The sequence below is a fragment of the Pleomorphomonas sp. NRK KF1 genome, assembly GCF_023721755.1.
GTDB lineage: Bacteria > Pseudomonadota > Alphaproteobacteria > Rhizobiales > Pleomorphomonadaceae > Pleomorphomonas.
This window is the reverse complement of record NZ_JAMDLH010000001.1, coordinates 1-113507: the sequence shown is the minus strand read 5'-3', so window position 1 is coordinate 113507 and position 113507 is coordinate 1. Positions and strand designations below refer to the sequence as shown.

General features: G+C 65.1%; 108 protein-coding genes, 1 tRNA gene and 1 pseudogene (1 of these 110 running past the window's edge). 27 read left to right on the top strand and 83 right to left on the bottom strand.

Translation table 11 applies throughout. From position 1 onward, the window contains the following. Positions 1–597: the 3' portion of an iron-containing alcohol dehydrogenase gene (locus M4J39_RS00550; RefSeq protein ID WP_251725615.1), read on the top strand. 561 nt of this gene lie to the left of the window's left edge; the window shows 597 of its 1158 coding nt (coding positions 562–1158); its start codon lies beyond the left edge, outside the window; it ends in the stop codon at positions 595–597. 109 nt (positions 598–706) lie between these two features. Here the strand turns inward: M4J39_RS00550 and M4J39_RS00545 are convergent, their stop codons facing one another. From M4J39_RS00545 to M4J39_RS00525, 5 genes are all read right to left on the bottom strand, one after another. Continuing rightward, complete coding sequence (locus tag M4J39_RS00545) at positions 707–6184, bottom strand: alpha-2-macroglobulin family protein (protein ID WP_251725613.1); 5478 nt, start codon at positions 6182–6184, stop codon at positions 707–709. Between the two features lie 143 nt (positions 6185–6327). After that, positions 6328–8169, bottom strand: coding sequence for a single-stranded-DNA-specific exonuclease RecJ (gene recJ, locus M4J39_RS00540; RefSeq protein ID WP_251725610.1), 1842 nt, complete (start codon positions 8167–8169; stop codon positions 6328–6330). 64 nt (positions 8170–8233) lie between these two features. Next, positions 8234–8812 carry a DJ-1/PfpI family protein gene (locus tag M4J39_RS00535; RefSeq protein WP_251725609.1) on the bottom strand — a complete coding sequence of 193 codons (579 nt, stop codon included), beginning with the start codon at positions 8810–8812 and terminating at the stop codon, positions 8234–8236. Between the two features lie 150 nt (positions 8813–8962). Further along, a complete protein-coding gene (eno, locus tag M4J39_RS00530; RefSeq protein WP_251725607.1) occupies positions 8963–10240 on the bottom strand; it encodes a phosphopyruvate hydratase in 1278 nt (425 codons plus the stop codon). 233 nt (positions 10241–10473) lie between these two features. After that, a complete protein-coding gene (locus M4J39_RS00525; RefSeq protein WP_251725606.1) occupies positions 10474–10932 on the bottom strand; it encodes a hypothetical protein in 459 nt (152 codons plus the stop codon). A gap of 178 nt (positions 10933–11110) precedes the next feature. Between M4J39_RS00525 and M4J39_RS00520 the strand changes: the two genes are divergently transcribed. After that, on the top strand, positions 11111–11782 hold the full coding sequence (locus M4J39_RS00520; protein ID WP_251725605.1) for a TetR/AcrR family transcriptional regulator: 672 nt from the start codon (positions 11111–11113) through the stop codon (positions 11780–11782). Between the two features lie 60 nt (positions 11783–11842). After that, on the top strand, positions 11843–13114 hold the full coding sequence (locus M4J39_RS00515) for an NAD(P)/FAD-dependent oxidoreductase (RefSeq protein ID WP_251725603.1): 1272 nt from the start codon (positions 11843–11845) through the stop codon (positions 13112–13114). A 132-nt stretch (positions 13115–13246) separates the two neighbouring features. Here the strand turns inward: M4J39_RS00515 and M4J39_RS00510 are convergent, their stop codons facing one another. The 4 genes from M4J39_RS00510 to M4J39_RS00495 all read right to left on the bottom strand — a co-directional run bounded on the left by M4J39_RS00510 (position 13247) and on the right by M4J39_RS00495 (position 17603). Continuing rightward, positions 13247–14629, bottom strand: a complete 1383-nt coding sequence (locus tag M4J39_RS00510; RefSeq protein ID WP_251725600.1) for a class II 3-deoxy-7-phosphoheptulonate synthase — start codon at positions 14627–14629, stop codon at positions 13247–13249. 493 nt (positions 14630–15122) lie between these two features. Then, entirely contained in the window at positions 15123–15557 is a 435-nt protein-coding gene (locus M4J39_RS00505) for a DUF1489 family protein (protein ID WP_251725598.1), read from the bottom strand. 84 nt (positions 15558–15641) lie between these two features. Then, positions 15642–16547, bottom strand: a complete 906-nt coding sequence (locus tag M4J39_RS00500; protein ID WP_251725594.1) for a LysR family transcriptional regulator — start codon at positions 16545–16547, stop codon at positions 15642–15644. Positions 16548–16568: 21 nt separating this feature from the next. Further along, positions 16569–17603 carry a YeiH family protein gene (locus M4J39_RS00495; RefSeq protein WP_251725592.1) on the bottom strand — a complete coding sequence of 345 codons (1035 nt, stop codon included), beginning with the start codon at positions 17601–17603 and terminating at the stop codon, positions 16569–16571. A 225-nt stretch (positions 17604–17828) separates the two neighbouring features. Between M4J39_RS00495 and M4J39_RS00490 the strand changes: the two genes are divergently transcribed. Then, complete coding sequence (locus M4J39_RS00490; RefSeq protein ID WP_251725589.1) at positions 17829–18041, top strand: hypothetical protein; 213 nt, start codon at positions 17829–17831, stop codon at positions 18039–18041. Between the two features lie 6 nt (positions 18042–18047). On the opposite strand, the gene M4J39_RS00485 is transcribed toward M4J39_RS00490, so the two are convergent. Then, on the bottom strand, positions 18048–19967 hold the full coding sequence (locus M4J39_RS00485; RefSeq protein ID WP_251725586.1) for an ABC transporter ATP-binding protein/permease: 1920 nt from the start codon (positions 19965–19967) through the stop codon (positions 18048–18050). A gap of 123 nt (positions 19968–20090) precedes the next feature. Beyond that, positions 20091–21713: a LysM peptidoglycan-binding domain-containing protein gene (locus M4J39_RS00480; protein ID WP_251725583.1), complete on the bottom strand. Its 1623-nt coding sequence runs from the start codon at positions 21711–21713 to the stop codon at positions 20091–20093. Positions 21714–22142: 429 nt separating this feature from the next. Here M4J39_RS00480 and M4J39_RS00475 point away from each other — a divergent pair, with 429 nt between their 5' ends. Next, positions 22143–22742 (top strand): TIGR00730 family Rossman fold protein, encoded by a 600-nt coding sequence (locus tag M4J39_RS00475; protein WP_251725581.1) that lies wholly within the window; start codon positions 22143–22145, stop codon positions 22740–22742. A gap of 5 nt (positions 22743–22747) precedes the next feature. Here the strand turns inward: M4J39_RS00475 and cimA are convergent, their stop codons facing one another. The 9 genes from cimA to M4J39_RS00430 form a co-directional block, all read right to left on the bottom strand. Continuing rightward, positions 22748–24352 (bottom strand): citramalate synthase, encoded by a 1605-nt coding sequence (cimA, locus tag M4J39_RS00470; RefSeq protein ID WP_251725579.1) that lies wholly within the window; start codon positions 24350–24352, stop codon positions 22748–22750. Positions 24353–24584: 232 nt separating this feature from the next. Continuing rightward, positions 24585–25538 (bottom strand): prolyl aminopeptidase, encoded by a 954-nt coding sequence (gene pip, locus M4J39_RS00465; protein ID WP_251725576.1) that lies wholly within the window; start codon positions 25536–25538, stop codon positions 24585–24587. Then, the gene (locus M4J39_RS00460) at positions 25539–26018 is read right to left on the bottom strand and encodes a GFA family protein (protein ID WP_251725573.1); all 480 of its coding nucleotides are present in this window, start codon (positions 26016–26018) and stop codon (positions 25539–25541) included. It lies immediately after the preceding gene. Positions 26019–26045: 27 nt separating this feature from the next. Continuing rightward, positions 26046–27410: a cysteine--tRNA ligase gene (gene cysS, locus M4J39_RS00455; protein WP_251725571.1), complete on the bottom strand. Its 1365-nt coding sequence runs from the start codon at positions 27408–27410 to the stop codon at positions 26046–26048. Positions 27411–27672: 262 nt separating this feature from the next. Further along, a complete protein-coding gene (locus M4J39_RS00450) occupies positions 27673–28197 on the bottom strand; it encodes a CreA family protein (protein WP_251725569.1) in 525 nt (174 codons plus the stop codon). An 88-nt stretch (positions 28198–28285) separates the two neighbouring features. Then, positions 28286–29077, bottom strand: coding sequence for a GDSL-type esterase/lipase family protein (locus tag M4J39_RS00445; protein ID WP_251725566.1), 792 nt, complete (start codon positions 29075–29077; stop codon positions 28286–28288). 7 nt (positions 29078–29084) lie between these two features. Continuing rightward, entirely contained in the window at positions 29085–30461 is a 1377-nt protein-coding gene (gene gltX / locus M4J39_RS00440) for a glutamate--tRNA ligase (RefSeq protein ID WP_251725565.1), read from the bottom strand. 85 nt (positions 30462–30546) lie between these two features. Then, a complete protein-coding gene (locus tag M4J39_RS00435; RefSeq protein ID WP_251725562.1) occupies positions 30547–30999 on the bottom strand; it encodes a DNA polymerase III subunit chi in 453 nt (150 codons plus the stop codon). 56 nt (positions 31000–31055) lie between these two features. Next, on the bottom strand, positions 31056–32549 hold the full coding sequence (locus M4J39_RS00430; RefSeq protein ID WP_251725561.1) for a leucyl aminopeptidase: 1494 nt from the start codon (positions 32547–32549) through the stop codon (positions 31056–31058). A 229-nt stretch (positions 32550–32778) separates the two neighbouring features. Here M4J39_RS00430 and M4J39_RS00425 point away from each other — a divergent pair, with 229 nt between their 5' ends. From M4J39_RS00425 to rsmA, 6 genes are all read left to right on the top strand, one after another. Next, positions 32779–33930 carry an LptF/LptG family permease gene (locus M4J39_RS00425; RefSeq protein ID WP_251725560.1) on the top strand — a complete coding sequence of 384 codons (1152 nt, stop codon included), beginning with the start codon at positions 32779–32781 and terminating at the stop codon, positions 33928–33930. Further along, positions 33927–35021 (top strand): LPS export ABC transporter permease LptG, encoded by a 1095-nt coding sequence (lptG, locus tag M4J39_RS00420; protein WP_251725559.1) that lies wholly within the window; start codon positions 33927–33929, stop codon positions 35019–35021. Before M4J39_RS00425 ends, lptG begins: the two co-directional genes overlap by 4 nt. Before the next feature lie 71 nt (positions 35022–35092). Then, positions 35093–37402, top strand: coding sequence for an LPS assembly protein LptD (locus M4J39_RS00415; RefSeq protein ID WP_251725557.1), 2310 nt, complete (start codon positions 35093–35095; stop codon positions 37400–37402). 105 nt (positions 37403–37507) lie between these two features. Further along, the gene (locus M4J39_RS00410) at positions 37508–38473 is read left to right on the top strand and encodes a SurA N-terminal domain-containing protein (protein WP_251725555.1); all 966 of its coding nucleotides are present in this window, start codon (positions 37508–37510) and stop codon (positions 38471–38473) included. Positions 38474–38484: 11 nt separating this feature from the next. Beyond that, the gene (pdxA, locus tag M4J39_RS00405) at positions 38485–39513 is read left to right on the top strand and encodes a 4-hydroxythreonine-4-phosphate dehydrogenase PdxA (protein WP_251725553.1); all 1029 of its coding nucleotides are present in this window, start codon (positions 38485–38487) and stop codon (positions 39511–39513) included. After that, a complete protein-coding gene (gene rsmA / locus M4J39_RS00400) occupies positions 39510–40352 on the top strand; it encodes a 16S rRNA (adenine(1518)-N(6)/adenine(1519)-N(6))-dimethyltransferase RsmA (RefSeq protein ID WP_251725550.1) in 843 nt (280 codons plus the stop codon). Before pdxA ends, rsmA begins: the two co-directional genes overlap by 4 nt. A 3-nt stretch (positions 40353–40355) precedes the next feature. Here the strand turns inward: rsmA and gmk are convergent, their stop codons facing one another. Both gmk and M4J39_RS00390 read right to left on the bottom strand, forming a co-directional pair. Next, positions 40356–40958 (bottom strand): guanylate kinase, encoded by a 603-nt coding sequence (gmk, locus tag M4J39_RS00395; RefSeq protein ID WP_371875357.1) that lies wholly within the window; start codon positions 40956–40958, stop codon positions 40356–40358. Positions 40959–41005: 47 nt separating this feature from the next. Further along, a complete protein-coding gene (locus M4J39_RS00390) occupies positions 41006–41890 on the bottom strand; it encodes a YicC/YloC family endoribonuclease (RefSeq protein ID WP_251725545.1) in 885 nt (294 codons plus the stop codon). A gap of 148 nt (positions 41891–42038) precedes the next feature. Here M4J39_RS00390 and M4J39_RS00385 point away from each other — a divergent pair, with 148 nt between their 5' ends. Next, entirely contained in the window at positions 42039–43091 is a 1053-nt protein-coding gene (locus M4J39_RS00385) for an aldo/keto reductase (RefSeq protein WP_251725542.1), read from the top strand. Between the two features lie 66 nt (positions 43092–43157). On the opposite strand, the gene M4J39_RS00380 is transcribed toward M4J39_RS00385, so the two are convergent. From M4J39_RS00380 to hslV, 3 genes are all read right to left on the bottom strand, one after another. After that, a complete protein-coding gene (locus tag M4J39_RS00380; RefSeq protein ID WP_251725538.1) occupies positions 43158–44240 on the bottom strand; it encodes a LacI family DNA-binding transcriptional regulator in 1083 nt (360 codons plus the stop codon). 345 nt (positions 44241–44585) lie between these two features. Then, entirely contained in the window at positions 44586–45881 is a 1296-nt protein-coding gene (hslU, locus tag M4J39_RS00375) for an ATP-dependent protease ATPase subunit HslU (RefSeq protein ID WP_251725535.1), read from the bottom strand. A 66-nt stretch (positions 45882–45947) separates the two neighbouring features. Next, positions 45948–46502, bottom strand: a complete 555-nt coding sequence (hslV, locus tag M4J39_RS00370; RefSeq protein WP_251726757.1) for an ATP-dependent protease subunit HslV — start codon at positions 46500–46502, stop codon at positions 45948–45950. A gap of 158 nt (positions 46503–46660) precedes the next feature. On the opposite strand from hslV, the gene M4J39_RS00365 reads away from it, so the two are divergent. After that, a complete protein-coding gene (locus M4J39_RS00365; protein WP_251725533.1) occupies positions 46661–47533 on the top strand; it encodes an SDR family oxidoreductase in 873 nt (290 codons plus the stop codon). 59 nt (positions 47534–47592) lie between these two features. Here the strand turns inward: M4J39_RS00365 and M4J39_RS00360 are convergent, their stop codons facing one another. Continuing rightward, positions 47593–49068, bottom strand: a complete 1476-nt coding sequence (locus M4J39_RS00360) for a PAS domain-containing methyl-accepting chemotaxis protein (protein ID WP_251725530.1) — start codon at positions 49066–49068, stop codon at positions 47593–47595. A 414-nt stretch (positions 49069–49482) separates the two neighbouring features. On the opposite strand from M4J39_RS00360, the gene hisF reads away from it, so the two are divergent. The 3 genes from hisF (at position 49483) to coaA (ending at position 51647) form a co-directional block, all read left to right on the top strand. Then, positions 49483–50259, top strand: coding sequence for an imidazole glycerol phosphate synthase subunit HisF (hisF, locus tag M4J39_RS00355; protein WP_251725528.1), 777 nt, complete (start codon positions 49483–49485; stop codon positions 50257–50259). A gap of 5 nt (positions 50260–50264) precedes the next feature. Continuing rightward, positions 50265–50594 carry a phosphoribosyl-ATP diphosphatase gene (locus tag M4J39_RS00350; protein WP_251725526.1) on the top strand — a complete coding sequence of 110 codons (330 nt, stop codon included), beginning with the start codon at positions 50265–50267 and terminating at the stop codon, positions 50592–50594. Between the two features lie 99 nt (positions 50595–50693). Beyond that, positions 50694–51647, top strand: coding sequence for a type I pantothenate kinase (gene coaA / locus M4J39_RS00345; protein WP_251725523.1), 954 nt, complete (start codon positions 50694–50696; stop codon positions 51645–51647). 133 nt (positions 51648–51780) lie between these two features. On the opposite strand, the gene nagA is transcribed toward coaA, so the two are convergent. From nagA to M4J39_RS00330, 3 genes are read right to left on the bottom strand one after another with little or no spacing between them, the layout of a single operon-like run. Continuing rightward, entirely contained in the window at positions 51781–52926 is a 1146-nt protein-coding gene (nagA, locus tag M4J39_RS00340; RefSeq protein WP_251725521.1) for an N-acetylglucosamine-6-phosphate deacetylase, read from the bottom strand. Between the two features lie 27 nt (positions 52927–52953). Continuing rightward, positions 52954–53718 (bottom strand): GntR family transcriptional regulator, encoded by a 765-nt coding sequence (locus M4J39_RS00335; RefSeq protein ID WP_251725520.1) that lies wholly within the window; start codon positions 53716–53718, stop codon positions 52954–52956. Then, positions 53715–54599 (bottom strand): BadF/BadG/BcrA/BcrD ATPase family protein, encoded by an 885-nt coding sequence (locus tag M4J39_RS00330; protein ID WP_251725519.1) that lies wholly within the window; start codon positions 54597–54599, stop codon positions 53715–53717. The genes M4J39_RS00335 and M4J39_RS00330 overlap by 4 nt, the downstream gene beginning before the upstream one ends. Positions 54600–54830: 231 nt before the next feature. Between M4J39_RS00330 and M4J39_RS00325 the strand changes: the two genes are divergently transcribed. The 7 genes from M4J39_RS00325 (at position 54831) to M4J39_RS00295 (ending at position 61957) form a co-directional block, all read left to right on the top strand. Next, a complete protein-coding gene (locus M4J39_RS00325) occupies positions 54831–55733 on the top strand; it encodes an N-acetylmuramic acid 6-phosphate etherase (RefSeq protein WP_251725517.1) in 903 nt (300 codons plus the stop codon). A 50-nt stretch (positions 55734–55783) separates the two neighbouring features. Then, positions 55784–57040: an ABC transporter substrate-binding protein gene (locus M4J39_RS00320; protein WP_251725515.1), complete on the top strand. Its 1257-nt coding sequence runs from the start codon at positions 55784–55786 to the stop codon at positions 57038–57040. A 95-nt stretch (positions 57041–57135) separates the two neighbouring features. Continuing rightward, positions 57136–58086: a carbohydrate ABC transporter permease gene (locus tag M4J39_RS00315; RefSeq protein WP_251725513.1), complete on the top strand. Its 951-nt coding sequence runs from the start codon at positions 57136–57138 to the stop codon at positions 58084–58086. Positions 58087–58097: 11 nt separating this feature from the next. Then, positions 58098–58937: a carbohydrate ABC transporter permease gene (locus tag M4J39_RS00310; RefSeq protein ID WP_251725512.1), complete on the top strand. Its 840-nt coding sequence runs from the start codon at positions 58098–58100 to the stop codon at positions 58935–58937. After that, positions 58934–59992, top strand: coding sequence for a Gfo/Idh/MocA family protein (locus M4J39_RS00305; RefSeq protein ID WP_251725510.1), 1059 nt, complete (start codon positions 58934–58936; stop codon positions 59990–59992). The genes M4J39_RS00310 and M4J39_RS00305 overlap by 4 nt, the downstream gene beginning before the upstream one ends. A 6-nt stretch (positions 59993–59998) precedes the next feature. Continuing rightward, the gene (locus M4J39_RS00300) at positions 59999–61000 is read left to right on the top strand and encodes a sn-glycerol-3-phosphate ABC transporter ATP-binding protein UgpC (RefSeq protein WP_251725509.1); all 1002 of its coding nucleotides are present in this window, start codon (positions 59999–60001) and stop codon (positions 60998–61000) included. A 129-nt stretch (positions 61001–61129) separates the two neighbouring features. Next, positions 61130–61957 carry an AraC family transcriptional regulator gene (locus M4J39_RS00295; protein ID WP_251725507.1) on the top strand — a complete coding sequence of 276 codons (828 nt, stop codon included), beginning with the start codon at positions 61130–61132 and terminating at the stop codon, positions 61955–61957. Positions 61958–61987: 30 nt separating this feature from the next. Here the strand turns inward: M4J39_RS00295 and gor are convergent, their stop codons facing one another. Both gor and M4J39_RS00285 read right to left on the bottom strand, forming a co-directional pair. Further along, on the bottom strand, positions 61988–63355 hold the full coding sequence (gene gor / locus M4J39_RS00290; RefSeq protein ID WP_251725506.1) for a glutathione-disulfide reductase: 1368 nt from the start codon (positions 63353–63355) through the stop codon (positions 61988–61990). 71 nt (positions 63356–63426) lie between these two features. Further along, complete coding sequence (locus M4J39_RS00285) at positions 63427–63933, bottom strand: DUF2059 domain-containing protein (RefSeq protein WP_251725504.1); 507 nt, start codon at positions 63931–63933, stop codon at positions 63427–63429. A gap of 364 nt (positions 63934–64297) precedes the next feature. Here M4J39_RS00285 and gph point away from each other — a divergent pair, with 364 nt between their 5' ends. Beyond that, positions 64298–64966 carry a phosphoglycolate phosphatase gene (gene gph / locus M4J39_RS00280; RefSeq protein WP_251725502.1) on the top strand — a complete coding sequence of 223 codons (669 nt, stop codon included), beginning with the start codon at positions 64298–64300 and terminating at the stop codon, positions 64964–64966. A gap of 107 nt (positions 64967–65073) precedes the next feature. Here gph and M4J39_RS00275 read toward each other — a convergent pair whose 3' ends face one another. After that, the gene (locus M4J39_RS00275) at positions 65074–65559 is read right to left on the bottom strand and encodes an MgtC/SapB family protein (RefSeq protein ID WP_251725500.1); all 486 of its coding nucleotides are present in this window, start codon (positions 65557–65559) and stop codon (positions 65074–65076) included. Positions 65560–65998: 439 nt separating this feature from the next. On the opposite strand from M4J39_RS00275, the gene M4J39_RS00270 reads away from it, so the two are divergent. Next, a complete protein-coding gene (locus tag M4J39_RS00270) occupies positions 65999–68191 on the top strand; it encodes a methyl-accepting chemotaxis protein (RefSeq protein ID WP_251725499.1) in 2193 nt (730 codons plus the stop codon). Between the two features lie 172 nt (positions 68192–68363). Beyond that, on the top strand, positions 68364–69146 hold the full coding sequence (locus M4J39_RS00265; RefSeq protein WP_251725498.1) for a HesA/MoeB/ThiF family protein: 783 nt from the start codon (positions 68364–68366) through the stop codon (positions 69144–69146). Here M4J39_RS00265 and glp read toward each other — a convergent pair. Together glp and moaC are read right to left on the bottom strand one after the other, a co-directional pair. Next, complete coding sequence (gene glp, locus M4J39_RS00260) at positions 69124–70329, bottom strand: gephyrin-like molybdotransferase Glp (protein WP_251725496.1); 1206 nt, start codon at positions 70327–70329, stop codon at positions 69124–69126. The genes M4J39_RS00265 and glp overlap by 23 nt on opposite strands. 8 nt (positions 70330–70337) lie before the next feature. Continuing rightward, on the bottom strand, positions 70338–70829 hold the full coding sequence (moaC, locus tag M4J39_RS00255) for a cyclic pyranopterin monophosphate synthase MoaC (RefSeq protein WP_251725494.1): 492 nt from the start codon (positions 70827–70829) through the stop codon (positions 70338–70340). Positions 70830–70981: 152 nt separating this feature from the next. Between moaC and M4J39_RS00250 the strand changes: the two genes are divergently transcribed. Continuing rightward, entirely contained in the window at positions 70982–71677 is a 696-nt protein-coding gene (locus M4J39_RS00250; protein ID WP_251725492.1) for an HAD family hydrolase, read from the top strand. A gap of 54 nt (positions 71678–71731) precedes the next feature. On the opposite strand, the gene M4J39_RS00245 is transcribed toward M4J39_RS00250, so the two are convergent. The 49 genes and pseudogenes from M4J39_RS00245 to tuf all read right to left on the bottom strand — a co-directional run. Beyond that, the gene (locus M4J39_RS00245; protein ID WP_251725491.1) at positions 71732–73333 is read right to left on the bottom strand and encodes a helix-turn-helix domain-containing protein; all 1602 of its coding nucleotides are present in this window, start codon (positions 73331–73333) and stop codon (positions 71732–71734) included. 375 nt (positions 73334–73708) lie between these two features. Beyond that, complete coding sequence (locus M4J39_RS00240; protein ID WP_251725489.1) at positions 73709–75019, bottom strand: DVU_1553 family AMP-dependent CoA ligase; 1311 nt, start codon at positions 75017–75019, stop codon at positions 73709–73711. Further along, the gene (gene trsS / locus M4J39_RS00235; RefSeq protein WP_251725488.1) at positions 75016–76413 is read right to left on the bottom strand and encodes a radical SAM (seleno)protein TrsS; all 1398 of its coding nucleotides are present in this window, start codon (positions 76411–76413) and stop codon (positions 75016–75018) included. The genes M4J39_RS00240 and trsS overlap by 4 nt, the downstream gene beginning before the upstream one ends. Continuing rightward, the gene (locus tag M4J39_RS00230; RefSeq protein ID WP_251725486.1) at positions 76410–77576 is read right to left on the bottom strand and encodes a DVU_1551 family NTP transferase; all 1167 of its coding nucleotides are present in this window, start codon (positions 77574–77576) and stop codon (positions 76410–76412) included. Before M4J39_RS00230 ends, trsS begins: the two co-directional genes overlap by 4 nt. After that, positions 77573–78028, bottom strand: a complete 456-nt coding sequence (locus M4J39_RS00225) for a DVU_1555 family C-GCAxxG-C-C protein (RefSeq protein WP_251725484.1) — start codon at positions 78026–78028, stop codon at positions 77573–77575. The genes M4J39_RS00230 and M4J39_RS00225 overlap by 4 nt, the downstream gene beginning before the upstream one ends. Next, positions 78025–78693, bottom strand: coding sequence for a DVU_1556 family methyltransferase (trsM, locus tag M4J39_RS00220; protein ID WP_251725482.1), 669 nt, complete (start codon positions 78691–78693; stop codon positions 78025–78027). The genes M4J39_RS00225 and trsM overlap by 4 nt, the downstream gene beginning before the upstream one ends. Continuing rightward, complete coding sequence (locus tag M4J39_RS00215) at positions 78693–78899, bottom strand: DVU_1557 family redox protein (protein ID WP_251725480.1); 207 nt, start codon at positions 78897–78899, stop codon at positions 78693–78695. The genes trsM and M4J39_RS00215 overlap by 1 nt, the downstream gene beginning before the upstream one ends. Beyond that, positions 78896–81232 carry a pyridine nucleotide-disulfide oxidoreductase/dicluster-binding protein gene (locus tag M4J39_RS00210; RefSeq protein ID WP_251725478.1) on the bottom strand — a complete coding sequence of 779 codons (2337 nt, stop codon included), beginning with the start codon at positions 81230–81232 and terminating at the stop codon, positions 78896–78898. The genes M4J39_RS00215 and M4J39_RS00210 overlap by 4 nt, the downstream gene beginning before the upstream one ends. A 110-nt stretch (positions 81233–81342) precedes the next feature. Beyond that, positions 81343–84108: a molybdopterin-dependent aldehyde oxidoreductase gene (locus M4J39_RS00205; RefSeq protein ID WP_251725477.1), complete on the bottom strand. Its 2766-nt coding sequence runs from the start codon at positions 84106–84108 to the stop codon at positions 81343–81345. 41 nt (positions 84109–84149) lie between these two features. Next, positions 84150–84998: an XdhC family protein gene (locus M4J39_RS00200; RefSeq protein WP_251725476.1), complete on the bottom strand. Its 849-nt coding sequence runs from the start codon at positions 84996–84998 to the stop codon at positions 84150–84152. A gap of 542 nt (positions 84999–85540) precedes the next feature. Further along, positions 85541–85813 carry a molybdopterin converting factor subunit 1 gene (gene moaD, locus M4J39_RS00195; RefSeq protein ID WP_251725474.1) on the bottom strand — a complete coding sequence of 91 codons (273 nt, stop codon included), beginning with the start codon at positions 85811–85813 and terminating at the stop codon, positions 85541–85543. A gap of 25 nt (positions 85814–85838) precedes the next feature. Then, positions 85839–87026, bottom strand: a complete 1188-nt coding sequence (locus tag M4J39_RS00190; RefSeq protein ID WP_251725473.1) for an FprA family A-type flavoprotein — start codon at positions 87024–87026, stop codon at positions 85839–85841. A gap of 45 nt (positions 87027–87071) precedes the next feature. Then, positions 87072–88121 carry a methyltransferase domain-containing protein gene (locus tag M4J39_RS00185; protein WP_251725472.1) on the bottom strand — a complete coding sequence of 350 codons (1050 nt, stop codon included), beginning with the start codon at positions 88119–88121 and terminating at the stop codon, positions 87072–87074. Positions 88122–88304: 183 nt separating this feature from the next. Beyond that, a complete protein-coding gene (locus M4J39_RS00180; protein WP_251725470.1) occupies positions 88305–89990 on the bottom strand; it encodes an ABC transporter permease subunit in 1686 nt (561 codons plus the stop codon). Between the two features lie 40 nt (positions 89991–90030). Then, on the bottom strand, positions 90031–91017 hold the full coding sequence (locus M4J39_RS00175; protein WP_251725468.1) for an ABC transporter substrate-binding protein: 987 nt from the start codon (positions 91015–91017) through the stop codon (positions 90031–90033). Between the two features lie 85 nt (positions 91018–91102). Then, positions 91103–92203, bottom strand: a complete 1101-nt coding sequence (locus M4J39_RS00170; protein WP_251725467.1) for an MBL fold metallo-hydrolase — start codon at positions 92201–92203, stop codon at positions 91103–91105. Further along, positions 92200–93267: an ABC transporter ATP-binding protein gene (locus tag M4J39_RS00165; RefSeq protein ID WP_251725465.1), complete on the bottom strand. Its 1068-nt coding sequence runs from the start codon at positions 93265–93267 to the stop codon at positions 92200–92202. Before M4J39_RS00165 ends, M4J39_RS00170 begins: the two co-directional genes overlap by 4 nt. Before the next feature lie 142 nt (positions 93268–93409). Beyond that, positions 93410–93484, bottom strand: a tRNA-Val gene (locus tag M4J39_RS00160). A gap of 242 nt (positions 93485–93726) precedes the next feature. Beyond that, positions 93727–94692: a hypothetical protein gene (locus tag M4J39_RS00155; protein ID WP_251725463.1), complete on the bottom strand. Its 966-nt coding sequence runs from the start codon at positions 94690–94692 to the stop codon at positions 93727–93729. A 227-nt stretch (positions 94693–94919) separates the two neighbouring features. Continuing rightward, positions 94920–96233, bottom strand: a complete 1314-nt coding sequence (locus M4J39_RS00150) for a replication-associated recombination protein A (RefSeq protein ID WP_251725462.1) — start codon at positions 96231–96233, stop codon at positions 94920–94922. Next, entirely contained in the window at positions 96230–97654 is a 1425-nt protein-coding gene (locus M4J39_RS00145) for a DegQ family serine endoprotease (protein WP_251725460.1), read from the bottom strand. The genes M4J39_RS00150 and M4J39_RS00145 overlap by 4 nt, the downstream gene beginning before the upstream one ends. Before the next feature lie 246 nt (positions 97655–97900). After that, positions 97901–98335 carry a 50S ribosomal protein L17 gene (gene rplQ, locus M4J39_RS00140; protein ID WP_026782399.1) on the bottom strand — a complete coding sequence of 145 codons (435 nt, stop codon included), beginning with the start codon at positions 98333–98335 and terminating at the stop codon, positions 97901–97903. A gap of 90 nt (positions 98336–98425) precedes the next feature. Next, a complete protein-coding gene (locus tag M4J39_RS00135) occupies positions 98426–99448 on the bottom strand; it encodes a DNA-directed RNA polymerase subunit alpha (protein ID WP_026782400.1) in 1023 nt (340 codons plus the stop codon). 115 nt (positions 99449–99563) lie between these two features. After that, complete coding sequence (gene rpsK, locus M4J39_RS00130; protein ID WP_237154930.1) at positions 99564–99956, bottom strand: 30S ribosomal protein S11; 393 nt, start codon at positions 99954–99956, stop codon at positions 99564–99566. Between the two features lie 251 nt (positions 99957–100207). Continuing rightward, positions 100208–100576: a 30S ribosomal protein S13 gene (gene rpsM / locus M4J39_RS00125; RefSeq protein ID WP_251725459.1), complete on the bottom strand. Its 369-nt coding sequence runs from the start codon at positions 100574–100576 to the stop codon at positions 100208–100210. A gap of 323 nt (positions 100577–100899) precedes the next feature. Next, entirely contained in the window at positions 100900–101478 is a 579-nt protein-coding gene (locus M4J39_RS00120) for an adenylate kinase (RefSeq protein ID WP_251725457.1), read from the bottom strand. Next, positions 101475–102809 carry a preprotein translocase subunit SecY gene (gene secY, locus M4J39_RS00115; RefSeq protein ID WP_251725456.1) on the bottom strand — a complete coding sequence of 445 codons (1335 nt, stop codon included), beginning with the start codon at positions 102807–102809 and terminating at the stop codon, positions 101475–101477. The genes M4J39_RS00120 and secY overlap by 4 nt, the downstream gene beginning before the upstream one ends. A 266-nt stretch (positions 102810–103075) precedes the next feature. Beyond that, positions 103076–103546 carry a 50S ribosomal protein L15 gene (gene rplO / locus M4J39_RS00110; RefSeq protein ID WP_251725454.1) on the bottom strand — a complete coding sequence of 157 codons (471 nt, stop codon included), beginning with the start codon at positions 103544–103546 and terminating at the stop codon, positions 103076–103078. A 28-nt stretch (positions 103547–103574) separates the two neighbouring features. Further along, positions 103575–103778, bottom strand: coding sequence for a 50S ribosomal protein L30 (rpmD, locus tag M4J39_RS00105; RefSeq protein WP_251725452.1), 204 nt, complete (start codon positions 103776–103778; stop codon positions 103575–103577). Positions 103779–103844: 66 nt separating this feature from the next. Further along, entirely contained in the window at positions 103845–104423 is a 579-nt protein-coding gene (rpsE, locus tag M4J39_RS00100) for a 30S ribosomal protein S5 (protein WP_100080729.1), read from the bottom strand. Between the two features lie 30 nt (positions 104424–104453). After that, positions 104454–104813 carry a 50S ribosomal protein L18 gene (gene rplR, locus M4J39_RS00095; protein WP_026782408.1) on the bottom strand — a complete coding sequence of 120 codons (360 nt, stop codon included), beginning with the start codon at positions 104811–104813 and terminating at the stop codon, positions 104454–104456. 10 nt (positions 104814–104823) lie between these two features. After that, a complete protein-coding gene (gene rplF, locus M4J39_RS00090) occupies positions 104824–105360 on the bottom strand; it encodes a 50S ribosomal protein L6 (protein WP_251725451.1) in 537 nt (178 codons plus the stop codon). Between the two features lie 25 nt (positions 105361–105385). Continuing rightward, on the bottom strand, positions 105386–105781 hold the full coding sequence (gene rpsH / locus M4J39_RS00085) for a 30S ribosomal protein S8 (RefSeq protein ID WP_251725449.1): 396 nt from the start codon (positions 105779–105781) through the stop codon (positions 105386–105388). A 14-nt stretch (positions 105782–105795) separates the two neighbouring features. Then, positions 105796–106101, bottom strand: coding sequence for a 30S ribosomal protein S14 (gene rpsN, locus M4J39_RS00080; protein ID WP_251725448.1), 306 nt, complete (start codon positions 106099–106101; stop codon positions 105796–105798). Between the two features lie 20 nt (positions 106102–106121). Then, positions 106122–106679, bottom strand: a complete 558-nt coding sequence (rplE, locus tag M4J39_RS00075) for a 50S ribosomal protein L5 (RefSeq protein WP_251725446.1) — start codon at positions 106677–106679, stop codon at positions 106122–106124. Further along, a complete protein-coding gene (gene rplX, locus M4J39_RS00070; protein ID WP_251725444.1) occupies positions 106672–106989 on the bottom strand; it encodes a 50S ribosomal protein L24 in 318 nt (105 codons plus the stop codon). Before rplX ends, rplE begins: the two co-directional genes overlap by 8 nt. A gap of 2 nt (positions 106990–106991) precedes the next feature. Next, positions 106992–107360, bottom strand: coding sequence for a 50S ribosomal protein L14 (gene rplN / locus M4J39_RS00065; protein ID WP_026782414.1), 369 nt, complete (start codon positions 107358–107360; stop codon positions 106992–106994). Between the two features lie 441 nt (positions 107361–107801). Then, positions 107802–108044: a 30S ribosomal protein S17 gene (rpsQ, locus tag M4J39_RS00060; protein WP_026791940.1), complete on the bottom strand. Its 243-nt coding sequence runs from the start codon at positions 108042–108044 to the stop codon at positions 107802–107804. 11 nt (positions 108045–108055) lie between these two features. Continuing rightward, positions 108056–108256: a 50S ribosomal protein L29 gene (gene rpmC / locus M4J39_RS00055; RefSeq protein WP_026791941.1), complete on the bottom strand. Its 201-nt coding sequence runs from the start codon at positions 108254–108256 to the stop codon at positions 108056–108058. An 87-nt stretch (positions 108257–108343) separates the two neighbouring features. Continuing rightward, complete coding sequence (gene rplP / locus M4J39_RS00050) at positions 108344–108757, bottom strand: 50S ribosomal protein L16 (protein WP_251725442.1); 414 nt, start codon at positions 108755–108757, stop codon at positions 108344–108346. A gap of 22 nt (positions 108758–108779) precedes the next feature. Beyond that, on the bottom strand, positions 108780–109559 hold the full coding sequence (gene rpsC / locus M4J39_RS00045) for a 30S ribosomal protein S3 (protein WP_251725441.1): 780 nt from the start codon (positions 109557–109559) through the stop codon (positions 108780–108782). After that, positions 109559–109939 (bottom strand): 50S ribosomal protein L22, encoded by a 381-nt coding sequence (gene rplV / locus M4J39_RS00040; RefSeq protein WP_251725439.1) that lies wholly within the window; start codon positions 109937–109939, stop codon positions 109559–109561. Before rplV ends, rpsC begins: the two co-directional genes overlap by 1 nt. Before the next feature lie 3 nt (positions 109940–109942). Beyond that, entirely contained in the window at positions 109943–110221 is a 279-nt protein-coding gene (gene rpsS, locus M4J39_RS00035; protein ID WP_026782420.1) for a 30S ribosomal protein S19, read from the bottom strand. A gap of 15 nt (positions 110222–110236) precedes the next feature. Further along, positions 110237–111076 (bottom strand): 50S ribosomal protein L2, encoded by an 840-nt coding sequence (rplB, locus tag M4J39_RS00030; protein WP_251725438.1) that lies wholly within the window; start codon positions 111074–111076, stop codon positions 110237–110239. 19 nt (positions 111077–111095) lie between these two features. Next, on the bottom strand, positions 111096–111389 hold the full coding sequence (locus M4J39_RS00025) for a 50S ribosomal protein L23 (RefSeq protein WP_251725436.1): 294 nt from the start codon (positions 111387–111389) through the stop codon (positions 111096–111098). Further along, positions 111386–112006 (bottom strand): 50S ribosomal protein L4, encoded by a 621-nt coding sequence (gene rplD / locus M4J39_RS00020; RefSeq protein ID WP_251726756.1) that lies wholly within the window; start codon positions 112004–112006, stop codon positions 111386–111388. Before rplD ends, M4J39_RS00025 begins: the two co-directional genes overlap by 4 nt. Continuing rightward, positions 112006–112713 (bottom strand): 50S ribosomal protein L3, encoded by a 708-nt coding sequence (gene rplC / locus M4J39_RS00015; protein WP_251725434.1) that lies wholly within the window; start codon positions 112711–112713, stop codon positions 112006–112008. The genes rplD and rplC overlap by 1 nt, the downstream gene beginning before the upstream one ends. A 29-nt stretch (positions 112714–112742) precedes the next feature. After that, positions 112743–113051: a 30S ribosomal protein S10 gene (gene rpsJ / locus M4J39_RS00010; protein ID WP_026782425.1), complete on the bottom strand. Its 309-nt coding sequence runs from the start codon at positions 113049–113051 to the stop codon at positions 112743–112745. 65 nt (positions 113052–113116) lie between these two features. Beyond that, positions 113117–113507, bottom strand: a pseudogene (gene tuf, locus M4J39_RS00005) (elongation factor Tu); the annotation flags it as partial.

Sequence of the window (113507 nt, the reverse complement as noted above, 5' to 3'; positions counted from 1 at the left end):
AATGGCGTCGTCGACAGCTTCATGCATGTGCTGGAGCAGTATCTGACCTACCCGGTCGGCGCCAAGGTTCAGGATCGCTTTGCCGAGGGACTGCTGCTGACCATCATGGAAGACGGTCCCGTGGCACTCAGCGAACCGACCAACTACGCCGTTCGCGCCAACCTGATGTGGGCGGCGACCATGGCGCTCAACGATCTTCTGTCGCGCGGCGTGCCGGGCGACTGGGCGACGCATCGCATCGGCCACGAACTGACCGGCCTCTACGGGCTCGATCACGCCGCGACGCTGGCGGTCGTGTTGCCGTCGCTGCTCAAGGTGAAGCGGGCCCAGAAGCGGGAAAAGCTGCTGCAGTACGCCGAGCGCGTGTTCGGTATCACGACGGGGAGCGAGGACGAGCGCATCGATGCGGCCATCGGGCGGACGCGCGACTTCTTCGAGGCGATGGGCGTCAAAACCCGGCTTGCCGACTACGGGCTCGACGCGCGTGTCATTCCCGAGGTGGCGGACAAGCTTCGCCAGCACTGGCAGGTGCCGCTTGGCGAACACCGCGATGTCACGCCCGAGGTTGCCTCCGATATCCTTGAGTTGGCACTTTAGGAACGTAATATTTCCCAATATGAATCAAAAGACTGATCGGATTCCTTCACAAAGTGGTGGATCTCGACTCCGATGAGAGAAAGGGCGGCTGCGGCCGCCCTTTTCTAGTTCATTGCAATGGGCCGATCACCTCGACATGGCCGGCGTCGGTACGGGCCTGACGTTCCGGACGGTACATGTCCTCCAGCGTCGCGGCCGGCAGGTTGAAGCTGCCTGGGGCAATGGCGCGGGCCATGTAGGCGAACTGGAACTCCGTGGTGTCCTTCAGGTCGAAAGCCACCGTGAAGCGGTCGGTCTGGTACTCCGTGTGTGCGGCGTTGTCGAGCGGCGCCAGCCAGTCGAGCGCCGCCACGTCGCCGGCGCGCACCAGCGACGGGTTGTCGATGGCAAAGCCCGCTGGCAGCGGGTCGGTCAGCACGAGGCGCGCCCAACCGGATTGCGACGTGGTGACGGCGAGCACCACCACCATGCGGTCGCCCAGCTTGACCGCTGACGGATCGATCTCGTTGCCGTCGAGGTCATAATAGGCGCGGGTCAGCGCATAGCCGTTGCCCCCCGCCGGCTCCGGTGTCTCGGGAATGCCGGTGACCGTCACCCTGGCGTCCACCGTCGACTTGCCGACGTTCTTGATGGCGAGTTCCCTTGCGACATCGTCGGCCGCGTATTTCGCCGTGAAGACGCCATCGTGGCGGCTCCCGCCGATGTCGAGTTCGGGCTTCATGCCGTCCTTCAGCATGGCGTGAGCGGCCAGCAGCATCCACGCCTTCTCCTGCGTCGACGTGTAGGTGCTCTCCTTGTAGAGCTTGCCCACCTCGCGGCTGAGGCCCTGATAGTCGAAGGCGGACAGCTTCGATTCCGAGGCCAGCGCCAGCACGGCGGCACCGTCTCGCAGGTCGGAACCGTAGTCGGCGCGCCAGACGCGCACACCGTCCCGGCCCTCGTCGAGCAGGTCGAGGGATGAACGGAAAGCGCCCGAGGCCTTCTGGCTGTCGCCATAGAGCGCGAGCGCCGCGCCGAGCTGCGCACGGGCGAGCGGCGTCCCGAAGGAGTCCAGTTTGGTTTCGGCATAGAAGCGCAAGTCGCCGATGGATGCGCGGCCGTTGCGGGCCAGCACATAGAGGGCATAGGCAACGTCCTCGCCACCATCGGTGAAGTCGGAGGCGTAGGCGATACGGTTCTTGAGGTTGGTCACCGCCATGTCGTAGGCGACCGGCGGCACCGTGTAGCCCTTCTCCTTGGCGCGGGTCAGGAAGTCGGTGACATAAGCGTTGAGCCACAGGTCTTCCGATCCGGGTCCCCAGAGCCCGAAGGAGCCATCGGAACCCTGATTGACCAGAAGCGCGTCGATCGCCTTCTGAACCCGTTCACGCACCGGCGCCTCGCCGGCCAGACCGGCCGCCAGGATGACGTCGTCGAGGTAGACCAGCGGCAGTGCGCGGCTGGTCAACTGCTCCGAGCAGCCATAGGGATACTTGTCGAGCGCGTGGACGAGGCCCGGCAGGTCGATGCCGGCCACCGTGCCGACCGTCAGAGTCGCAACGCCGGTCGCAGGCTTCAGACCCGAGAACAGGTCGGACGTGAGCTTCAGCTCGCCGCTGCCCGCCTTCAGCGAGATATCGCTGATCCGTGTGACGGCGGGCTCGTTGTCGCGCACGCCGAGCGTCAGCGTCTTGGTGAACACCGTGCCGTCGGGCGCGGTCAACGCGGCGGTGATCGTCTCATCGCCGACCGCGTTGCCGGTGATGGGGATCAGCACGCGGGCCTTGCCCTTTTCGGGAAGGAAAACCGTGGCCTTGGCGAGCGTCTCATCGACACCGACGAGATCGCCGGCCGCCGTCACGTTCAGCGAGAAGTCGCCCGTCGGTCCTTCGACATGGGTGAAGTCGAGCGCCAGGCGCGAACGATCGCCCGGTGCGAGGAAGTTCGGCAGTGAGGCCTGGATCACCACCGGGTCTCGCACCAGAACGTCGCGCGAGGCATGGCCGACGCCAGTCTTCGACCAGGCGATCGCCATGACTTTCACCGTGCCGTTGAAGTCCGGCATCTTGAAGGACGCATGGGCGAGCCCGTCGGCGCCAACCTTGGTCACGCCCTGGAAGAAGGCCACCAGCCGTTCGGTTGGGGGCGGCCCCATCAGCTTGGAAATGCCACCGCCATCGCCGCCGGTACGAACCTCGCCCAGCGCGCCGAGCGTGGTGTCGATCAACTGGCCATAGAGGTCGCGGAACTCGATGCCCAGGCGGCGCTGGGCGAAATACCAGTCCTCCGGCGCCGGCGCCTTGAACTCCGTGAGGTTCAGAATGCCGACATCGACGGCTGCGATGGTGACGTAGGCGTCCTCGCCGGCCTTCGCACCGTCGACCTTGACGGCGATGTCGAGGTCGGTCTGCGGCCGCATGTCCATCGGCGCGTCGATGGCGACGCCGAGCAGGCGCTCGCCGGGATCAACGCCGGCCCAGGCAAGGCCGAGCGCGCGCGTCGGCATCCGCTTTTCGGCGATGTCGAGCGGACGGAGCAGCGACGCCGTCACGTAGGCACCCGGGCCCCAGTCGGCCGTGACCGGCAGTTCTATGGTCGAGCCGCCGGCCGGCACCTCGACGGTCTTCATGGCGATCAGCCGATCGTCCACCACCGACACCACCGCCACACCGGCAAAGCGCGGCTCGATGTGCGCCTTCAGCGTGTCGCCGATGGAGTAGCGCGGCTTGTCCAAGGTGATCTTGAGAAGATCGGGCGTTTCCTCCGATGTCGTCGGCACATACCAGCCGGCCTCGAAGCCGGTGGAAACCGGAATGAGCGCGCCGTCGGCACTGGAGACCGTGAGCTGGTACTCGCCCCACTCGACACGCGCCTCGATACGGGCGGGCTGGCCTGGCTCGACATCGAGCTTGCCGTCGGCGACGCGGGTCGAACTCTTGATGGCGTGGTAGTCCCAGGAGCCGTCGCTCTGGTACCACTGATAGTTCGTCTGGACGCGGGACAGCGTCCAGCTGAGATCCTTGGCGCCGATCCTGGCATAGTCGGCGTCGAGCACGGCGACGTCGAAGGCGGCGTTGCCGCCCTCCTCCACCGAGCCGTCGAACAGCGGTTTCACGCCGATCCGCTCATGTCCGGTCGAGACCGGCAACGTCAAGCGACGTTCGACCGGCCGGCCATTGGTGTCGAGCACGCGAACGTGGACGGCGGCCTGCAATGGGCGGGTGGTATCGGCCACTTCGGGCGTCGTCAGCGTGATGGCGGCATCGCCGTTCTCGTCGGTGCCGTCCGACTGGACGTCCTGAACGGCGGACGTGAAATCGTCGTCGGTGAGGCCGAAACGGTAGCCGGGCGCCGAGGAAATGTCAGCCGCCGGCGTCACGTAGACCTCGCCTTCGATGGCAAGGTTGGCAGCGGGGGCGCCGTAGAGCCAGTCGGCATGCAAGGTGGCGTCGACGCTTTCGCCGACATGCAGCAGCGTGGCGTCGGTTTTCACCGCGAAGTCGATGCGTTCGGGCTGGAAGTCCTCGACCTTGAAGGTCACCTCCTGCAGGGCGGCCGCCTTCGGATCGGTGTAGGCGGCGGCGCGCCAGGTGCCGCGCTGCGCGCCACCAGGCAGATCGAAGGTGAGGTCGCGACCGCCGGCGCCCTCGTCGGCGACGAGCTGGCGAATGAACTCGTTTCCGTCGGGGCGGCGCACCACCAGGGTCAGCGGCACATCGGGCAGCGCCGCGGCGGCCGGATCGCGGGTGAGTACCGTGAGGTTCACCGCCTCACCGGGCCGATAGACGCCGCGCTCGGCGGTCATGAACACGTCGACCGGCTTCGGCGGATCGCGCCCTTCGACGCCGCGATCGGTCAGATCGAAGGCGGCCTTCTGCAGGTTGAGGAAAGCGAAATCGCCGTCCTTGGATGCCAGAAGAAGCTGTGGCGCCGCACCGCCGGTGCCCTTCACGAGCCCGGCGTCGAAACGAGCGTATCCCTGGTCGTCGGTGATCGCCGATCCCAGCACGTCGTTGTCGTTGGCGATCAGCTTGAGGTCGACGCCGGCAACGGCCTTGGCGTCGCTGAGCCCCCTGATGACGACATGCAGGCCGTCGTTGCCAGTCATGGTGGCAAGGCCGAGATCGGACACCACGAACCATTGCGTGGCGTCGGCCGACCACTCTTCCTTCTTGTTGATGTCGCGGACCACCAGCGCATAGACGCCGGGTTCCAGCGTCTTGACCAGTTCGCTCACGGGAACGGCCGTGGTCACCTCGCGGTTGGTGTCGCGCTTGACGGCGATCTGGCCGGACCAGACCTCGCGCCCCTCACGGTCGGCGACGGCGTCGGCGCTCCACTTGTCGAGCTGGCTCAGGAATCGATCCTGGCCGACGGCGTTGACCAGGTTGCGGTCGCCGATCTTCAGGACACGGGCGTCGAGCGTGTCGACGTTGACGGAGACGACGGGAATCGTGGCGTTCGGCGTCTTGGGCAGCACATAGGCCTTGCCCATGAAGCGAACCGAGGGATCGCGGTCGCGCACGTAGATGTCGAGATCGACGGTCTTGTTCAGTGCTTCCTCGCCGTCCTTGGCGGGAAGCCCCTTGCGAACGGTGACGTGATAGCGGTTGCCGTATTCGACGCCAGCGGCACAGATCTGGTTGTCCTCGGCCTCGATCGCAAGCCGCTCGCCGCCCTCCACGGCGAAATAGCCGGTGATCGAGGGATCGTTGCGGGCGATGGGATCGGAGAAGGCGACGCAGATGCGCGGCGTCGACGACTGCGTGTCTACCGAGTGGTCGGCGACGCGGAAGCCGTGCTGGGCAATCCAGTCGTCGAAGGCCGAGCGCCAGTCGGGGTCGTCCTGCAAGGCGAGGCGACGACGCAGCGTCTTGATGCCCAGATCCCAGTTGGCACGCGTCACGAAGGAGTTGGCGAGCGAGTTGAGAGCGGCGACCTGTTCGTCGACATCCGATGCGCGCAGGTAGGCGTTGATCGCCGCTGCGGTCGACTCGCGAATGAAGGTGCTGTGGCGATCACTGTCGTTGGGTACGAGGATCGCCTGGTCGGAGTAGCGCCACCAGAGATCGTTGCGGTCGGGATCGAGGCGGATGGCCTTGCGCAGGGTCTCGGCGGCCTGCAGGTTGTCACCGGCATCGATCGCCTTGTCGCTGGCGGCGAGCAGCCTGTCGAGCCTGCCTTCCGCCGGCTCGTCGGCGATGACGCCCTCCAGCTTTCGGGCTTCGTCGATGTAGCGCTGACCGATGAAGCCGATCTCCTCAAGGCGGGTGTCGGCAAGGGCGGGATCGGTCGCCTCGGAGGAGACGATCCGGCCGGCCACGGCCCCTGCGAAGGTGCGAAGGTCACCAACCGTGCCCTTCTTGAAGCACCACTGGGCCTTGGTGTTGTAGGTGAAGGCGACGCAGCGATCGTCGGCAACGCATGCCGCCTCGCAGTCGCCGAGTTCGACGCCCTTCAGTGTCTCGATGTCCTCGCCGAAATAGTCGGCGCCCTCCGTTATGACCGCCCGCCGCTCGGCCGCTTCGCCCGGCACTGCGAGGGCCAACCCCGCCGACGAAAGACACACGAGCGCGAAAAGTCGCGCCAAACGCCGAACGGACACCATGGATATCCCCCTCGGAAACCGGCAGTCGGCCGGACAATGACATCAATCAAAGGCAAATCAATGAAAACACCTACTCCAGCAATAGCCGGAGGCAGGCCCGTCGGCAACTCGGCCAAAGGCGATGTCTCCCCGAGGCGAGACGGTCAGGAGCGGGTCTTCACGGGATCGGCGGCGTCGACCACGCGGATGTTGACGCGCGGTGCGCCCTGCCACCAGTCGAGATCGACATGGCCGGCGATGTGCAGCGAGCCGCCCCGGTTGGCGGCCAGGAAATCACCGAGCGGCTGCCCGACGGCGCGGAAGGCCATGGCCTTGACCCGAGTACCGGCCGAGGAGGCCAGCGTCAGACGAAGGTGGTTGCGGCCGGCCGTGTCGAGATAGAGCAACCGATGCGAGGGAAAGACGAACAGCGGTTCGGGCTGGGCTGAGCCGAAGGGGCCGACCCGTCCGATCGCTTCGATCAGTTCCGGCGTGGCGCCATCGGCCGTCAAGGCCGCGTCGACCTCCAGCGCCTCGGCGGCGCGAGCCAGCGCCACCCCGTCGGCAACGGCGGCCGACACGAAGGCCCGGAAGGCATCGATGCCATCCGCCGGCAGCGATATGCCCGCCGCCATGGCATGCCCGCCGCCCTTGGTGATCAGGCCTCGTTCGAGCGCAAGGCGCACCACGGCGCCAAGATCGATGCCGGCGATCGAGCGCCCCGAACCGACCGCCCCGCCCACTCCGTCCAGCGCGATGGCAAACGTGGGACAGCGGTAACGTTCCTTGAGACGGGCGGCGACGAGGCCGACGATACCTGGATGCCAGTCGGCCGAGGCCTCGACGATGACGGGCGGCGCGTCTCCGCCGAGCCGGGCGACGACCATCAGCTCGGCCGCGTCCAGAGCTTCCGCCTCCAGCGCCTGCCGCTCCCGATTGAGCCGATCGAGCTCGACGGCGATGCGACCGGCCGCCACGTGATCGTCGGATATCAGGAGGCGCGCACCGAGGCCGCTGTCGCCGATGCGGCCGCCAGCATTGATGCGCGGCCCCAGCATGAACGCGAGGTTGTAGGGCGTCGGCGGTCCGTTGAGCTTGACCACGTCGGCGAGCGCGGCAAGACCACGGTTGCCGCGCGCCCTCAACACCGACAAGCCCTTGACGACGAAGGCGCGGTTGAGGCCGACGAGCGGCACTACATCGCAGATGGTGCCGAGCGCCACGAGGTCGAGCAGCGCCAGGAGATCGGGGGGCGGCGTGCCCTGTCGGTCGAACCAGCCACGCCGCCGAAGCTCGCGATTGACGGCCACCAGCGTCACGAAAGTGACGCCGACGGCGGCAAGATGGCCGTGGCCGGAAAGGTCGTCCTGCCGGTTGGGATTGACCAGCGCCAGCGTCGGCGGCAGCTCGACACCAGCCTGATGGTGATCGAGGGTAACGACATCCAGCCCGAGCCGCCCCGCTTCCGCGAAGGCCTCGAAGCTCGACGTGCCGCAGTCGAGCGTCACGAGCAGAGTGGCGCCACCGGCCGCCAACTCGCCGACGGCGCGCGGATTGGGGCCGTAGCCATCGACGAGGCGGTCCGGAATGTAGATGGAGGGATCGAGCCCCTGGCTGCGCAGATAGCGGACAAAGACGGCGACCGACGTGGCGCCGTCGACGTCATAGTCGCCGAAGACGGCGACCTTCTCCCCCCTCTCGACGGCGTCGGCGATGCGGGCGGCGGCCGGCTCCATGTCGGTGAACAGCGAGGGATCTGGCAGCAGCGTGCGGATCTGTGGATTGAGGTAGGCCTCAGCCGCCTCGGCTGGCACGTCGCGAGCCGCAAGCAGCCGCGACACGACATCCGGCAGTCCGACCTCCTGGGCGATCTGGCGAGCGAGCGCGCCGCCGCGCGTGTCGAGCCGGTCGCGCCAAGGGCGGTCGGTCGCCGAGCGCGTCACGCCGAGAACGGCACGGCGCTCGGCCGGAAGGGTCGACGAAGCGGATTCGGCGGGAGAGGTCATCGCTTCTCAATAGAGCAAGCGGCACCGCCGCGCAAAGCCATGGACTTGCGCGGCGGTGGATCGTTCAGCCGTTGCGGTGCTCGGCGGCGGTCATTGCGACCAGTTGACCGAGCATCGGATGGTCGGGCCAAATCAGACCGAGCAACTCGGTCGCAAAGGTCGACGGCGCGGTGCCCGGTGCTGTCACCAGGCTGCCATCGGTCACGGCGCGTGGCGACTCGACGTAGAGCGCTCCGTCGTAGTCCGGCACATGATCGCGCAGATAATCGGCAGCGTTGCTGGTGTGGCGGCGTTGGTTCAGCACACCGGCCCGAGCCGCGGCCAGCGTAGCGCCGCAGATCACGCCGACGGGCTTGCCCGCTGCCAGTGCCTCGCGGACGATGGCGCCGATATCAGGCGCATCGGCGGCTTCCCAACCGGAAGATCCAATCACCGCCAGAGCGTCGAACTGAGCGGACGCCAGCGTTTCAAGCGCCGCCTCGGGCGTGACGCTCAGGCCGCCCATCGACCGCACGACGCGGCCACCGGGCGTGTAGTGATCGACACGCGCACCGAGCCAGGCCCTGGCGGCCGCGGCGAACAACCCGTGCTCCCAATCGGCGAACTCGTCGATGAGCACGATGGCAATGCGTTTGGCTGTCATGGTCAGTCCTCTCGGTCAGTGATCAACAGCATTCTCCACTATGACGCGACAGTCTCGTGTCAGCAGCCCGGAAAGGTGAAGAACCTTCAAAAAGAAAAGGCCCGGCGCGGGCCGGGCCTTTCCTCACTTATTGGTCGAAGCCCAAAGCGCTCAGGCGCCCTTGACGACGCTGCGGCCGGCGTACTTGGCCTGGCTGCCCAGCTCTTCCTCGATGCGGATGAGCTGGTTGTACTTGGCGATTCTGTCCGAACGGGCCAGCGAACCGGTCTTGATCTGGCCGCAGTTGGTGGCAACCGCGAGATCGGCGATCGTGTAGTCTTCCGTCTCGCCCGAGCGGTGGCTCATGACGGCGGTGTAACCGGCCTTGTGGGCGGTCTCGACGGCGTCGAGGGTCTCGGACAGCGAACCGATCTGGTTGACCTTGACCAGGATCGAGTTGGCCGTGCCGGCCTTGATGCCCTGGACGAGGCGCTTGGTGTTGGTAACGAACAGGTCGTCGCCGACGAGCTGGCACTTGCCGCCGATCTTGTCGGTCAGCTGCTTCCAGCCGGCCCAGTCGTCTTCCGACATGCCGTCTTCGATGGTGATGATCGGATAGTCGGCCACCAGCTTGGCGAGATACTCGACCTGCTCGTCGACCGAGCGGACCTTGCCTTCGCCTTCGTAGTTGTACTTGCCGTCCTTGAAGAACTCGGTCGAGGCGCAGTCGAGGCCGAGGTAGACGTCCTTGCCAGCCTTGAAGCCGGCCTTCTCGATCGAGGCGACGATGAAGTCGAGCGCTTCGACGGCCGAGCCGAGGTTCGGAGCGAAGCCGCCCTCGTCACCGACGTTGGTGTTGTGGCCAGCCTTCTTGAGGCCCGACTTCAGGGTGTGGAACACCTCGGTGCCGATGCGCACGGCGTCGGCGATGGAGTCGGCGCCGACCGGCAGGATCATGAACTCCTGGAAGTCGATCGGGTTGTCGGCATGAACGCCGCCGTTGACGATGTTCATCATCGGAACCGGCAGGATGTGGGCGTTCGGGCCACCGACGTAGCGGTAGAGCGGCAGGCCAGCGGCCTCGGCAGCGGCCTTGGCGACGGCGAGCGACACGCCGAGGATGGCGTTGGCGCCGAGGCGGGCCTTGTTCGGGGTGCCGTCCAGCTCGATCATGGCCTTGTCGATGGCCAGCAGGTCTTCGGCATCCATGCCGGCGACCGCCTTGTAGATCTCGTCGTTGACGGCGGCGACGGCCTTGGTCACCCCCTTGCCGAGATAGCGAGAACCGCCATCGCGCAGCTCGACGGCCTCATGGGCACCGGTGGAGGCGCCCGACGGAACCGCAGCGCGGCCGAAGGAGCCGTCTTCCAGGGTGACGTCGACTTCGACGGTGGGGTTGCCGCGGCTGTCGAAAATCTGGCGACCGACGATATCGATGATGGCTGTCATTGTGCGATGCACTCCCAGTTGGATTGGGGTCGAATTCCTAAGAGAACCCGAGCGTTCTATAGACCGTCAGTGTGACGCTGCAAAGATGCGAACTGGCACGGATGTCAAGATTGCAATTGGTTTAGGTGAACCGTTTGACGGCGGTTCGAATCGACTTGTCCGGCCGCGTCCAGAAGACCCTTTTCGACGCTGGATTGGAAGAGACTGTTGGCGCCCAAGAACGAGCTCGCCCGTCAACCAACCGGCCATCTCGTAATTTCCGCGGCGAACAGCGCTGCCCAGATGGCAACGGGCTGGAATGGGAGGCGCACCCAGTAATAGATGCGAGATGATGGCAGACCATCCACGGACAGGCCGCCAACGGCGTTCTTGATGTTAGCCGGGAACACACAGACGAAATAGACTGCGAGGGCCCATCCGGCGGCAGAGCGCAACTCCGGCGGCCAGAGCCCAAGGCCACCCGCAATCTCGCAAAGGCCCGTCACGAGAACAACGGCGCGCGGGGCCGGGATCAGACTCGGCATCATGGGCAAGTAACGCTGTGGCGTGATCAGGTGGTCGATGCCGAAGAACAGCAGGGATGCCGAAAGCCCCCACCGAACCGCTGCCGCCGCGTCAAGGGGCACGCCGACCAACCAACCGACAACCGAGGCGACAACAGAGATTATCGAGAGCAAGGCAAAGAACAGCATCGTCGACTCCGTCATGGGCTTGTGCTCGCCGGCGCCACCCCAATGTTGACGGCGCCAACATGAGGGAGTATGTGGGCATTGTCAACATCCCGAAGCCAAGCTCGAAGCGGTTACGAGGCCCGACTCCCGCCCCGGGATCAACGATACCAGGCACGGAAGCACTCCGAAGGAAGATGGCATGGCCGGCAAACAACCGGATGAACAGGCGGCCTCTCGACATGACGTCGTCGCTTACCACCACGGGGACCTGAGGCGCACTCTGATCGCGGTCGGACGCGCACTGCTTGCCGATGGCGGCCCTCCCGGCGTTTCGCTGCGCGAGGTCGCGCGCGCAGCGGGCGTGTCGCACAACGCCCCGTATCGTCACTTCGAAAGCCGAGAAGCACTGCTCGCGGCGATTGCCACAGACGGTTTCGAGCAGCTTTCCACCCGCCTTGTCTCGGCGGCCAACGCGGAAGCAGGACGGGCCGAGCGGCTCGTGGCGATCGGGCGCGCTTATGTCGCTTTTGCGATCGAGGCCCCATCGCTCTATCGGTTGATGTTCTCATCCGAGATCAGCAAGTCAGGCTTTCCCGCTCTCCGCACGGCAGCCGACCGAGCCTATGAGCAGCTTGCTGCCGCCATACCGGTCTCATCGGCCAAACCACGCGACACGGCGCTCGGAGCCTGGGCCTTGGTGCATGGCCTGGCCGACCTCCTGACCACCAGCCAGGTGTCGGACGATCTGCGGGGGAGACTGTTGGAAGACGCGATCGACCACATACTGGAAGCCTACGCCGCTGGCGCCGTAAACCCTCGATCCATGCCTCTTCAGGAAGACTTAAGTTGCGGTGAAGACGATATTTATTGATCTCCGCTCGCCTATGGGCCCATTGAGAAGCAGTCTTGATCTCTCGGATCGGAGCGCATTATGCCCAGTCATCGCGTCGTCGTCGTGGGAAGCGGATTCGCCGGGCTGCAGCTCGTGCTCGATCTCAAGGGGGCAGCCGTCGACATAACGCTGATCGACCGGCGCAACCACCATCTGTTCCAGCCCCTGCTCTATCAGGTGGCGACCACGCTGCTCGCCACGTCGGAAATCGCCTGGCCGGTTCGGCGCCTGTTTCGCGACCGGCCGGAGGTGAAGACGATTCTCGGTCACGTCACCGGCGTCGACCGGCAGGAGAAGACCGTGCGGCTCCGGGACGGCACCGCCGTGCCCTACGACACGCTGGTGCTGGCCACCGGCGCCCGCCACGCCTATTTCGGCCACGACGAGTGGGAGGCCTTCGCGCCGGGTCTCAAGACGCTGGAGGATGCCACCACCATTCGCCGGCGCGTGTTGCTGGCCTTCGAACGGGCGGAACTGGAGACCGATCCCGAGAAGCGGCAGGCCCTGCTCACCTTCGCCATCATCGGTGGCGGCCCGACCGGTGTCGAGCTGGCCGGCATCATCGCCGAACTGGCCCACCGCACGCTGGTCGACGAGTTCCGGTCGATCGATACGCGCAGCGCCCGAATCCTGCTGATCGAGGCAGGGCCACGCATCCTACCAGTGTTCACGCCAGACATGTCCGACTATGGCGCCAAGGCACTGGAAAAGCTTGGCGTCACGGTGCGCACCGGCGTCCCGGTGACCGACATTTCAGCCGAGGGCGTCCGCGTCGGCGAGGAGTTCGTGCCGGCAAGGACGGTGCTGTGGGCGGCGGGCGTGCAGGCGTCGCGCGCCGCCGAATGGCTCGGCGCACCGGCCGACCGGGCCGGGCGTGCCATCGTCGAGCCGGATCTGACCGTCCCCGGCGCGCCGGACATCTTCGTGATCGGCGATACGGCGTCGGTGACGACGGCCAATGGCAAGCCGGTGCCGGGCGTGGCGCCGGCCGCCAAGCAGCAAGGCGCCCACGTGGCGAAGATCATTCGGAACCGCCTTGCCGGCAAGCCGGCGCCGGGGCCGTTCGTCTACCGTCATCAGGGTAATCTGGCGACCATCGGCCGCAGCGCCGCCGTGGTCGACTTCGGCTGGATCAAGCTGAAGGGCGCCATTGCCTGGTGGGTGTGGGGCATCGCCCACATCTACTTCCTGATCGGCACCCGCAGCCGCTTCGCCGTGGCCTGGAGCTGGCTATGGATCTTCATGTCCGGCCAGCACTCCGCCCGCCTCATCACCCAGAAGGAAACGCTGAAGGACGAGAACGGCCGCTGAAGTCGGTCTCTCGCCATCCGGGCACGAAACGCCTCATGCCGGCAGCAGACCGTCACCGATCGTCGCGCTCTAAATGCAAAAGGCGCCCCTTCCGGAGCGCCTTCTTGCTTCAACCAACCTCAAGAGGCTCCATCACTCGCCGGCGATCGCCCACTCCATGGGCTCGCGGCCGTCGCGCGTCTTCTTGATGCGTTCGGCGACCAGGAAGGCAAGCTCTAGCGCCTGATCGGCGTTGAGGCGCGGGTCGCAATGGCTGTGGTAGCGATCCGACAGCTGCTCGCCGGAAATGGCGACCGCGCCACCCGTGCATTCAGTGACGTCGCGCCCGGTCATCTCGATGTGGATGCCACCGGGATGGGTGCCCTCGGCGGCATGCACGTCGAAGAAAGCGCCGACTTCCTTCAGGATGCGGTCGAACGGCCGCGTCTTGTAGGAGTTGAGCGTGATGGTGTTGCCGTGCATCGGGTCGCAGGACCAGACCACCGCACGGCCTTCGCGCTGGACCGCCCGGATGAGACCAGGCAGATGGTCTTCCACCTTGTCGGCGCCGTAGCGGGTGATCAACGTCAGCCGACCCGGTTCGTTGTCCGGATTGAGCGTGTCGATCAGAGGGATCAACTCGTCCGGCGTCAGCGACGGGCCGCACTTCAGGCCGATCGGGTTCTTGATGCCGCGGCAGTATTCCATATGCGCGTGGCCGGGCTGGCGCGTACGGTCGCCGATCCAGATCATATGACCGGAGGTGGCATACCAGTCGCCCGTGGTTGAATCGACGCGGGTCAACGCCTGCTCGTAACCAAGCAGCAGCGCCTCGTGGCTGGTGTAGAAGTCGGTCGTCCGCATCTCGGAGACGCTTTCGGGGTGAATGCCGCAGGCCCGCATGAAGGCAAGGCTTTCGGTGATGCGATCGGCATATTCCTGATAGCGCGACGACTGCGTGCCCTTGACGAAGCCGAGCGTCCACTTGTGGACGTTGTCGAGATTGGCGTAACCGCCGCCTGCGAAGGCGCGCAGCAGGTTCAGCGTCGCCGCCGACTGGCGATAGGCCATCTCCTGACGCTGCGGATCGGGCGTGCGCGCGTCCGGCGTGAACTCCATGCCGTTGATGATGTCGCCCCGGTAGGACGGCAGCTCGACGCCATCGATGGTTTCAGTCGACTTCGAGCGCGGCTTGGCGAACTGGCCGGCGATGCGGCCGACCTTCACCACCGGCTGGGCGGCGCCGTAGGTGAGCACCACCGCCATCTGCAGGAAGACGCGGAAGAAGTCGCGGATGTTGTCGGCGCCGTGCTCGGCGAAGCTCTCGGCACAGTCGCCGCCTTGCAGCAGGAAGGCTTCGCCGGCGGCCACCTTGGCGAGCGACTTCTTGAGTTTGCGGGCTTCGCCGGCAAACACCAGCGGGGGATAGCTCGCCAGACGCGCCTCGACGGCGGCGAGCGCCGCCTGATCGGGATAGAACGGCACCTGCTCGACGGGCAAGGCACGCCAGGAATCGGGCTTCCAGGTGGTGGGCATGACGCGACTCTTCTTCTCGATGCGTCGCCCCGCGGAAACCGCCGCGGAGCAGTCCGAATTTGGCGCCTTTTACATGAGGCGCCGGTGAAGCACCACCACTAATGCGCGACGCGCAGTTGGGCGGTGCGGAAGGCCGGGCCCCGTTTCACCCGGTCCGGCACCAAGACCGGAGGCGGACGATCGGGAAGCCCCAAATGCAAAAACCCCGCCTTTCGGCGGGGCTCGTTCTCGCGCTGGGCCTGTCAGTCAGACAGCTGCGGAACCGGCCACGCCAAAGCGGCATGCCACGCATAAAAGCCCATAAAGCCGTAGGAGGTCGGAACCGCGGCCCGCGATAGCGGGGCGATCAAGGATGTCCGGATGTGCCGAGTGCGCAACATGGATATCGTCCGACGGGCGCTTCCGCAAAACTGCCGAAGCAAAGTTGACGGACAAGAACCATTGCGGGCCGATCACGTCAAGCAAAATCGCGTAGAGTCCGACCAAGGGAGCGTCAGATCAGCGCCAGTTCCCTCAGCGCCCGGCGCATGCCCTCGGGAATATCGCCGTCGATTTCCGACTGCCGGATGTCGGCGGGCGCCTCCTTGTCGACGAGGTAGCGCCAGCCCTGGAAGGCGCGACAGGGCTTGTACTCGGTGCGATGCAGCTCCGGATCGAGCACGATGCCGCAACGCTCGATGCCATCGCCGCCCCGTATGGGACGAAGATCGAGGATGCGCTGTCGAACCTGAACGATGCCCTTGATCACCCAGTAAAGCGAGCCACCATCGAGGATTTCATCCACCCGTTTCGGAAACATGCGGGTGACATGAATGCGCTCGTAGGCTTCACCGCGAGCGGCGTGGATCAGCACTTCCTCGCGATACCACTGGTCGAGTTCCTCGACCGTCTCGACGCCGACGCAAAGCTTGATGATGTGAAGCGGCATTCCTGACTTCCAAAACGCGGTATCCGTTCCGCCTATCATGGTTCTCCATCTCGGGCGATACAAGTGATCGCGAGCGAGGCGACCTCATGCGGGCGACCGATGTCCGAAAGGTCCGGGGCGCGCGAGGTCAACGAAGGCCGCCGCCGCCCTGCCGAAATAGCGCTCTCGGTGCCGGAGGGCATGAAAACTGCGGCCGGGCAGCGGCGTTTCCACCTGTGCCAGCGTTCCGGCTGTGAGCGCGGCGCCGACGACCATGTGCGAGAGAACCGTGACACCACCGCCCGCCTCGACGGCGACGCGAACGGTCTCGTTCGACGGCAATTCCAGCGCCACGTCGACCTCATCCGCCGACAGGCCATAGTGGGCGAGCGTCTCTTCCAAGGCGACGCGGGTACCCGATCCCTTCTCGCGCAGCACCCATCGGGCCGCCCTGAGGCGATCGCTCATGCTGCCGACAGTGGCGAGCCAGGGATCGTCAGGCGCCGCCACCAGAACGAGTTCGTCCTCGAACAGCCTGTCGACGGCGAGACTTGGCTCGTCCACCGGTCCCTCGACGAACCCGAGGAGCGCGGCGCCATCACGCAATCGCCCGGCGACGAACTCCGTATTGCCGAGCTCCAACGTCACCCTGATGCCCGGATAGCTCGCCCTGAAAGCCTGGATCACGCGGGGAAGCCAGTAGGTGCCAATGGTCTGGCTGGCAGCGATCGCCAACTCGCCCCGTCGATAATCGGCGAGGTCGGACAGCACCGCTTCGCCATCGGTGGCGCGGATCAGGATCGCCCTCGCCTCTTCCAGGAAGGTGCGTCCGGCGTCGGTCAACGCGATACGACGGCCGATGCGGTCGAACAGCTTGATCGCATAACGCCCCTCCAGCGCGGTGATGGCCGCGCTGACGGCCGACTGCGTCAGATGAAGATCGTGCGCGGCCTGGGTGACGTGTTCGCGCTCGGCGACGGCAACGAAGATGCGAAGCTGTTCGAGGGTCATGGAGGGCCGCGTTCGGAAGGGTCAGGTCAGCCTTATCAAGATCAGGCTCAGGCTGGCAATGAAAACACTGGCAATGGCGCCGGTCAGGGCTGGCTTCAGACCCTTTGCCTTCAGTTTGACAATGCTGGTCTCAAGCCCCATGGCGGCGAGCGCCATGGTCAGGAGAAAGGTGCTGACAACGCTGGTTTCCGCCTTCAGCGCCGGGGGTATGCTGATGACGCTGTTGACGGCGACGAGAGCGATGAAGCCCAGCACGAACAGCGGCAGCGGGGCCTTCGGCCGCTCCGCCCCCGCGTCGCCAAGCGAGGGCAGGAAAGCGGCCATCGCAAAGACCATCGGCGCCATGGTCATGACCCGCGTCAGCTTGGCGACGGTGCCGAAATCGCCGGCCTCGCGGCCGACGGCGAATGTCGCCGCCACGACCTGGGCGATCTCGTGGATCGACGAACCGGCCCAGAGACCATAGTCGCGCGCGCTCAGCCCGATGGCGCCCTGCAGCAGCGGATAGGCGAACATGGCGATGGAGCCGAACACGGTGACGCAGGCGACAGCGTAGGAGACGTCCTCGTCATGAGCATCGACGACGGAGTTGGCCGCCGCGACCGCCGAGGCGCCGCAGATCGACGTTCCCGCCGCGATCAGCCGCGTGAGGCGCGGATCGGCACCGAGGAGCCGTCCAACCGCCAACGTGAAAAGGAAGGTGGAGGCAACGGCTACGAGAATGACGCCGACGCCGCGAAAACCTGTCTCCGCCACCTGCCCGAAGGTCAACTGCACCCCAAGAAGGATGATGGCGAGCCGCAGCAGGCGGCGCATCGAAAAGCCGATACCGGTGGTAAGCGCAGCATGCGTACCGACGGTATTTCGGATCAGGATGCCGAGGGCGATCGCAATGATCATGGGGCTGAAATCATGGATGCCGGGAAGCGTCCTCACCCCATAGGCAACACCGGCGATTGCCGCGCAGGCGGCGATACCGGGCAATGCTCTGACGATGGGTCCTTGCTGGGCGGCGGCGGAAACGGGTTTCGATAACTCGACTGATTGTTGAAACATTTTGCTCTTGCTCGGGCATCCGACGTTATGGACGTCCTATCGCGCAAGAGTTTGACGCAAACCAACGCATTGTCATGCACGAACCGTTCGCTTGAATCGAACGGTTCACGCAAGCTCCCTTGAGAGCGATACACTTTCAGACAGTTTGCGACCCCTTCAGCTGAATCTTCAGCCCCGAACGGATCTAGGTTCGATCCATCGAAACAATCGGATCAGGGGGTAGCCATGAAAGGCTTCTTGATAGGTGTCGCAGTCACGATCCTGGTCATCGCCGCATTCCCCTCGGTCGGCCGATGGGTCACGACGATGCCCTTGAGGACAGCGGCCGTGTTCGGCTACTCGGCGCCCTCGCCGGCATCCTGGCAAGGTTCGGGACGAGGCGGCGGCCGCATGGGCGAAGGCCGCGCGCGCAACATGCCCGCCAGCTACTGGGAGTAGCCGAACTCAGGTCGGTTGCTCCTCGCGATCGCTCTTGCTGCCGGGGCCGAGAATACCAAGGTCGTCTTCGGCCTTGACCCGGGCCAGCCGCGCCTCCGCTTCGTCGGCCTCGCGCTGGCGCGCCCACATGGTGGCGTAAAGGCCGCCCTTGTCGATCAGCTCGGCATGCGAGCCGCGCTCGGCGATGCGCCCCTTTTCCAGCACGATGATCTCGTCGGCATTGACCACCGTCGACAGGCGGTGGGCGATGACCATGGTGGTCCGCCCCTCGGCCACCCGATCGAGCTCGGCCTGGATCTCGCGCTCGGTGTTGGTGTCGAGCGCCGAGGTGGCCTCGTCGAGAATCAGGATCGGCGGCGACTTCAGGATGGTGCGGGCGATAGCGACGCGCTGCTTCTCTCCGCCTGAGAGTTTGAGGCCGCGCTCGCCGACCGGCGTGTCGTAACCGCCCGGCAGTCCTTCGACGAAATGGGCGATGCGGGCCTGCCGCGCCGCCTCCCGCACCTCCTCGGGATCGGCGTCCGGCCGGCCGTAGCGGATGTTGTAGAAAATGGTGTCGTTGAACAGCACGGTATCCTGCGGAACCATGCCGATGGCGGCACGCAGGGATTCCTGCGTTACTTCGCGGACGTCCTGGCCGTCGATGGTGATCCGGCCGGACGTGACGTCGTAGAAGCGGAACAGAAGGCGCGACAGCGTCGACTTGCCGGCACCTGAGGGACCAACCACGGCGACGGTCTTGCCGGCCGGAATTTCGAAGCTGATGCCCTTCAGGATCTGGCGATCGGGGTCATAGGCAAACTGCACGTCTTCGAAACGAACCGAGCCGCCTTGCACCTTCAGCTGGGTGGCGTTGGGCGCGTCGACGATCTCGGCCGGCTCGGCCAGAAGGTCGAACATCTGCTCCAGGTCGGTCACGCCCTGCCGGATCTCGCGATACATGAAGCCGATGAAGTTGAGCGGAATGCCGAGCTGCATCAGAAGTGTATTGAGCAGAACAAAGTCGCCGAGGGTCTGTGTGCCGGCCATGACCTCGTGCGCCGACATCACCATGCAAAACGCGACGCCGACGGTGAAGATCACCGCCTGCCCCATGTTGAGCCAGGACAGCGAGTACCAGGTTTCGTTGGCGGCGACCTCGTAGCGCTCCATGGCCACGTCAAAACGGGCCGCTTCCATCTTTTCGTTGCCGAAGTACTTCACCGTCTCGAAGTTCAGGAGGCTGTCGACCGACTTGGTATTGGCGTCGGTATCGCTGTCGTTCATGCGACGGCGGATGGCGATCCGCTTGTCGGAGTAGCGAATCGAGAACCAGACGTAGAGCCAGATGGTGACGCCGATCACCAGCAGATAGCTGAGGCCGAAGTTCACCACGATCACGATCGCCGACAGACCGAACTCCAGCACCGTCGGCATGGCGTTGAGAATGGTGAAGCGAACGATGGATTCAATGCCCTTGACGCCGCGATCGATGACGCGGGTCAGGCCGCCGGTGCGCCGCTGCAGATGAAAGCGCAGCGACAGGCGGTGCATGTGGGCGAAGGTCAGGTTCGCGAGTCGGCGGACGGCATATTGGCTGACGTTGGAGAACAGCGCATCGCGCAGGTTATTGAAACCGTTCAGCAATATGCGGCCGACGTTGTAGGCCACGACCATGGCTACCGGATAGGTGAGCCACATCAGCGTCGGTTCGGGCACGTTCGCCTTGGGCGCCAGCGCGTCGGTGGCGAAGGCGTAGAGATAGGGAACCAGAACGGTGATCACCTTGGCGAGCACAAGAGCCGCCATGGACAGCACGACACGCATCCTGAGATCGGCGCGTCCGTCGGGCCACATGTAGGGCCAAAGCTGGAACAGGGTGGCCAGCAGCGACTTGTCGCCGCTGATCTTGGCCTGGCCGTCGGCGCGGGGATCGACTGAGCTCATGGTCCACCGGAAACGCGTTGTTCAAAAAACCGCCCGACGCGAACGCGCCGGGCGGCATGCCGTCATTGAGATAGTCTCTTTTTCCACCGCGTACCATGGTTCGAGCGCGCGATGGCGGGAATGTTACTGACCGATCGGCGTCCAGGCGGCGTCGCTCTCCGGGATCACGAACACCTGACCGGGATAGATGAGGTCGGGGTTGCGGATCTGATCGGTGTTCGCCTGATAGATCGTCGAGTAGCGAATTCCCTTTCCATACAAACGCTTGGCAATCATCCAGAGATTGTCGCCACGACGAATGATCAGGGTTGTCGGCTCTGCCGGCCTGGCTTCGCCAGCCGACCCGGCTCCGGCCTGGGCCGTGCCGATGCCCGACGCCAGAGTCGGAGCCGAAAGACCGTCTTCGGCAATCTGGAAGGGAACCTCGGCGCGAGCGATGACTGCACCATCGGCACCGATCTGGTCGATGCGAACGAGATGCTGCCCCGGCGCGAGCTCGACCTTGCCCTGGAAGAGCCAGCGTCCCTTTTCTGCCTTGGTGTCACCGATCGCCTTGTCGTCGACGTAAAGCCGGATGACCGCACCATTCGCAGCCGAGCCGGCGGCGTAGAAGCGATTGCCGTTCTCAAGCTCGACGGCGTCGATGGTGACGGCCGGCGACGAGGTTGCCGCCGGGGGGGCGTCCGGAACCGCAGCAGGCTCGGGCTCGGCCGCAGGCGTGGCAGCGGGCTCGGCGGTCGGCGCAGCCGGCGCCGTCTCCGCAGGCGTTTCGGAGGGCGCCGCCGGGCTTTCGGCGGCGGGCGCCACCGGCGTGTCTGTCACGGTGGGTTCGGCCTGCGCGACCGTCGTCTCCGACGGCTTGGCTTCGGCGGCCGGCGTCAGCGCGGGCGTGGCCGCGGCGGCCAGCATGTCGGCCGGCGGAGCCGGAATCTCGACCGTTGCCGACGCGGCAGCCGGTGCCGCTGCGGATTCGGTGGTGATGGCCGCGGCGGGCTGGGCCGTGGTCGCCGGTGTCGTCTCGTTGCCAGCGGTGGCGGTCGCCGTGGCAGTGGCGGACGTCGGGGGTTCGACGGCCGGCGCAGGAGTCGCGACCGGTGCTTCGACGGCAGCGACCTGCTGGGTATCGGCAGCCTCGGCGGGATCAACGCCGGCATCGGCCAGCTTGGCCTGCGCCTCCTCAAGTCCAGGAACCTGCAGAACGGTGGACGGCGACCCAGGCTGGTTCAGAACCACCAGAACGTCGCCATTGCCGCCCTCCGGAACCGACACGGCTACCGACTGCTCGGAAGAGGCAGTCTTGCCGTCCTTGCCGGTCACGCGAACCGACAGATCATGGGCGCCCGGCTTCAGCGGGTCGGCCAGAACGATCGCCCAGGAGCCGGTGTCGTTGGCCTTGCCATCGGCGACCACATCCTTGCCGGAAAGGATCTCCACCTTGGCGTCCGGATCGCTGCGGCCGGCGATCACCGCATCGCCCGTGGGCTCGACGCGGACGAGATCGAAAATCGGCACGACCGTTTCGCCGGCGGGCGTCGCGGCCGAGGCGGCGGCATCGGTCTTGGCCGGCGCCGGCGTCGCAACGACATCGCTCGAGGCGACGGTCTCGGCCGTCGGCGCTGGATGACCGGCGATCTGGACGTTGAGCTGGCGCAGAACGCCATCGAGCGCGCCTGAAAACAGACCGGCCAGAAGAACCGCGATTACGCCGACGGCGCCGATCAGAATAGTGCGAAGTTTCTTGTTCATCACCCGTCCACGCCCCCATCGGCTACGCCGACAAAACCAACCGCATCGACCAACCACCGAATGGCACCCGCCGGTCGATCCGTCCTCCACCGAAAGTCACGACGGATGATCCACCGAGTCGCGACCAATCGAACACAATGAATTGAGTTACCTTCAAGGCGACTCTTGTGCCTCAGCAGCACCAAATCATGGCGCGGTGGATTTTTTCATGCTTTATACTCATATGGTTAGGCTCACAAGTGCGGCAGTTTACAGGTTTGCGAGGCCCATAGAGTACATCAGATTCCATGAGAACCGATGCAAGAAAGCCGCACTTTTGGGCGCGCACCGGTGACCCGGCGACCGGGATTGGCTTTCCGCGGGTGCAGCCGTTCCCTGGACGAGACCAGACGCTTGACGGCTGCGATGCCTCGGTGCGACAAGCAAGACATGATCGAAATCAACAGTATCTGCGTGTTCTGTGGCTCGGCAAACGGCCGCAATCCTGCCTATGTGGCCGCTGCCGAGCGCCTGGGCGCCGACATGGCCGCGCACGGCATCCGCCTTGTCTACGGCGGCGGCAATGTCGGACTGATGGGCGCGACCGCTCGCGCGGTGATGGCTCACGGCGGCAAGGTGACCGGCATCATTCCGGAGTTTCTGGTCAGCCGCGAACGGATGCTCGACGGCGTCGACGAGTTGCATGTGGTTCCCGACATGCACACCCGCAAGCGCATGATGTTCGAGGCGGCCGACGCCTTCGTGACGCTGCCCGGCGGCATCGGCACACTTGAAGAGGTGGTCGAACAGCTCACCTGGGCGCAGCTCGGGCAACACAAGAAGCCGATCGTGCTGGCCGACATCGAAGGCTTCTGGCAGCCGCTGGTCGAGGTGATCGGCCACATGAACCGGGAATCCTTCATCCGCGAAGGCTTCGACGTGCGGTATCATGTGGCACGGAGCGCCGCCGACATTCTGCCCACCGTGCTCGCGGCGGCCGGCAGCAATGGCGAGATCGCCGGAGACGCCGAGACCATCGCCAAGATGTAATCGGCTCAGGCCCCGGCGTGGCCGTTCTTCAGAAGCTTGTAGCTGATCGAGTCGTCGAGCGCCTCGAACGAGGCTTCGACGATGTTCGCCGATACGCCGACCGTCGACCAGCGCCGCCCGGTCGCCCGATCCAGGCTTTCGATGAGCACGCGCGTGACGGCGCCGGTGCCGCCGTTCAGGATGCGCACCTTGTAGTCGACCAGCTCGAGGGCGGCGATTTCGGCCTGGTACTTGCCGATGTCCTTGCGTAGCGCCTGATCGAGGGCGTTGACCGGGCCGTTGCCCTCGGCGACAGACATCAGGATCTCGTCGTCCACCTTCACCTTCACCACCGCCTCGGTGACGACGACGCGCTCGCCCATGGCGTTGATGCGGCTTTCCACCATGGTCCGGTAGGAGATGACGTCGTAGAAGTGCGGCACGCCACCGAGATGACGCAACGCCAGCAACTCGAAGGAGGCGTCCGCTGCCTCGTAGGAATAGCCGCGCGCCTCGCGCTCCTTGAGCTCCGACAGCAAGCCGGTGAGTCGGCGATCTTCCTTGGAATAGACGATGCCGAGCCGATCGAGCTCGGCGAACAGGTTCGAGCGGCCGGCCTGATCGGAGACGAGCAGGCGGCGACGATTGCCGACGCTATCGGGACTGACGTGCTCGTAGGTGCGCGGGTCTTTCAGGATCGCCGACGCGTGAATGCCGGCCTTGGTGGCAAAGGCCGACAGGCCGACATAGGGCGCATGCCGGTTGGGCGCCCGGTTGATGATCTCGTCGAAGGCCCGCGACACCTGCGTCAATGTCTTCAGCTGTTCGACGGAGACACCCGTGTCGAAGCGGCTTGCAAACTCGTCCTTCAGGACCAGCGTCGGCAGGATGGTGGTGAGGTTGGCATTGCCGCAACGTTCGCCGATACCGTTCAGCGTTCCCTGCACCTGGCGCACGCCGGCGCGAATGGCGGCGAGCGAGTTGGCCACGGCCTGCCCGGTGTCGTCGTGGGCATGGATGCCCAGGCGATCGCCCGGAACCACCTTCGTGACGGCTGTGACGATCTCTGCCACCTCGTAGGGCATGGAACCGCCGTTGGTGTCGCAGAGCACGATCCAGCGAGCACCCGCCTCGAAGGCCGTTTTGGCGCAGGCAAGCGCATAGTCGGGGTTGGCCTTGTAGCCGTCGAAGAAATGCTCGCAGTCGACGATCGCCTCGCGGCCCGCCTTCACGGCGGCCTCGACGGACTGGCGGATGCAGTCGAGGTTGTCCTCCGGCGTCGTCTTCAGGGCGACATCGACGTGATAGTCCCAGGACTTGGCGACGAAGGTCACCGCATCGACCGGTGCGGCCAGAAGCGCGGCCACGCCAGGGTCATTGGAAAGCGACACCCCAGGGCGCTTGGTCATGCCGAAGGCGGCAAAACGCGCCTTCGTCACCCGCTTCTCGGCGAAAAAGGCGTCATCGGTCGGGTTGGCGCCGGGATAGCCGCCCTCAATGTAGGACAGGCCCAGTTCCTCGATAAGGCGCGCGACGATGATCTTCTCCTCGACCGAGAAGTCGATGCCCGAGGTCTGGGCTCCGTCGCGCAGCGTCGTATCGTAAAGATAAAGGCGGGCCTTGTCCGTCATGGTCGCGCACTCGTTTTGAAGTGCGGCGAGCGAAGGGAGCCCGCCGCTTGGATGTTTTACCCTATTCACCCCTCTCTCCAACTCTCCCCCACAAGGGGGGAGAGGGCTCGTCGAGCCGAATGGAGACTGCCTGTTGGCCGGATAGGTTCTGTACTGAACCAATCGGCGCTCTCTCCCCCCTTGTGGGGGAGAGTTGGAGAGAGGGGTATTCAATCCTCGATCTATCAGTTCCTTACCCGGCAAAGCGGTCGGTGGCCGAAATCAGTTCATGCAGCAGGCCCGGCTCGACCAGCGAGTGCCCTGCCCCTTCGACAATGCGAAGGTCCGCTTCCGGCCAGGCCTTGTGGAGGTCCCAGGCATTCTGCAGCGGGGTACACATGTCATACCGCCCGTGGACGATGACACCCGGAATCCCCTTCAGCTTGCCGGCGTCCTCGAACAGCTGGCCGGGCCGCATCCAGCCCTCGTGGACGAAGTAGTGGTTCTCGATGCGGGCGAAGGCCAGCGCAAACTCGTCGTCGACAAAGCCGGAGGTGACGTCCTCGTTTGGGAAAAGCGTCAGCGTCGAGCCCTCCCAAAGCGACCAGATGCGGGCGGCGGCGAGCCGGGTCGCCCGATCCTCGGAAATCAGCCGGCGACGGTAGGCGGCGATCAGATCGTGGCGTTCGTCTTCCGGAATGTGCTCGCGGAACGGCTCGAACTTCTCGGGGTGGATCAGCGAAGCACCATACTGGTAGAACCACCTGAGCTCGAAGTCGCGCAGGCCGAAGATGCCGCGCAGCACCAGTTCGGTGACGCGCTCGGGATGCGTCTCGGCATAGGCGAGCGCCAGCGTCGAGCCCCAGGAGCCGCCGAACACCTGCCACTTGTCGACGCCGATCATCTTCCGGAGGCGCTCGATATCCTCGACGAGATGCCAGGTGGTGTTGGCTTCCAGCGAGGCATGCGGCGTCGACCGACCGCAGCCGCGCTGATCGAACAGGATGACATCGTACTTGGACGGATCAAAGCAGCGCCGCTGATTGGCCGAACAACCGCCGCCTGGACCTCCGTGCAGAAAGACGGCCGGCTTGCCACCCTTGCGGCCGACACGTTCCCAATAAACCTGGTGACCGTCGCCCACATCGAGCATGCCGGTCTCAAAGGGTTCGATCTCAGGGTAGTAGCTGCGCAGTTCGGTCATCATTCAGGCTTTCGGCAGCGGCCAGGCAACAGTGTCGTGGTCGGGATGCTGGTTGGAAACGACGTCGGCGACAAACTCGGCGCCTTCGAAACCTTCGTCGGTACGAACCCGCTTCAAAGAAGCGAGGCCTCCGGTGAAGGGAAGCTCGGCCTCGACGCCATATTGGACGGTCGGCGGCAGAGCCGAGGGATCGTCGAAGGCGCCGCCGGCGATCGACGGCTCATAGCCGTCGGCCTCGTAGGTCAGCGGCGTGCCGCAGTCGGCGCAGAAGGCGCGCGAGACGTGGTTGGACGAGCGATAGAGCTTGCGTTCGCCACGCGTCCAACTGACACCCCCCACCTCGAAGGCAACGAAGGGTGCGAAGTAGTTGCCGACGGCTTTCTGGCACATGCGGCAATGGCAGATCGATACCGACGTGACCTTGCCGGCATCGCAGGAGAAGCGGATGGCGCCGCACTGGCAACCGCCGGTCAGTATGGTCATGGCGTTTCCTCCCGATGCGTTGGAAGCCTACCTCTTGACGTCCCAACTGGTTTCGATCTCGCCGGTGTCCTTGTTCTTGCTGTCCTTCAGCACCACACCCATGGCGGCGAGCTCGTCGCGAATGCGGTCGCTCTCGGCGAAGTTCTTCGCCTTGCGCGCCTCAAGGCGGGCGGCGATCAGCGCCTTCACCTTGGCTTCGTCAATGTCGGCGGCCGGGCGGCGCGCAGCCCAGTCCGCCGCGCTCTCGCCGAGGAAGCCGAGAAGCCGCAGGGAGGCCGAGAGCGTCGCGGCGTCACCCTTGACGGCGTGCAGCTCGGCAATCGCCTTGGCCGTATTGAGATCGTCGGACAAAGCTTCGATCAGGCCTTCGGAAGGCTGGCCCGGCGGCGCGTCGGCGGCGATCGCGTACCACTCGTCGAGCGTCTTCCAGCCGTCTTCCAGACCCTTGATCGTGAAGTCGATCGGCTGGCGATAGTGCGTCTTCAACATGTTGAAGCGCAAGACCTCGCCCGGCCAGTCGTCCAACAACTCGCGGATGGTGAAGAAGTTGCCGAGCGACTTCGACATCTTCTCGCCCTCGACCTGCAGGAAGCCGTTGTGCATGAAGACGTTGGCCATGACGTCCTTGTGGAAGGCGCAACGCGACTGGGCAACCTCGTTCTCGTGGTGCGGGAAGACCAGATCGACGCCCCCCCCATGGATGTCGAAGGTTTCGCCGAGATGTTTCCAGCTCATGGCCGAGCATTCGATGTGCCAGCCGGGCCGCCCCCTGCCCCACGGGCTGTCCCAGCCGGGCTCGTCGTCCGACGACGGCTTCCACAGGACGAAGTCCATCGGGTCGCGCTTGTAGGGCGCCACTTCGACGCGGGCGCCGGCCATCATGTCGTCGAGCGAGCGGCGCGCCAGCTTGCCGTAGTCGGCCATGGCCGGCACATGGAACAACGCATGCCCCTCGGCGACATAGGCGAAACCACCGGCGATCAGCCGTTCGATGATGGCGATCATCTCGGCGATGTGCTCGGTGGCGCGCGGCGTCACCGTCGGCTTGAGGCAGCCGAGGTCGGTCACGTCCTGTTCGAACTGGGCGTAGGTCTTCTCGGTCAGATCGCGGATCGCCGCCACCGGCGCCATGTCCGGATAGTCACGGGCGGCGCGGGCGTTGATCTTGTCGTCGACGTCGGTGATGTTGCGCACGTAGGTGACGTGCGCCTCGCCGTAGAGGTGGCGCAACAGGCGGAACAGGACGTCGAAGACTATCACCGGCCGGGCATTGCCGATGTGGGCGAAGTCGTAGACCGTCGGGCCGCAGACATACATGCGCACATTGCCAGCATCGATCGGAACGAAATCGTCCTTGCCACGCGTCAGCGTGTTGTAGAGCCTGAGTGCCAAAAGCCCGTCTCCCCTCGACATGGAACGCAAAACAGGTCACCGCCGGGCCGGCCGGGGGAAGCCATCATCCGTTCTGGTCTTCGGAAAGATCGTGACGGGGACGTCCGCGGCCGGCGTGAAGCTCAGCCACAAATAATGCAAGCAGTGATGGTGATGCGCGCGTCCCGGAACATGGCCGTCGATATGCCGTGAAACGCGGTTCGCCGTCAAGGGAAGGCGCGAAAAATCGGCGATGGCAACGGACCGCTGAGGTGAATCCGGCCTATTTCAGCCAGTCGCCGCATTTCAACGCCGGGGAATCGCCCCACGGCATGATCGGCACGCTGGAGGTCGAGTTCTTGGGGCTGCCCTCGATCAGCTTGTCCGAATAGACGATATAGACCAGCACGTTGCGCTTGGCGTCGCAGCCTCGAACGATCTGCATCTTCTTGAAGAACAGCGAACGGCGCTGCTTGTACATGTCGTCGCCCTGCTCGAACTTCTCCTTGAAGCTGATCGGGCCGACCTGCCGGCAAGCAAGGGAGATGTCGGAGGTTTCCTCGGCAAGGCCGAACATGCCCTCGACGCCGCCCTTCTCGGGCAGCGTGAAATGGCAGGCGACGCCCTCCACCAGGGGATCGTCGATGGCGTAGACGGCGAGCTTGTGGTCGGGCGTCAGGAAATGCCAGACCGTCGACCGCTTGAAGATCAGGTCGGGGTCGTCGGACGCCGCCGATGCGACCGAAGGAACGACGGCGGCAAGACCCAGGGCGACAAGACCCAAGAACGACTTCACGACATCACGCATTTTCATGGCATCCCGGCTATCGGCGGCCCGTTTCGGCTCCAACCGTCATGCCGACATATAAGCGCCCGTTGCGACCGGCCAAGGCCCTTCAGCGAAAGACATCCTTGCCGAGGGCAGCTTTGGCAGCGGCTCGAAGCGTGTTTCCCAGCGCGACATATCCGGCTGTCGAGAAATGGAGATTGTCGTCGGCATAGTTGCCGCAGGCGAGCCGGGGCGCAGCAGCTCCGGCCTGTCGCGGCTTTCCAAATTGCCCACAGGTGAAGGCGTCGTCGTCGATCACGACGGCGTGCACGTTGGGCAAGCGGTCGGCGAGCGCTGCAATGGCCCCGTTCACTTCCAGGCGCCGATCGTCGAGGGCGTGGAAATCGGCGCCACGCGGCGGAATGGTCAGCACCAGGACAGGCGTCTGCGGCCAGATGGCCCGGAGCCGTTCGACGACCGTCTCGATGCCGGTCGCAACGGCGCAAGCGGGCGTACCGGCGGCGAGATCGTTGGTGCCGATCAGCAGCGCGACCGCCGAGGGGCGGAGCGGAGAAAGGTCGGTCTTCTCAAACCGCCAGAGCACGTTCGGCACCCGGTCGCCGCCCACCGCGAAGTCGTAGATCGCGGTTGAGGAGAAAGCGGTCGGCAGATCCGTGCGCCAGCCCGCGAACAGCGAGTCGCCAATCAGCACGACGTCGGCCCGTTCGGGACGAGCCGTCTCTACCTTCAAGGTTTCCTTGAGGCTCGCATAGATCATTGTCCGCTGCGGCGTCACGGTCAGGTCGATGGCGAGCGGATCGCACTTCGGCTCGCCCGCAAAAGCTTCGGCTATCGTCAGAAGGCAGAGGATAGCGGACAGGCCAACCCATCGCCTCATCGATCCGCCGGTATCGCGCATGTGACGTTCAGCCTCCGATTGCGGAGGACAGGCGCTCCCTCACCGCTCTCGCACCAATCAACGGCAGAAGCGGAGCCAGTTCGGGCCCATGATCCAGACCGGTCAGCGCCTTGCGCAGAGGAAGGAACAGGTCGCGCCCCTTGCGGCCGGTCCTGGCCTTCAAGGCGGTCGTCCATTCACGGAAGCTGTCGTCTGTCCACGGCTCCGGCGGGAGAACGTCGCGCGCGGCCTCCAGGAAATCGCGGTCGGCGTCCTCAACCACGGGCATCACCGGGCCGGTGATCAGCTTCCACCACTCCGCGGCGTCGGAGAGGCGGGTGCAGTTGCCCTTGACCGCCTGCCAGAACGCCGGATGGGCGGGAATGCCGAGATCGGTCAGGCGCTTCCTGACGGTGGCAAAGTCCAGGCCGTGGACGATGCGGGCGTTCAGCGTCTTGAGTTCGCTCGGATCGAAGCGGGCGGACGATCGAGACACCGAGGCAAGATCGAAGTCGGCGGCGAGCTCGTCGAGGGAGCCCACCTTTTCAACGGCATGCGACGTGCCGACGTTGACCGCAAGCGAGGCCACCGCCTGCGGCTCGTAGCCCTCGGCGCGCAAGGTGCGCAATGAGAGCGACCCCGTCCGCTTGGAAAAGCCCTCGCCGGTCGCGTCGGTCAGCAGGTTGTGATGGGCGAAAATAGGAACGGTGCCGCCCAAGGCCTCGAAGAGGGCCATTTGAACGCCGGTGTTGGTGATGTGATCGCCACCGCGAATGATGTGGGTGACGGACGTGTCGATGTCATCGACCACCGACGTCAGGGTATAGAGATAGGTTCCGTCGGCCCGGATCAGCACGGGGTCGGAGAGAGAGGCGAGATCGACGGTCTCCTCACCACGGCAGAGATCCTGCCAATGCACGACGTGGCGGCTCGGCGACAGCGGATCGCCATCGAAGTTGGGCAGCAGGAAGCGCCAGTGCGGCAGCCGTCCCTCGGCCTCCAGTCGGGCGCGATCGGCGTCGGTCAGCTTTAGAGCGGCTCGATCGTAGATCGGCGGCAAGTGGCGAGCCAGCCGGCGTTTGCGGGCGTACTCGAGCTCCTCGGCCGTCTCATAGCAGGGATAGAGCAAGCCCTTGGCGACCAGATCGGCCTTGGCGGCCTCGTAACGGTCGAGCCGGTCCGACTGGCGGAAGGACGCGTGCGGCCGGATACCGAGCCAGGAGAGATCGGCGGCGATGTTGGCCGCGTACTCCTCGGTCGACCTGATACGGTCGGTATCATCGAAACGCAGGATGAACCGGCCACCGGTCTTCAGCGCGAACAACCAGTTGAACAGCGCCGGTCGGGCGTTGCCGATGTGGATGTTGCCGGTCGGAGACGGCGCAAAACGGACGACGGTGTTCATGATCGTGGTTCTAGCTGAGAGCAGCGGCGAATGTCAGAGGTCTTTTCGGGACGTGAACAGATGGAACGGGCGATTGTTGCCTTTTTCATGCCTTGCGCACCCATCGAGCCTCGCCATCCTGCTGCCAGTAGGTGACGTCCAGGCCGCGGTCCTTGAGCGTCTTCCATGCGGCGCGGGCTTCGGCGCGCGCGGTTTCATCGGTACCGTCGAAGATCAGCACAAGACGCTCGTAACGCTCGGCATCGTCGGGTAGCGGTGCGCGATCGACCAGGAAGCGAACGGTGGCGCCGTTGGGTGTCTCCGGACCGGCGGCAAGGTAGATCGGCTGCAAAGCCGCATGGCCATCGGCGGCGGCGCCGTGCGGCAGGAAGGCCGCATCGTCGAAGGTCCAGAGGTGACTGTCGAGCGCGGCCAGTCGCTCCGGCGTTCCGGCTTCCACCACCACGCGCCAGCCGCGCTCGACCGACTTCTGCAGCAGGACCGGCAGAACCCGCTCAAGCGGCTGGCCGTCGAGATGGTAGAAAAGGGCCTCAGTCATCGATCATTTCGCCCAACGAGAACGGCCGACACCCGAGGTGTCGGCCGCGCTTCTTCTCAGCTCTCGAAGCGATTGCGGACCAGGCGGTCGAGCAGGCGCACGCCGAACCCCGAGGCCCAGGCCCGGTTGATGTCGGTCTCCGGGCTCGACATGGCGGTACCGGCGATGTCGAGATGCGCCCAGGGCGTTTCGCCGACGAAGCGCTTCAGGAACTGCGCCGCCGTGATCGAACCGGCATTGCGGCCGCCGGAGTTCTTCATGTCGGCGAAGCGGCTGTCGATCAGCTTGTCGTACTCCGGTCCCATCGGCATGCGCCACAGACGCTCGCCGGTATCCTCGCCGGCCTTGACGAGGTCGCCGGCCAACTGGTCGTCGTTGGAGAAGAGACCGGCCATCTGGGCGCCGAGCGCCACCACGATGGCGCCGGTGAGCGTGGCGAGGTTGATCATGAAGGCCGGCTTGAAGCGATCGGCCGCGTAGGTCAGCACGTCGGCAAGAACGAGACGGCCCTCGGCATCGGTGTTGACCACCTCGATGGTCTGTCCGGACAACGAGGTGAGAATGTCGCCGGGGCGGTAGGAGCCGCCGTCCGGCATGTTCTCGACAATGCCGAGCAGGCCGATGGCGTTGACCTTCGCCTTGCGGCCGGCCAGAGCCCGGAACAGGCCGGTGACGGCGGCCGCGCCGCCCATGTCGGCCTTCATGTCCTCCATGCCGGCGGCAGGCTTGATGGAGATGCCGCCCGAATCGAAGACGAGGCCCTTGCCGATGAACACGGCCGGCTTGTCTCCATCCTTGCCGCCGTTCCACTTCATGACCACGACGCGCGGCGGCCGGGCAGAGCCCTGAGCCACGGCGAGCAATGCGCCCATGCCGATCTTGCGGAGATCCTTTTCGCCGAGCACTTCCACTTCGACGCCCAGCTTCTTCAGCTTTTCGGCTTCTGCGGCGAACTCCTGCGGCCCGAGCGCGTTCGGCGCCTCATGGACGAGGTCGCGGGCGATCACGACGCCCTCGGCCACCGCTTCGACTTCGGCCCAGGCCTTCTTGAGCTTGCCGGCGTGCTCGGCGACGACGGTGACGGCAACGGGGCCGGCTGCCTCGTCCTTCTTCACCGTCTTGTACTTGTCGAACTCGTAGGCCCTGAGGCGCAGTCCCAGCAGGAACTCGGCGCCCAGTTCGGGGCTGAGCGGCCCGCCGGTTCCCTCAAGCACGATCGTCGCGGCCTTGGCCTTGAGCTCTTTCAGCTTGCCGTAGACCTGCCCGCCCAGCTTCAACGCCGCCGTCTCGTCGAATTCGGCCGCAGACCCGACACCAGCCAGAATCAGCCGACCGGCCGACAGCCCGGACGGGGCGAGAATGTCGAGAAACGAGCCGGGCTTGCCGGAAAAGCCGGTGGCCGCCACGGCTCGATCGAGACCGCCCGTCAACTGGTCGATCACGGCGCGTCCCATGGCGCCGGGCTTGTTGTCCGGATCGACGAAAACGACCAATACCGGGGCATCAGCCTCGAGAGACTTGGAGAAAGAAAGAGAGGGAGCAGCCGCCATGATATCTTCCTGATTGCCGGGCACCCATCAGCGGGTGCGGTCCGGACATGCCGGCCGAATGTGGCGCTTGATGGGAGCGAGAGCAAGACTGGAGTTTCATTCCACGCGGCCGCCACCGACGGACGTGAGGCCCGAACTCGAAAATTTACCCTTTTCGGGAAGGAAGAATTCACTATAGGGCTGCTAGCCTCGGCTGTCCTGCCCTCGGCAGGCTCGACATGGAACAACGATGCGGCGTTTCGGTACCTACCTTTTCTCGCAAACGCTCTATGCCTTCGTCGGCGTGATGATGACGCTTGCCGGCATTGCGTGGGTGACCCAGGCGCTTCGCCGTTTCGATCTGGTCACCGCCAAGGGCCAGGCCATAGCCGTCTATCTCGGCCTCACCATGCTCTCGATGCCGCGCGTTCTCGGCGTGGTGGCGCCGTTTGCGCTGGTCGTGGCTCTCGTCCTCGTGCTGCAACGCCTGCAGGCGGACAGCGGCATTGTCGCGATCACCGCGGCCGGCGTGTCGCAACGACGCTTCGCCCTACCCTTCCTTGCCGCGGCCCTGACGGTTGCCGCTTTCGTCGCCGCGCTGGCCTTCTGGATCAGTCCCACTTCTTCCCGGTCCGTCTACGACATGATGCAGACGGTGCGGGCGGACATCGTCGCCAACGTCATCCAGCCCGGACGCTTCACCCAGGTCGATGCCGGCCTGACCTTTCACATCCGCAACCGCGATGGGGACGGATCGCTGCTCGATCTGTTCATTCTCGACGATCGCAGCCCGGAGTTCTCCTATACCTATTCGGCCAAGCGCGGACGCGTTGCAGAGGTCATGGGCCGGTCCATGATCGTGATGGAACAGGGGACGGTCGAACGGAAAGCCAAGAGCAGCGGCGCCAACACCTTCGTCACCTTCGGCTCCTACGCCTTCGACCTCAGCCAGTTCGCCTCCAAGGCGGGCGATGCCAGCTACGGTCTGTCGGAGCGCACGCTCGGCGAGTTGTTGGAGATGCGCAAGACGGACGACGATCCGGAAATCATTCCCGAGATCATGAATCGCATCGCCGAGCCGATCTATCCATTGGCCCAAGCGCTCGCCGTGTTCCTCTTCCTCGGCTTTCCGACCAGCAATCGCCGGGGCCAGACGCTGCCGGTGACCATGGCGATCATCGTCGGCTCTGTGGTCCGCGTGCTCGGCTTCGCTGTCATGGGCATTTCCAAGGGATCGCCCGAAATTTCCTTCATGGCCGTTGTCGCGCCGACGCTCCTCGCGTTCGTCTTCGCGGTGATGATCGCCGTCGGCGTCCATCCGGTCGTTTCGACGAGCTTCGCCGACAGACTGATCGAACGCCTTCGGCGCGCGATATTCGCCCGGCAGGAGGCCGCCCGATGATCGGCCGGTCGCTCGCCAGCTATTTCACGATGCGGTTCGCCGGATGGATTCTTGGCGTTTTCGTCGGCATCTTCCTTCTGGTCTTCCTGATCGACGCGATCGAGCTGCTGCGCTCCACCGGGGGGCGCAACGACATCTCGGTGCCTCTCGTCATTGCCGCCTCGGCTCTGCGCGTGCCGGCGCTGATGGAGCAGGTCCTGCCCTTCGCGGTCCTGCTGGGTTCGATCGCCGCCTTCGTCACGCTGTCGCGCGGCTCGGAACTGATGATCGTCCGCGCGGCGGGGCTCTCGGTGTGGCAGTTCACCCTGCCTGCCCTCGCATTTGCCGTCGCGCTCGGTGTCGCGGCATCGACCATCTACAATCCGCTCGCCACGCTGGCCCGCAACCTGTCGAGCGACATTCTCGTCGGTTCGCGCGCGAGCGTCATGACGACGCTGCTGTCCGGATCGGCCACGCCGAGCTGGACGAGGCAGCGCACCGGAGACGGCAATGCCGTGCTGCATACCGAAGGCGTCTCGGACGGCGGACAAACGATCCTGCAGCCGGTCTTCTGGGTGTTCGGCGCCGACGGCATGCTCAGCGAACGGGTCGAAGCGCGAATCGGGCAGCTCGAGCCGGGGCAGTGGTCTCTCTCGGCCGTGACGGTGACCCGGAGCAGCGGCGTCCCGGAGCGCCACGACAGCTATTCTCTGCCGACCGAGCTGACTGCCGCGCAGGTGGCCGGCGGCCTCGGTTCGCCCGACAGCATCTCCTTCTGGCAGCTTCCCCGCGCCATCACCCAGGCGCGCGCCTCGTCGCTGCCGGCAAACAGATTCAGCCTTCAGTATCAATCGCTCCTGGCACGGCCGCTGCTGCTGGCGTCGATGGTGCTCATCGCCGCCACAGTGTCATTGGGATTTGCACGATATGGCGGTGGCGAGAAGATGATTCTCGGTGGCGTCGTCGCCGGCTTCGTGCTTTATGTCATCATCGAAGTTGCCCGTTCGCTGGGCAGCGAGGGGCTGGTGTCGCCGGTTCTTGCCGCGTGGGCGCCTTCGGTTGTGGCGATCTTGCTGGGTTCCACGGTTCTGTTGTTCCGCGAGGATGGGTGAGCGTGCGTAGATCTGTCGTATCGCAGGCATCGGAGCCGAGAGCCGCTGCGCGCCTATTGTGCGGCGTGGCGGTGTCTATTCTCGTTTTCCTGCCCGCCGGCGCCTTTGCCCAGTTCGTGACCGACACGTCCCTGACCGGCATGATCAGCTCGGCCAAGCAGCCGAGCAGTGACGAGAAGATGATGATCGAGGCCGATACGGTGGCCTACGACATGGACAGCGATTCGGTGACTGCGACCGGTCGCGTCGTCATCTACTATCTCAATCACGTGGTGGTCGCCGACGAGGTGGCGGTCGATCGCAAGAACAAGCGCGTGGCGGCCATCGGCCACGTCGAGATCACCGACCCCGCCGGAAACGTCGCCCGTGGCGACCGAATCGATCTCGACAACGACCTCGCCAACGGCGTCATGGAAGGGCTGGAGCTCGTCACGTCCGAGCGCGTCGCCTTCACGGCTCGAAACGCCGCGCGGAGCAAAGGCGACCTGACCGTCATGAACGACGGCACCTATCTTCCCTGCGTCGACTGCAACGGCGTGAAGGGCAAGAAGCCGATCTGGCAGATCAAGGCGAATCGCATTCTGCACAAGCAGAAGGAGCAGACGATCGTCTTCGAGAACGCCACCTTCGAATTTCTGGGCGTGCCGCTCGCCTGGGTGCCGGTGCTGTCCCAGCCCGACCCGTCGGTCAAGCAGAAGACCGGCCTCCTGATGCCAAGCGTCGAGCGCAGCAAGGCACTCGGTTACTCGGTGAAGGTGCCTTACTATGTGTCGCTCGATCCGAGCTACGGCCTGACGCTGACGCCGACCGTCTATTCCCGCCAGGGCCTGCTGTTTTCGGGCGAATGGCGGCAGCGGCTGGACAGCGGCCAATACTCGATCACGCTGTCCGGCATCCACCAGAATGCGCCCGAAGCCTTTGCAGGCCGGTCCGGCGACGAGCTTTGGCGCGGCTCCGTGGAATCGCAGGGCAGCTTCACGATCAACAGCAACTGGTCGTGGGGCTGGAACCTTGCCGTGGCGAGCGACACCACCTTCATGGACGATTACGGCCTCAAGTCCGGCAATTCGGACGTGGCGGTGAACGATATCTACCTGACCGGCGCACGCGGCAGAAATCGCTTCGACGCGGCGATGTACGGCTTCTTCGTGCAGCAGGAAGATTCGCAGACCTCGACACTGGCGCAGGATCGCGATCTTCAGGAGAAGCAGCCGTACGTCTACCCGGTGATCGACTACAAGGTCTACGCCAAGGACCCGATCTGGGGCGGCGAGGCCTCTCTTACGACCAACTTCACCAACCTTACCCGCACCAAGGACGACATCTACGAGATCGACAGCAACGGCAACGGCGTTCTGGATGCGGGCGAGAAGACCCGCATACGAGCCGCTGCCGGCACCTTCGATCGCCTCAGCATCGACGCCATGTGGCGCCGTCGCATGGTCGACCAGACCGGCGGCGTGACGACGCCTTTCCTTTACTTCCGTGGCGACGCCATTTTCTCCGACCCGCACAACAGCAGCGTCCTGCCGGAGACATCGAGCGGGATGCTGGTGCGCGGAATGCCTGCGGCCGGTTTGGAATATAGCTACCCGGTCGCCATCACCTCGCCGATTGGCAACCAGATCATCGAGCCGATCGCCCAGTTGATCGTTCGCCCGAACGAGCTGGAAGCGACCTATATTCCCAACGAAGATGCGCAGAGCCTCGTCTTCGACGCCAACAACCTGTTCGACTACGACAAGTTCTCCGGCTACGATCGTGTCGAGGGCGGAACTCGCGCCAACATCGGCGTCCGTTATTCGGGCTCGTTCAGCCACGGCTTCGGCGTCAGCGGCACCTTCGGTCAGTCGTTCCAACTGGCGGGCGTCAACTCCTTCGCCAAGGCGACCCAGTACAGCACGGGCTCCTACTCCGGTCTCGAGTCGGATGTTTCGGACTACGTCGCGGGGCTCAGCCTCAGCACGAAGACCGGCTTCCTGGCCAGCAGCGGCGTGCGGTTCGACAACGAGAATTTCGAGGTCAACCGCTTCGACGGCCAGATTCTCGGCATCGGCGGGCCGCTCACGGCCGCCCTGACCTACGCCTTTATCCGCTCGCAACCCGACCTCGGCATCGACGAAGATCGTTCGGAGCTGCAAGCCTCTGCCAGCCTTCGGCTGAACGAGAGCTGGCGGGTGTTCGGCTCGAGCCGCTACGACCTCATCGCCGACGAGTTCGTCCGACACGCGTTCGGCCTGGCCTATGATTCGGAAGAGTTCTCGGTCTCGTTCTCCTATTCGAACGACCTGACCACCAATCCGAGCGACCAGACCTTCTACCTCCGCGCGGGTTTCCGGACGCTGGGCGAGGTCGGCACCTCATTTGGCATCGACAATTAGTGCATCCGGTTGCCGTTCGCTCCAGATTTGGCGGACCATCGACTTGACAAAATCCGTTGGTAAATGCTCCGACGGTTCGAATGGCAACGGGTGGAGAAGGTAGACATGCACATCGTGACGATCGCAAGAAACATGCGGAGCGCGCTGCTGGCCGCAACCATTGCTGCGGTGGTCTCGATGTCGCCCGCCGGCTTCGCCGTGATCTCGCCCGTCCAGGCGGCAAGCACCATCAAGGTCGTGGTCAATGACCAGGCGATCACGACGATGGATGTTCAGGCGCGTGCCCGCCTGCTCCAGCTCGCCATGCATCTTCCGGCCGGAGCGGCCGCCAAGGCGGCCCAGGAAGAGCTGATCGACGAGCAGCTTCGCCTTCAGGAAGGCGCGCGACGCGGGGTCGTGGTCAGCGAGGACGCGGTGGTCGCCGCCCTGACCAGCATCGCATCGCGCTCGAAGATGACGCTTCCCCAGTTCGAAAAGGCGCTCAGCTCGGGCGGCGTGCCCATCAAGACCTTCAAGGACCGCATTCGTGCGCAAATGGTGTGGGGGCGCATCATACGGTCCAAGATCCAGCAGGACATCAAGGCGGAGTCCGCCGACCTGATCCAGCAGATGCGCAACCGCGAGAAAAACGCCGACGCCGTCACCGCCAACGACTACATGCTCCAGCGCGTGGTATTCGCCGTGCAGAGGAGCGCTTCCCCGGCCGTCGTCAGTCGCCGCAAGGCCGAAGCCGAGGCGCTGCGGGGCAAGTTCCGCAGCTGCAACGAAGGGCTCGCACTTGCCAGGGGCCTCAGAGAGGTGGCTGTCGTCAACGTCGGTCGCAAGCTGGCGAGCGAAGTGCCTCCGGCCTTGAAGGAAGCACTTGAGAAGACCGCCGAAGGCCGTCTGACGCCGCCGGAACGCTCCGACCTCGGCTTCGAGATGTATGCGATCTGCAGCAAGATCGCGGTGACCGGCGAAGCCGCCGTCGCAGCAGGGCTCGATGCCGAGGCGCTCGACAAGCGCGGCGAGGAAACCTCAAAGAAGCTCACCCAGGAGCTGCGGCAGAAAGCCAACATCATCTATCGCTGAGCAGGCCACATATGTCCGCCAACAAGCCGAGACTTCCTCTCGCCGTTTCGATCGGCGAGCCCGCGGGAATTGGAGCGGAGATCATCGCGAAAGCGTGGCTTCAAAGGCGGGAGAAGGAGCTGCCGCCCTTCTACGTGGTGGGTGATCCAGCTTTCGTGCGGAACCGCCTCGATCGCCTGGGCCTTGCGACGCCTCTCGTGGTGGCGACGCCGGAAACCGCATGCGATGTCTTCGCCGATGCCCTGCCGGTGTTCGACCTCGGACATCCGGTCGAAGATCGGCCCGGCGAGCTGTCGGGCGTGACGGCGGCGGCCACGATCGCCTCCATCGAGATGGCGGTCCGGCACATCCGCGGTGGTCTTGCCGCCGGCATCGTCACCGCACCGATCCAGAAGTCCAACCTCTATGCTGCCGGTTTCAAATTCCCAGGACATACCGAGTTCCTCGGCGAGCTTGCCCGCAGGCTGTGGCCCGATACTCCCCACGAGCCGATCATGATGCTGGCCGGGCCGGAACTCGCAACCGTTCCGGTCACAGTTCATATCGCTCTCCGCGACGTGCCGAAGACGCTGACCGGCGAGATGATCGTCAAGGCCGGCCGCATCGTCGACCGGGAGATGAAGACGAAGTTCGGCATCGCTCGACCGCGTCTTGCGGTGGCCGGGGTCAACCCCCACGCCGGCGAAGAGGGTGCCATGGGGCATGAGGACATGGAGATCGTCGCGCCCGCCGTCAGCGAGCTGCGCGCCGAAGGCGTCGACGCACGCGGGCCGCTGCCGTCCGACACCTTGTTCCATGCCGCCGCGCGCAAGACCTATGACGTGGTGCTCGCCATGTACCACGATCAGGCTCTGATACCGGTGAAGACCATCGCCTTCGACGAGACCGTCAATGTGACGCTCGGCCTGCCGTTCGTCCGCACGTCGCCCGACCACGGCACGGCGCTCGACATTGCGGGCCAAGGCGTCGCCGACCCGTCCAGCCTGATCGCAGCCTTCCGCATGGCCGGACGCATGGCGGCGATCGGAGCGACGGCATGAGCCAGATCGACGACCTGCCGCCGTTGCGCGACGTCATCGAGCGGCATGGTCTTTCAGCCCTGAAGAGCCTCGGGCAGAATTTCCTTCTCGACCTGAACCTGACCGCCCGCATCGCCCGCGCCGCCGGCAGTCTCGACGGTCGAACCGTCGTCGAGATCGGCCCAGGCCCCGGTGGACTGACGCGCGCCATTCTAGCGGCCGGCGCGGCGCATGTGCATGTCGTCGAGCGCGACCGACGGGCAATCGCCGCCCTTGAGGAAATTGCCGCCCATTACCCCGGTCGGCTGCACATCATCGAAGGTGACGCGCTTGAGGTGGACAGCGCCGCCCTTGGCGACGAGCCGCCGGTGATCATGGCCAACCTGCCCTACAACATTGCAACGCCGCTCCTCACCGGCTGGCTTTCGCCAGAGAGCTGGCCGCCGCGCTGGACGGCGATGGTGCTGATGTTCCAGAAGGAAGTGGCCGACCGCATCACGGCCACGGCCGGCGACGATGCCTATGGTCGCCTGGGCGTGCTCTGCGGCTGGCGGTCCTATGCCACGCAGATGTTCGACATTTCGCCCAAGGCTTTCGTGCCACCACCCAAGGTGACGTCGACGGTGGTGCATTTCGCTCCACGCCCCGAGCCCCTGCCCTGCGTTCAAGCCGACCTTGAGGCGGTCACCGCCGCCGCCTTCGGCCAACGCCGCAAGATGCTCAGGCAGAGCCTCAAGACCCTCGGCGTCGATCCACTTGCCCTTTGCGCCGCCGCAGGTATCGACCCGACGGCGCGCGCCGAGACGATCCCGGTCAGAGGATTCGTCGACATCGCCAACGCCTGGCGGGCGATGCGATAGGCATCAGGCCAGAAGCGTTCCGACGAAGCCTTCGATCCCCTCGGCCGCGCGCGAGCGACGGCTGCGCTCGGCGCGCAGGATGGCGGTGAGGTCGGCAAAGGCCGCGTCGAGATCGTCGTTGACCACCACATAGTCGAAGTTGGACCACTCGGCGATCTCGCGCCGGGCGTTGACCAGTCGCTTCTCGATCACCTCGGGCGCATCCTCGGCCCGGCGCGTGAGGCGCGAGCGAAGTTCGGCCATCGACGGCGGCAGAATGAACACCGAAACGACGTCGTCCGACATCTTCTCGCGGAGTTGCGCGGCGCCCTGCCAGTCGATGTCGAACAGCACGTCGCGGCCGGAGGCCAGGGCTTCCTCCACAGGTGCGTGGGGCGTGCCATAATAGTTGCCGTGCACCTCGGCCCACTCCAGGAGCTCACCGCCATCTCGCATCGACAGGAAGCGCTGCTGGGAGATGAAATGGTAGTGTACGCCGTTGATTTCGCTGGGGCGACGATCGCGCGTCGTCACCGAAACCGACAACGTCATGTCGCGGTCGGCTTCGAGAATGTTGCGCGACAGCGTGCCCTTGCCGGCGCCGGACGGCGAGGAAATGACGAACATGAGTCCGCGGCGGGGAAACCGAACGTGATCTGAAGCGACCATGATACTTACTCGACGTTCTGCACCTGCTCCTTGAACTGATCGACCACCGCCTTCAGGGCGAGGCCGATCCGCGTCAGGGCCGTGTCGTTGGACTTGGAGCACAGGGTATTGGATTCCCGGTTGAATTCCTGCGCCAGGAAATCGAGCCGGCGGCCGACGGCGGCATCGCTCGCCATCAGCTCCCGCGCCTGGGCGATATGGGCTTTGAGGCGGTCGATCTCCTCGCGAACATCGGCCCGCGTGGCGATCAGCGCCGCCTCGACGTGAAGGCGCTGCGGATCGATGTCTTCGCGCGCCAGCAGCACGGCGAGCTGCTCCTCAAGGCGATCGCGGATCGCTTCGGGCGTCCGGGCCGGCAGGGCCTCCGCCTCGGCGACGAGACGGGCAATCTCGTCGACCTGATCGCCCAGGATGCGGGACAGCGCCACGCCCTCGGCGGCACGCGAGGCCTGGAAATCGGCGAGCACCTTGCCGAAGGTCGAAACGAGCTCGGCCTCGAAGACCTTCGCGCTCTCTTCGTCAGGCGCCGCTTCGACCACCTCGACGACGCCACGCACGGCGAGAAGCCCGTCCAGCGACGCGTCGCGAATGCCGGGCGTTCCCGAAAGACGGCGCGCGGTGTCGATAAGGGTGGAAAGCAAGGCCTCGTCGATACGGAAGGTCTGGGTGGAGGTTTCGCGTGTCACCGTCAGATTGATCGACACGTTGCCGCGCGACAACGCCTCGGACGCCTTCCGTCGTACCGCCGCTTCCACCGCGTCGAAGCCGGGCGGCAGACGCAGCCGGAGGTCGAGACCTCGACCGTTCACGGCGCGCAATTCCCAGGCGAAGCGGTTGCCGGCCGCCGAGCCGTCGAGGCGGGCAAATCCTGTCATGCTGTTAAGCGGCATGGTCTCACCTCCAGTTCATGCCGGCTTTTACACCAGCGGGCCGAAGCGCCAAGGGAAAAAGTGGGACCAACCGCGCCAATGCGACGATCGTCTTCACAGCTCCCCGGTCGTGACATAGGTTCGGTCCCGGAACCAAGGGAGGAAGCCAATGGAATACCGTCTGCTCGGCCGCTCGGGCCTCAAGGTCTCGACGCTTACCATGGGCACCATGACGTTCGGTGGTAAGGGCGCCTTCGCCAAGGTCGGCGCCGTCGGCCTCTCGGAGGCGGCGCGGCTCGTGGATATCTGCATCGACGCCGGCGTCAATCTGATCGACACCGCCGATGTCTATTCGGAAGGCCTGTCCGAGGAGATCGTCGGCGATCTCATGCAGGAGCGCAAGGACAAGGACGTCCTCATCGCCACCAAGGTCCGCTTTCCGATGGGCGCCGGCCCCAATGATCGCGGTCTCAGCCGCCATCACATCGTCGCCGGTTGCGAAGCCAGCCTGCGCCGTCTCAAGATCGAGACCATCGATCTCTACCAGGTGCACCAGTGGGACGGGCTAACGCCGGTGGAAGAGTTCATGGAAGCGCTCGACAGCCTGGTGCGCGCCGGCAAGGTCCGCTACGTCGGCTGCTCCAACTTCTCGGCCTGGCACATAATGAAGGCTCTCGGCGCCGCGGCGGCGGAGCATCGCCAGCGCTTCGTGTCCCAGCAAATCCACTACACGCTCGAAGCGCGCGAAGCGGAATACGAACTGGTGCCGGTCTCGCTCGACCAAGGCCTCGGCATCCTGGTCTGGAGCCCGCTCGCCGGCGGCCTTCTGTCCGGCAAGCATCGTCGCAATGCCGCCGCGCCGGAGGGGACGCGCCAGCTCGCCGGCTGGACCGAACCGCCGATCCGCGACGAGGATCGTCTCTGGACCATCGTCGACACGCTGGTGGAGATCGCGGATGGGCGCGGCGTCAGCGCGGCCCAGGTGGCGCTTGCCTGGCTGCTGGGCCGGCCCGGCGTGACGTCGGTCGTCATCGGCGGCCGTACGGAAGCGCAGTTTGCCGACAACCTGAAGGCCGCCGATCTCCAGCTTTCCGAGGGCGAACGCAAGCGGCTCGACGAGGTGAGCGCCTTGCCGCTGCTCTATCCGTACTGGCATCAGTTCCAGACCGCCAGGGATCGCCTGGGACCGGCCGATCTCAGCCTGTTCGGGCTAACGCCCTGACCGGAGAAGACGACACCGCCGGTGAGGCTGGCTCACCGGCGGTGCAATGCAAACGAACCCTATGCGTCACTTCGCGCGCGGCGACGATGTGGATGCGCCGCGTATCAGCTCGATCGGGAGTTCGACCACGCGCCCACCGACATCGTCGGACTTGTCGCCAAGAATGAGCTCGACGGCCGCCTCGCCCTTGCCGATGGCCGGCTGATAAATGGTGGTGAGGGGAGGAATGGAGCTGGCCGCCTCCTCGATGCCGTCGAAACCGATCACCGAGAAGTCCTCGGGAACCTTGCGCCCCAGCGAGCGCAGGTAGGCAATAACATGGAGCGCCACGCGGTCGGAGGCGCAGACAAAGGCGGTGGTGTCCGGGTTGGCGGCGAGCACGGCATCGACACCGGCGCAGACGCCGTCGAACTCGGAGCCTGTCTCGAATACCGGTTGAGGTGGCAGGCCGGCAGCCCTGAATGCATCGCGGTAGCCTGTCAGGCGTCGACGCACCACCTCGAAGGAGGCCCGCTCGGCCCGGACATCGTCGACGAAGCCGACGCGCACTTCCTTCTCGGTCTCGAAGGTGAAGACGGCAAAATGCCGATGCCCCAGATCAAGCAGGTGCTGGGCCGCCTCGCGCGCACCGCGATAGTCATCGATCCGGACGACGTCGAAGCCGGGACCGACCGGGAAATCCACCGCCACGAACGGCAAGCCTCGCTTCTCGGCCAGTTCGACCAGCATGTTGCCTTCGTTGAGGCAGTTGAGAATGAAACCATCGACGAGAGCCGTTCGGATGTTCCAGGCGGCAATCTCATCGTCGACCGCCGACACCAGTGAAATGCCGGCGCCGCGCGCCTCGCAGGCCTTGGCAACGCCGGACAGGAACAGACGGGTATACTGATCGTCGAAAAAACAGTTGAGAGGCCCGACGGTCACGACCCCGATGGCGTTGACGCGGCCGGCTCTGAGCAGACGGCCACGCGGATCGGGACCGCGATAGCCCAGGGATTTCGCCGCCTCCTCGACCCGCTCGCGCAACTGTTCCGAAACCAGGCCGGGGCGGTTGAAGACGTTGGAAACCGTTCCCTGGCTGACACCGGCGGCGCGCGCCACGTCGGCAAGTTTCACGGTCTTGTTGTGCGGAGTTGAACTTTCACCCATCTGTCCGTCCGATGCGCCGGATAGCCGGCTGTACTGACGAGGGACAACGGCGTCTCTCTTCCTGAGATCGCAACCCAAATCCGCACGACGCCCACCGGTCAGGAACCGGCAAGCGTCGCCCGGAAGTCAGCCACCCATGCCCCCCGGCGAGTGGCCGACCGATCAGTTCCATTGATGCGACCGATCTCGTTGAAACGATATACGCAAAACCCTTGAGAACAACAAGAAACTTGCGCTTCAGAATCATTCGACAGGCCAAGGCCTAGCCGGGACAGGTGTTTTCAGCGCGTCTCCAGGCCGGATTCCTCCGGAAAAGAGCGCCAACTCTTCCCCGGAGGCGGGGCATCAGAGGATGAAACGGCTGAGGTCGGTGTTGTTTGCTAGATCTCCCAGAGCCGCCCTGACCGCCGCGCCGTCGACGGTGATCTCTTCGCCAGACCTGTCGGGGGCCGAGAAGGAGATGTCGTCGAGAATGCGCTCGAGCACGGTCTGCAGGCGCCGGGCGCCGATGTTCTCGACGGTGGCGTTGACGTGGACGGCGATCTCGGCGATGGCGTCGATGGCGTCGTCGGTGAAGGCGAGCGTCACGCCCTCCGTCTGCATCAGCGCCACATACTGCTTGATGAGGCTGGCCTGCGGCTCGGTCAGGATGCGGCGGAAATCGTCCTTGTCGAGCGGCTTCAGCTCGACGCGGATCGGCAGTCGCCCCTGAAGCTCGGGTAGAAGGTCCGACGGCTTGGCGACGTGGAAGGCGCCGGATGCGATGAACAGGATATGGTCGGTCTTCACCGAGCCGTGCTTCGTCGACACCGTCGTGCCTTCGATGAGCGGCAGAAGGTCGCGCTGCACGCCCTCGCGCGAAACCGATCCGTCGCGGCCGTCCTTGGCGCAGATCTTGTCGATCTCGTCGAGGAAGACGATGCCGTTGTTCTCGACCGACTCGATCGCCTCGGCGACGATCTTGTCCTGATCGATCAGCTTGTCGGCCTCCTCGGCGGTGAGCAGGTCGTGGCTGTCCTTGACGGAGACGCGGCGGGTCTTCTTCACGCCGCCCATCATCTTCTGCATCATCTCGGAGAGGTTGATCACCTGCCCGCCCGGCATGCCGGGGATCTCCATGCCGCCCGGACTACCGGTGGCGGTCAGCTCGACCTCGATTTCCCTGTCGTCGAGTTCGCCGGACCGCAGCTTCTTGCGGAAGGCATCACGCGTCGACGGACTGGACGAGGTGCCGACCAGCGCATCGAGCACCCGCTCCTCGGCGGCGAGATGGGCCTTCGCCTCGACGTCCTTGCGTCGTTGCGTCCGGACGAGCGAGATACCGACCTCGAGAAGATCGCGGACGATCTGCTCGACGTCACGGCCGACGTAGCCGATTTCGGTGAACTTGGTTGCCTCGACCTTGACGAAGGGCGCATTGGCGAGCCGGGCAAGGCGACGGGAGATTTCCGTCTTGCCGACGCCGGTGGGGCCGATCATCAGGATATTCTTGGGCAGCACCTCCTCGCGCAGCGAAGGATCGAGCTGAAGGCGGCGCCAGCGGTTGCGCAGCGCGATGGCGACGGCGCGCTTGGCGTCCTTCTGGCCGACGATATGGCGGTCGAGTTCGGAGACGATTTCGCGGGGCGAGAAATCGGGCATGGCTTTATCCTCGGGTGGAGCGATCCGGAGTGGCGCGCGGGGGCCAGCGATCCGGAGGGATGGAACTCAGGCCTTGGGAAGGCTTTCGACGACGACGTTCTCGTTGGTGTAGACACAGATGTCGGCGGCGATCTTCATCGCCTTGCGAGCGATGGTCTCGGCGTCGTGGCCGCTGTCGGAGAGCGCGCGCGCGGCAGCCAGAGCATAGGTGCCGCCCGAGCCGATGCCGGCGATGCCGCCCTCGGGCTCGAGCACGTCGCCCGTGCCGGTCAGAACCAGCGTCACATTGGCGTCGGCGACGATCATCATCGCCTCGAGGCGGCGAAGATAGCGGTCGGTACGCCAATCCTTGGCGAGTTCGACGCAGGCGCGCATCAACTGGCCGGGATACTGTTCCAGCTTGGCTTCCAGGCGCTCGAAGAGGGTGAAGGCGTCGGCGGTGGCGCCGGCAAAACCGGCGATCACGTCGCCCCGCCCGAGCGGCCGCACCTTGCGGGCCGTGTGCTTGATCACGGTGGCGCCGAGCGTGACCTGTCCATCGCCCGCGATCACCACCTTGCCGTCCTTGCGGACCGATACGATGGTGGTGCCGTACCAGGTGGACGGATTCGTGTGTTCCATCATCAGATGCTCCTTGTGGCAACGGCCAACCACCCGAAGCGTGGGAACCGTCCCTGAATGACGCCTTTATGTAGGACGGAAATGCCTTTATGCAACTTGCCTCTGGCAACGCCCACATCACGGTTCCGACACCGTTCCGACCCTCAGGAGATCGTCCGATGAAGCTCATGGCCTTCGGCCTCGGCTATAGCGCCAAGGCGGTGTTGCGCCGCCTCTCGCCCGAGCAAGCGGTCGGCACGACCCGTTCCGCGGCAAAGGCCGCCGCCTTGGCTCCACTCGCCGAAATGCGCCTTTTCGACGGATCGCCGGAGGCTGCCGAAGCGCTGAAGCCTGCCTTGTCCGGCGTCACGCACCTTCTCGTCTCCATCGCCCCCGCCGAGGGGCAAGACGGCGGCGACCGGGTGCTACCCGTGCTCGCCGAGGCGCTCGCCGCCGAGAAATCGCTCGTCTCCATCGCCTATCTCTCGACGGTCGGCGTCTATGGCGACCATGATGGCGCCTGGGTGGACGAGACGTCCGAATGCCGGCCGAGGAGCGCCCGGTCACTCGCCCGGGTGAAGGCGGAAAACGAGTGGCTGTCCTTCGGCGAAAAGGCCGGCGTACCGGTCGCCGTGCTGCGCCTTTCCGGCATTTACGGCCCCGGCCGCAATGGGCTCGTCAACCTTGCCGAAGGCAGCGCCCGGCGCCTCGTCAAGCCCGGACAGGTGTTCAACCGCATCCATGTCGAAGACATAGCCGCCGGCGTGGAGCGGGTTTTTGCGACAGGCGCCGGCGGCCTTTTCAACATCACGGACGACGAACCGGCGCCACCGCAGGATGTCGTCGCCTATGCCGCCGAACTCATGGGCGTGGAACCTCCGCCCGAGCAGGATTTCGAGACGGCGGACCTCTCCCCCATGGCCCGCAGCTTCTATGGCGAGAACAAGCGGGTGGCCAATCTCAAGAGCAAGTCCGAACTCGGGCTCGCCTATGCCTACCCGGACTACCGGACCGCCTTCGCGCGCATGTGGGCGGAGGGAACCTGGCGCTGAGCGAAAACGCCCCGTCACCAGCGGCGACGGGGCGGCTTCCGGCGATTTGAGAGCGATGATCAGGCGAGCGTTGCCGCTGCCTTCTGCAGCTTGTTGGCCGCCTCGTCGATCGATTGCGTCGAGCTGCTGATGTCGGCCAGCGCCTTGGCGATATCCTCGACGCCGCTCGCAGCGGTATGCATGCTGCCGGACATGTTCTGCGTCACCGCAGCCTGCTCTTCGACGGCCGTGGCGATCGACGAGGAGACCTCGTTGATGCGCGTGATGATGGCGGTGATGCCGTCGATGGACTGCACTGCCTTGGACGAGATGGTCTGCACCGCCGCGATCTCGCTGGCGATCTCTTCCGTCGCCTTCGAGGTCTGAGCGGCCAGCTGCTTCACTTCCTGCGCGACGACCGCGAAGCCCTTGCCCATTTCGCCGGCCCGCGCCGCTTCGATGGTGGCGTTCAGCGCCAGAAGGTTGGTCTGGCCGGCAATGGTGTTGATGAGCTCGACCACCTGGTCGATCTTCTGCGCCGCTGTCGCCAGACCAGACACCACCTGGGTGGCGGACTCGGCCTGCGTCACGGCCTCCTGCGAAACCGACAGCGCGACGCTCACCTGACGGCTGATTTCGCCGACGGACGACACGAGCTCCTCGGCGCCGGCCGCAACCGTCTGGACGTTCGAGGCGGTGATTCCCGCCGTCGAGTTGGCGCCCGCCGCCTCGGCGTTCGAACGGGCAATCATGTCGGCCACTTCGGCCAGTTCGCGGTTGATTTCGGCCTGAGCGGCTTGCCGCTTGCGCCGCCGTTCCATGACGGCGGTGATGTCGGTCGCGAACTTGGTGACGCGGACGAGCCGGCCGGTGCCGTCGAAGATCGGGTTGTAGGTCGCCTGCAGGAAAACGTCACGGTTTCCCTTGCCGATCCGGTGGAACTCGTCGGACTTGAACTGGCCGGCGCGAAGATCATCCCAGAATTTCTTGTAGGACGGGCTGTTGCGTTCCTCGGGCGTGACGAACATGGAATGATGCTTGCCGACGATGTCCGCGAGCTTGTAGCCGAGCGCCTTTTCGAAGTTCTCGTTGGCCTCGATGATCGTTCCGTCCGGTTCGAAGGAAATGACGGCCTGGGCACGGTTGATGGCGGCAATCTGCCCCTGGACCTTCACGTCCTCCAGCTTGCGATCGGTGACGTCGGTGGCGAACTTGACCACGCGGTAGACCTTGCCGGACTTGTCCAGCAGAGGATTGTATGTGCCCTGGATCCAGACCGAGCGACCTCCCTTAGCGATGCGGCGGAACTCGGCCGACATGAAGTGGCCGGACTGCAGTTCGCGCCAGAAAGCGGCATAGGCGGGGCTCTGGACCTCTGCGGGATCGACGAACAGGGAATGATGCTTGCCGACGATGTCGGCAAGTTCGTACCCCATGACCTTCAGGAAGTTGGCGTTCGCGGTCAGGATCTTTCCGGTCGGATCGAACTCGATGACCGCCAGGGAACGATCGAGAGCGGCAAGCACCGCAGCCTCATGACTTGAAAAGGGCCACATGATCCTCGCTCCTACCCTCTTTGCTGACCGGCATCACCAAATGCTTGCCTTCAAGAACAAAGAAAGCATGCAAGGTGCATACAGCGGCGACAACCTAGAACACATTGCGACCCGATGGCCGCCAAAACATCCATCCACCTTAATTAACTGAGCATTTATTGACGGAACGTTTAAACCGCGCGAATTCCCTATAAGTAAAATGCTCTACTTGAGGGTGCATATTCTTGATTCGCCTCGTTCTGAGCGTGACCAAGTCTTCCGACGACGGCCCACGAGCGACGCGGCGGCTTTCCACACGCCCAGGAGCCTCTTCGCCGCCTCCCGCCCATCGCAAACCTGTTCGGCGCCATGGGACTGGCATCCGTTCGTGGAGCCGTATAAGAAATGGGCGCATTTCAATCGCGGTGACCCCCAATGCTCAAAGCACGTGTCATCCCCTGTCTCGACGTCAAGGACGGCCGGGTGGTCAAGGGGGTCAACTTCGTCGACCTCATCGACGCCGGCGACCCGGTCGAGGCCGCCGCCGCCTATGATGCGGCCGGCGCCGACGAACTCTGTTTCCTGGACATCACCGCGAGCCACGAGAATCGCGGCACCATTCTCGATGTCGTTCGTCGTACGGCGGAGCGCTGCTTCATGCCGGTGACGGTGGGCGGCGGCGTCCGGTCCGTCGAAGACATCCGGGAACTGCTGCTGGCCGGCGCCGACAAGGCGTCGATCATGTCGGCCGCCGTCCGCGACCGCGATCTCGTTCGCCGCGCCTCGGAGAAGTTCGGCAACCAGTGCATCGTCGTCGCCATCGACGCCAAGCGCGTCAGCTCGGATGACGGCAAGGCGCGCTGGGAAGTGTTCACCCATGGCGGGCGACAGGCCACCGGCATCGATGCCGTCGAGTACGCGCAGGAAGTCGTCTCGCTCGGAGCCGGCGAGATCCTGCTTACCTCGATGGACCGCGACGGCACCAAGATCGGCTTCGACCTCGAGCTCACCCGCACCATTGCCGACGCGGTATCGGTGCCGGTCATCGCCTCGGGCGGCGTCGGCACGCTGGACCATCTCGTCGAGGGGATTCGCGACGGCCATGCCGGCGCGGTGCTCGCCGCCTCGATCTTTCACTTCGGTACCTTCACAATCGGCGAGGCCAAGGCGCATCTCGCCGCGGCCGGCGTTCCCGTCCGCCTCCAGGGATGATCGGCATGGCTGACAGCACCTTCACCCTCTCCGATCTCGAAACGATCGTCGCAGATCGCCTCAAGAACGGCGACGCCACCTCCTACACGCGCAAGCTGGCCGACAAGGGCATCGCCAAGGCGGCCCAGAAAGTCGGCGAGGAAGCCGTCGAGACGGTGATTGCCGCCGTGAACGGCGACGCCGACGCGCTGACCTACGAAAGCGCCGATCTCCTCTATCATCTCGTCGTGGTGCTGGCGCTGAAAGGCGTGCCACTCGACGAAGTGCTGGCCGAGCTCAAGCGCCGTACGGCCCAATCCGGCCTCCAGGAAAAGGCCAGCCGACCGGCCGACTGACCTCAAGACCATGGCACGCCGGCCGAGAAGCCGGCGGCCGTATCCCGCCATGTATCCGAGATCAGCGGATCGCCCGGGGCGATCCGGAGATGGTGACGAATGGAACAGTTCGTGCGGAAAGCGCTGTCGCCTTACGAAGTCTATACCCGCGCCGACTGGGCCGTACTCAGGGCCGGCATGCCCCTGACGCTGTCGCTCGACGACGTCATCCGCCTGCGCGCGCTCAACGACCCGGTGCAGCTCGACGAGGTGTCGGACATCTTCCTGCCGCTGTCGCGGCTCTTGTCGCTCTATGTCGAATCGGCGCAAACGCTGCATTCCTCGACGCGCCGCTTCTTCGGCCGCACCGATGCCAAGAAGCCGTTCATCATCGGCATCGCCGGGTCGGTGGCCGTTGGCAAGTCGACGACGGCGCGCATCCTGAGGGCAATGATGTCGCGTTGGCCATCGTCGCCGAAAGTGGACCTCGTCACGACGGACGGTTTCCTGTTTCCGAACGCCGTGCTGCGCGAGGAAGGCCTGATGGAGAAGAAGGGCTTTCCGGAGAGCTACGATCGGGCTGCCCTGCTCTCCTTCCTCACCGACATCAAGGCCGGCACGCCGAACGTCTGGGCGCCGGTCTATTCGCATCTCGTCTACGACATCGTGCCGGACGAACGCATCGTCGTCGACCAGCCGGACATCCTGATTCTGGAGGGCCTCAACGTCCTCCAGACCGGGAAGCTGCCGCGCGACGGGCGCGGCATCCCCTTCGTCTCCGACTTCTTCGACTTCTCGATCTACATCGACGCCGACGAAGCCGATCTCCAACGCTGGTATGTCGAGCGCTTCATGCGCCTGAGACAAACCGCCTTCCGCGATCCTCAGTCCTACTTCCGCCGCTATGCCGAGATCTCGGAGGAGGAAGCGCTGGACACCGCCGTCGGCCTCTGGACGCGCATCAACCTCGCCAATCTTCGCGAGAACATCCAGCCGACCCGCCTTCGGGCCGACCTCGTCCTGCGCAAGAGCACCAGTCATGCCATCGAGCAGGTGATGCTCAGGAAGCTGTGATATCGCTCGCGTCAGGTCTCGACCTTCCGGACGGAGCCTGACGGAAGCGCCCGACCGGGCGCCGGCCGGCCAGGCCGAAACCCGCTTGAGCTGGATGAGTCCAGATCAAGCGGAACCGCTATGAAGGAGCGGCTCAGGCCGAGAAGAGCCTGTTGCCGCCGATCCATGTCGACTTGAGCTCGAAATCCGGCGTCAGAAGCAGGAAATCGGCATCCATGCCGGGCGCGACCCGCCCCTTGCGGTTCCCGATGCGCATGGCTTCGGCCGGATAGACGGTGGCCATGCGGATCGCCTCGTCGAGGCCGATCTCGAAGTGATCGGCGGCGTAACGCACCGAAGAGAGCATGTCGATGTCGGCGCCGGCCAGAGTGCCATCGGCGAGTGCCAGGCGGCCGTCGCGGCGGAAGATGGTCCGGCCGTTGAGTTCGAAGTCCGGCAAATCGGTGCCGATGGTCAGCATGGCGTCGGTGACGAGGAAAATCCGCCCCGGCCCGCGCTTGGCCCTGAGCGCCACGCGCGCCGCCGCCGGATGGACGTGGATCCCGTCGGCAATGAGCCCGGCCGACAGTCCGCTGTCCAGGACCGCGCCGACCATGCCCGGGGTCCGATGACCGAACGGGCTCATGGCGTTGAAGAGGTGGGTCGCCGTGCTGGCGCCAGCGGCGATGTAGGCCAGCGCCGTGTCATAGTCGCAATCGGTGTGGCCGAGACTGACGATGCCGCCGGCCTCGGCGAGGCGACGCACGGCCTCGACCGAGGTCGATTCGGGGGCCACGGTCAGCATCGTCGGGCCGGCACTCGTGAGCGCTCCGATCAGCTCCCGGATATCCGCCTCCTCCATCTGGCGCACGTAGGCGACAGCGTGGACGCCTCGCTTGGCCGCCGACAGATGCGGTCCTTCGAGGTGCAGGCCAAGATAGCCCGGCACGCCAGCCGCCCGCGCCGCCTGACCGGCGGCAATGGCCTCGGTGCGGGCTTCACGACGGTCGGTGATGAGCGTCGGCAACAGGGCCGTCGTGCCGAAATGTGCGTGAGCGGCGCAAATGCGCTCGATGGTCGAAACGCTCGGATCGTCGTTGAAGTTGATGCCACCGCCGCCGTTGACCTGAAGGTCGATGAAGCCGGGCACCGCCAGAAGTCCGCCGGCATCGATCACCTCGGTGCCGGCCGGCAGGTTGTCGGCGGCGATGAAGCGACCATCCTCCACAGCAATCTCTGCATCGTCGTGCCAAGCATTGCCGTCGAACAGGCGGATACCACGGATGTGAAGGGCGGACATGGGAACGTCTCCTAGGGTGGTGACGGATCAGGATTGGGGGAGCGTCAGCTCGGCGACGAAGTCGTAGGCGTCGGCGCGATAGAGCGACCGGGTGAACTCGACCACCCGGCCCGAAGCGAGATAGGAAATCCGCTCGATGGACAGACCAGCTTCGCCGGCCTGAACGCCGAGCAGAGCCGCATCCTGGCCGCGAATGTTGCAGGCCGATATGCGCTGCACGGCACGTACGGGCCGGTGACCGCTCCGGGCCAGCGTCTCGTAGAGCGATCCTTCGACGGCGGCGGGATCGGGCAACACCTCGGCCGAGAGCGCCGCCCGTTCGAGGGCCAGCGGCAGGTCGTTGGCGATCCGGAGACGTTCGAGCCGAGCGACACGGCCGCCGCCGGAGAGTCCCAGCATCATCGCCTCCTCGGGCGAGGGCAAATGCAGCCCCCTGTCGAGCCAGCGCGAGCTGGCCTTGAGGCCGCGCCTCGCCATGTCCTCGGTGAAGGAAGTGAGCAGCGAGAGCGATTGCTCCACCCGCTCCACCGGTTTGACCACGAAGGTTCCGGAGCCATGACGTCGCACCAGGAGCCCGGCTTCGACGAGTTCGTCCACCGCCTTGCGAACGGTGACGCGGCTGATGCCCAGGGAATCGGCGATTTCCCGCTCGGGCGGCAGAGCATCGCCGTGCTTGAGCTGGCCGCCGCCGATGGCGGCCTCGATGGCCTGCCTCAGCTTGAGATAGAGCGGTCCGGTGGCGGCGGCCTGCAACCGTTCGGGAGACAGGATGCTGGAGATGTCGCCGCTCATGCCGCGCCTCCACCTTCGCCAAGGAAAAGCCGATGGGCGAGCGCAACGGCTCCGTCGAGCGCGCTTCCCTTGGGCGCCACCAGACGCGTCCGATGCCGCTCGGCAAGATAGACGGGATAGAGAGGCGCGAGACCGCCGAGCAGAGCCAGACGCTCGGCGCCATCGGCGACGATACGATCCAGCGCCCGATCGACCGACGCGGCGGCGGCCCTGACGATGTCGAGCGCCACGGGGTCTCCGACTTCGGCCGCCGAGAAAACTGCCGGCGCGAAACGCCCGAACTCGCCCGGCGTCGCCGTCCGGGCAAACTCGACCATCGGGCCGGGAACACCACCGAACTCGGCGATCAATCGCTCGGTGAGCGGGGATGAATCGGTGAAACGATCGTAGGCAAGCAGCGTGGCGGCAAGCGCCGACCGGCCGAGACTGGCGCCCGAGCCGAAGTCGCCGATCACAAATCCCCAACCGCCGTAGGAGTGAACGGCATCACCCACGCGAGAAAAGAACACCGACCCCGTGCCGAGGATGGCCACCGCGCCGTCGCCACCGCCTAGTGCGCCTTCAAGCGCAATGAGGCCGTCCGAGACGACCTCCACCCAACCGACCGGCAGCGAGGACGCGATGAAGGCGGCGGTATCCCCGACGTTGCTGCCGGCGAGCCCCAGAACCACGCCCGAGCGCTTGAGTGTTCCACCATCCAGCCCGGCTGAGGCAATTGCCACGTCGACGGCAGCCTGAATGTTGGCAAGAGAGCCGGCTCGATCGCTCAGAACGTTGGCCGCGCCACCGGCGCCGGTGGCCAAGATGCGTCCGTCACGGCCGGCTACGGCCGCCCGACAGCCGGTCCCGCCTCCGTCGACGCCGATCACGAAATCCACCATCGCGGCCCTCCTCCGCTGAAAGTACCAAAAAAATACCATTTGCCAATCGACTTGTTGTCGACGAGCTGCGCTTTTTTGAGAGATCCAGAACAGTATGTTGTTTAATAACAGATATTCGAGCACACTCGCTTTGATAACCGTTGGCATCCTGGCAAAAATGAATGAAGTATGATTGTCCCCCTAGACAAGTGGTAGCTTTTTGGCATTATTGTCCGAGTGGGGAGTGGCAGAATGACGGCAAAGCTCGGCACCGAGGATCGCGATGTCCATGCGAAGGGGTTCGACACCCTGTCGCCGACGCGGATACTCGACGTGCTGGCCGCCGCCCAGGCGAACGCCGCGCGCAGCGTCGAAGCGGCCATTCCAGCCATTGCCGACGCCGCCGAACGCGCCGCCGCCGCCCTGAGGTCGGGGCACCGCCTCGCCTACGTCGGCGCCGGCAGTTCGGGGCTGATGGCGCTTGCCGACTGTCTGGAACTGCCGGGCACCTATGGCATCGGGATCGACGAGGCCATCGTCATCCTGGCCGGCGGTCGCGACAGTCTCGTCGACATGATCGGCGTGGGTGAGGACGACGCCGAGGCAGGAGCCGCAGATCTCGCGGCCGCCGGCGTCGGACGGGGCGATTGCGTGATCGCCGTTTCCGCGTCCGGCTCGACCCCCTACACGGTCGCCGCCGCCCGCGCCGCCAGGGAACGCGGGGCCACGGTGATCGGCATCGCCAACAACGAAGGCGCGCCGCTTCTTGCCGCCGCCGACGTGGCGGTGCTGCTCAGGACGCCGCCCGAGGTCATATCCGGCTCGACGCGCATGGGGGCCGGAACGGCGCAGAAAATCGCGCTCAACATGCTGTCGACGCTGATGGCCGTCCACCTCGGGCATGTCCACGACGGCCACATGGTCAACGTCAGGGCCGACAACGACAAGCTCCGGGCACGCGCAGCCCGCATCGTGACAGATGTCACGGGAATCTCGACCGACACGGCAACAGGGCTCCTTCGGGAGAGCCGTGGCTCGGTCAAGCACGCCATTCTGCTCGCCGCCGGCGCGGGAGATATCGAGGCGGCCAATGCCGCTCTCGTCGAGGCCGGCCAAAACCTGCGTCGGGCGATGTCGCTCGTCGCAAAATCATAATCGGGGTTCTCAACGCGCGTCATCAAGACGCGAGCAAAGGGAGACGGACGATGTATCGCACTACGTTGCAGGGTGTCCTGCTGGCATCGAGCATCCTCGCCGGCGTCGGCTCGGCCATGGCCGCCGACGTCACGCTCAACATCGAGAGCTGGCGCAACGACGATCTTCAGATCTGGCAGGAACAGATCATCCCGGCCTTCGAGGCCAAGCATCCGGGCATCAAGGTGACCTTCTCGCCGAGCGCGCCGACCGAATACAACGCCGCGCTCAACGCCAAGCTTGACGCCGGCTCGGCCGGCGACCTCGTGGCATGCCGGCCGTTCGACACGTCGCTGCAGCTGTTCGAGAAGGGCAAGCTCGAGGACCTGACCGGCCTCGAAGGCATGAAGAACTTCTCCGAGGTGGCCAAGTCCGCCTGGACCACCGACGATGGCGCCAAGACGTTCTGCGTGCCGATGGCGTCCGTCATCCACGGCTTCATCTACAACAAGGAAGCCTTCGAGAAGGTCGGCGCCGAGGTTCCCAAGACCGTCGACCAGTTCTTCGCCGTACTCGACAAGCTGAAGGAAGACGGCACCTACATCCCCATGGCCATGGGCACCAAGGACATGTGGGAAGCCGCGACCATGGGCTACCAGAACATCGGCCCGACCTATTGGAAGGGCGAGGAAGGCCGCAAGGCGCTGATCGCCGGCACCGAGAAGCTGACCGACGAACCGTGGGTCGAGCCCTATCGGGTGCTCGCCAAGTGGAAGCCCTACCTCGGTGACGGCTTCGAGGCGCAGACCTACCCCGACAGCCAGAACCTCTTCACGCTCGGCCGCGCCGCCATCTACCCGGCCGGTTCGTGGGAAATCGCGCTGTTCAACACGGCCGGCCTGAAGCTCGGCGCCTTCCCGCCGCCGGTCGTCAAGGACGGGGACACCTGCTACATCTCCGACCACAACGACATCGCCATGGGCCTCAACGCGGCCAGCGCCCACAAGGAAGAGGCCAAGGTGTTCCTAGAGTGGGTCGCCTCGCCCGAGTTCGCCTCGATCTATGCCAACGCGCTGCCGGGCTTCTTCAGCCTGAACTCGACGGCCGTCGACATGAGCGACCCGCTGGCCAAGGAGTTCGTCTCCTGGCGCGAGACCTGCAAGCCGACCATCCGCTCGACCTACCAGATCCTGTCGCGCGGCACGCCCAACCTCGAGAATGAGACCTGGACGGAATCGGCCAACGTCATCAACGGCACCGATACGCCGGAAGCCGCTGCCAAGAAGCTGCAGGACGGCCTCGACAGCTGGTACAAGCCGGCCAAGTGACGTGAAACACGACGGCGGCGCGGCCTTCCACGCCGCCGTCACCTCACCCGTCGGTCGCCATCGACCGACCGGTCGCCGGCGCCACAGAGATCGACATGACTGACCTTGCACCCGAACAGGGCGAGCAAGCCTCGCGGCGGCGGCCGCGGCGCTGGCATATTCTCGTCTTCCTCGCCCCCGCCGTCGTCATCTACACGGCGGTGATGATCCTGCCGCTCTTCGAGACGCTGCGGCAGTCCCTCTTCAACGTCGTTGACGGCGAGCGCGCCTTCGTCGGCTTCGCCAATTTCGCGACGCTGTTCGGCGATCCGCGCTGGGCGTCCGATTTCTGGAACGCGCTCGGCAACAACTTCGTCTTCTTCCTCATCCACATGGCCGTACAGAACCCGATCGGCATCGCGCTCGCCGCGCTCCTGTCGCTGCCCGGTCTGAGGTTCGCCGCCTTCTACCGCACGGCCTTCTTCCTGCCGACGCTGTTGTCCTTCGTCATCGTCGGCTTCATCTGGAAACTGATCCTGTCGCCGATCTGGGGCGTCGCGCCCTGGCTCCTGGATCTCGTCGGCATGAAGTCCCTGTTCGCGCCATGGCTCGGCAAGCCGGGCTCGGCGCTGATCGCGGTGTCGCTGGTCTCGGTCTGGCAGTTCATCGGCATTCCGATGATGCTGATCTACGCCGCCCTTCTCAACATTCCGGAGGAGGTGATCGAGGCAGCCGAAATCGACGGCATCACTGGCTGGGGCCAGTTCTTCAAGATCAAGCTGCCGCTCGTCCTGCCGGCCATCGGCATCATCTCGATCCTGACCTTCGTCGGCAACTTCAACGCCTTCGACCTCGTCTACACCATGCAGGGAGCGCTGGCCGGGCCTGACAGGGCAACCGACATCCTCGGGACCTTCCTCTACCGCACCTTCTTCGGGTTCCAGTTGCAGCTCGGCGATCCATCGATGGGGGCCACCATCGCCACCATCATGTTCCTGATCATCCTGATCGGCGTCTGCATCTACCTGTTCGGCATCCAGCGGCGCATCCGCCGCTACCAGTTCTGACGGAGGCGCGAATGTCCAAGGCAAGACAATCGACGCTGCGCACCAGCCTCGTGCACGTGGCCCTGATCGCCTACACGCTGGTGGCGCTGTTTCCGGTGTTCCTCACCATCATCAACTCGTTCAAGAGCAAGCAGGCGATCTTCGGCCAGCCCCTGCGGCTGCCCGGCCCTTCCACCTTCAGCCTGATCGGCTACGAGACGGTGCTGAAGCAGGGCGACTTCGTCACCTATTTCCAGAACAGCACCGTCGTCACGGTCGTCTCGATCTTCCTGGTGCTGCTGTTCGGCGCCATGGCCGCTTTCGCCCTGTCCGAATATCGCTTCCGCGGCAACACGCTGATGGGGCTCTATCTCGCCATCGGCATCATGATCCCCATCCGCCTGGGCACGGTGGCGCTGTTGCAGGGCATGGTGGCGTCGGGCCTCGTCAACACGCTGACATCCCTCGTGCTGGTCTACACGGCGCAGGGACTGCCGCTCGCCATCTTCATCCTGTCGGAGTTCATGCGAACGGTATCCGACGACCTCAAGAACGCCGGGCGCATCGATGGGCTCAGCGAGTACGCCATCTTCTTCCGCCTGGTGCTGCCGCTGGTGCGGCCCGCCATGGCGACGGTGGCCGTGTTCACCATGATCCCCATATGGAACGACCTGTGGTTCCCGCTGATCCTCGCCCCCGGCGAAAGCACCAAGACGGTGACGCTCGGCGCCCAGCTATTCATCGGCCAGTTCGTCACCAACTGGAACGCCGTGCTGGCGGCGCTGTCGCTCGCCATCTTCCCGGTGCTCGTCCTCTACGTCATCTTCTCGCGGCAACTCATCCGCGGCATCACCTCGGGAGCGGTCAAATGACATCGCCCGTTCGCGTTCTTTCCGCCGGCCTCGGCAACATGGGAAAAAGCCACGCCCTCGCCTATCATCGCAATCCCGGCTTCGAGATCGTCGGCCTCGTCAACCGCACCAGGGTGGCGCTGCCGGACGAACTCCAGGGCTACGAAATCGCCCCCTCCTTCCCGGAGGCGCTGAAGGCGCTCAAGCCCGACATGGCGTCGATCAGCACCTATTCGGAGAGCCACGCCGATTACGCGGTGATGGCCATGGAACAGGGCTGCCACGTCTTCGTGGAAAAGCCGCTGGCCACCACGGTGGCCGACGCGCGGCGGATCATCGACTGCGCCGTCGCCAACAAGCGCAAGCTCGTCATCGGCTATATCCTGCGCCATCATCCGTCCTGGCAGCGCTTCATCGCCGAGGCGCGGGCACTCGGCGGTCCCTACGTCTTCCGCATGAACCTCAACCAGCAGTCCTCCGGCAAGACCTGGGAGACGCACAAGGCGCTGATGAACACCACCGCGCCGATCGTCGACTGCGGCGTCCACTATATCGACGTGATGTGCCAGGTGACCGATGCCGCCCCCACGGAAGTGCGCGGCATGGGGCTCCGCCTTTCCAACGAGATAGCGCCGGACATGTACAACTACGGCCACCTGCAGGTGTTGTTCTCCGACGGCTCGGTCGGCTGGTACGAGGCCGGCTGGGGACCGATGATGTCCGAGCAGGCCTTCTTCGTCAAAGACATCATCTCGCCGAACGGCTCGGCCTCCATCGTCATGCGGGAGGGCAAGTCGGACGATGTCGACGCCCATACCCGCACCTCGACCATCCGCGTCCACAAGGCGGCAACCGGCCCCGACGGCGCGTTCCTGGCGCCCGACGTCGACCACACGATGGCCGGCGAGCCGGGCCACCAGGAACTCTGCGAGCTGGAACAGGCCTACATGCTCAGGGCGATCATCGAGGACATCGACCTCACCCAGCACATGAACGACGCCCTGAAGTCGCTGGCCGTCTGCCTCGCCGCCGATGAGAGTGTCCGCACCGGCAAGCCGGTCAAACTGCAAGGATAATGCCCCGTGGGATCGCTTGAACTCAGGAACATCAGGAAATCCTTCGGTGCGCAGGAGGTGCTGAAGGGCATCGACCTTCAGGTGAAGGACGGCGAGTTCGTCATCTTCGTCGGTCCGTCGGGCTGCGGCAAGTCGACCCTGCTGCGCTCGATCGCCGGCCTTGAAGACGTCACCTCGGGCGCCGTGCTGATCAACGGTGAGGACGTGACGGTCACGCCACCGGCCAAGCGCGGCATCGCCATGGTCTTCCAGACCTATGCGCTCTACCCCCACCTCAGCGTGCGCGACAACATGGCGCTCGGTCTCAAGCAAGCCGGCACGCCAACGGACGAGATCAATACCCGCGTCGCCGCGGCGACGGAAATGCTGTCGCTGGAGCCTTATCTCAAGCGCCGGCCGGCGGAACTCTCCGGCGGCCAGCGCCAGCGCGTCGCCATCGGTCGCGCGCTGGTGCGCGAACCGGAGCTATTCCTGTTCGACGAGCCGCTCTCCAACCTCGATGCCGCGCTGCGCGTGCAGACCCGCGTCGAGATCGCCCGCCTGCATCGTCAGCTCGGCGCCACCATGATCTACGTGACGCACGATCAGGTGGAGGCGATGACGCTGGCCGACCGCATCGTGGTGCTGAACGGCGGCGTCATCGAGCAGATCGGCTCGCCGATGGAACTCTACAATCGTCCGGCCAACCTGTTCGTCGCCGGCTTCATCGGCTCGCCACAGATGAACTTCGTCGAGGCGGCGCGCATCGGCGAGGCAGGAGTCACCATCGGGATTCGGCCGGAACATCTGTCTGTGTCGCCAGCGGAGGGCCGTTTCAAGGGCAAGGTCATTCACGCCGAACATCTCGGCGCCGACACCAACCTCTATCTGGAAACCGAGACGGCCGGTCTCATCACCGTGCGGCTGTTCGGCGAGCATCGCTATGCCGCCGACGACGTCGTCCATGCGACGCCGGACCCCACCAAGATCCACCGCTTCGACGAAAAAGGCAGGTCGATCGTCGCCTGACTTCTTTCAGACTTTATGTTGCAGGACGCCGCCTTCGGGCGGCGTTTTCGTTGGGCCAGGCAATCTCGATCAAGCGGCCATCTCGGGCTTCTGGCATGAAGATGAGGTAGTCAGCGCCGCGAGGACGACATGGAAATCCTGGACAGGGCGATCCAGCATATCGAGCAGAACATTCGGGAGCCATTGACGCTTGTCGAGCTTGCCGACCTCTGCTGCGTCAGCCCCTGGCACCTGTCTCGTCTCTTCCAGGCCAACATCGGTCTCGCGCCGATCAGCTACCTGAGGGCCCGGCGGCTGACGATTGCCGCCCAAGCCCTGGCGAAGGGCGACCAGGAGATCCTGCCTGTCGCGCTCGACGCCGGCTACAACTCTCACGAGGCGTTCACCCGGGCCTTCGCCGGCTGTTTCGGCGTTTTGCCGAGCACGGTTCGGCAGACTCGTACGACCTGCAATCTCTCACTGATGGAGCCTTGGACCATGCGCAAGGACATGATCATCGATCTCACCCCACCGAAATTCCGCGAGCGCGGTGCCTTCCGCGTGATCGGCCTGTCGACCCGCTGCACCTTTGAGACGAATTCCGTCATCCCAAAGCTGTGGAAAGATCTCGATCCACGCTGCGGCGAGGTTCCCTCTCCTGTGACCGGTGCAGCCTACGGCGTCTGCTGCGATATGGAGGCCGACGGGCACTTCCGTTATGTCGCCGGCCTGGAATCGACGGCAACAAACGTTCCGGCCGGCCTCGACTCGGTCGATATCCCGGCTAGCCGATATGCGGTGTTCGAGCACGTCGGCTCTCTCTCGATCTTCAACAAGACAGTCTACACCATCTGGAACAAGGCGCTGCCCGACGCCGGGCTTCAGCCGGGCAAGACACCCGACTTCGAGCTCTATGACGAGCGCTTCGATCCGAAGACCTGCAGTGGGACGGTGGAAATCTGGATCCCCATCGCCTGACCCATAACCATCCGCCGCCGCCGTGATCCTCTACCTGTGGCGAACGGACGGAGTCCGCAGCGTGACCAGCTCCTCGGCGGCGGTGGGATGGACGGCCATGGTGCGATCGAAGTCGCGCTTGGTCGCCCCCATGGTCATGGCGATGCCGATGGTCTGGATCATCTCGCCAGCCTCCGGTCCCATGATGTGGACGCCGAGCACGCGATCGGTGATGGCATCGACCACCACCTTCATGAAGGTGCGCTCGTCGCGTCCGGCGAGGATGTTGCGCATCGGGCGGAACTCCGCCTTGTAGACGTCCACCGCCGTGTATGCCGCGCAGGCCGCCTCCTCCGACAACCCCACGGTGCCGACTTCCGGCGTGGTGAAGATCGCCGTCGGCAGGATTGAATGATCGGCGAAACTCTCGCGGCCGCCGAACACCGTATCGGCGAAGGCATGTCCCTCGCGGATCGCCACCGGTGTGAGCTGGGCCCGGTTGGTGACGTCGCCAACCGCATAGATCGAGGGCACGGTGGTTTCCGACAGCGCGTTGACGACGACGGCGCCATCCTGATCGAGCGCCACGCCCAGCGCCTCGAGACCGAGCCCGGTCGTGTTCGGGTGGCGCCCGGTGGCGGCGAGGACCAGATCGGTGTCGAGATCGGAACCGTCGGTAAGACTCACGGCCAGACCAACCGCCGTCTTGTCGATTCTCCGCACCTGGATACCGGTGCGCAAATCGATGCCACGCGCCCTGAGCGCGTCGGCCAGCTTGTCCCGGACCTCCCGGTCGAAGCCGCGCAGCACCTGCTCGCCACGATAGAGCACCGTGGTCGCAACCCCGAGACCCACGAGGATGGACGCAAACTCAAGGGCGATGTAGCCGCCACCCACCACCACCGCCTTCGCGGGCAGGGTCGGCAGATCGAACATGTCGGTCGACGTGACGGCGTGCTCGATGCCGGGAATGTCGGGCAGCACGGGGCGATTACCGGTGGCGATCAGGATGCGCTCCGCCGTGATGGTTCGCTCCTCGGCAACGAGGCGGATCTCGTTGGGACCTGTGATGACGGCGCGGTCGCGGATGACTTCCACACCGGATCGCTGAAGGTTGCCGGCATAGATGCCTTCGAGACGGGTGATCTCCCGCTCCTTGGAAGCCCTCAGCGCCTCCCAGTCGAACGACCGTTCGCCGACCGACCAACCGAAACCGGCGGCATCGTTGAACTCTGCGGCGAACCGGGAGGCGTAGACCAGCAGCTTTTTCGGCACGCAGCCGCGAATGACACAGGTGCCACCGATGCGCGACTCCTCGGCAATGGCCACACGCGCACCATAGCCCGCGGAAATGCGAGCGGCGCGAACTCCGCCGGAGCCCGCGCCGATGACAAAGAGATCATAGTCGAAGGATGCCATTACCAACCGCCGTGTAGAGGAACGTCCGTCCTCTTATCATCCCGGCGGCCGGTCGTGGCAACACAAGTGCGTCAGAAGCTGTAGCCGCGCTTGTTGAGCTCGTCGCGCGAGCGGGTGAGGATTTCCGTCGACAGGGCGTCGCGCCAGATGCCGGCCGAGCGCATCGAGTCCTGGATGATCACCGGCGCGAGCTGGCCGTACTTCTGGCCGACCGGCGAGTTGAAGAAGGCGGTGATCTGCTTCAGTTCGTCCTCGTTGAAACGACCGGCCCAGACGCGCTCGAGCTCGCGATCGAGATCGGGGCGACGCTTGGCAAGATCGAGGGCGACGGCACTCACCACTTCCTCGATGTCCTTGGCGGCACCGGGGTTGGAGCGCTGGAACAGCGCCTTGGTCTGCTCGGCCAGCACGATCAAGATCTCGTTGAACTGTTCCGAGGCGTGAGCGGCGGCAATGGTTTCGCGAGCCGCCGCGAGGTGGGACTCGGTGAAGTCCTCAGACAATGCCGGAGACGCCAGCGCGGCGATCACCATGGCCGCCGCCAGCGGGCGGCGGAGAAGGTTCAGGGTCCGGTGCATAAACAAATCTCCGATATCGACTTCGTCGTTTGGCTTCATTCGTCCCGAAGGGCAAGCCCCTTGTCACGATCACCCGTGGCGCCAGGGCGATTCCCATATGGAATCACCGGCGGTTTCGATCGCGCCATAGCGGCGTCGCCCAGCCTGTGAAACCGAAATCTGGCGAAATGATGCGCCCGCCGCGATCAAGCCCCATTTCCCCCGAAACGGCCCTCGCTGGTTTGCCGCAAACTGCGCAATGTCGCAAGCCCGTTGCACTGCAACGCGACCATTGTTGTCCCCTTGGGCATGGCGATAGTCCTGGCATCGGCCCAAGGGCATGCTAAATCCCGTCTATCACGGAAAAAGAAAGGCAGAGCGACCGATGCGCCCTGTTGTCGTTTTCGATCTTGATGGCACGCTCCTCGACACCGGCCCCGATCTTCTGAGGGCGCTCAATCGGATCCTCGACGGAGAGGGCCTCTCGCCGCTACGGCATGAGGAGGTGGCCCTGTTGTTCGGTCATGGCGCGCGGGCACTGATCGGCGAGGGATTTCGTCGTGCCGGCCGGCCGCTGGACGCCGCTCGACTGTCCGAACTGGTGGAGCGCTTCATCGCCTTTTACGCGGCCGAGATCGCCGTGGATACGCGCCCCTACCCTGGCCTTGGCGATGCACTCGCCGGCCTCTCCCGGCGTGGCTTCGGCCTGGCCGTCTGCACCAACAAGCGGGAAGCGCTCGCTCACGCGGTCCTTGAGGGTACCGGTCTTGCGAGGTTCTTTGGCGCGGTGATCGGCGGCGACAGCCTGCCCGAACAGAAGCCGCATCCGAGACCGCTTATCGAGGCGATCGTCCGGGCCGGCGGCACACCGAACGCGGCCGTCATGATCGGCGACAGCGAAACCGATATCGCCACCGCCCGCGCCGCGCGCGTCCCCGTCGTCGCCGTCACCTTCGGCTACGGCGGACGACCTGCGACCGAGCTCGGGGCCGATGCCGTCATCAGTCACTACGACGAACTCGACAGGGCGATAGAGCTGCTCCTGTCCTGCTGACGGGCCTACCCTCCTTCACGCGTTGCAAACAGGAAACGCCCGCTGGCTCGTTTCGTTCCGGTCGTGGTTGCCACCGTCCGTTTGCCACCTTGCACAACGGATGGCGGTCACTCGTCCTTGAGGCCGGTCACGGCCTGCAGACGGCGCAGCAGCCAGAGGATGACGATGCCGGCAAAGCTGGCGAGTAGCGCGACCGACCACAGGCCGAGACCGCAGGCGAGACCTATGGCCCCGGAGAGCCACATGCTGGCGCCAGTGGTCAGTCCCTTCACGTCCCCCTTGGTGAAGACGATGACGCCGGCCGCCAGGAAGGTGATTCCCGCCGTGACGGCCTCGACAAGCCGGATCGGGTCGAACCGCATGGCGGGGTTTCCGTCCGCCATCGTCTCCGTCATGTAGACGGTGATCATGCAGAAGGTGGAGACGGCGAGCCCGACCAGCATGTTCGTTCTTAGACCGGCCGGATTCTTGTGAACGCCGCGCTCCAGCCCGATCATTCCGCACAGAAGGGCAGCGCCGACCGTTCTGAGCACGAGAACTTCGATCGGCAAGGGAAACTCGAAGGTAAACTCGTCGACAAGGCTTTGCAGCATATCCCCTCTCCTGGTTCTCCGACGAAATAAGCGTCGAAGAGGAGGAATGGTTCCGAACCATGGGGCCGGCAGCCGTCGTCGTTACGCGCGGCACGCCACCGGTAACGCTTGCAGCAAGTTGTTGAGATTTATCAGGTCCGGAGCTCTCAAACTAAAGCGGACCACCATCATGACTAAAGCCTGACCCAATCCGCATTGTTTTCAAATATAGCCTCACCCACAACGCCCGCGAGAAACAACCAAAGGCGACACTTTTCGAAAAATACGAAATTATTCTTACGCTCAGGCTCACCTGGTTGCAGATCGCTCCGTTAAGACGATGGTCGAAGTCCTGAACATTGATCTTGTTGTGTAGCGAATATTTTTTCGTTGTTAACGGTTGACGGCTAGACAGGGTGAAGCTGCCAATCGGACAGCGATGTCAGAGCTGGGGGTTCCAGTGAACGTTCAATCGATTAAGGTCAAGATCGTCGCGCTTTCGGTCGTTTGCCTGGTCGCAACCGTGGCGGCTGTCGTTGGCTACGGCGTGTTCGCCAGCAACACGGTCAACGAGCAGACCAACAAAAGCGTGTCCCAACTGCTCGAGACCAAATCGCGCGAAGCCCTCCTGGGCATCGCCACCACGCAGGCCGGGGACATTCGGGCCGAAGTGGATACCGCCTTCGCGGCGGCCCGCAACATGGCGCGCGCCTTCGAGATGATGGTCGAGGACGGTGCATCCGCGACCCCGGCGGACCTGCGCCGCGCCCAACTCAACGCTACGCTGCTCAACGTCCTCAAGGACAATCCTCGCTTCAACGGCACCTACAGCGCCTGGGTCGCCGACGGTCTCGACGGCAATGACGCCGCTTTCAAGGGCAAGGCGAACGTCGGCTCGGACGGAACCGGGCGCGCCCTGCCCTACTGGACGCGCGACAGCGCCGGCAAGATCGCGCTCCAGCCGCTGGTCGAATATGACAGCCGCGAGAGCCATGCCAACGGCCTGATGAAGGGCGGTTGGTTCATCGGCCCCGAGGAAACCGGCAAGGAAAGCATCCTCGCGCCGTTGCCTTATATCGTGCAGGGCAAGGCCGTGTACCTCGCGACGATGTCGGTTCCGATCACCGTGAAAGGCAAGTTCCTGGGTGTTGCCGGCGCCGACTTCGACCTGTCGGCCATTCAGAAGCTCGCCGAAGCCGTCAATGGACAGATCTACGGTGGCGAAGGCGCCGTCACGATCGTGACCGACAAGGGCTTGGTCGTGGCTTCCAGCGTCGATCCATCGGCCATTGGCGGACCGCTGTCGAAGATCAACACGTCCTGGCAACAGGATATGGAGACGATCTCGGCGGGCAAGCAACTTGTCACCTACGAGGAATCCAGCGATCGCCTGCGCGTGTTTGCGCCCATATCGCTTGGCCGTACCGGCATGAACTGGTCCGTCATCATCGGGGTTCCACGTTCCGTCGTGATGGCAGACGTCAGCAAGCTCGCAGCCGAGACGGCGGAAGCCCAGAATGATAGCACCAGCAACCAGATCCTGGTGTCGATGGTGGTCGCCCTCGCCGGCATCATCGTCATGTGGCTGGTGTCGCTGTCGGTCAGCAAGCCCATCCAGCGCCTGACCACCGCCATGGAAGGCCTCGCGGCCCGCAAGACCGGCATCGTCGTGCCCGGCACCGACCGCAAGGACGAGATCGGCGCCATGGCCCGCACCGTCGGCGTCATTCAGGACAATGCCGTCGTCGACGCCAGGGAGGCAAGCGAGCAGGCCGCCGCCAACGATGCGCGCATTGCCGCCGAACGGAAGGCCGCGATGGCCAGGATGGCCGACGAGTTCGAACAGTCCGTCGGCGCGATCGTCGGTTCGGTCTCCTCGGCGTCGACCCAACTCCAGTCGGCCGCCCAGACCCTGACCAGCAATGCCGAGGATACCTCGGTCCGCTCCTCCGAGGTCGCCCATGCTTCCGAGGAGGCTTCGGCCAACGTCAACACGGTCGCCTCGGCGTCCGAGGAGATGGCGGTGTCGGTCCAGGAAATCAGCCGCCAGGTCGCCGAAAGCGCCAGAATGGCAGCGAGCGCCGTGCAGGAAGCCATCGGAACGGCCAAGACGGTGAAGGACCTTTCCGACGCCGCCCAGCGCATCGGCGAGATCATCGACCTGATCGGCAACGTCGCCGGCCAGACCAACCTTCTGGCGCTCAACGCGACGATCGAAGCGGCGCGCGCCGGTGAGGCGGGCAAGGGCTTTGCCGTGGTGGCCTCCGAGGTCAAGAACCTCGCCGACCAGACGGCGAAGGCAACCGCGCAGATCAGCGCCCAGATTTCCGGGATCCAGTCGTCCACCGAGACGGCGGTCACGGCGATCGACAGCATCTCGAAGACCATCGAGAAGATGGACCAGATCGCGGCCCTGATCGCCTCGGCGGTCGAGGAACAGGCGGCGACGACGCAGGACATCGCCCAGAACGTCCAGAGCGCATCCTCGGGCACGGCCGGCGTTTCCCGCAACATCGCGCTCGTGACCCAGGCGGCATCGGCGACCAGCGCGGCGGCCGAGCAGGTCCTGAGTTCCTCGGCGGAACTGTCGCAGCAGTCCGACATGCTGAAGGAGCAGGTCAGCACCTTCCTGACGACCGTCAGAGCGGCCTGAGCCAACCAAGACCAATCCGACCCGCGGGCGGCCGAGCGGCTTCCCGCGGGTCTTTTCGTTCTTGCCGGTCGGCCTTGCTTGCGCCCCATCATGGGCTGGAAAGCGCGACGCCGATACGCGATGATCTCGGCAGCAAGCCTTGCCGAGACCGGCACATCCTGGGAACCGACCGATGACCCTCAGCCAAGACGAAGTCCGCCGCTACTCGCGCCACCTGCTGCTGCGGGACGTCGGCGGTCCGGGCCAACAGAAGCTGAGGGAGGCAAGGGTTCTCTGCGTCGGAGCGGGCGGGCTCGGTTCCCCCATCATCGAGTATCTCGCCGCCGCCGGCGTCGGGACGCTCGGCCTCGTCGACGACGACGTGGTGTCTCTGTCCAATCTCCAGCGGCAGGTCGTCCATTCCACCACCAACGTCGGCAAGCCGAAGGTGGAGAGCGCCGCCGAGCGCGTCGCGGCGCTCAACCCGAACGTGACGGTGGAGCTCATTCCCGTTCGCCTCGACGGAGACAACGTCGCCGACATCGTCGGGCGCTTCGACGTCGTCGTCGATGGAACGGACAACTTTCAGACGCGCTTTCTGGTCGCCGATACGGCCTACGCGCTCCAGAAACCACTGGTAACCGCCGCTGTCCAGGAGTTCTACGGTTCGGTGACCACCCTCCAGCCCTATCTGTCGGATGACGATGGTCGCCCCTTGCCGAGTTGGCGCTGTCTGATGCCGAACGAGCCGGATGGCGAGGTGCCGACATGCGCCCAGGTGGGCATTCTCGGCGCCGTCGTCGGCGTGCTGGGGACCCTTGCCGCCTGCGAGGTGTTGAAGCTGATCACCGGCGTCGGAACGCCGCTGATCGGCCGGCTGCTGATGGTCGACATCCGCGACATGCGCTTCGACAGCATCGGCTACAAGCGCCGCCCCGATACGGTCGTGCCGCTCAGTCCCGCTCGAGCCGAATGATCTCGACGATCTCGCCCGCCGATATGGCCGGAGCGTGTTCGGGCCGGATGACGAGGGCATTGGCCGCGGCCATCGTTCGCATCAGGGACGAGTCCTGCCGTGCGAAGGGGGTCACACACAGCTGCCCGCCCTTTACGGTCGCTCGACCGCGCAGATAGTCGCGGCGCAGATCGTTCGACCCGAGCGGTTCCTCCAGCACGGCAAGCGAGGTTTCCGGCAGCACCTCGCCGCGCCCCAGCAGGGCGCGGATCAACGGCGCCAGGAACAGCACGCCGCACACCAGCGTCGAGACCGGGTTGCCGGGCAGACCGAGAACCTCCGCCTGCCCGAGCCGCCCATGCATCAGAGGCTTGCCGGGGCGCATGGCGACTTTCCAGAAACCGATCGCCGCCCCCTCCGCTTCGAGCGCGGCACGGGTGTAATCGTGATCGCCGACGGAAGCGCCGCCGATCACCACCACCACGTCGGCGCCGCCATCGATGGCCAGCCGGATATGCCGGCGCAACATGCCGAGATCGTCGGGGGCAATGCCGAGATCGAGCGGAACGCCGCCCGCTTCGGCGATGAGGTGGGCGAGCGGCACCGAAGACGACGCGACGATCTGGTGGGCTTGCGGAACGCTTCCGGGTGGCACCAGTTCGTCGCCGGAGGCGATGAGGGCGACCCGAGGCCGACGACGCACGGGAACGCTGTCGTGGTTCATGGCGGCGACAAGCCCAAGCGTGCCGAACCCAAGGCGCACTCCGGCAGCAAGACCGACTTCCCCTTCGCTGAAGTCGATGCCCCGCGCGCGGACATAACGCCCCGAAACCGGCTGTATCCTGAAGCGGACGCGGTCTCCGTCCCGCTCGACGTCTTCCTGCATGACGACGCAATCGGTCCCCGTTGGCAGCGGGGCGCCGGTGAAGATACGGACGGCCTCCCCCGCGCCGACTTCTCCGTCGAAAGCATGGCCGGCCGCGGCCTCTCCGACCACGCGAAGCCAGACGTCGCCGGAAGACGCCGCCGAGGCGGCGTAACCATCCATGGAGGAAATGGGAACCGGCGGCTGTGTCCGCCTTGCCTTGAGATCGGCGGCCAGAACCCGCCCCCCGGCCTCGCCGAGCGGCACCCGCTCGCTCACGGTCGGCCGGACGGCGGACAGGAGTTCGGCCTGGGCGGCATCCACGGAAATCAACGTCATGACGTCTCCTATCGGCGATCGGGCGCCGCCAGCCAGTGGCCGGACTTGCCTCCGCTTTTCTCGACGAGGTGAATGGCCTCGATGCGCACGCCTTTCTCCACCGCCTTGACCATGTCGTAGATCGTCAGGCAAGCAACCGAAACGGCGGTGAGCGCTTCCATCTCCACGCCCGTCTTGCCGGTGCAGCGAACCGTTGCCGAGATGGTGACGCCAGGCAGGGCCGGATCGGGATCGAGGTCAAGCTCGATGCCGGTCAGCGCCAGAGGATGGCAGAGAGGGATGAGATCGGAGGTCTTCTTGGCGGCCATGATACCCGCCAACCGCGCGGTGGCGATGACGTCGCCTTTCGGAATCCTGCCGTCGACGATCAGGGCCAGCGTTTCCGCCTTCATGATCACCCGGCCGCTGGCGGTCGCCGCCCGCTGGGTGACGTCCTTTTCGCCGACGTCGACCATATGGGCAGCGCCCTTGTCGTCCAGGTGACTGAGTCCATTGGTCATGGCGTGCTTATCTCCGGCAAGATTGAGGCTTGGGCCGCTTCGGTCATCGGTTTTTCCATCGCCCTCTTCAGTTTGCAACGCACCGTGGACAACTCGGTATGCAACAGAGATCGGACATCCCTCCCTGGCGGTCCCTGGCGGTCGACAGACGATTGGCAGCCCCCCGCGGAGTTCTTGCCGTCGACTATGACGGCACCATAGCCGAGCATGGCCGGGTCAGCGCTGTCACCGAGGCGACACTTCGGTCGTTGCGCGAGGCCAACTTCCGGCTGATCCTCGTATCCGGCCGGCGGCTTGAAAACATCCTTCCGATTTGCGACGTGCTCGACCTGTTCGACATGGTGATGCTGGAGAATGGCGCAGTATCCTACTGCCCTCAAACAGGAACCGACCAACTGATCGCGCCGGCGGTCGATCAGCGCTTTCTCGCCGATCTCGAGCGCGAGCTTCCTGGCGCGCCCCTGTTCATCGGTCGATCGATGGTGGCAACCAGCGCCAGGAATGCGGAACGCGTCGAGATGGTGATCCTGCGCGGCGGCTACGACCTCCACATGGTCGGTTGCGGCGGGCGGGTGCTGGTGCTGCCGATGGGAGTCAGCAAAGGCAGTGGTCTCTCCCACGCCCTCACCGAGCTCGGGCTGCGCCGGGATCAGGTGATCGCCGTCGGGGATGAGGAGAACGACATCGATCTTTTCGAGGGATGCGGTCTGCGCGCAGCGGTCGGCAACGCCTCTCCCCGGCTCAAGGCGGCCGCCGACATCGCGTTGCCGGGCGGGTGCGAAGAAAGCATCCGGCACCTTGCCGAACTGCTGCTCGCCGAAACCTCCCCAGGCGAGGCGACGGCCTGAACCGGCCCATTCGGCGTGATGGAATGGGCTCATGGTCGTGACAGGGCCCTTTTCTCAGCGCAAGACCCTAAGCTCTTCCTTGAGACTTTCGACGTCGGGAATGACGAAGGTGCGCGGCGCCGGCCGCTGAATGTCGCCCGACCGGATGAGCTCGGCCAGAACCGTCGACACCGACTGGCGCGCCGCGCCGATGGCCATGGCGAGGTCGTCGCCGTGGGGAGCGGAGTCGATGACGACGCCCGCCGAGGTCTGGCGGCCGTCGTGCTCGGCCATCTCGCAAAGATAGCGGATCAGCCGATAGCGGACACTGCGGAAGGCCATCTCGCCGACCATGGTCAGCGACCGGTTGAGCATCTTCTCGACGGCCGGCAGGATGCACATGCCGAACTCGGGATGGTCGCGCGTCAACCGCCGGAACAGCGTGCGCGGGATCACCGCCGCTTCGCCCTCCTTACGAACCTCGACCACCATCTCGGGCTGAAGCGGCACGGCGTCGCCGGGCCCCATGGTGAACAAGGTCAGCTCCTTGCCCTCATGGGAGGCGAAGCAGCGATAGCGACCCGACGCGACCACCAGGATGGCCTCGCCGGTCTCGTCCATCAGGTTGGCGCCATAGACCAGGTGCCCGACCTTCATCTTGCGCAGCTTGGGACCGCCTTCGTTTTGAAGAGTCTCGAGCACCACATGCGGCAGCGCATCCCGGCTGGCCGGATCGGCCAGCGCTGGCCGCGCCGGCTCGCGTTCGATCTTCTTCGTCGCTTCGGCCCCGCCCTGTCCTTTCAGCGGCATCTGCATGCGGGCGAAGAAGGTCGCTCCTTGCGCCGACTGCACAACGCACTCATCGGCCGACGCCTGTCGCGTGACGCTGGCGTGCTGGACCGAGAACAACTGCCGGAAATGCAGGACGCCGATCGCCGACCAGCTCAGGCCGATCAGTTCCACCGCCGCGCGGTTGGCGCCGACCAAACGGTCGCTGTCGAAGGCCAGCAACCCTTCGTTGGGGCCGCCGAGCAGACGCGGGTTCGAATGCAGGTGCATCTGCTCGAAGCGGCCGTATCGCCGTTCGAACAGACGCCGCTCGATCTCGTTGGCCGCCCGCTTCAGGAGCGGCAACGAATAGTCATGCGCCACCGTGACCGACGTCGAGAGATCGATGATGCCGGCAAGAGCCCCGCAAGGATCTATGACCGGCACGGCCGAGCAGCTGATATCGGTGTTGCCGTTGCAGAAGTGCTCGGCGCCGATGACAGACAGGGCGAAGCGCTCGGAAAGGGCCGTGCCGATGGCGTTGGTCCCCCTCGCCTGTTCCGACCAGTCGCCGCCGGCGCACAGACCGAGCCGTTCCGCTTCGTCGCTGAACGTGTTGTCGCCCAGGCGGACCAGCACCACCCCGTTGGGGTCGGTCAGAACGACCACGCCGCCGAGCGGCTGCGTCTCGCGACAGAGCGTGACGATTTCACCCCAGGCGGAAACCAGCAGTTCCTCGTTGCGCTCCCTCAGCTCCTTGAGCGCGGTCTCCGTGAGACGGGTCTCCAATCGGCGCGGCGTGCCGTTGGAAAGGCCATGCAAGCTGCTGCGCTCCCAGGAGCGCAAGATCGGCAGAGGGATGCCCTCGGGCACGATGCCGTCGGACATGAACTTCGAGCGAACGGCCAACAACCGCCCCTGATCGGGCAACGGGCCTGGACGCGCATTTCGCTCGTGCCGCCCCGAGGTGCTTCGACAGGTACCGCAAGCGGCTGGCCCGCTCACCGGAATTGCACATGTGTCGGCTTCGAGCCGCTTAGGCAGGACCATTTCAGCACCCTCCCAGGCGCGTCCATCGCTGAAATACCGACGACATCGATTGCATTTTCCGCAACCGGAGCGTCTCGGGTGAGCCACACGGCCTCATGACCGGACTTCAGGTAAAAGTGGGCTTTCCTGTCATGAATCCGATCATAGGCTCTGTCCGACTAAATCGTTATGATCCATCAGTCTAAGTGACCCAGAACCGAAGGATGACCTTGTTTTTCTAGATTTATCAACGAACTAGTCGTTACGCATATCCTCCAGAACCCGCCGCTTCCGGCAAAGCGGAGGCGACGGACCGGATGCCGTCTCGACAGCGATGTCAACCTCGGCCGATCGTAACGCCGGACCAATCGTCGGATGGGCGAGCAGAACGGAGCGAACCTCATCCACCGTTCCGGAAGCCAACGTTACGATCTCGACCGTGAGGCGCGGCTGCCGACCGGACTTCAGTTTCACCATGAAGTCGACGACTCCATCCACCGCGAAGATCGCATCGTCGAGTCCCTCCGGAAGCAACAGCCTTCCCTCCTCTCGCGGACTCGGATCGCCCATGCGCCCGCCGAGGCGAAGCCGGCGGAGAACCGAGCCGCAGCGACATGGGTCTTCGACGAGACTGCCACTGTCGCCGGTACGATAGCGGATGAGAGGCAAGCCCCGTCGCCGCAAGGTGGTGATGACCACCTCCCCTACGCGTCCGGGCGGCAGCGCCCGCCCCGTGTCGGCGTCGACGATCTCGACGTAGAGATCGGTTTCCCGGATGTGCAGACCATCGTGGGCCTCGCAGGCGAGTGCGCCGCCATAGCCCGTTTCGGTCATGCCCCAGTGTTCGAACACCTCCGCCCCCCAAATGACGGCCAGGGCGGCCCGGAAGCTCGGCGAAACGCTGTCTGCACTGACAAGCGCCGTCTCGATCCGGAGCGGAGGCCCGCCATCGGCCGACATGCGTCGGGCAGCGGCGCCCAGCGTCACCGGCATGCCGGCGATGGCGGCTGGTTGCAGCTCGCGCAAGGCGCCGACCAGCGTTTCCAGCGAGCCGTCCACCGGCAGCGCCACGGGAAAGGCGCCGAGCCGGGCAAGCCCGCGCATCAGGAGATCGCCGACGCTGTCCGGCCGCTCGGCGGGAAAGGCCACGGCGACGCAACTGCCCGGACGCACGATGGTGGCCATGCCGTGCTCGAAGTAGGCGACGGTCGCCTCGATGTCCTCTTCGGTGAAGAACAGTCGCTTCTGCGGCCCCGACGTTCCCGTGGTCGGGATCGTCACCAGGCGCACCGCGTCGCGAAGCGGCAGGGCGACGAGCGATGGCTCGCCGCGACCGAGATCGGCGGCCGTTGTCAGCGGGAACAGAGAGATATCCCCGAGGTCGGCGATCTGGCCCGGCTCCGGCCATCCGGCCAATGACCGGTAGAACGGGCTCCTCGCTCTCGCCGTCGCCAAGGTCTCGTTCAGGCTTCGAAGCTGGTAGGCGTCGAGGTCGTCGCGGGTCGGCAGCCCCCCGATCCCGATCGTCCTACCCACCCACGCGTCCAGCGTTCCCAACCCGTTCATGTCGACGGCTCGCGATAGAGCGATCGTCCGTCGAGATCGGTCAGATTGTAGGCGCAGAACGGGATCGCTCGGCCGTCCGACTTTGCCACGTGAATGTAGCACTGGCGCAAGCGGTCGAGGTCGAGCGTCCAGGCGTCCTGGAAGGCCATGGCCGACAGCGACAGACGCCGGCCCTGACGTTCCAGAAAGGCGTCGAAGGCTTCGAGTCCGGAAGCCGGCGTTTCATCTGACAGCGCGCTCTTCCATTGGCCCGCCACGTAACGCTGAGCGCGGGCCACTTCCGGTGATCGCCCGGAAGCCGTGCCGCAACAGCTCCCCTCCGCCGCGGCTTCTCCCGCGGCGGAACCGCAGCAACCGCCGGACACCGGTTCGGGATCGGCGACGAAGAGACCCGAGGGATCGACGGTGAAGCGCCCGCTGAACGAGCAGAACGGGTTCTCGGCCGAACCCGGACTGAAATCTTCAAGGCGTATGGTGCCCTGCGAGTGCTCAATCAGCGCCTGCATCACTTCGGGCAGCGTTATCCGATCCTCGTCGTGGGGCGCTTCCGGACAGCGCCCGAAGTAAGAAACGGGCTGGAAATGCACGGCCCTCACCGTCGGCATCTCCCCCTTGGCGAAGTCGACGATGGCGCCGATCTCATCGGTATTGACGCCGGGAACGAGCGTCGGCACCAGGACGACACCGATGCCAGCGGCGCGCGCACTTTCGATGGCGAGCCGCTTCGCAGCGAACAGGTCGCGGCCGCGCAGCCGCCGATAGACGGCGTCGCTGACACCGTCGAACTGCAGGAAGACGCAGTCGAGGCCGGCGTCGGCGAGCGCGGCGAGATAGTTCGGCTCGCGGCCGATCCTGATGCCGTTGGTGTTGAGCTGGACGAAGTCGAAACCTTTGGCCCGGACCAGCGCGACGATCTCCGGCAGGTCGTCACGTACCGTCGGCTCGCCGCCGGAGAGCTGGACATGCACCTGGCCGCTGCCCGCCCTCAGTGCGTCGAGGGTCGTGGCGATCTCATCGATTGGCATGTCGACGCCGTGCCGGTCCGCCGAGGCGAAACAGACCGGACAGACGAGATCGCAGCGCGACGTCACGTCGATCAGCACGCAACAGCTCTGCTGGCGATGATCGGCGCAGAGGCCGCAGTCCCTTGGGCAACCCTCGGCAACAACCGTCGCCACGGTGACCGGAGAGGCCGTGTTGCGACGGCTGCGGGACCATATGTCGTAGCTGCGCAAGCCCCGCCAGACCGGCGTAACGACGCGACCGTGTTCCGGACAGGTCTTGTCGAGATAAACCGTGTCGCCGATGGCGACGCGCTCGGCCGGAATGGTCTTGAGACACTCGGGGCAGACACTGCGCGTGCGGCCGAAGGACAGGCGGACCGGCCCGTTCATCGTCCGCTCTCCACCAGAGCGTCGGGCTCGCCAACACCATGAGCGTCAGGGAGAGGCCCGGTCACCGCTTCGACCGCCGCGAGCACGGCCGCGACGGCGGCATGGCGGCGCCGAACGCTGGCCAGCGCGGCGGGATCGGAGGCGAAAGCCGTGAATGCCGGAGCAAAGCGCTCCTCGATCCCGACACGCTGCTCGCCCTTGACGAGCTTGTCGGCAAGAAACACCACGTGACGCGGATCGATCGGCTCTCCCGGTTCGATGGCGCATTCCATATGGACCGCGACGATCTCGGCCACCTCGGCAAACCCGAACGCGGCGACACGCCGGGCACCGGCGGCGGCGTGGTCGGATTCGCCCTTGGCGATGTCGTGCAGGAGCGCTCCGGCACGGACGGCCGTGGTGTCGAGTGCATGCCCCCCGGCAGTCAGTCGGGCGGCGATGTCGACCGCCAGCCGCGCGACGGCACGGGAGTGGCGACGCGTCGGTTCGGGCGTGTCGGCGGCCTCCAGCATCGCCTCGCACTCCGCCTCGTCGGGGTGGCGGCGATGGGGCAACGACGCGGCCAGACGGCGATAGTCGTCGGGATAATCCATGTCGCGCACCATGCCACTATCGATCACGGCGACCGACTGAGCCTCGTCTTGATGACGGTCGAGAATGTCGCGCAGCGTCATCTTCGACGATGCGGCAAGAATCTCGGCGAACAGCCGGCGATGAACGAAGGGCGGATGCCCGGGGCGGCCGCGAAAGGTCGAGCGAAGCACGCACGCCTCACCCTTCCTGGCGCTTTCGGCGATCCGGCTCAAGGTATCCACCCTGACGAGCGGCACGTCGACCGGCAGGATCATCACTCCGTCCACCGTGTCGGGCAAAGCTGAGATTCCGGCCTTGATGCTGGACATCATGCCGTCGGCGAAGGCCGGATTTGCCACCGCCACCGCGCCTCGAACCTCAGCTACCGAAGCCACCCGTTCGGCCTCGTTGCCGACGACGACGTAGGCCGGCCCGACGGCGGCGGCTTCGATGGTCGAAAGCACGTGCCCGAGGACGGTGTCGTTGCCGAATGGCAGCAGCGGTTTCAGCGCACCCATCCGCGACGACCAGCCGGCGGCCAGTACCACGACGGCGATGCTCGATGGCCCAGACATGACCGGATCACTCACGGGTTCTCCTCCTCAGGGGGTACCGTGATATCTACCCCATGGTCGGCAAGCGTTTCCTTGATCTTGGCCCAGGTGGCGAGGATCAATGCCGGGCAGCGCTCATGCTTCAGCCCTTCGTCGAACTGCATGATCGCAGAGCAGTCGATCCCGCCGTACTGGCCGGTGGCGGCGGCGTTGAACCAGCCGGTGAAGTCGTCGAGCATGGCCGCCAACTCGGGATGCTCGCGCTCGCCGTCGCTTCCACGTCCGGCGTAGTAGCCGATGGCGCAGCAGCCCGCCGACAGCGCACCGCAGTTGAAGCCCTGCCCCATGCCGAGGGCAAGGCCAGACATGGCGCGCACGAGGTCGGGATCGTCGCGGCCCTGCGCTTCGAGAGCGAGCCGCATCAGGATGTGGCTGCACTTGAAATCGTCGATCAGCAACTCGGCGACACGAAAGGATTCCTCGCTCATGGACGTGAGATCCCTGACGGTTCGGCGATCCGCTCGGCAACGAACAGCCGATAGCGGGGCCGGCGGTCGGCGGTGGCGCAGCCGCGCTCGCCCCACAGGGGATCGAGCGAGCCATAGTGGAAGATGAAGCGAGCGACGAAGCCGGCGAACACGTCCGACCTGTCCTCGTCGACGAGAATGGCGAAACCGGCACGTTCGATATCTTCGGCGAGGCCGTCCCGCCCGTCGTCGCTTGGCCAGTCGACGTCGGCGAGCAGCAGCCGGCCACCGGGCCTCAGCACGCGCCACCACTCGCCGAGCGCCGCGCGCCGGTCCGCCATCTGGGAAAGACTGCATTCCGAGAGTATGGCATCGAGACAGGCGCTGGCGAATGGCAACCGCGCCCCGTCGCCATGGAAAAGCGCCGACTTCACGCGCGAAGCGGCAATCGCCAGCGTCCTCTCGTCGCGGTCGACGCCGATGCCGGAGTAGCCGTGACGCTCCAGCCAGGCGAGGCTCTCGCCGGCTCCGCAGCCGACGTCGAGCACCTTGGCGCCGAGGCGAAGCCCCGACCGCTCGAACAGCTCCCTGACGATCGCTCCATCGCCGGGTCGCAGCCATTCGCCGGCCGCGCCCTCGACGCAGCCGCAGCCGAACAGTCCAGGAAAGGACGCGGACTTCTCCATCACTTGTCCTCCAGCGCCTGTTCGACCTTCAGCATCCGACCCGAGGCGAGCTCCTCGGACACGTAGACGAAGCCGCAAGACGGGCAGCAGGGCAGCTCGACCGGGAAGGTCTGGCCAAGATAGCTCGCCTCAACCTTTCGCATTTCCAGCGGCTTGTCGCAGCGGGCACAGACGAGGTCGGGAACCTCTGCGGATAGGCCGCTCATGACTTCACCTCGACCTGCATGCGATGGCCATAGGCGCGATGGACGAGGAAGCCGCCGCCTTCGATCGGTTCGAACTCGACCCAGGTGGTCACCGTGCCGATGCGACCGGAAGCGGTGAAGCGGCCGCTCGCCCTGTCTTTCAGCATGCGCCCGGTTCTTTGCGCTTCGGCAATCACCTCGGCGATGTCGTCGACGAGCAGCAGCTTGCGCTCGATATCGGCGCGGACGGCGTCGGCTATGACGAGGGTGACGGAGGGAACGGGATCGCTCATGCTTTCTCCCCAGAGGTCGCGCAAGAGGCGACGGCGCAAACGCAGCCGATTGTCGCGACGGCCGGAAAAGCCGGGGTCGGGGCGCGCCGCCGGATCGTCCGCCTCGGGAAAGACAAGGTCAAGGAGATGAAGGGCGCGCTTGCCACGCCGGGCGAAGTTGTCGCGGCACATGGCGCAATAGGCGAGGAAATCGTCATCGCTTTCCTCGATGCGCCGGTCGACGAACGCGTTGCCGACCTCGGGGTTGGCGAAGGAGACGAGGCCGCCGTAGCCGCAGCAGGTGGTTTTCTCGGCGCCGGTGAGTTCGCGAACCTCGGCGCCCAGCGAAGCGGCGATCGAGCGCACCGCCGCCTGAACGTCGAGGGCATGCCGGCTGGTGCAGGGATCGTGGATGGCGAGCGGCCGTGCAACGGGTCGTGGCGCGGCGGCCTCCGGCAGGCCAATGGCTGCGAGTTCCGTCCAGAGCGAAACGACGGGGATGTCCGGCAGGAACTCGCCGATCTGCTTCAGGCAGGTCGAGCAGGCCGTGACGATGCGTGGTCGCCCCTGCTCTTCCCAGACGGCGCGGAGATGATCGAGCACCTCCTGGTGTAGCTCCCGGCGGCCGGACCAGTGTGCCGGCGCGCCGCAGCAATCGAGCATGAAGCCGACGCCGCCCGGCAGCCGGTCGCAGAGATGGCGATAGATCGCCTCGACCTGGTGCGGCGCGGAAGCCGGGAGCTGGCAGCCCGGGAAGAACAGCACGGCGCTTCGGTCGTGGCCGGGCTGATGGCGGACGAAGGCGATCTCGTCGGAGCGACTGAAGGCCATGTCGCGCAGTGCGAAGTCGTGGTGAGAGGCCGGCATGTGACCGCGCTCGACCATGCTTTGCCGCGCGTCGAGACAGACATCGCCCATGGCGAGGTCGTTCGGACAGAGCGTCTCGCAGAGGCCGCACAGGGCGCAACTGTCGATCATCCGGTTGGACTTGCGGTTGCCCATGACGATCGAGTCGTTGTTGTAGATCTCGCGAACCGCCCGCTTCGGATAGGTCTTGTAGTGGGCGAGGTAGGCGCAGGCCTTGACGCATTCGAGGCAATGGCAGGGGAAACAGCGGGCCGCTTCCTCCATGGCCTCGGCATGGCAGTAGCCGGCGGCGGGATCGGCCGGTTGGACGGGCGGCACGTCGGCATGGCGGGCCGTGTTCACATAAAGGCAGGTGCCGGTGGCGGTGTCGTCTGCACGGCTCGCCGTCAGCGAGGCGCCCTGCAGGAAGCGGTCGATGGACACCGCCGCCCGCCGGCCGTCGCGAACCGACAGGATGGCGGAGTAAGTCTCGTCATCACCGCCATGCAGGCCGCTGCCGAACACGGTCGGGTGCGAACTCGCCAGCGTCTGCGGGTCGAGATCGAGTCGCCCGGCGGACGTGAGGCGCAGCGTTCCGGAGAACTGGATGGCAGGACCGGGCCCGATGGCGAGAAGAACGGCGTCATAGTTGGCGATGAGATCGTCGAGCGACGATGGTCCGGCGTCGCCGGTCACCCGCTGCCGACAGCGGATATCGATGCCGAGCCCGATGAGCGCGCCGAGGTCGGCTTCGATCGCCGATGGCGGCAGTACGGCCGGGTCGATGTCGTGGCGAAGCCGTTCGAGCGGGCGGGCCTCCGCCTCAAGAACAGTGACGGCGTGGCCCTTCATGGCGAGGTCGGACGCTGCCGTGAGGCCGGCCAGACCGGCGCCGACGATGGCGATCCGCTTCGGCTTGCGCGCCCGTTGGGCGGTGCGACGCACTGTCGGATAGGCCTCCTCGACGAGCGCCCGTTCGAGCGCGCCGAGGCGGACGGCGCCGCCGGCTTCGGCCCGGCGACAAGCCGTCTCGCAAGGGTGTTCGCAGATATGGGCGATGATGGCGGGGAAAGGAACGACACGGGCATAAAGGCCCATGGCGCCGACGAAATCGCCGGCGGCCATCTTCTCGGCCATGGCACGCGCGTCGACGCGCAGGGGGCAGGCGGCGGTGCAAGCCGGCGGCTGTTCCTCGATGCAGAGCGCTTCCCAAGCCTTGACCTGATCGCCATCCATGATCGTCTCGATGCGTCGTTGTGGAGGCAAATGGGTTACGGGCGGCCCGGGAGAGGTCGGGCCGCCCGCATGTTCGAGGAGCGGGCGGGTAGCTCCTCGACTGTCAGAACTCAGTTGTGCTGGAGTTCAGACTTCGTGGTGGACTTTCCGGCCTTGGCCTCGAGCCCCATCCTGATCACCTCCGGCAAGGCGGGAACGCGGAACACGCGCACGCCGCAGGCGTTGTTGATGGCGTTGAGGATGGCCGGATGCGGCGCGGTGAGCGGCGCTTCGCCGACACCGGCGGCCCCGAACGGCCCGAGGTCGCGCGGCGTTTCGAGATAGAGGATCTCGATGTCGTCGGGAACGTCCTTCGGATAGGGGATGCCGCAGTCCTTGAGCGTGGTGTGCAGCTCCAGGTCCTCGAAGTCCTCGGTCAGGGCAAGACCGATGCCCTGGGCGAGACCGCCGTAGATCTGGCCGTCCACCGTCGCCTTGTTGATGATGGTGCCGACATCGACCGACGTGGTGAACTTGACCACCTTGGTCTCACCGGTCTCAAGATCAACCTCGACTTCCGGCAGGAACACCTCGTACATGTAGATCGGGAACGGGTTGCCCTGGGCCGTGTCGGGCGAGCAATCCGTGCAGGCCGCCGCCACCCACTTGCCGTCGTAGGACAGCGGAATGTTGTCGGCCACCATCTCCTTGTACGTGCGATAGCTGCCGTCCGGCTTCTTCATGGCGTTGAGCATCATCTCCGCCGAAACGCGAATGGCGTTGCCGGAGAAGACGTTGGAGCGGCTGCCACCGGCCGGGCCGGAGTTCGGCCCGAAGGTATCGGCCATGACAAGGCTGATCTGCTCGGGCTTGACGCCGGCGGCGCGCAGCACTTCATGCGCCATGGTCTGGGCGGAAAGGTCGGCACCCTGGCCGTGGTCTTCCCAACCGGAGTGGACGATGAAGCCGCTCGGCGTCATCTCGACGCGGGCTTCCGAGCTGTCGGGCCCGTCGAGACCGCAGCCGTAGATGCCGAGCGAAACGCCGACGCCACGCTTCTTTTCACTGTTGGCCTTGTTGAACTCGGCGCAGCGCTTCTTGGCTTCCTCGTACTTCGGCCGGATCATGTCGAACAGCTGCGGCAGAACCAGCACTTCCGGCTTCTGGCCGGTCGGCGTCGTCGAGGTCTCGTTGTAGAGGTTCTTGTAGCGGAACTCGAACGGATCCTCGCCCATCTTCTCGGCCAGCATGTCGATGGCGATTTCCGAGGCAAGGAAGGACTGCGGCGAGCCGTAGGCGCGGAAGGCCGAGCCCCAGGCATGGTTGGTCGCCACCGTGCGGCCCTTGCCGCGGATGTTCTCGAGGTGATAACCGGCGCCGGTGAACTGGGCCTGGCGCAACGTCACCAGATCGCCGAATTCCGAATAGGGGCCGTGATCGAGCCACCAGTCGGTTTCCATGGCGGTGAGCTTGCCGTTCTTGTCGCAGGCGAGGCGGATGTTGATGTTCGCCGGGCTGCGCTTACCGGTGTAGGTGATGTTCTGGTATTGATCGTAGACCAGCGACACCGGCTTCTTGGTGACAAGCGCGGCGACGCCGAGCAGCGCTTCCATGGTCGGCGAGAACTTGTAGCCGAAGGTGCCGCCCGTCGGATTCTGGATCAGCCGGAGCTTCTCGGGAGGAATGCCGAGGCCGGGGCAGATCATGGCGTGGTGCAGGTGCACGCCGATCGACTTCGACAGGATCGTCAGCACGCCGTCGTCATCGACGAAGGCCTCGCCGCAGTCCGGCTCCAGATGGAGGTGCGGCTGGCGCGAGCAGTAGGTGGTGATGTCGACCATGGCGGCGGCGCTGGACATCAGCGGCGCGGTATCGGCGCCCTTGACGACGCCCTGTTCGTAGTAGGCATTGGGAACGCCGGGGTGGATTTCCATGGCGTCGGGCGCGAGCGCCGCGAAGCCGGACATGTAGGCGGGCAGCACTTCGAGGTCGACCTTGACCTTCTTGGCCGCGGCGCGGGCATGCTCCTCGGTGTCGGCGGCGACGATGGCGATGGCGTCGCCGAACTGGAAGATCTTCTCCTTGCACAGGATCGGACGATCCCAGCCGTCACCCTTGTTGGTCGGGAAGGTGATGAGGCCGGTGATGGCGTTCTTGCCGCCCACGTCCTTCCAGGTGATGATCCGCTCGACGCCGATCATCTTCTCGGCTTCGGACGTGTCGATGTTCTTGATGAGGGCGTGGCTCACCTCGGCCTGAACGAGCGCCAGGCGCAATGTGCCGACCGGCATCTTGAGCGCCACGTCGGCGCCGAAGTCCCAGGTGCCCGTGACCTTGGCGACCGCCGACGGACGGATGTATTCGGTGCCGAGGATGGAGCCGTCTTCCTTGGCCTTCGGCATGACGTCGTAAATGGTCTTCTCGCCGCGCATGATGGCGGCGGCGTCCATCACGGAGTCGATCAGCGGCTTGTAGCCGGTGCAGCGGCAGAGATTGCGGTTGCGATGGAACCAGGCGCGGACTTCCTCGCGCGTCGGGGTGAGGGTCTTGTCCAGAAGCGCCTTGGCGGACATGATGAAGCCGGGCGAACAGACGCCGCACTGGGCACTGCCGTGGGCCATCCAGGCGATCTGCAGCGGATGCAGGTTCTCGGGCGTGCCGATGCCCTCGATGGTGACGATCTTGGCACCGGCGGCCAGCTTCTCCATCGGCGTCACACAGGCGCGGATGGGCTTGCCGTCGATCAGAACCGTACAGGAACCGCACTGGCCGTCGGCGCAGCAGACCTTGCAGCCCGTCAGCATCATCTGCTCGCGCAGCACGTCGGCGAGCGACCGCTTGGGATCGGCGACGACCCAGCGCTCAACGCCGTTCACATTCAGGGAAATGCGTTTCATGTCTTCCTCCTAGGTTGTAGCGTCCGTCACAGCATCCCCAATCAGCTGGCAACGGAGAGAGGCTTTCCTTCCTCGGCCGACCCGCACCAATCCATGGTCCGCGACAGCGAACAGGCCTTGTCGGCACCTCGGATGTGGGCGATCATTTCGGCGGTCACGGAGACCGCGATTTCCTCGGGCCCTTCGGCACCGATTTCGAGGCCGACCGGAGCGCGGACGCGGGCGAACGCATCGGGCGCAAAACCGGCTGCCACGAGATTCTTGTAGACGGTCAGCACCTTGCGCTTGGACCCGATCATGCCGATGTAGCCGGCCGGCGTGCCGAGCGCCCAGGCGAGCGCCTCCTGGTCGAGCGCATGGCCGCGCGTGGCGATGAACACCAGCGACGCGGCGTTGGGCGAGAGATGGGCCGAGGTCTCGGCGAGCGGGCCGGCATAGGTGCCGGCGGCGGCCGGGAAGCGCTCGGGGTTGGCGAACTCGGCGCGGTCGTCGACGACCACCGTCTCGAACCCGAGCGTCCGGCAGATGGCCTCGGTCATCAGGCCGACGTGACCGCCGCCGAAGATGTAGACGGTGCGGTTGGGCATGATCGCCTCGATGTAGAATTGCAGGTTGCCGCCGCAGATCATGCCGAGATCGAGCTTCGGGTTCTTGTGGAGGTCGATGGCCAGCATCTGCGACTGGCCCGTTTCGATGACCTGAAGGGCCACCTCGATCGCCTTGCCCTCGGCGGCGCCGCCACCGACCGTGCCGGCGATCGTGCCGTCGGCCCGCACCAGCATCTTGGCCGCCGTCGCCGAAGGCGTAGAGCCCGACTGGGTCACGATGGACACCAGCGCCGAACGGCGGCCGGCGTCGCGCTCCCGGATGAGTTCCTTGTAGATATCCATGTCGTCCTCCGGCGGCCTGCTCGACGCAACGCTCCCGGACGGCCAGCCATCTCCTTGCAACCCGCCACCCCATGTCTCCTCCACGGGGCGGCGCCGAGCGGCGACCTGTCCATGGTGAGAAGAATCCGCCTTCGCGAGGATGAAATCTGTCCGCTATTGGACTCGTTGCCCCGAAATCGCTGTCGCCTGCACGACGACTTCGGACGATTCAATGGCGGAAAGAGATGAAAAAGCCCGAAAAACCGCCATTCTCGACCACACCTATCTGCAGTGGGGGCAGGATGCGTATGAGCACGGATACGGGCGCCAGCCGGCGCTTCGCTGGAGAGAAAGTCGCGCACGGAGGCCGACGCGTCGGGACGACGCGGCCGTCCCAGGCTCAGGGATATGGAAAAGACGTCATACGCTTTCCGCTTGATCCGGACTCAGCCGGCTCAAGCGGGCGGCTCAAGCGGGTTTCGGCCTGACCGGCCGGCGCCCGGTCGGGCGCTTTCGCCTCCGTCAGGTTCCGCCCGAAGGGTCGAAACCTGACGGAAACGGTATCAGCCGCCCGTCATTGGCGGAAACAGAGCGATCTCCCGCGCCTCGCCGAGCGCCTCGTTCTGTTCGATATGCAACTGATCGACGGCGACACGAACGGTCGACGGCGATTCGAGCGCGTAGGCATAGTTGTCGCCGCGCCCGGACAGCCAGGCGATCATGTCGCCGGCCGTGCGGACGTGGTCGGGCAGTCTCAAATGCTCGTCGGAAAGACCGATGCGCTCACGCACCCAGGCGAAGTAGACGACACGGACCTCACGGCTCGACGCTTCCATCGGTCTCTCCAACGATCCACGGCACTCAGGCCGCTACCGGCGCGGCGGCATGGGCGGCGGCGATGTCGTCTGCGAGCCGGTCGAGTTCGGCAAAGGCGGCCTCCCTCGGCAATCCCTTGACCATCACCGGCTCGAAGAAGGTGGCGCCGAGTTTCGGCAGCATCGACTGAACGATCTCCGGCAGGTTGCCCTCCCAGCCGAAGGAGCCGATCACCGCCGCGTATTTGGCCTTGAGGCCGAGCACGTTGGCGAGCAGCGCCGCGTAGGCGACGCCCGGATGCGGCCCCGACAGCACTGTCGGCGAGGCGAACACCACGGTCGACGCCTCGACGAGGCTCATGGCGAACTCGCCGGTGTCGAGATCGACGACGTTGATCGGCTTGACGCCCATGCCACGTTCTACGAGCCGGTCGGTGAGGTAGGAGACCATCGCCGCCGTGCTCTCGTACATCGACACGTAGGGGATGACGACGAAGGGCTTGGGCGCGTCGGACGTCCAGCTGCGATAAAGGTCGAGAACGAAGGGCGGGCGGGCGTAGATTGGCCCGTGGCTCGGCGCGATATAGGACAGATCAAGCGCGCCGACCTTGTCGACCGCCTCCTTGGAGAAGCTGCGGTAGGGCATCATGATCTCGGCGTAATAGCGCTTGGCCGCCGTTTCGACCCGCGCCTCGTCGTCGGCGTAGAGATCGGTGGTGGCGAGATGCGCGCCGAGGAAGTCGCAGGTGAACGCCGTGCGCGCCTCCGGCACGTAAGTGCACATGGTGTCCGGCCAATGGACCCAGGGCGTCATCAGGAACTGCAGCGTCTTGTCGCCGAGCGACAGGCTGTGGCCATCGCCGACGGTGATGAAGGCGTCGCGGTCCACCGGCAGCGTGTCCATGATGAAGCGCTTGCACTTGGCGTTGGTCACCACCTTGGCCTCGGGGAAAAGGTCCAGCACGGCCGGAATGGAGCCCGAGTGGTCCTGCTCGGCATGATTGGCGACGATGTAGTCGATGCGCTTGACGCCGGACTTCTTGAGGGCGGCGATGAACTCGGCCGTCTTGGGCGGATAGATGGTGTCGATCAGCGCCGTCTTCTCGCTGCCCTCGACGAGATAGGCGTTGTAGGTCGTGCCTTCCGGAAGCGGCACCAGTTCGTCGAACAGCTCGCGATCCCAATCGATCGCCCTGTAGGAATAAATGCCGTCCGTTACCTTTTGCGGGATCATCTCCGGCTACCTTTCAGTTGAAGACATGAGAAACGGAAGAATGGATCAGCAGCACCCCGAGGCCGGAGCCGCGTCGATCTCCGCGCCGCCACCCGGCGCAGAACAGTCGAACCGGCCGAAATGCACGGCCCGGCTGCCATCGACCCGGAAATGCCGGCCAAAGCGGCTCTCGCCGATCATGGCGGCCGTGTTGCCGCAAACCAGCATCGGCTTTCCGGCTATGAAGCGATGATGATCGTCGAGAACGAAGGCGTTGGGCGAGTCGGGCAGACTGCCTAGGTAGGTCGCCACCTGACCGTAGTCCTCGCAGCAGTCCTCGAGCCCATCGAGCTTGAAGGCGCGCACCGTCATCGACCAGAAGGTCGTGGCGCCGACCAGGAGCTCGGCATAGGGATGGCCGATGGCGATCGGGCGCCTGGAAAGCAGGCGGAAGTCCGGCCAGCCGCTTGCCGACATCAGGCGGCGGAAATCCTCGACATAGAGCGCCCCGCCCAGGCATTCGCCCACCAACAGCGGGTCGGCGGCGACCTCCGCCGGCAGGCGACGGCTGGCGAAGACATCGGAGAACAGCAGTTCGCCGCCGGGCTTCAGCACCCGATGGATCTCGGCGAACACCCTCGCCTTGTCGGGAGAGAGGTTGAGGGCGCAGTTGGAGATCACCACGTCGATCGATCCGTCGGCGATGCCCAGGGACGCGAGATCCTCGAACTGTCCCTCTATGAAGCTGACGTTGGAGGCACGGTGACCGAAGATGCGTGCCTGCTCGGCCTGATGGTCGCGGCCGACCGCCAGTTGCTCCGGCGTCATGTCGACGCCGATGGACCGGCCGGCCTCCCCGACCAGCGCCGACACCATGAACACGTCGCGCCCTGTGCCGCAGCCAAGGTCGAGCACCGTCAAGCCCTCGACATCATCCGGCATGGGCGAACCGCAGCCATAGAAGCGATTGACGACTTCCGGGTGGATCGCATCGAGAATCGACCGCAATCGCGGCGACAGCGGCTCCGATGAACAACAGGCGCCGGTCTTGAGGTCTCCGCTCCCCTTGAGCCGTGTTCCGTAATAGTCCCGAACCGTTGCCGTCAGCCCGTCCATCGCAACCTCCCTGCTTCCCAAAGGCCAAGAAGCTTTGGAAAGCCCCAGTGGAGATCATCGCGCCAAACGGAGAAGCGGTCTGTCACCGACAGGACAGAGAGCAAGAATGGCCTGTCGGTGGCGCGACTCGGCGCCAGTCGAGCCGGTTCGTCCGACATACGTCTCGGAAGCTTCGACTACCGTTCAGTGGCGCCAGGGCAGCGTTCCGCTCGGAAGGCGATTGCCGAGGCGATCGACCAGCAGCGCCAAGACCAGCACGAAACCGATCGAAGCGACCGAAAGGGCTGCGGCGGCCGTCGAGTTGCCTTCGTACTGGAGCGAAAACACCATCACGCCGATGGTCTCCACACCGCTCGACCAGAGCAACGCCGAGACGGTCAACTCATTGAAGGCGGTCATGAACACCAGAATGGCGCCAGCCGCCGACGCCGGGGCGGCAAGCGGCGCGATCAGCCTGGCAATGCGACGGAAGGTGCGCGCACCCAGAATGCGCCCCATCTCGTCGAGACTGGGATCGAGACTGGCAAGCGCTGTCTGAACCGGTCCGATGGCCAGCGCCAGAAAGCGCGCGACATAGGCCAGCAGGAGGATCGTCGCGCTGCCATAGATCGACACGCCGATCAACGGCAGCGGCGGCAGGAACACGAGAATATACGCGAGAGCCAGAACCGTTCCCGGCACGATGAACGGAAGCTCGGCGAACCAGGCCACCCGGCGCGCGACCATCAGCCTGCGAACGGTTCCGAAATAGGCAAGAAGAACGGCGATGCCGGCCGTCGCGACGGCTGCGCCGGCCGACAAGAGGATGGAGTTGGCGAAAGCGCGCCGGACCGTGGCGCTGTCGATCAACGTCGAGCGGAACCCTGCCAGCGTCACGCTATCCAGCCCCAGGCGGACACCAACGGCGGGGCTGAGGGCGGCGCCGAGTAGCGCCAGGAGCGGCACCACCGAAAGCAGCGTGACGACGCTCCAGAGAGCAAAGACGAGGGGGCGGTGGAACCTCCCCGCCTCGAACGGCGCCAGCGGGCGACCGCTCCGGTCGATCGGAGCGGATCGGCGCAAAACGATCGCACGCAGACCAAGCGCGACGCCGGCCATTGAAACCAGCACCAAGGCCAGAACGGCAACCTGCCCGATCACAGCCGGACCGAAACCGTTGAGGCGCTGATAGATGAGCGTCGTCAACATCGGATAGCGTCCGGGGATGCCGAGCAGAGCGGGCACGCCGAAGTTGCCGACCGAAGCGGCGAAGGCGAGGCTCGCACCGGCGACCACAGCCGGCACGGCGAGAGGCAGCAGAACGCCGGTCACGATCCTGAACATGCCGGCCCCGCCGATCCGGGCCGCCTCGATGAGATCTTCCGGCAAGGTCGTCAGGCAGGCCCTCACCGCCAGGAAGACCAGCGGCATATGCTCGATGCCCATCAGCCAGACGATGCCACCGCGCGAGTAGAGCGGGTTCGTCTCTCCCTGCGCCTGCGCGAAGCCGAGCAGGCCGAGAAGCGGCGAGGACGATCCCATCAACTCGATCCAGGCGAGCGCCATGATCTGCGAAGGTATGAGCAGCGGCGACAGCACCAGAAAGGTGAGCGCAACCCGATTGCCGATCCTGAAGAGGCTGATCGCCAGTGCCAGCGGCAGCCCGAGCAGCACGGAGACGACCACCGAGGCGGAGGAGGTTTCCAGCGTGTTCCAGAAGGCCCGCTCGAATGCCCGACTGCTCAACGCTTCGGACATCAGGCCGAAGCTCTTTCCTCCCTCGCCGGTCCCCAACGCTTCGACGAACAGCCGGCCGAGTGGCCAGACGGCGAGAACAAGTACGACCAGAGCCAGAAAGGCGACGAACAGGGGTTCGTCGCCTCTCGACACGCGTTGCCGACCGGTTGGAGAGACTCGTGGCACCGAAAGATCAGCCACCGAACAGGTCCGCGAACTTCTGCTTGTTGGCGGCGTCGTCGGCCAGCATCTTGGCCGGATCGGCCGACATGATCTTCAGGCTGTCGAGCGCGGGATAGCCGGCCGGCGGGTTGACGCCGGCGAGGATCGGGAAATAGCCCTGCCCGACCGACTGTTCCTGCGCCGTCTTGCCGATCTGCCAGTCGACGAAGACCTTGGCCGCGTCGATGTTGTCGCTGTCCTTGAGGATGGCCACCGGCTGGGTGATCGACGACACGCCTTCCTTGGGGAAGACGAAGTCCACCGGCGAGCCCTTAGCCTTGGCGTTGAGGGCCATGTACTCGATGATGATGCCGTAGGCCTTCTCGCCACGCGCCACCGCCTCGACCACCGTGCCGTTGCCTTGGCCGGCCACCGCGCCGGCATCGGCGAGGGTTTCATAGTATTTCCAGCCGAACTCGGGCTGCTGCACCATGGTATCGACATGGATCACCGCCGCTCCCGAATAGAGAGGGCTCGGCATGATCAGCGATTTGGCGACATCCGGAGCCGTCAGGTCGGCCCAGGAGACCGGAGCCGTCTTGACGAGGTTGGTGTTGTAGATGATGCCGGTGGTGATGAGCTTGGTGCCGAAGAAGGTCCGATCCGGATCGATCACCGCCTCGGGCAGGCCCGCGGTGGGAGCGTCGGCATAGGCGTAAAGACGGCCCTCGTTCTTGAGCTTGGTCATCGCGACGGCGTCGGCGATCAGCATGACGTCGGCGGGCGTCGAACCGGCGGTGAACTCGGCTTCGAGCTTGGTCATCAACTCGGTCGTTCCGGTACGGAACACATCGACCGTTATCTCGGGATGATCCTTGTTGAAGGCGGCGACGACGGCCGCCATCTGATCGTTCGGCTGGGACGTGTAGACGGTGATGGTCCCGGAAGCGGCGAAAGCCGCTTGGGAAAACGCCAGCGCGGTTGCGACGGCGGCCAAAGACGCAAGCTTCATCGACATGGGAGCGACCTTCCTTTTGGTGATGCCGCAAACCTAGAGGCCGGACTTAACGTCTCCATGACGCCGCCCCCGAAATGGACGCCGGCTACCATTCGAACGAGGGCTGGAACACGAAATTCTCGCCGGAAAGCGTCCTGGCCAGCCGCCCGACGGCATCGGCTTCGAGAAACGCGGCCATGACGATCTCGGGACGTAACGCGGCCAGAAGGGCGCGAACGCAAGCCAAGCGAGGATGGACATTCCAGCGAGCGAATCCTGCCAGTCCTTCATCGGTGAGAATCCTGGCCGGTGTTTCGGCCGCCAGATGGCCGGTGAAGACGATCCGCCCGACACCGTCCGCGGCAATGCGCGTCGCAAGGCCGGCGGCAAAGCCGCCCGCGGCGTCCGCCGTGCCGGCGATGATCACCGCATCCGGCAGGCGGTCCTGGCTGGCGATACCCGGATCCAGGGGCAAGCTGCATCGAAGAAGGCGTGTGAGTGCCGCCGCGACGTCCTTGTCCGGGGAGGACTCCCACGCGATCAGCGTTTCGGCGACGCGCCGATGAGCGGGGCAAAGCATGACGCGGCGACCCGCATCCATGAAATGCAGCGCCATTTCCAGTCCGCGTCCGGCCGGCGGCGCCGGCAGAAGGCAGGGGCCATCGCCGATGGCCGCGTCGAGCCCCGCCATCTGTTCTGCCAGCGACACGTCGGCGACACCGTAGGAGGCGTCGAAGACCAATGCCCTGGCCGGAAGAGGGGCAGTGGCGGGAAAGAGCCGGCCTTCGTCGCTGTAGTCGCCGGTATAAAGGAGTCCTTCGGGGCCGCCGATCCGCATCCAGACGGCTCCGGGCGCATGGCCGGCCGGCCCCGTCTCGATCGCGATCCCGGCGACTTCGGTTCCGCCGCTCAGCGGCAAGGTGCAAGAAAACGCGGCGTGCGAGCCCTCCATCAGAGATCGCGTAAGGCCGGTCGCGAAGACGGGAGGCCGGCCAAGTTTCGAGACGAGGTCCAGCGCGCCGGTATGGTCATGATGGAGATGGCTGATCAGAACCGCATCGACCTTGCCGATGCCGGCAAGACCGGGACGCATAGCGGAATCGGGGCCTTCACCAAGGTCGAGAAGCAGTCGCCGTCCCTCAATCTCCAGCAAGAAGCAAGCCGGCCCCTTGGCGCCAAAACCGGAGAGCGCAAGGAGGCGATTCATGCCGCCTCGCGCGCCAGAACCCAGCCACCTCGGAGCGCAAGGCAGACGGCTTCGCCGATGGTGCCGCGTTGCGGGCTGAGAACATCGACCGAGCCGACGGCCCCGGTTTCTCCCACTTGCACCGTCAGCCGATGATCTCCTCCCTCGAAGCGGCTGCCGACGACACGACCGTTGAGCCGCTCTCCGCTGCCTCCGCCCTTGGCGAGTTGAACGTCACGGGCTCTGAGGCACAGCCAACCGGGACCGACCGGGGCTCGGCCTTCGACCTGGAACTCCGCGTTGTCCAGCCGAAAGCGCGTCGTTCCCTCGCCCGATGCCAAGACATCGCCGGCCAGGAGTCTGCCCTGCCCGACGAAACGAGCCACCATGGGCGAAGCCGGACGCGCAAACAGCTCTTCCGGTGGCGCCAGCTGCTGGAGCCGGCCACGATCCATCACGGCCACCTGATCGGCCAGAGCCATGGCCTCGTTCTGATCGTGGGTGACGAACACGAAGGTGGTCTTGGCCTGGGCGTGGATGCGACCGAACTCGGCGAGCATGGTCTGCCTGAGATGCGCGTCGAGGTTGGCGAGCGGCTCGTCGAGAAGGATGATCTCCGGACGGACCGCCAGGCTGCGCGCCAATGCGACGCGCTGCCTCTGTCCGCCGGACAGCTGATGCGGACGCCGCGCGCCTTCTGCGCTCAGTCCGACCAGATCGAGCGCTTCATGGACCCGTCGTCGCCGGTCGGCCCGGCTGAGGCCACGGCCGGCCAGACCGAAGTCGATATTTGCCGCTACGGTCATGTGGGGCCAGAGGGCATAGGACTGGAAGACCATGCCGAGACCGCGATGCTCGGGACCGACGAAGCCACCACGACCGGCAACGGGTCTCGCGCCCAGCGCTATCTCGCCGGCATCCGGTCTTTCCAGTCCGGCTATGAGGCGGAGAATGGTCGTCTTGCCGCATCCGGACGGCCCCAGGAGCGCGAAAAAGGAACCGTTTGGTACCTCGAAGGACACGTTATCGACCGCTACCTTGTCTGGATAGCGTTTGCTGACGCTCTCAAGCCGGATGTTCGCCATGGTCTTCGCCCTGCTGACTTCCGCGCGTAACGCACAGCCGGTGAAGCTTTCATGACGGCCCGAAGGTTTGGCCGGTGCCAAGTGCCGAGCGATGACCTGAAAACAAAAGGCCCCGCTGTCGCCAGCAGGGCCTTTTGTTGAATGGTGGGCGCGACAGGGATCGAACCTGTGACCCCTTCGGTGTGAACGAAGTGCTCTCCCGCTGAGCTACGCGCCCTGACCGTCATGCGGTGGCGCGATATAAGGGCCCTCGGCAGGGCAAGTCAAGGCGTCACGCGGACGAAAATTTGCTGGCTGGGGATCGGCGACGTCAGGACCGAGACGCTGGGTCGCAACTGGCGAAAACCGTACCCACGGTGACGGGCTGCAAGCGGTTCGCCTGAAAAATTCCGCGGCGCCCGGGGGGATCTCCGGGCGCCGCGCGCAGGGCGCTGCGTAGGGGAAGCGCTCTTCACCGGGTCAGGCAGCGGTGTCGAGCAAAGTACGCAGCGAAGGATGAATGTCCGGGCTTTCCTCGGACAAGAACTTTAAGAGCGCCCTTTCGTTGGCGTGGATGACGCCGTCGCGGCCGATGCGGTCGGCCAGCCATTTCACTTCCTCGGAGGTGACCGCTTCCGCCTCGCGGATGCGCGCCTCGTCGGCCTCGATCGGCTTCGAGGATGCGTCGTCTTGCTGGCTCCAGGCTGACCAGACGCCGCGCAGCCCGTTGGACAGCATGCTTGAGAGCATGTCGCCGAACAGCGCGGTGACGCCACCCGACGGCGCGTCGAGCCAAGCGTCGCGGCTCAACGTCTCCTCGCGCGACATCAGCGTGTAGCCACGCGCCGCCATCAGGAAGGAGGCGATGGCCTTGACGAACAGGTCCGACCAGGATGGATCGTTGTCGGCCTCGCGACTGCGGTCGTTGAGGTCGAACAGCACCTCCGCTTCCTCGCGGCTGATGCCGACGGAGCGCTCGTTGCCGAAGGCGTAAAGGATGGAGCGCATGCGCTCGACATCGGTGGCGGAGATGACCCCGCCCTCGCCGTCATCGGCACCCTTCAGCACGGACCGCGACACCTCGGCAAGCGCGAAGGCGGACAGCTCGACCGGCACCGAATCGGCGCGACGCATGATGTTGACCAGAAGGTCGACTTCAAGATCGGTGGTGATGCCATCGGCCGACAGCACGCCGATCAGCCAGCGGGCCATGTCCTCGCTGACGTGGCCGCTCGGGGCCGTCTGCAAGGCGACGTAGTCGGTCAGGGCCTCGATGTAGAGCTGACGGCCTGCCGGCGTGGGGAAGCCTTCCTCGGCGGCGAGGCGGCAGAGATGGCGGATTTCCTCGGCGTCGACGCCGCCATCGGCATAGACGGCGGCGCGCAGACGGGCGACCGCGTCGAGCGGTGCGGCGCCGGGCGCAATCGTCTTTCCGCTGTCGGTCATCGTTCCCACTCCCCGTGGCTTGCTGTCAAAGACGACGCTACACCACAATTCCGACTTCGAGCTTAAGGGAACGGGTTAAAAAACCATTGAAGACAAATGGTTAACGGCGAGATTCGGCGGATTGCCGCCCTTGGCGCAGCCATATCCGATGGTAGCGTCCCGAAATCGGTCGGATTACCCGCAATCGGTTCGCAACTCCGGCCACCGGAGCGCCGCGCGCGTTAACCTCACCCCTCGCCTTGTCGCTCACGGCGCAAGCGCGCCCAATAGTCGAGGCGCTTCCTGAGCTCGCGTTCGAAGCCGCGCTCGACCGGGTGGTAGAAGGAGCGGCGGCCCATCTTCTCGGGGAAATAGTCCTGGCCCGAAAAGGCGTCCGGCTCGTCGTGGTCGTAGCGATAGCCGCTCCCGTATCCCTCGCCCTTCATCAGCTTGGTCGGGGCGTTGAGGATATGGCGCGGCGGCACGACGCTGCCGAACTCCTTGGCCGCCGCCATCGCCGTCTTGAAGGCGGTGTAGACGGCGTTGGATTTGGGCGCCGTCGCAACGTAGACGACGGCCTCGGCGATGGCGAGTTCGCCCTCGGGCGAGCCGAGCATCTCATAGGCGCCCTGGGCGGCGATGCAGACGGACAGTGCCTGCGGGTCGGCAAGGCCGATGTCCTCGGCCGCCATGCGGATGACGCGGCGGATGACGTAGAGAGGATCCTCGCCGGCATCGATCATGCGGCAGAAGTAATAGAGGGCCGCGTCGGGATCGGAGCCGCGCACCGACTTGTGTAGCGCCGAGATCAGGTTGTAGTGGCCGTCCTGCGCCTTGTCGTAGACCGGCGCCCGCCGCTGGACGATCTCCTGCAGCGTCTTGGCGTCGAAGATCTCGCCCTCGCCGGCGGCGCGCCAGACGTCCTCGGCCAGCGTCAGCGCCGCCCGACCGTCGCCATCGGCCATGCGGACCAGCGCCGCCCTCGCCTCCTCGTCGAGCGGCAGGGGCTTGCCGGTTACCTCCTCGGCGCGATCGAGCAACTGGCCGATCGAGGTTTCGTCGTGCGCCCTGAACACCAGCACGTGGGCGCGCGACAGCAGGGCCGCGTTGAGCTCGAAGGACGGGTTCTCGGTGGTGGCGCCGATCAGCGTCACCGTCCCGTCCTCCATCACCGGCAGGAAGCTGTCCTGCTGGGCGCGGTTGAAGCGATGGATCTCGTCGATGAACAGCAGCGTGCCGCGCCCGAGCGCCCGGCGCTGACGGGCGGCGTCGAACAGCTTCTTGAGGTCGGCGACACCGGTGAAGATGGCCGAGGCCTGCTCGAAGGCCAGATTGGTCTCGTGGGCCAAAAGACGGGCAACGGTCGTCTTGCCCGAGCCCGGCGGCCCCCAGAGAATCAGCGAGCCGAGGGAGCCGGACGCCAGCATGCGGCTGATTGTGCCGCTCGGCCCGACCAGATGGTCCTGGCCGACCACCTCCGACAGGCTGGCCGGGCGAAGACGGTCGGCCAGCGGCCGGCCGGCGCGATTGTCCGCCGTGCTGACGCCGAACAGGTCGCTCATCGGAAGGCCATGCGCAGGATCTGGCCGTTGCGGTCGATGGCGACGCGCCAGAACATCGGATCGGAGGCGGCTGCCGCGGCGAGCACTCTGGTCTTGGTGATGTCGTTGCCGTTGACAGACAGCACGATGTCGCCCTTCTGAAGGCCGATGCGGTCGGCTGGCGAGCCGGACGCCACGGCGGTGATGACCACGCCGGTCTGACCACGATAGGACAATCCGATCTCGGCGGCGACGGCGGGAGAGACGTTAGCGACCGTCGCGCCCTGGAATGGCGAGCGGGCGTCGATCGTCAGCGTCTCGCGCGGGGTCGTCTCCGGCGCCGTCATCAGCTTCACCGGCACCTCGATAAGCTTGCCGGCCCGATTGACGGTGAGCTGGGCGACGTTGCCGACGCCCTTGGTGGCGAGGCGATAGTTGAAGACGCGCGGGTCGCTCACTTCGACCCCATCGACGGCGACCACGAGATCGCCGGCATCGAGGCCCGCAGCCTCGGCCGGGCTCTTGCGCAGGATCGAGGTGATCAGCACGCCCGAAGGACGATCGAGGCCCAGGCTTTCGGCAATGTCCGACGTCACCGCCTGCAGCTCGGCGCCGATCCACGGCAGCTCCACGGCCGAACCGCCCCGACGGGCCGATTCGACGAACACCTTCACCATGTTGGAGGGGATGGCGAAGCCAATGCCGTTGGAACCGCCGCCCCGGCTGAAGATGGCCGTATTGATGCCGACCAGCTTGCCGTCGATGTCGACCAGCGCACCGCCCGAGTTGCCCGGATTGATGGCGGCGTCGGTCTGGATGAAGAACTGATAGTCGGAGATGCCGACCTGGCTGCGGGCCAGCGCCGAGACGATGCCCTGCGTCACCGTCTGCCCGACGCCGAACGGATTGCCGATGGCGAGTACGAGGTCGCCGACCTGCAACTGGTCGGAATCGGCGAGCGGCAGCGTCGGCAGCGGTTCCTTGGGATCGCGCACCTTGAGCACGGCGAGATCGAGCTGCTCGTCCTTGAGGACGACGTCGCATTCGAGCTCGCGCCGGTCGGACAGCGCCACCTTCACCTCGTCGCCGTCCTCGATGACGTGGTTGTTGGTGACGATGAGGCCGGAGGGATCGACGATGACGCCCGAGCCGAGCGACTGCTGGTGCCTCTCGCGCTGACGACCGATGCCCGGCATGTTGCCGCCGAAGAACTGGCGAAAGAACGGGTCGTCCATCAGCGGCGACGAGGCGACCTTGATGGTCTTGGTGGAGTAGACGTTGACCACGGCGGGACCTGCCACCTTGGCCACCGGCGCAAAGGACAGCTTGACCTGCGCCTGCGATGCCGGCACCGCCCGTTCGGCAGCCATCGCGCCGCCAAGCGACACGCAGACAGCAAGGCCCAGAGCAATAATGGGGCGGGTCAATCCGTTGGGTCGCATCGCATGTCTCCGAAAGCGCTGGAGCACCCGCCGATCAGGTCTTCTCAACCTGATCGAAAAGCGGCTGCTCCAGCAAATGAGCCCGGAGCATTCGCTGGGCGACCAAATGGTCCAATCTGGTCGGCGAATGCTCTGGGTCGACAAGCCGTCTTGTACGCCGCCGAATATGGCAACGGAAGGACGCCCAAACAACAAGGGGCGACCCGACGGGCCGCCCCTTGCTCAACTTTCAGCGAAACGCTTCGATCAGGCGGCGGCCGTCTCGGCCTCGACCGGCTCGGCAGCCTGGCGGGCCTTGTCGGCGGCGCCCTTGGCGGCGACGTCGCGATCGACAAACTCGATCACCGCCACCGGGGCCGAGTCGCCATGGCGGAAGCCGGCCTTCAGCACGCGGGTGTAGCCACCGGCGCGGGCCTTGTAGCGGGGGCCGAGCACGTCGAACAGCTTCTTGGCGGCGATCTCGTTGTTCTGCAGCTCGGAGGCGAGCTGACGACGAGCGGCGAGGTCGCCCTTCTTGGCGATGGTCACCAGCTTCTCGACGATCGGACGCAGGTCCTTCGCCTTCGGCAGGGTGGTGACGATCTGCTCGTGCTCGACCAGCGAGATGGCGAGGTTGGCGAGCATCGCCTTACGATGGCTCTGAGTGCGGTTGAACCGACGGCCCGCATTACCGTGACGCATGGCCTACTCCTATTTGTCTTTCGCGCGGCTCACGCCGGGCAGTTTGATTTGAACGAGCCGGAGAGCCACGCCCTCCGGCGAGCGTGATGCTCAGTAGTTGTGGTCTTCGTAGCGCTTGGCCAGGTCTTCGATGTTCTCGGGCGGCCAGTTCGGGACTTCCATGCCGAGATGCAACCCCATCTGCGCCAGCACTTCCTTGATCTCGTTGAGCGACTTGCGGCCGAAATTCGGCGTGCGGAGCATCTCCGCCTCGCTCTTCTGGATCAGATCGCCGATGTAGACGATGTTGTCGTTCTTCAGGCAGTTTGCGGAACGGACCGACAGCTCGAGCTCGTCGACCTTCTTGAGCAGCGCCGGATTGAAGGCGAGCTCCGGAACGGTCTCGACCTTGGTGTCCTTCTGCGGCTCTTCGAAGTTGACGAAGATGGCCAGCTGGTCCTGGAGAATGCGGGCGGCGTAGGCGACGGCGTCCTCGGGCTTCACCGAACCATCGGTCTCGACTGTCAGGGTCAGCTTGTCGAGGTCGAGATCCTGGCCCTCGCGGGTGTTCTCGACCTTGTAGGACACCTTGCGCACCGGCGAGTAGAGGCTGTCGACCGGGATCAGACCGATCGGAGCGTCCTCGGGACGGTTGCGGTCGGCCGGGACATAGCCCTTGCCGGTGTCGACCGTGAACTCCATGCGGATCTCGGCGCCCTCGTCGAGGGTGCAAAGGACCAGCTCGGGGTTCAGGATCTCGATGTCGCCGACGGTCTGGATGTCACCGGCAGTGACGACGCCCGGACCCTGCTTGCGCACGACCATCCGCTTCGGGCCCTGGCCCTGCATGCGGACGGCGATTTCCTTGATGTTGAGGATGATGTCGGTGACGTCTTCACGCACACCGGCAATCGAGGAGAACTCGTGCAGCACGCCGTCGATCTGAACCGCCGTCACCGCCGCACCCTGCAGCGAGGACAAGAGGACACGACGGAGCGCGTTGCCGAGGGTCAGGCCGAAGCCACGCTCGAGCGGCGAGGCGACGACAGTCGCGAAGCGCTTCGGATCGCGGCTCGGGATGACCTCGAGCTTGTTCGGCTTCTTGAGCTCTTGCCAGTTCTTCTGGATGCTCACGTTGATACCCTTTCATATGAAGCGGTTCGCCGCGGGCCGCATCCCCCGCGGGGACCACCGCCTTGACGGGCCATGCCCGGCGCCATCGCGGCCACCGGACGTTCGCGGATGAGCGTCAGACGCGGCGACGCTTACGCGGACGGCAACCGTTGTGCGGGATCGGGGTAACGTCGCGGATCGAGCTCACCAGGAAGCCGGCGGCCTGCAGAGCGCGCAGCGCCGACTCACGGCCGGAGCCCGGACCGCAGACTTCGACTTCCAGGGTCTTGACGCCATGCTCGGCCGCCTTGCGGGCAGCGTCCTCGGCGGCCATCTGGGCGGCGTACGGGGTCGACTTGCGCGAACCCTTGAAGCCCATCGTGCCGGCCGACGACCAGGAGATGGTGTTGCCCTGCGCGTCGGTGATGGTGATCATCGTGTTGTTGAAGGTGGAGTTCACGTGGGCGATGCCGGACGTGATGTTCTTGCGTTCGCGACGGCGGACGCGGCCTGCGGCTTCCTTGGCCATGCTCTTCACTCTCTCGTTTTCGATCTCGTCACCGCCGTAATGCCAGCGGCTACACCGGAGCGCATGCCTCTAGGAGAAACCCCGCGCACCGGAACGAACCGGGGACGGGCACCCTGCCCTTCCCCTCAAGGCGAACGATCCTTCCAGACCTTCCACCATGGACAAAGCGCCGACCGCGATCGCTCGCGGAACCGGCGCCATGTCCGAACCTTTTCGCCGGACCGACGCAGAGCCGGACCGACGAAAGGGAATTACTTCTTCTTGCCGGCAATCGCCTTCGCCGGGCCCTTGCGGGTACGGGCGTTGGTGTGCGTGCGCTGGCCGCGAACCGGCAGGCCCTTGCGGTGACGCAGGCCGCGGTAGCAGCCGAGGTCCATCAGGCGCTTGATGTTCATCGCGGTCTCGCGACGGAGATCACCCTCGACGACGTAGTCGCGGTCGATCACTTCGCGGATCTGCAGAACTTCGGCGTCCGACAGCTCGTTCACGCGCTTGGCCTGATCGATGCCGACCTTCGACAGGATCTCCTCGGCGAACTTCGGGCCGATGCCATGGATATACTGCAGCGCGATCAGGGCGCGCTTGGCGGTGGGAATATTGACGCCAGCGATACGGGCCACTTCACTTCACTCCTGTCGTCGCGATCCTCTGGATCGCTCCCTCCCCCGTTCGAGCCGTGGAGGTCGGTGTCTTGACGGCGGCCCCATGAAGCGGCGCCGGCCGGGTTACCTTTTTCGCGATACCTGCGGCGAAACGTCCGACATGGACAAGCGCCTACGGGCCATCGCACGAAGAACCCGTGGATAGGTGGCGGTTCATAGCCGGATACGGCCTCTCCGTCAACCTTTCGGACACGGGTTTATCGCCGAAATCGCCGCCGGAAAGCCCGGTCGGCGACCGATCGCCCGGCGGCGGAACCATTGGTCCTCGCCGGGCGTCCGTCTCACTCGAGGGCGGCGCGAATCGCGCCGGCGACCTCTTCGATGGGGGCCATGCCGTCGACAGGCTTCAACAGCCCGCTCTTGGCATAGAAGGGGGTCAGCGCCGCCGTCAGCGCCCGGAACTCTTCGAGGCGCTTGCGGAACACTTCCGGATTGTCGTCCTTGCGCACCGGCTGGCCGGCGGCCTTGGCCTCTTCTGCGCGGCGAACGATTCGATCGACGAGCTTCTCGGCATCGACCTTGAACTCGATCACGGCGTCGAGCTTCAGCTTCTTGTCGGCCAGCAGCTTGTCCAGCGCCTCGGCCTGGGCCACGGTGCGCGGGAAACCGTCCAGCACGAAGCCGTTCCTGGCGTCCGGCTCGTCGATGCGGTCGGAGACGATGCCGATGACGATCTCGTCGGACACCAGCTGGCCGGCATCCATGACGGCCTTGGCCTTCTTGCCGATCTCGGTGCCGGCGGCGACGGCGGCGCGCAGCATGTCACCGGTCGACAGCTGAACGATGCCGTAGCGGTCCACCAGTTTCTGCGCCTGCGTACCCTTGCCGGCGCCCGGCGGCCCGAGAAGAATCAGCCTCATCTACGCTTCCCCCGAAGTTTGCTCTTCTTGATCAGCCCCTCGTACTGATGGGCGAGGAGATGTCCCTGGATCTGGGACACGGTATCCATGGTGACCGACACGACGATCAGCAGCGAGGTGCCGCCGAAGTAGAACGGAACACCGGTGGTCGAGATCAGGAACTCAGGCAGCAGGCAGACGACGACGAGATAGATGGCACCGAGGACGTTGATGCGGGTCAGGACATAGTCGATGTAGGAGGCGGTGCGCTCGCCCGGCCGGATGCCGGGGATGAAGCCGCCCTGCTTCTTGAGGTTCTCGGCCGTGTCGGTCGGATTGAACACGATGGCCGTGTAGAAGAAGGCGAAGAAGACGATCATCGCGGCGTAGGACAGCATGTAGAGCGGCTGGCCATGCGCCATCAGCGTGCCGAAGGTCTGCACCCAGCCGCCGGCGGCGTCGGTGCCGGCAAAGCCGGTGATGGTGCCGGGGATGAGCAGGATCGACGAGGCGAAGATCGGCGGGATGACGCCGGAGGTGTTGAGCTTGAGCGGCAGGTGGCTCGACTCGCCCTGAAACATCTTATTGCCGACCTGGCGCTTCGGATACTGGATCAGCAACCGGCGCTGGGCGCGCTCGAAGAAGACGATGCCGCCGATGACGACCACGGCCAGCACCAGAACGGCCAGGATGATCGGAGTCGCAAGCGCGCCCTGACGGCCCAGTTCCAGCATGCCGACGAGGGCGTGCGGCAGGTTGGCGATGATGCCGGCGAAGATGATCAGCGACGTGCCCTGACCGATGCCGCGCGAGGTGATCTGCTCACCGAGCCAGAGAAGGAACATCGTGCCGCCCATCAGCGACAGCACGGTGGAAATGATGAAGGTCGGGCCGGGATTGAGGACGATCGAACCCTGCCCCTGCAGGCCGACGGCAATGCCGTAGGACTGGACGGCGGCCAGCAGCACCGTGAGATAGCGGGTGTACTGGTTGATCTTCTTGCGGCCCGACTCGCCTTCCTTCTTGATCGCCTCCAGCGACGGGATGACCGAGGTCAGCAGCTGGATGATGATCGAGGCGGAGATATAGGGCATGATGCCCAGGGCGAAGATCGCCATGCGGCCGACGGCACCGCCCGAGAACATGTTGAACAGGCCGAGGATGCCCTGGCTCTGCTGCTTGAAGGCATCGGCCAGCGCCTGGAGGTTGATGCCCGGAAGCGGGATGTAGGTGCCGAGGCGATACACAAGAAGTGCGCCAAGGGTGAACCAAATCCGCTTCTTGAGCTCTTCCGCCTTGGCGAGCGCGCCGAAATTCAGATTTGCAGCGAGTTGTTCTGCCGCAGAGGCCATGTCTCACTCCGCCCGAATGGGATCCCGGTTGCGCGCCGCCCCATCGCTCGCGATGAGGTCGCCTCGCCTTGTCATTGGGGCCTGGGCGCCGCCGAAAGCGTCAGCGCCATCTCCCTTGCCCGGATGGCCGCCGGGGACATCCCCGCCGGCTCCGGCCGTCCGCTATATAGACCCGAGTCGCGAACGAAATAAGCCCCCGGACGACGCCAACCCCACGCGAAACGAAAACGTTCGCGTGAAAGCGGCGCCTGCCGAGGGCCTATGCATCACTCCTTGGCAGCGGCGGTCGGAATGACCACCTTGCCGCCGGCAGCCTCGATCGCCGCGACCGCAGGCGCAGAAGCGCCGGCAACCTCGAACGTCAGGGCCGTCTTGATCTCGCCACCGAGAACGCGGACGCCATCGAGCGGACGGCGCAGCAGACCGGCCGCAACCAGCGCCTCGACGGTCACCGTCGCCTTGGCGTCGAGCTTCTTGGCATCCACCGCCGCCTGAACCTTGGTCAGGCTGATCTCGTTGAGATCGAGCGCGAAGATGTTCTTGAAGCCGCGCTTGGGCAGGCGGCGATGCAGCGGCATCTGGCCGCCCTCGAAACCGGCGATGGCAACGCCGGAGCGCGAGGTCTGACCCTTGACGCCACGGCCCGAGGTCTTGCCCTTGCCCGAGCCGATACCGCGACCGACGCGCATGCGCGGCTTGGTCGCGCCTTCGTTATCCTTGAGCTCGTTGAGCTTCATTTCATCGATCCTTTCGACCGGCGGTATCTCAGGCCTCGTCCACGACGCGGACGAGGTGCTGGACCTTCGCGATCATGCCGCGAACGGACGGAGTATCCTCCAGCGTGGCGGTGCGATGCATCTTGTTGAGACCGAGGCCGATCAGCGTGGCGCGCTGGTCGGCGGGACGGCGGGAGGGGCTGTAGATCTGCTCGACCGTGACGGTCTTGCTCGACTTCTTCTTGGCCGACATGATGTTCACCTTACGAAAGCCAGTTTACGAATGAGGAGGGAGGCTGCCCTCCCCCCGTTCGATCCATCAGCCTTCGGCCGACGCCGCAGCTTCCGGGTCGATGTCGCGACGACGGGACTGCAAGGCCGAAACCTTGAGACCGCGACGAGCGGCAACCGACCGCGGGCTATCCTCGTTCGCCAAAGCGGAGAAGGTAGCGCGGATCATGTTGTAGGGGTTGGACGAGCCGAGCGACTTCGCCACCACGTCCTGGACGCCAAGCGTCTCGAACACGGCGCGCATCGGGCCACCGGCGATGATGCCGGTACCGGCCGGCGCGGTGCGCACGTAGACGCGACCGGCGCCCCAGCGGCCGGCGACGTCATGATGCAGCGTCCGGCCTTCCTTCAGCGGCACGCGCACGAGGGCCCGCTTGGCGGCTTCCGTCGCCTTGCGGATGGCCTCGGGCACTTCGCGCGCCTTGCCGTGGCCGTAGCCGACCCGGCCCTTCTGGTCGCCAACGACGACGAGCGCGGCGAAGCCGAAGCGACGACCACCCTTCACCACCTTGGCGACGCGGTTGATATGGACCAGGCGATCGACGAACTCGCTGTCGCGCTCTTCGTTGCGATCCCGGTCCCGGTTATTGCGTTCACGTTCAGCCATTGTCTTTATCTCTCTCGATCGGGACCGGCCTTAGAAGTCGAGTCCGCCCTCGCGGGCGGCATCCGCGAGCGCCTTGATGCGGCCGTGGTACAGGAACTGTCCACGATCGAAGATGACCGAGGTCACCCCCGCCGCCTTGGCGCGTTCTGCGATGAGCTTGCCGACCACGGCGGCCGCGGCCACGTTGGCCCCGGTCTTCAGAGTGTCGCGGACGTCCTTGTCGAGGGTCGACGCGGACGCCAGGGTGCGACCCTGAACGTCATCGATAACCTGAGCATAGATGTGCAACGACGAGCGGTGCACGGAAAGCCGGAGGCGACCGTTGGCCGCCGCCTTGATCGCGCGGCGCACGCGGGCGCGGCGGCGATCGTTGCCGGTGAGGTGAGCCATGATCGTCCCCTTACTTCTTCTTGCCTTCCTTACGGACGATGAACTCGCCCGCGTACTTCACGCCCTTGCCCTTGTAGGGCTCCGGCGGACGGTACTTGCGGATTTCGGCAGCGACCTGACCGACACGCTGGGCGTCGATGCCGGAGACGACGATTTCCGTCGGCTTCGGAACGGCGATCGCGATGCCTTCCGGCACCGGATAGGCGATGTCGTGGCTGTAGCCCAGCGAAAGCTGCAGGGTCTTGCCCTGAAGCGCCGCCTTGTAGCCAACGCCGGAAATCTCGAGCCGCTTCTCGAAGCCGACCGTCACACCCTTGACCAGGTTGGCGATCTGCGTACGGGACATGCCCCAGCTGGCGCGGGCCAGCTTGGACTCGTCCTTCGGCTCGACCTGGATCGAACCGTCATCCGTCTTGGCGACGTTGACGTGCTCGTTCAAATCGAATTTGAGCGTTCCCTTCGGTCCCTTGACCGAAACGGTCTGCCCAGCGATGTCGGCCGTGACCCCCGAGGGGACCGGAACAGCCTTCTTGCCAATGCGCGACATGGTATTACCCGTTTCCAGTCGAAGGTTAGAAGACGCGGCAGAGAACTTCGCCGCCGACATTCTGCTCGCGGGCGTCGTGGTCGGCCATCACACCGCGGGGGGTGCTGAGGATCGACACGCCGAGGCCGTTGGCAACTCGGGGCAGGTTCTTCACCGAAGCGTAGACGCGGCGGCCCGGCTTGGACACGCGTTCGATCGTACGGATGACGCCAAGGCCATCGTAGTACTTGAGCTCGATTTCGAACTCGGAACGACCGTCGGCAGCCACTTCGGCGTAGCCACGCAGGAAGCCCTCGGCGACCAGGACATCGAGGACGTTCTTGCGCAGCTTGGAAGCCGGCGTCGACACCTTCGACATCTTGCGCATCTGGGCATTACGAATGCGGGTGAGCATATCACCCAAAGGATCGGTCATCGGCATGGGGACCGTTCTCCTTACCAGCTCGACTTCACAAGGCCCGGGATGAGACCGAGCGACCCCAGCTCACGCAGGGCGATACGGCTCATCTTGAGCTTGCGATAATAAGACCGCGGACGGCCGGTGACTTCGCAGCGATTGCGGATGCGCACCGCGGACGAATTGCGAGGAAGCTCGGCAAGCTTCAGGCGAGCAGCGAACTGCTCCTCGATCGTCAGCGACTTGTCGCTTGCGATAGCCTTGAGGGCCTCACGCTTGGCGGAGAACTGCTTCACCAGCTTCTGGCGACGCTTGTTCTTCTCGATGGCGCTCTTCTTAGCCATTTAAATCCGAACCCCTCTCGTCACTGCCGGAACGGGAAATTGAAGCCCTTGAGAAGCGCGCGCGCCTCGTCGTCGGTCTTCGCCGTGGTGCAGACGATGATGTCCATGCCCCAGACCTGCTCGACCTTGTCGTACTCGATCTCGGGGAAAACGATGTGTTCCTTGATGCCCATGGCGAAGTTGCCACGACCATCGAAGGACTTCGGGTTCAGACCACGGAAGTCACGCACGCGCGGCAGCGCGATGGTGATGAGGCGGTCGAGGAACTCGTACATGCGCTGGCGGCGGAGCGTCACCTTGGCACCGATGTTCATTCCCTCGCGCAGCTTGAACGTCGCGATGGAGTTGCGGGCCTTGGTGATCACCGGCTTCTGGCCGGCGATGAGCGTCAGGTCGCCAACGGCCGAGTTGATCTTCTTGCCGTCCGCCACGGTCTCGCCGACGCCCATGTTCAGGACGATCTTGTCGAGAACCGGAACTTCCATCGCGTTCTTGTAGCCGAACTGGTCGATGAGAGCCTTGCGGATGGACTCGTCGTAGGTGCGCTTGAGGCGCGGAATGTAGACCGCATCAGCCATCGATCACATCTCCGGAACGCTTGGCGAAGCGGACCTTGCGGCCGTCGTCGAGCAGCTTGAAACCAACGCGGGTCGGCTTGCCGTCCTTCGGATCGGCAACGGCAAGGTTCGAAAGGTCGAGCGCCGCTTCCTTGGCGACGATACCACCCTCGGACTTGGCCGACTGCTTCTGGTGATGACGAACGATGTTGACGCCACGGACTACGGCGCGATTCTCGGACGGACGGACCTCGATGACCTCACCGGTCTTGCCCTTGTCCTTGCCTGTGAGAACCACAACCTTGTCGCCCTTCTTGATCTTGGCGGCCATGGTTACAGAACCTCCGGGGCGAGCGAGATGATCTTCATGTGGTTCTTGGCGCGAAGCTCGCGCGGAACCGGCCCGAAGATACGAGTCCCGATCGGCTCTTTCTGGTTGTTGATGAGAACGGCGGCATTCTTGTCGAAACGAATGACCGAACCGTCCGTACGCCGGATGTCCTTGGCCGTGCGGACCACGACCGCCTTCATCACGTCGCCCTTCTTCACGCGACCACGAGGGATGGCTTCCTTGATGGAGACGACAATGATGTCGCCCACCGAGGCGTACCGCCGCTTCGCGCCGCCGAGCACTTTGATGCACATAACACGACGTGCGCCGGAATTATCCGCCACGTCGAGGTTGGTTTGCATCTGAATCATGACTTGGCCGCCTTATCTTTGATGCATGCACCCACCGGCGCCGGATGGCGCAGGCGGGCAGCGACTTGTTTTGGAACTCGGGAAATAGGGTACGGCGTGCCGGACCCTTCATTTCGAGTTCAACCCAGTCCCAGGCCGTATCCGCAGCCCGGGAGGCCCGACCCCTACCCTGCCGCCTCGTGAGGCGGCCGGAAACAAGGCCGGATGTCTCGCTTTCGCCGTCAAGTCGCGGCGCCCTCAGGCAGCCCCGACGAAACAATCCGAAACGGAACGGCATTGGCTGCCATTCCGTTCTGAAACCAGCGTCTGCCGCATAAGCCTCTCCGAGTCGGAAGTCAATGACCCAGGGACGCTATTTCGGGGAATACGCCGGTTAAGGCGTCCCCGAAACGACTCTTTGCTTCACCTGGCGCCTAAGGCGCCGGCAGCAAGCTCGCCCGCTCAGCTCGCGCTTGCGGTGGAGAGCACAACCCAGCGCTTGGTCTTCGAAATGGGCTTGCTTTCCTCGATGGAAACCACGTCCCCGACCTTGTACTGGTTCGTCTCGTCATGCGCCTGGTAGTTCTTGGTCCGGCGCACGGTCTTCTTGAGCACCGGATGGGTGAAGCGACGCTCCACCTTCACTACGACCGTCTTGTCGGTCTTGTCGCTGACGACGACGCCTTGCAGGATGCGCTTCGGCAACTCGTCTCTCCTTAAGCGTTCGCAGTCGCGCGCTTGTCGCGCAGAACCGTCTGGATGCGGGCGATGTCGCGACGCACGACCCGCACGCGGGACGTATTCTCAAGCTGGCCGGTCGCCTTCTGGAAGCGCAGGTTGAACTGCTCTTTCTTCAGCTTGGCCAGCTCGTCCTCGAGCTGGTCGGGCGTCATGGCCCGAACGTCGTTCGCCTTCATCGTTTTATCGTCCTAACAGTAAGGCCGGTCTTCCGATCGGGCATCCGCTGAGGTGGTCACGAACCAGCCGGGCGGATGCCCCGCGGATCACTCGGCGATGCGCTGAATGAAGCGCGTCTTGATCGGAAGTTTGGCCGCGCCGAGACGGAGCGCCTCGCGGGCGACCTCCTCGGGCACGCCGTCGAGCTCGAACATGATCCGGCCGGGCTTGATGCGGACGCACCAGAACTCGGGCGAACCCTTGCCCTTACCCATACGGACTTCAGTCGGCTTGGAGGTGACCGGAACGTCCGGGAACACGCGGATCCAGACGCGGCCGATACGCTTCATCTGGCGGGTGATCGCGCGGCGGGCCGCCTCGATCTGCCGCGCGGTGACGCGCTCGGGTTCCATGGCCTTGAGGCCATAGGCGCCGAAGTTCAGCTCAGTGCCGCCCTTGGACACGCCATGAATGCGGCCCTTGAACTGCTTGCGGAATTTGGTGCGCTTCGGTTGAAGCATCTTCCTTCTCCCAAAACTCTAGTTAGCGCGCACCATCGGCGTCGCGATCGCGACGGCCACGGCCCCGACCTTCACGGTCGCCACGAGGATCGCGCTCACGACGGCGGTCGCCGCCCGAACGCTCGCCGTCATTGCCGCCCTCAAGCGCGCGACGCTCGGAAGCGAGCGGGTCGTGCTCGAGGATCTCGCCCTTGAACACCCAGACCTTGAGGCCGTTGGTGCCGTAGGCGGTGTGAGCGGTGGCAATGCCGTAATCGATGTCCGCGCGGAGCGTATGCAGGGGCACGCGGCCCTCGCGGTACCACTCCAGGCGGGCGATTTCGGCGCCGCCGAGACGGCCGCCGGCGTTGATGCGGATGCCCTCGGCACCGAGACGCATCGCCGACTGCACCGAACGCTTCATCGCACGGCGGAAGGCCACGCGGCGCTCGAGCTGCTGGGCGATCGACGAGGCGATGAGCGTCGCGTCGGTCTCGGGCTTGCGAACCTCGACGATGTTGAGATGCACTTCCGAGGTGGTGAACTTGGCGATCTGCTTGCGGAGCTTCTCGATGTCGGCACCCTTCTTGCCGATCACCACACCCGGACGAGCCGAGTGGATGGTGACGCGGCACTTCTTGTGCGGACGTTCGATCACAACCTTGGACACCGCCGCCGCCTTCAGTTCCTCGAAGAGGAAGTTGCGGATGGCGAGGTCTTCATGCAGCAGGGCGCCGTACTCGGTCTTGCCGGCGAACCAGCGCGAATCCCAGGTCCGGTTGATGCCGAGACGCAGACCGATCGGATTGACTTTGTGACCCATCAGGCGGTCTCCTCGACTTCGCGAACCACGATGGTGAGGTTCGCAAACGGCTTCTGGATTTGACCGACGCGACCACGAGCCCGCGGCGAGAAGCGCTTCATGACGAGGCCCTTGCTCACGAAAGCTTCCTTGACGACGAGCGCGTCGACGTCGAGGTCGTGGTTGTTCTCGGCATTGGCAATCGCCGATTCCAGCGTCTTCTTCACGTCGCCGGCGATACGCTTGCGCGAGAACGCAAGGTCGGCCAGCGCCGTGTTGACCTTCTTGCCGCGGATAAGGGCCGCGACAAGATTGAGCTTCTGCGGCGAGACGCGAAGATTGCGGGTCACCGCCTGCGCCTCGTTGTCGGCGAGCGTGCGTTCACGCTTCGGCTTGCCCATGGATTACTTCCTCTTCGCCTTCTTGTCGGCGCCATGGCCATAGTAGGTACGCGTCGGCGCGAACTCGCCGAACTTGTGGCCCACCATGTCCTCATTCACGGACACCGGGATATGCTTCTGGCCGTTGTAGACGCCGAACGTAAGTCCGACGAAATTCGGCAGGATCGTGGAGCGGCGGCTCCAGATCTTGATGACTTCATTGCGGCCGCTGGCGCGACTGACTTCCGCCTTCTTGAGGAGGTAGCCGTCGACGAACGGGCCTTTCCAAACCGAACGAGTCACGGTCGTTCCTCTCTCTTACTGCGACTTCTTGCGCGCGTGGCGGCTACGGACGATGAACTTGTCCGTGGACTTGTTCGACCTCGTCTTCTTGCCCTTGGTCGGCTTGCCCCACGGGGTAACCGGATGACGGCCACCGGATGTGCGGCCTTCACCACCGCCGTGCGGATGGTCGATCGGGTTCATGGCGACACCGCGGTTGACCGGGCGCTTGCCCAGCCAGCGATTGCGGCCGGCCTTGCCGATCGACACGTTGGCATGGTCGGGGTTCGACACGGCGCCGATGGTGGCGAAGCAGGTGCCGAGCACCTTGCGCTGCTCACCGGAGTTGAGGCGAACCACGGTGTAACCCTGGTCGCGACCAACGATCTGCGCGTAGGAACCAGCCGAACGGGCGATCTGGCCACCCTTGCCGGGCTTCAGCTCGACATTGTGAACCAGCGTGCCGACCGGGATGGCCGACAGCTGCATCGCATTGCCGGGCTTCACGTCGGCGGCCGGGGCGGCGACGACGGTGTCGCCGACGGCCAGGCGCTGCGGGGCCAGGATGTAGCTCAGCTCGCCGTCCTCATACTTGATGAGGGCGATGAAGCCGGTGCGGTTGGGATCGTACTCCAGGCGTTCCACCACGGCGGGGATGCCGAGCTTGCGACGCTTGAAGTCGATGATGCGATAAGAGCGCTTGTGACCACCGCCCCGATGATAGGCGGTGATGCGGCCGAGGTTGTTGCGACCGCCGGTCTTGCTGAGACCCTCGGTCAACGCCTTCACCGGCGCGCCCTTGTGAAGCTCGGAGCGATCGACGAGGACCAGCTGGCGCTGGCCCGGGGTCGTCGGCTTGTAATATTTGAGTGCCATAATCGTCCTGCCGCTCGGATCAGAGGCCCGTCGTGATGTCGATCGAATGGCCCTCTTCGAGGGTCACGACCGCTTTCTTCACGTCGGACTGGGTACCGATGATGCCCCGGAAGCGCTTCGTCTTGCCCTTGCGCACGAGCGTGTTGACGCTCTTGACCTTGACCGAGAAGAGCTGCTCGACGGCAGCCTTGATCTCGGGCTTGGTCGCGGTCTTGGCAACGTTGAAGACCACCTTGTTGTTCTCAGCCTGGATGGTCGCCTTTTCGGTGACCACCGGCGTGCGGATGATGTCGTAGTGCTTCAGATTGGTCATTTGAACCGCTCCTCAAGCGCCGACACGGCCGCCTTGGTGAGAACCAGCGTGTCACGACGCAGAATGTCGTAGACGTTGATGCCCTGCACGGGCAGCACGTCGATCTGCGGAATGGCACGGGCCGCCAGGCGGAACTGATCCTGCGGATTGGCTCCGTCGATGATCAGCGCGTTGGTGAGACCGAGCGCGGCGAGCTTCGTCTTCAGGGCCTTCGTCTTGGGATCGGCGGCGACCGCCTCGTCCAGGACGACGATGTTGGCACCCTTGGCCTTGGCCGACAGGGCGAGCTTCAGGCCGAGGGCCCGAACCTTCTTGGGCAGGTCGTGCGCATGGCTGCGAACGACGGGACCGAAGGCCTTGCCACCACCACGGAACTGGGGGGCCGCCTTGTTGCCGTGACGGGCGCCGCCGGTGCCCTTCTGCCGGTACATCTTCTTGCCGGTCTTGGTGACCTCTGTACGAGTCAGGGTCTTGTGCGTACCGGCCTGGCGCTTGGCGAGCTGCCAGCGCACGACACGCTGCAGGATGTCAGCGCGCGGATCGAGACCGAAGATCTCGTCCGAAAGCGCGACCGTCCCGGCCACAGCGCCATCGAGGGTCTTGACTTCGAGTTCCATCACTCACCTGCCTCCGCGGTCGCAGCGGGCGCCGCCTTGCGGAACTTGCCCGGGGTGGGAACACCTTCCGGAAGCTTCTTCTTGACCGCGTCGCGGACGAGGATCCAGCCGCCCTTGGCACCGGGAACCGCGCCCTCGACCAGGATCAGACCGCGATCGGCGTCGGTGCGCACGATCTTGAGGTTCTGAGTGGTCACGCGCTCGTCACCGAGGTGACCAGGCATCTTCTTGTTCTTGAAGACCTTGCCCGGATCCTGGCGCTGACCGGTCGAACCCAGAACGCGGTGCGAGACCGAGTTACCGTGGGTGGCACGACCGCCGTGGAAGTTCCAGCGCTTCATGGCGCCAGCGAAGCCCTTACCGATCGAGGTGCCGGTAACATCGACGAACTGGCCGGCAACGAAATGGTCGGCCGTCAGTTCGGCCCCCACTTCGATGAGGTTCTCGGGGGACACCCGGAACTCGGCAAGCTCGCGCTTGGGCTCGACCTGCGCCACGGCAAAGTGGCCGCGCATCGCCTTCGAGACATTCTTGACCTTGACCGTACCGGCGCCCAACTGGAGCGCGGTATAGCCGTTCTTTTCTTCGGTACGGTGAGCAACCACCTGGCAGTTCTCAAGCTTGAGAACCGTCACGGGAACATGCTCGCCTGCGTCGTTGTAGACGCGGGTCATGCCGACCTTCTGTGCAATGACACCTGAGCGCATAGCGTTCTCTCTCAACCCGGCTCTTGTTCTCAGAGCTTGATCTCGACGTCCACGCCGGCCGCGAGGTCGAGCTTCATCAGCGCGTCCACGGTCTGCGGGGTCGGATCGATGATGTCCAGGAGGCGCTTGTGGGTGCGCATCTCGAACTGTTCGCGGCTCTTCTTGTCGATATGGGGCGAGCGGTTGACCGTGAACTTCTCGATTCGCGTCGGAAGCGGAACCGGGCCCCGGACCTGCGCGCCCGTGCGCTTGGCCGTGTTGACGATCTCGCGCGTCGAGGCATCGAGGATACGATGATCAAACGCTTTGAGACGGATACGGATATTCTGACCGTTCATTTCTCTACCTCTAGAGGAGACGTGGGCGGAGCGAACCCCGCCCCGTATCACCTCGAAACGATCAATTACTCGACGATCGAAGCGACAACGCCGGCGCCGACGGTACGACCGCCTTCACGGATGGCGAAGCGGAGCTTCTCTTCCATGGCGATCGGAACGATCAGCTGGACGTTCATCGTCACGTTGTCGCCCGGCATCACCATCTCGACGCCCTCATCGAGCGTCACCACGCCGGTCACGTCCGTCGTGCGGAAGTAGAACTGCGGGCGGTAGTTGGTGAAGAACGGCGTGTGACGGCCACCCTCTTCCTTGGTCAGGATGTAGGCTTCGGCCTTGAACTTGGTGTGCGGGTTCACAGAAGCCGGCTTGCACAGCACCTGGCCGCGCTCGACGTCTTCACGCTTGGTGCCGCGCAGCAGCGCGCCGATGTTGTCGCCGGCCTGGCCCTGGTCGAGC

Excerpts from the sequence above, each read along its gene's own strand:
- M4J39_RS00325 (WP_251725517.1), top strand. The coding sequence starts at position 54,831 with ATGACGGCAAAGCTCGGCACCGAGGATCGCGATGTCCATGCGAAGGGG.
- gltX (WP_251725565.1), bottom strand. The coding sequence starts at position 30,461 with ATGAACACCGTCGTCCGTTTTGCGCCGTCTCCGACCGGCAACATCCAC.
- M4J39_RS00185 (WP_251725472.1), bottom strand. The coding sequence starts at position 88,121 with ATGGACGGGCTGACGGCAACGGTTCGGGACTATTACGGAACACGGCTC.
- rplO (WP_251725454.1), bottom strand. The coding sequence starts at position 103,546 with ATGAAGCTCAACGAGCTCAAGGATAACGAAGGCGCGACCAAGCCGCGC.
- M4J39_RS00545 (WP_251725613.1), bottom strand. The coding sequence starts at position 6,184 with ATGGTGTCCGTTCGGCGTTTGGCGCGACTTTTCGCGCTCGTGTGTCTT.
- rpsK (WP_237154930.1), bottom strand. The coding sequence starts at position 99,956 with ATGGCCAAGGAAGCCGCAGGCCGCGTCCGCCGTCGCGAACGCAAGAAC.
- M4J39_RS00320 (WP_251725515.1), top strand. The coding sequence starts at position 55,784 with ATGTATCGCACTACGTTGCAGGGTGTCCTGCTGGCATCGAGCATCCTC.
- lptG (WP_251725559.1), top strand. The coding sequence starts at position 33,927 with ATGATCGGCCGGTCGCTCGCCAGCTATTTCACGATGCGGTTCGCCGGA.
- M4J39_RS00445 (WP_251725566.1), bottom strand. The coding sequence starts at position 29,077 with ATGCGCGATACCGGCGGATCGATGAGGCGATGGGTTGGCCTGTCCGCT.
- pip (WP_251725576.1), bottom strand. The coding sequence starts at position 25,538 with ATGATGACCGAACTGCGCAGCTACTACCCTGAGATCGAACCCTTTGAG.
- M4J39_RS00350 (WP_251725526.1), top strand. The coding sequence starts at position 50,265 with ATGGCTGACAGCACCTTCACCCTCTCCGATCTCGAAACGATCGTCGCA.
- M4J39_RS00200 (WP_251725476.1), bottom strand. The coding sequence starts at position 84,998 with ATGGATATCTACAAGGAACTCATCCGGGAGCGCGACGCCGGCCGCCGT.
- M4J39_RS00120 (WP_251725457.1), bottom strand. The coding sequence starts at position 101,478 with ATGAGGCTGATTCTTCTCGGGCCGCCGGGCGCCGGCAAGGGTACGCAG.
- M4J39_RS00535 (WP_251725609.1), bottom strand. The coding sequence starts at position 8,812 with ATGACAGCCAAACGCATTGCCATCGTGCTCATCGACGAGTTCGCCGAT.
- M4J39_RS00525 (WP_251725606.1), bottom strand. The coding sequence starts at position 10,932 with ATGCTGTTCTTTGCCTTGCTCTCGATAATCTCTGTTGTCGCCTCGGTT.
- rplC (WP_251725434.1), bottom strand. The coding sequence starts at position 112,713 with ATGCGCTCAGGTGTCATTGCACAGAAGGTCGGCATGACCCGCGTCTAC.
- M4J39_RS00515 (WP_251725603.1), top strand. The coding sequence starts at position 11,843 with ATGCCCAGTCATCGCGTCGTCGTCGTGGGAAGCGGATTCGCCGGGCTG.
- trsM (WP_251725482.1), bottom strand. The coding sequence starts at position 78,693 with ATGGAGAAGTCCGCGTCCTTTCCTGGACTGTTCGGCTGCGGCTGCGTC.
- M4J39_RS00490 (WP_251725589.1), top strand. The coding sequence starts at position 17,829 with ATGAAAGGCTTCTTGATAGGTGTCGCAGTCACGATCCTGGTCATCGCC.
- moaD (WP_251725474.1), bottom strand. The coding sequence starts at position 85,813 with ATGGAAGCGTCGAGCCGTGAGGTCCGTGTCGTCTACTTCGCCTGGGTG.
- rpsJ (WP_026782425.1), bottom strand. The coding sequence starts at position 113,051 with ATGAACGGTCAGAATATCCGTATCCGTCTCAAAGCGTTTGATCATCGT.
- rpmC (WP_026791941.1), bottom strand. The coding sequence starts at position 108,256 with ATGAAGGCGAACGACGTTCGGGCCATGACGCCCGACCAGCTCGAGGAC.
- gmk (WP_371875357.1), bottom strand. The coding sequence starts at position 40,958 with ATGTTCGTCATTTCCTCGCCGTCCGGCGCCGGCAAGGGCACGCTGTCG.
- gph (WP_251725502.1), top strand. The coding sequence starts at position 64,298 with ATGCGCCCTGTTGTCGTTTTCGATCTTGATGGCACGCTCCTCGACACC.
- moaC (WP_251725494.1), bottom strand. The coding sequence starts at position 70,829 with ATGACCAATGGACTCAGTCACCTGGACGACAAGGGCGCTGCCCATATG.
- pdxA (WP_251725553.1), top strand. The coding sequence starts at position 38,485 with ATGTCCGCCAACAAGCCGAGACTTCCTCTCGCCGTTTCGATCGGCGAG.
- rpsC (WP_251725441.1), bottom strand. The coding sequence starts at position 109,559 with ATGGGTCACAAAGTCAATCCGATCGGTCTGCGTCTCGGCATCAACCGG.
- M4J39_RS00210 (WP_251725478.1), bottom strand. The coding sequence starts at position 81,232 with ATGGATGGCGATCAGGTCAAGGCTTGGGAAGCGCTCTGCATCGAGGAA.
- M4J39_RS00155 (WP_251725463.1), bottom strand. The coding sequence starts at position 94,692 with ATGACCGACAGCGGAAAGACGATTGCGCCCGGCGCCGCACCGCTCGAC.
- M4J39_RS00215 (WP_251725480.1), bottom strand. The coding sequence starts at position 78,899 with ATGAGCGGCCTATCCGCAGAGGTTCCCGACCTCGTCTGTGCCCGCTGC.
- rplV (WP_251725439.1), bottom strand. The coding sequence starts at position 109,939 with ATGGGCAAGCCGAAGCGTGAACGCACGCTCGCCGACAACGAGGCGCAG.
- M4J39_RS00495 (WP_251725592.1), bottom strand. The coding sequence starts at position 17,603 with ATGTTTCAACAATCAGTCGAGTTATCGAAACCCGTTTCCGCCGCCGCC.
- rplR (WP_026782408.1), bottom strand. The coding sequence starts at position 104,813 with ATGGCTCACCTCACCGGCAACGATCGCCGCCGCGCCCGCGTGCGCCGC.
- M4J39_RS00520 (WP_251725605.1), top strand. The coding sequence starts at position 11,111 with ATGGCCGGCAAACAACCGGATGAACAGGCGGCCTCTCGACATGACGTC.
- M4J39_RS00330 (WP_251725519.1), bottom strand. The coding sequence starts at position 54,599 with ATGGTGGATTTCGTGATCGGCGTCGACGGAGGCGGGACCGGCTGTCGG.
- M4J39_RS00475 (WP_251725581.1), top strand. The coding sequence starts at position 22,143 with ATGATCGAAATCAACAGTATCTGCGTGTTCTGTGGCTCGGCAAACGGC.
- M4J39_RS00430 (WP_251725561.1), bottom strand. The coding sequence starts at position 32,549 with ATGGCGGCTGCTCCCTCTCTTTCTTTCTCCAAGTCTCTCGAGGCTGAT.
- rplP (WP_251725442.1), bottom strand. The coding sequence starts at position 108,757 with ATGCTTCAACCGAAGCGCACCAAATTCCGCAAGCAGTTCAAGGGCCGC.
- rpsN (WP_251725448.1), bottom strand. The coding sequence starts at position 106,101 with ATGGCTAAGAAGAGCGCCATCGAGAAGAACAAGCGTCGCCAGAAGCTG.
- M4J39_RS00150 (WP_251725462.1), bottom strand. The coding sequence starts at position 96,233 with ATGAGCGACCTGTTCGGCGTCAGCACGGCGGACAATCGCGCCGGCCGG.
- M4J39_RS00025 (WP_251725436.1), bottom strand. The coding sequence starts at position 111,389 with ATGACCAATCTGAAGCACTACGACATCATCCGCACGCCGGTGGTCACC.
- nagA (WP_251725521.1), bottom strand. The coding sequence starts at position 52,926 with ATGTCCGCCCTTCACATCCGTGGTATCCGCCTGTTCGACGGCAATGCT.
- M4J39_RS00510 (WP_251725600.1), bottom strand. The coding sequence starts at position 14,629 with ATGCCCACCACCTGGAAGCCCGATTCCTGGCGTGCCTTGCCCGTCGAG.
- M4J39_RS00285 (WP_251725504.1), bottom strand. The coding sequence starts at position 63,933 with ATGCACCGGACCCTGAACCTTCTCCGCCGCCCGCTGGCGGCGGCCATG.
- M4J39_RS00480 (WP_251725583.1), bottom strand. The coding sequence starts at position 21,713 with ATGAACAAGAAACTTCGCACTATTCTGATCGGCGCCGTCGGCGTAATC.
- M4J39_RS00460 (WP_251725573.1), bottom strand. The coding sequence starts at position 26,018 with ATGACCATACTGACCGGCGGTTGCCAGTGCGGCGCCATCCGCTTCTCC.
- rplN (WP_026782414.1), bottom strand. The coding sequence starts at position 107,360 with ATGATTCAGATGCAAACCAACCTCGACGTGGCGGATAATTCCGGCGCA.
- M4J39_RS00410 (WP_251725555.1), top strand. The coding sequence starts at position 37,508 with ATGCACATCGTGACGATCGCAAGAAACATGCGGAGCGCGCTGCTGGCC.
- M4J39_RS00310 (WP_251725512.1), top strand. The coding sequence starts at position 58,098 with ATGTCCAAGGCAAGACAATCGACGCTGCGCACCAGCCTCGTGCACGTG.
- rplF (WP_251725451.1), bottom strand. The coding sequence starts at position 105,360 with ATGTCGCGCATTGGCAAGAAGGCTGTTCCGGTCCCCTCGGGGGTCACG.
- rplD (WP_251726756.1), bottom strand. The coding sequence starts at position 112,006 with ATGGAACTCGAAGTCAAGACCCTCGATGGCGCTGTGGCCGGGACGGTC.
- gor (WP_251725506.1), bottom strand. The coding sequence starts at position 63,355 with ATGGCATCCTTCGACTATGATCTCTTTGTCATCGGCGCGGGCTCCGGC.
- rpmD (WP_251725452.1), bottom strand. The coding sequence starts at position 103,778 with ATGTCGGCCAAGAAGAAGTCGAGCAAGACCGTCACGGTCGAGCAGATC.
- M4J39_RS00265 (WP_251725498.1), top strand. The coding sequence starts at position 68,364 with ATGACCCTCAGCCAAGACGAAGTCCGCCGCTACTCGCGCCACCTGCTG.
- secY (WP_251725456.1), bottom strand. The coding sequence starts at position 102,809 with ATGGCCTCTGCGGCAGAACAACTCGCTGCAAATCTGAATTTCGGCGCG.
- M4J39_RS00190 (WP_251725473.1), bottom strand. The coding sequence starts at position 87,026 with ATGATCCCGCAAAAGGTAACGGACGGCATTTATTCCTACAGGGCGATC.
- M4J39_RS00450 (WP_251725569.1), bottom strand. The coding sequence starts at position 28,197 with ATGCGTGATGTCGTGAAGTCGTTCTTGGGTCTTGTCGCCCTGGGTCTT.
- recJ (WP_251725610.1), bottom strand. The coding sequence starts at position 8,169 with ATGACCTCTCCCGCCGAATCCGCTTCGTCGACCCTTCCGGCCGAGCGC.
- rpsH (WP_251725449.1), bottom strand. The coding sequence starts at position 105,781 with ATGCCGATGACCGATCCTTTGGGTGATATGCTCACCCGCATTCGTAAT.
- M4J39_RS00305 (WP_251725510.1), top strand. The coding sequence starts at position 58,934 with ATGACATCGCCCGTTCGCGTTCTTTCCGCCGGCCTCGGCAACATGGGA.
- rsmA (WP_251725550.1), top strand. The coding sequence starts at position 39,510 with ATGAGCCAGATCGACGACCTGCCGCCGTTGCGCGACGTCATCGAGCGG.
- M4J39_RS00485 (WP_251725586.1), bottom strand. The coding sequence starts at position 19,967 with ATGAGCTCAGTCGATCCCCGCGCCGACGGCCAGGCCAAGATCAGCGGC.
- rplQ (WP_026782399.1), bottom strand. The coding sequence starts at position 98,335 with ATGCGTCACGGTAATGCGGGCCGTCGGTTCAACCGCACTCAGAGCCAT.
- M4J39_RS00315 (WP_251725513.1), top strand. The coding sequence starts at position 57,136 with ATGACTGACCTTGCACCCGAACAGGGCGAGCAAGCCTCGCGGCGGCGG.
- M4J39_RS00335 (WP_251725520.1), bottom strand. The coding sequence starts at position 53,718 with ATGAGCGGCGACATCTCCAGCATCCTGTCTCCCGAACGGTTGCAGGCC.
- M4J39_RS00205 (WP_251725477.1), bottom strand. The coding sequence starts at position 84,108 with ATGAAACGCATTTCCCTGAATGTGAACGGCGTTGAGCGCTGGGTCGTC.
- eno (WP_251725607.1), bottom strand. The coding sequence starts at position 10,240 with ATGACAGCCATCATCGATATCGTCGGTCGCCAGATTTTCGACAGCCGC.
- trsS (WP_251725488.1), bottom strand. The coding sequence starts at position 76,413 with ATGAACGGGCCGGTCCGCCTGTCCTTCGGCCGCACGCGCAGTGTCTGC.
- hslV (WP_251726757.1), bottom strand. The coding sequence starts at position 46,502 with ATGGAACACACGAATCCGTCCACCTGGTACGGCACCACCATCGTATCG.
- M4J39_RS00365 (WP_251725533.1), top strand. The coding sequence starts at position 46,661 with ATGAAGCTCATGGCCTTCGGCCTCGGCTATAGCGCCAAGGCGGTGTTG.
- M4J39_RS00380 (WP_251725538.1), bottom strand. The coding sequence starts at position 44,240 with ATGGGTGAAAGTTCAACTCCGCACAACAAGACCGTGAAACTTGCCGAC.
- M4J39_RS00170 (WP_251725467.1), bottom strand. The coding sequence starts at position 92,203 with ATGAATCGCCTCCTTGCGCTCTCCGGTTTTGGCGCCAAGGGGCCGGCT.
- rplX (WP_251725444.1), bottom strand. The coding sequence starts at position 106,989 with ATGGCCGCCAAGATCAAGAAGGGCGACAAGGTTGTGGTTCTCACAGGC.
- hslU (WP_251725535.1), bottom strand. The coding sequence starts at position 45,881 with ATGCCCGATTTCTCGCCCCGCGAAATCGTCTCCGAACTCGACCGCCAT.
- M4J39_RS00165 (WP_251725465.1), bottom strand. The coding sequence starts at position 93,267 with ATGGCGAACATCCGGCTTGAGAGCGTCAGCAAACGCTATCCAGACAAG.
- cimA (WP_251725579.1), bottom strand. The coding sequence starts at position 24,352 with ATGACGGACAAGGCCCGCCTTTATCTTTACGATACGACGCTGCGCGAC.
- M4J39_RS00295 (WP_251725507.1), top strand. The coding sequence starts at position 61,130 with ATGGAAATCCTGGACAGGGCGATCCAGCATATCGAGCAGAACATTCGG.
- rpsE (WP_100080729.1), bottom strand. The coding sequence starts at position 104,423 with ATGGCTGAACGTGAACGCAATAACCGGGACCGGGATCGCAACGAAGAG.
- M4J39_RS00360 (WP_251725530.1), bottom strand. The coding sequence starts at position 49,068 with ATGTGGCCCTTTTCAAGTCATGAGGCTGCGGTGCTTGCCGCTCTCGAT.
- coaA (WP_251725523.1), top strand. The coding sequence starts at position 50,694 with ATGGAACAGTTCGTGCGGAAAGCGCTGTCGCCTTACGAAGTCTATACC.
- M4J39_RS00390 (WP_251725545.1), bottom strand. The coding sequence starts at position 41,890 with ATGCCGCTTAACAGCATGACAGGATTTGCCCGCCTCGACGGCTCGGCG.
- glp (WP_251725496.1), bottom strand. The coding sequence starts at position 70,329 with ATGACGTTGATTTCCGTGGATGCCGCCCAGGCCGAACTCCTGTCCGCC.
- M4J39_RS00385 (WP_251725542.1), top strand. The coding sequence starts at position 42,039 with ATGGAATACCGTCTGCTCGGCCGCTCGGGCCTCAAGGTCTCGACGCTT.
- M4J39_RS00275 (WP_251725500.1), bottom strand. The coding sequence starts at position 65,559 with ATGCTGCAAAGCCTTGTCGACGAGTTTACCTTCGAGTTTCCCTTGCCG.
- M4J39_RS00240 (WP_251725489.1), bottom strand. The coding sequence starts at position 75,019 with ATGAACGGGTTGGGAACGCTGGACGCGTGGGTGGGTAGGACGATCGGG.
- M4J39_RS00145 (WP_251725460.1), bottom strand. The coding sequence starts at position 97,654 with ATGCGACCCAACGGATTGACCCGCCCCATTATTGCTCTGGGCCTTGCT.
- hisF (WP_251725528.1), top strand. The coding sequence starts at position 49,483 with ATGCTCAAAGCACGTGTCATCCCCTGTCTCGACGTCAAGGACGGCCGG.
- M4J39_RS00225 (WP_251725484.1), bottom strand. The coding sequence starts at position 78,028 with ATGAGCGAGGAATCCTTTCGTGTCGCCGAGTTGCTGATCGACGATTTC.
- M4J39_RS00435 (WP_251725562.1), bottom strand. The coding sequence starts at position 30,999 with ATGACTGAGGCCCTTTTCTACCATCTCGACGGCCAGCCGCTTGAGCGG.
- M4J39_RS00500 (WP_251725594.1), bottom strand. The coding sequence starts at position 16,547 with ATGACCCTCGAACAGCTTCGCATCTTCGTTGCCGTCGCCGAGCGCGAA.
- rplB (WP_251725438.1), bottom strand. The coding sequence starts at position 111,076 with ATGGCACTCAAATATTACAAGCCGACGACCCCGGGCCAGCGCCAGCTG.
- rplE (WP_251725446.1), bottom strand. The coding sequence starts at position 106,679 with ATGGCTGATGCGGTCTACATTCCGCGCCTCAAGCGCACCTACGACGAG.
- M4J39_RS00175 (WP_251725468.1), bottom strand. The coding sequence starts at position 91,017 with ATGTCGATGAAGCTTGCGTCTTTGGCCGCCGTCGCAACCGCGCTGGCG.
- M4J39_RS00425 (WP_251725560.1), top strand. The coding sequence starts at position 32,779 with ATGCGGCGTTTCGGTACCTACCTTTTCTCGCAAACGCTCTATGCCTTC.
- M4J39_RS00505 (WP_251725598.1), bottom strand. The coding sequence starts at position 15,557 with ATGCCGCTTCACATCATCAAGCTTTGCGTCGGCGTCGAGACGGTCGAG.